The sequence below is a fragment of the Halomonas halophila genome (assembly GCF_030406665.1).
Classification (GTDB): domain Bacteria; phylum Pseudomonadota; class Gammaproteobacteria; order Pseudomonadales; family Halomonadaceae; genus Halomonas; species Halomonas halophila.
Window position 1 is genome coordinate 1,965,731 of sequence record NZ_CP129121.1, and the last position, 115,343, is coordinate 2,081,073.

Here is a 115,343-nt window from a genome sequence, read left to right on the forward strand (position 1 = left end):
TCGATCTGCCGCCGGAACAGCGGAATCACCGAACCGCTGGAACCCAGCACGTTGCCGAAGCGCACCATCGAGAAGATCGTGCGGTGCTCCCCTTCGCCGCCGTGCCGCGCGGCCAGGTCCTGCAGCACCAGCTCGGCCATGCGCTTGGTGGCGCCCATCACGTTGGTGGGGCGCACCGCCTTGTCGGTGGAGATCAGCACGCAGCGCTCCACGCCGAGCCTGGCCGCGCTCTCCGCCACTACCCGGGTGCCCCGCACGTTGTTGCGCACGCCCTCGAGCACGTTGTGCTCGACGATCGGCACATGCTTGTAGGCCGCCGCATGATAGAGGGTATCGACCTCATAGCGGCGCAGCGTCGCTTCCATACGCTCACGATCGCAGACATTCCCCAGCAGCGGATAGATGGGGAAGTCCGCCCCCATGTCACGCTTCAGCGCCTCGAGTTCCTGATCGATGGCATAGAGCCCGTACTCGCTGATCTCGTAGAGCACCAGCGCCCTGGGTGCGCCGCGCATCACCTGGCGACACATCTCGCTGCCGATCGAGCCGCCGGCGCCGGTCACCATCACCACCTTGCCGCGGATGCTGGCATCCACCAGGGCCTCGTCGGGCGGCACCGGGTCCCGCCCCAGCAGGTCCTCCAGCTCCACCTCGCGCAGCTGGTCCAGGCTGGCTTCGCCGGAGACGATCTCGGGCATGGAGGGGACCGTCTGCACGTGCACCGGCAGATCCGTCAGCTTGTCCAGGGCCTGCTTGCGCTCGGCCTTGGTCGCGTTGGGCATCGCCAGCAGCACCCGCTTGAGGCCATGACGCTCGACGAGCCCGGCGATGGCGTCCGGCTCCATCACCTTGACCCCCTTGATGGTGCTGCCCCACAGCGAAGGAGAATCGTCCAGGAAGGCCGTGACCACGAACTCACGCCCGCTGGAGAGCGCCAGCGCCAGCTGAGCCCCCGCCCCGCCGGCGCCATAGATGGCCACCGGCTCCTTCTCGGCGAAATGGCGGTTCAGCCAGTGATAGTAGCTGCGCACCAGCAGCCGGGTACCGCCCACGTACACCAGGGTCACCAGGGCGAAGTTCACCGGCACCGAACGCGGGAAGCCCTGCCACTGGAAGAAGTAGGCCGCCGCCCACATCATCAGCGCCAGCAGCACCGCGCCCTTGACCACCGCCCACAGCGCCTGAGGGCCCATGAAGCGCACCACCGCACGGTACAGCCCCAACCGAGCGAACACGAACACCCCCACCACCGGCACGACCAGGAACATCCACCAGTAAGGTTCGAGGTAACTGGCCGGCCACCACTCGGCCAGGCGCAGCGCATAGCCCGACCACAGCGCCAGCGGCAGCGCCACCAGATCGGCCGCCACCATCAGCAGACGCTTGTGCGAACGGCTGAGATCGCCGATCGCTCGGTGCATGCGTGTATGATTCATCATCTCGTCCTTGTATTGCGTGGCCTCGGGGTCAATGACGCAGCGCTCATGGTTCGGGCTCAATCGCTGCCGAACAGGTCGCGGGTATAGACCTTATGGGCCACGTCCTCCAGCTCGGCAACCATGCGATTGCTGAGGATCAGCTCCGCTTCCTGCTTGAAGGCGTCCAGGTCGCGCATTACCCGCGAGCCGTAGAAGGTATCCTCTTCCAGTACCGGCTCATACACCACCACCTCGATGCCCTTAGCCTTGAGTCGCTTCATGACGCCTTGCATGGCGCTGGCGCGGAAGTTGTCCGAGCCGGCCTTCATGATCAGGCGATACACCCCCACCACCTTCGGCCTGCGTGCCAACACCTGCTCGGCGATGAAGTCCTTGCGAGTGGTGTTGGCGTCGACGATGGCCTGGATCAGGTTGTTGGGCACGTCCTGATAGTTGGCCAGCAGCTGCTTGGTGTCCTTGGGCAGGCAGTAGCCGCCATAGCCGAAGGACGGGTTGTGGTAGTGGCTGCCAATGCGCGGGTCCAGCCCTACCCCCTCGATGATCTGGCGGCTGTCCAGGCCATGGGTCTCGGCGTAGGTGTCCAGCTCGTTGAAGTAGGCCACGCGCATGGCCAGATAGGTATTGGCGAACAGCTTGATGGCCTCGGCCTCGGTGCTGTTGGTGTACAGCACCGGCACATCACTCTTGACTGCGCCCTGTTCGAGCAGCCCGGCGAAGGTCTCGGCGCGCTCGGAGCGCTCGCCGACGATGATCCGCGACGGGTGGAGGTTATCGTAGAGCGCCTTGCCCTCTCGCAGGAACTCCGGCGAGAACAGCAGATTCTCGGTACCGAAGTGTTGGCAGGCCTCGGCGGTGTAGCCCACCGGCACAGTGGACTTGATGACCATCACCGCCGCGGGGTTGATGGCCATCACGTCCTGGATCACCGCCTCGACGGTCGAGGTATTGAAATAGTTCGTCTCGGGGTCGTAATCGGTGGGCGTGGCGATCACCACGAAGTCGGCGTCGCGGTAGGCGGCTTCCTTGTCCAGGGTGGCCGTGAAGTCGAGCGCCCGGTTGGCCAGGAAGTCGCTGATCTCGGCGTCCTCGATGGGCGAGACCCGGTCGTTGAGCTGCGCCACCTTCTCGGCCACGATGTCCAGCGCCACGACCTGATTGTGCTGGGCCAGCAGCATGGCATTGGAGAGGCCCACATAGCCGGTGCCGGCAATGGCAATCTTCATGCATTCACCTGTCAGAAACTGACCCGCGGGGGCCGCCCAAGCGGCCACCGCGGGATCCTTGTCGAACCAGCCGCGGGCGTTCCGCAGCCGCCGCCTGAGCGTCTTAGATCACCCGCTTGATCAGCTGGGCCAGCAGTTCCTGCTGGCCGTGTTCCGCGCCCTTCAACGTCACCTCGGCCTGGGGGGGCGCTTCGTAGGGGCTGCTGATACCCGTGAAGTCGGCGATTCTGCCCTCTCGGGCCTTCTGGTACAGCCCCTTGGGATCGCGCTGTTCGCAGATGTCCAGCGGCGTGTCCACGTGCACTTCGATGAAGTCGCCCTCGTCGAACAACGCCCTGGCCGCATCGCGGTCGGCGCGGAACGGCGAGATGAAGGCGGTGATCACGATGATGCCCGCCTCGGCGAACAACCGCGCCACCTCGCCCACCCGGCGAATGTTCTCGGTGCGGTCGGCTTCCCCCATTCCCAGGTCCTTGCACAGACCATGGCGGATGTTATCACCGTCCAGCAGCATGGTGTGGTAGCCACGACGGTTCAGCTCCACTTCCAGGGCGTTGGCCAGGCTCGACTTGCCGGAACCGGAAAGACCGGTGAACCACACGCACTTGCCAGCATGGCCGTTGAGCTGCTCGCGCATGGCCTGGGTCACGCTGGTGCGGTTCCACACCACGCTGGCCTTGCTGTCGTGCTCGCGGAACTCGTAGGGCAGCTCGCTCTCCAGCGGCCGGTGGATCATGCCGGCCCCCACGGTGATGTTGGTCAACCGATCGATGATGATGAAGCTGCCCGTTCCCGGGCTGGTGCGATAGTCGTCGACCGGTACCGGCGCGGTCAGCTCCAGCGCGCAGCGTGCGATGGCGTTGAGGTCCAGATGATCGGCGTGACGATGCTCCAGGGTGTTGACGTCGACCTGATAGTCGATCGCTGCCACCTTGCCCGCCACATCTCGGGTCGCCAGCTTGATGTCGTAGAGCTTGCCGGGCTCGAGCGCCGTTTCGTGCATCCACACGATATCGGCCTCGAAGCTGGTGGCCAGCGGCACTTCATCATTTTCGGCGACCAGCCAGTCGCCGCGGGAGATGTCGATCTCGTCTTCCAGGGTCACGGTGATCGCATCGCCGGGATAGGCGGCCTCCAGGTCGCCGTCCCAGGTCACCAGCCGCTCGACGGTCGACACCTTGCCGGACGGCAGCGCCCTCACCTTCTGGCCCGGGCTCATCACGCCGGCGGCCAGGGTCCCGGCATAGCCGCGGAAGTCGAGGTTGGGACGATTGACGTACTGTACCGGCAGGCGCAGGTCACGCAGGTTCTGGTCGTGGGTGATCTCGACGGTCTCGAGCAGTTCGAGCAGCGCCGGGCCCTGTTTTCCATCGACCCGGTACCAGTCCATCGCCTCGCTCGGATTGACGACGTTGTCGCCCTTGAGCGCCGAGAGCGGCACGAAGCGGATGTCCGGGGCGTTCAGCTTGCCGGCGATCTCCTGGTACTCGGCGACGATTTCCTCATAGCGCTCCTGGGAGTAGTCGACCAGGTCCATCTTGTTGATCGCCACCACCAGGTGCTGGATGCCCAGCAGATCGGCGATGAAGCTGTGCCGGCGCGTCTGGGTCTGCACCCCGTGGCGAGCATCGACCAGGATCACCGCCAGGCTCGCGGTCGACGCCCCGGTCGCCATGTTGCGGGTGTACTGCTCGTGCCCCGGCGTATCGGCAATGATGAACTTGCGCCGATCGGTGGAGAAGAAGCGATACGCCACATCGATGGTGATGCCCTGCTCCCGCTCGGACTGCAGGCCGTCGACCAGCAGCGCCAGATCCACCTCATCACCGGTCGTCCCCGCCGTCTTCGACGCCTGAGTGATCGCCGCCAGCTGATCCTCGTAGATCATCTTCGAATCGTGCAGCAGCCGCCCGATCAGCGTCGACTTCCCGTCGTCCACGCTACCGCAGGTGATGAAGCGGAGCAGATCCTTGCGCTCATGCTCTTTCAGATAGGCTTCGATGTCGTCTGAGATCAAGTCCGAGGCGTGTGCCATTTCCCGTCCCTTAGCTGGAAGCTGGAAGCTGGAAGCTTGAAGCTGGAAGAACCCCCAGCCCCGTTAGCTACCCAGCCGATTCATTCGATGGTGAGCTTGCCGATCAGCCCCGAGAGCATGGCGGCAATCTCCCTTGTTTCCTGTATCCATCGGTTTCCATTGGCTTTTTCGATGTAGCCGATATCGATACCGATGTAGATCTGTGTTCTCAGTTCAGCGCATGAGCCCTTGGCGATCAGCAAGAAGTGTCGTTTGTCCTTGGCCGTGCCACGCGTCATGCCCTCTGCAATGTTGCTGGGTACCGAAAGCCCTGAGCGAGTGATTTGATCCTTGAAGCCGAAATCCCTGAGATCTCGCATCGCCTTGTAGAGCTCGGCCGATAGCCTGGCCGACCGCTTCCACACCTGAAGCTTCTCGAAGTCCATGTCCTGCCCTCCCTCCTGGCCACTCCAACAGGCTAGCCTAAGCACAGGCGAGGGTTCTTCGGTTCTTCAAGCTTCCAGCTTCTGGCTTCTGGCTTCTAGCTCCCGGCGCAGCCGGGGACTTCCAGCTTCCAGGCGCGAAGCGCCGCTCTTCAAGCTTCCAGCTTTCTAACGCGCCTCCGGCGCGTTAGAAGTACCCCTCCCGCTTCTTCCGCTCCATCGACCCTGCCTGATCGTGATCGATGGCGCGGCCGGAACGTTCGGAGGTCCGGGTCAGCAGCATTTCCTGGATGATCTCGGGCAGCGTGGTGGCGGTGGATTCCACCGCCCCGGTCAGCGGGTAGCAGCCGAGGGTGCGGAAGCGTACCCATTTTTCCTCGGGCACTTCGCCGTCTTCCAGCGGCAGGCGGTCGTCGTCGACCATGATGTCCATGCCGTCGCGATTCACCACCGGGCGCGGGGCGCTGAAATACAGCGGCACGATGGGGATGGATTCCAGGTAGATGTACTGCCAGATATCCAGCTCGGTCCAGTTGGAGAGCGGGAAGACGCGGATCGACTCGCCCTGGTTCACCTTGGCGTTATAGGTGTTCCACAGTTCGGGGCGCTGACTCTTCGGGTCCCAGCGGTGGTGCTTGTCACGGAAGGAGAACACACGTTCCTTGGCACGGCTGGCCTCTTCGTCGCGACGGGCCCCGCCGAAGGCCGCGTCGAAGCGATGCTTGTCCAGCGCCTGCTTCAGCGACTGGGTCTTCATCACGTCGGTGTACTTGGAGCTGCCGTGATCGAAGGGATTGATCCCTGCGGCCCGGCCTTCCTCGTTGATGTGTTCGATCAGTTCCATGCCGGCCTCTTCGGCCATGCGATCGCGGAACTCGATCATCTCGCGGAACTTCCAGGTGGTGTTGACGTGCATCAGCGGAAACGGCGGCACACCCGGATAGAAAGCCTTGCGCGCGAGATGCAGCATCACCGAGGAATCCTTGCCGATCGAATACAGCATCACCGGGTTGCGGAACTCTGCCGCCACCTCACGGATGATATGGATCGACTCCGCCTCGAGCTGTTTGAGGTGAGTCTTACGTTCTGCCGAAATCTCGGACATCTTGGTTAGCCTTCAACGATAGAGACAATAACTGACTATTAGCTTGAAGCCAGAAGCTGGAAGTCCCCGGCTTCGCCGGGAGCTAGAAGCTGGAAGAACGCCCGCTCCGCGGGCTTAAGCTGGAAGAAACCCACTGGAGACCAACTTTGACGAATGGTGTTGACCTTGGGTTTTCTTCCAGCTTCTAGCTTCCAGCCGCGAAGCGGCGCTCTTCCAGCTTTAAGCGCGAAGCGCGGCGCGCAGCGCGCGCTCCCAGCGCCCGTCGCGCTGGCCACAGACGATAAAGAACGGATTGAGCACGCTGTCCTGCTGGTTGCAGCGCAGCGGTTCGAGGGTCTCGGCATTCAGTACGTCACCACCGGCGGCGGTGACCACGGCCTGGGCGGCGGCGGTGTCCCACTCGCAGGTGGGCGCGAGGCGCGGATAGAGATCGGCGGCGCCTTCGGCGACCAGGCACAGCTTCAGCGAGCTGCCCATGGAGACGCGCTCGTGGGCCGGCAGCCCGGCACAGAAGGCCTCGAACTCGTCGGAACCATGGGAGCGGCTACCAACGATCTTCCAGACCGCCTGCTCGGGATCCGGCAAGGCACGTACCGAGATCGACTCGAGGGAGCCACCGGGCTGCTGTTTCCAGGCGCCCTGCCCGTGCTGGCCGATCCACGTAGTCCCGCCCGCGTCGCCCACGGCAGGCGCATGCACGATGCCGAACACCGGCACGCCGTCTTCGATCAGCGCGACATTGAGGGTGAATTCACCGTTCTTCTTGATGAACTCCTTGGTGCCGTCCAGCGGATCGATCAGCCAGTAGCGGCCCCACGCCCGACGGGTCGCGAACGGAATCCCACCGGACTCCTCGGAGAGGATCGGCACCTGCGGCGACAACGTTTCGAGCAACGCGACCAGGGCATGATGCGAGGCCATGTCCGCCTCGGTCAGCGGGCTGTCATCGCCCTTGGTCGCCACCTCGAAGTCACGCCGGTACACGGCCATCACCTCACGGCCCGCGGCATGCACACCCTCGATCAAGCGGGAGCGCAGATCGTCAGTTACGAAATTGGTCACGAAAACTCCTTTCTAAATAAGCTCGAAGCTGGAAGTCCCCGGCTTCGCCGGGAGCTCGAAGCTGGAAGAACGCCCGCTTCGCGGGCTTAAGCTGGAAGAAACCCCAAGGTCAAAATCATGCCCAAAGGCCGGGCTCAAGTGGGTTTTCTTCAAGCTTCGAGCTTCCAGCCGCGAAGCGGCGCTCTTCAAGCTTCAAGCTTCAGAACGGCCACACCACCGGTATCAACCCCACCGCCGTGACACCGACGATCAGGCTCAGCGGGGCGCCGAGGCGCAGGTAGTCGAGAAAACGATAGCCGCCGGGCCCCAGCACCATCAGGTTGGTCTGGTAGCCCAGCGGGGTCATGAAGCTCGCCGAGGCGGCGAACATGATCGCCACGGCGAAGGGCAGTTCGTTGACGCCCAGTTGCTCGGCCACCGCCATGGCGATGGGAAACATCAGCACCGCGGCGGCGTTGTTGGTGATCAGCTCGGTGAAGATCACCGTCATCGCGTAGATTGCGGCCAGCGCCGCCCAGGGGGCCAGGCCGTCGATCAGCAGCAGCCACTGGGCGATCTGGGCGGCGGCGCCGGTCTTGGCCATGGCCGCCCCCAGGGCGAAGGAGGCGGCGATCACGATCAGCACGGTCAGGTCGAGGTAGCGCCGCGCCTTGCTCGCCGGCACGCAGCGGGTCACCAGCATGGCGCCGCCGGCCAGCAGCGCGGCCTCGAGGATGGTCAGCCACCCGCTGGCACTGGCGGTCACCATGGCCCCCAGGATGGCAATCGCCAGCGGCGCCTTGCGGAAGTCCGGCGGCGTGGAGTCGTTCAGCCCGCTCACCAGCAGGAAGTCCTTGCGGTAGCGATACTGGTCGACGAAGTCCTGGGCGGTTTCCAGCAGCAGGGTATCGCCCACCTGCAGGCGAATGTCGCCCAGCTTGCCGGACAGCCGCTGGCCATGGCGCGAGATGGAGAGGATCACCGCCTGGTAGCGCGAGCGGAAGCGCGACTCGCGCACCGTCTGGCCCAGCCCGGCGAAGTCCGGGCCGATCACCGCCTCCACCAGGCAGCGCCGGTGATGGTCGATGTCCAGCTTGTGCACGTCGCCGCCGGCGGGGCGCAGGCCGTGGATGCGGCGCAGCTCCCGGGCGCATTCCGGGGCGCCGATGAACACCAGCACATCGCCGGCCTGCAGCTCGGTCTCCGGCGGCACGGCGGTGAGCAGGCGGCCATGGCGCTCGATGTCGGCCAGGTAGCCATGGCTGAGGCTGCGCAGCCCCGCATCGGCGATGGTCTTGCCCACCAGTGGCCCCTTGGCGGTCACCACCACCTCCACCGCATACTCCCGGGCCTGCTCCAGCTGTTCCAGCACGCCCCGGCGGTTGGGCAGCAGCCAGTCGGCGAACAGCATCAGGAAGACGCCGCCCACCAGCAGCAGCGGCACGCCCACCCAGGCCAGCTCGAACATCGACAGCGACAGGCCGCGCTCGGTCTGCAGCAGGCCATCCACCACCAGGTTGGTGCTGGTACCGATCAGCGTGCAGGTACCGCCCAGGATGGCGGCGTAGCTCAGCGGCAACAGCAGCTTGGAAGGGGGCAGCTTGAGCCGGCCTGCCCACTCCTGGATGGCGGGAATGAACATTGCCACCACCGTGGTGTTGTTCATGAAGGCACTTAACCCGGAAGCCGGTAACAGCACTCTGAACTGCGCCCGACGCAACTGCCTCGGCCGGCCCAGCAGGCCATGGGCGATCCACTGGATGGCACCAGTCTCCTTGAGGCCGGCCGCCACCACATAGAGGGTGGCGATGGTCATCACCCCGGGGTTGGAGAAACCGACCAAGGCCTCGCCGGGGGTCAGGATGCCACTCACCACCAGCACGGCCAGCGCCGCCATCAATACCACGTCCGGCGCGATGCGGGTCGCCACCAGCGTAACGAGCACCGCCAGCACCGTGGCGAGCGTAAACAGGGCGTCGAAGGGCATTAAGAAGATATCAAATCGAGAAGAATAGGTTTTTTAACAACAACGAAGCCACAGGGTCAGACTTACCGCGCCACAGGCACCCGGTTAGCGCCCAGGCCAGCAACAAAGCCACAGGGTCAGACCCCGGTTGCCCCAGGCACACCATCACACCTCATAGAACTCGCGATACCAGTCCACGAAGCGTTGCACCCCTTCCTCGACGCCCACCCGAGGACGATACCCTGTGGCCTCGAACAGTGCCTCGGTATCGGCCCAGGTACGGGGCACATCACCGGGCTGCATGGGCTGAAAGTCGCACTTTGCCTCACAGCCGGTAGCCTTCTCGATGGCGCGAATGAAATCCATCAAGGCCACCGGGCTACCATTGCCGATGTTGTAGAGGGCGTAGGGCGCCGTGCTGCTGTCAGGGGAGTCGGTGGCATCACCGAGCTGCGGCATCACTTCAAGAATGCGCACGATACCCTCGACGATATCGTCGATATAGGTGAAATCCCGCGACATGTCACCATGGTTGAACACCGCGATGGGGTCACCCTCGAGCAGCGCCTTGGTGAACTTGTAAGGCGCCATATCGGGACGGCCCCAAGGGCCGTAGACGGTAAAGAAACGCAGTCCCGTGGTCGGCACACCGTACAAATGGGAGTAGGTATGAGACATCAGCTCGTTGGCCTTCTTGGTAGCCGCATAGAGACTGATGGGATGATCAACGGCATCGCCGGTGGCAAACGGCACCTTACCATTCATGCCATAGACGGAGCTGGATGAGGCATAGACCAGATGCTCCACTCGCTGCTGGCGACAACCTTCCAGGACATTGAGATGACCGACCAGGTTGGCATCGGCATAGACATGCGGCTTTTCCAGCGAATAGCGCACCCCAGCCTGGGCAGCCAGATGAATCACCCGATCGAAGCCTTCGTCAGCAAACAGGGACGCCATGCCCTCTCGATCCGACAAGTCCAATTCGATGAAGCGCACATCAGAACATTCGGACAACTCCGCCAGTCGCGCATGCTTCAACGCCACATCGTAGTAATCGTTGAGGTTATCAATGCCGACGATATCATGGCTCTGGCCGGTAAGACGCTTGGCCACGGCATGACCGATAAAACCGGCCATACCGGTAATCAAAAGCTTCATGGGTCATCCTTACTCAATGGGAGGGACGAACACGATCGCCGTTGCCCTTGCCCAGCACGGTCTGAATGATATAGCTGAAGTAATCCTTGACTGTCAGGTTTTTCAGCATTTTCTGGTCAGTTTCGGCCAGCAGCTTAGGTGTAGACATATCAATCTCGTTGACCTGCGCCAGACCGGTGATGCCCGGGCGTGCCTTAAAGACGGCGCGGGCCTCCCGTTCGTTGATCAATTCTTCCTGATTGAAGAGGCAGGGCCTTGGTCCCACCAAGCTCATCTCTCCTTTCAACACATTCCATAGCTGCGGCAATTCATCCAGCTTGGTACGGCGAAGAAACTGACCGAAAGGCGTAATGGCCGAGGCCTCAGCGAGATGGGAGGCGACGGAAGCCGTATCGGGTTTCATGGTACGAAACTTTACCAAGACGAATGGTTTACGGTGACGTCCCACACGTTTCTGACGAAATAGCGGCGAACCAGTATCAAAGTAGCCGATCAGTGTAAGAACCAGCAGTACTGGAAGCCCAAAAAACAAGCCAATCACGGAAAAAAGACAATCTAAAAAACGAATCATAGAGCGAAACTCTTGGTTAATAAAAACATCGTCTTAGCCCCTCATCAAGACTCAAGGGAGGGCTCCATTCCAAGGTCTTACGCACATGGCCAGCATCCACCTGAAGCGAACTGAATAGCCTATCATAGACATCCCGCTTCCCTATCAAAGTCACAGCAACCTTTAAAATAGAACGTGGCACCCAAAAAAGCTTTGCAGGATGCCCTGAAGCCGTGCCGATCTTTTGCAATAAATCACTAGTCGAGACATCATCACCGTCGGACACCACAAAGACCTCACCAGCAGCCTTAGGATGATCCAAGCAAACAGTTATCAGATCGACAAGATTCCAAATAGAGACGAACGAGCGTCGATTCCTGATTTTTGCCAATGGCAGCGGCACCCCCTTGGCAACTACTTTAGCCAGGAGGCCAAAATTCCCCGGGGCATTAGGGCCATAGACCAAAGGGGGACGAATGATGACGACCTCAAGCCCAGTCTCTTTGGCCAGCTCCTGCAATCCAACCTCAGCCTCAAACTTAGACTGAGCATAATCACTCTCGGGATTGGGAGCGTGGCACTCAGAAAAAGGCTCTACATTGCTACTTCCATTAACTCCAATAGAGCTGATAAAGACAAAACGCCTCACACCAGACTCAGCTGCCTGTTTTGCTAAAGCAATAGTGCCATCGACATTGGCTCGGCGAAAATCAGTCAAGGGTTCCGACGACGACTCATCAAGAACATGAGCTCTAGCAGCAGTATGAATCACCACATCGACCCCCTCAACAACCGTAGTCCAATCCGAAAGAGCATTAAGACTAGGGCTATTAACTAAAGGGTAACCCCCTTTGCGCGAACAGCCGACCACCTCCAAAGCTTCGAGCCGACAAAACACATTGTAGATAACAGAGCCTATAAACCCAGAAGCTCCCGTAATCAAGACCTTCATCACACACCTTCTGAGAAGCAGGAAGTCGAATAAAAAGCGCTCACATATAAGCTCAACACAGCTTTTGCAGAAACTTTTTCTCTTGCCTCACTCCCTGCAACGACCTCAAGCCAGCCTTGCGCAATCATTTTCGCATCACAATCCATCTTCCATAAACCGTACTTCAAGTACTCACCTTTATCTATAATAACCCTCATATCACTAACTAGCGCATCAGCTAATGTATGTGGAAACCCTTCACCATAGCCAGAAGGTTGAACAAACACATTCCCCAAATAAAAAATTTCATCTTGTGGAACAAACCCAACCTCAACGACATCAACCCTACCATTGTTTAATAACCTTCCTGCAAGCCCTTCTCTCTCACACCCAACCATGTAAAAGCAACCATCGAAATCAAGTCGCAATAGAAGCTCTTTCAAACTTGAAGCCACGAGGGGGAGCTTAGTATCACGCTGTACAGAAACCAAGCCGTCCGCAACCCCAAACTTTTTTTTCACACCACCTGACCCAGGGACCCAGAACAAGTTTGGCTGGTTGACCAAGAATCTTCTAAAATAACGAAAGTCTGCATAAGACTGGACAGCAATGCTTTTCCGTGAGCTTCGATTAATCAAAAAGAGCAAGAAAGACCGAAAAACTCTCTTCCTTCTCATTCGCCCCATACCATTGAGAATAACGAGACCAGCAGCCCATGGTTGAAGAAGAAAAAAAATATTACACTTTATATTCGAAGAAACCACAACACCGCGACCTCGAAGCCACAAGATTTCAAAAAAAATCAAAAACGGCTTAAAAACCCCATCAAAGAGCCCTTCATTTCTAACATAAAACCCTTCATTTTCCAGGTAATCACAAAGCCACCGCCTATAACGCTGATTCAGGCTTTTGTGATCATTTATAACCAACACTTTGCATTTTTTTACCACGTGCCCCTCACTTATTCTTTCACCTCTATTGGAAAACCAATACGCGTAAGAACATATGCTCTTCAGTATTGAGCAAAACAGAGCAACATCTCCCCCCCCCTTTTCCCACAAAGGAGATCAAAACTCATCATTCGCCATCCCGCAGCTCTGCGCGCAAGAAAAACTTAATCAAAATATACATCACCAAAGGTGGCAGAAAAACAAAAACCAAAATCCTAAAAATCCCAAAAACTTCGTAAAACTCTATCCTGTGTATATAAAAAACAGCATAAAAAGAAAGCATTATGCCAAAAACCCTCACAAGAGGCCTTCTTGCAGAAACCAAATAATTCACAATCGATAATGCTGACAGCATATATAACAGCAAAGGCAAAAAGAAAAAAACATCAAATATTGCATAAAACTCACCTATAAAGTTTCCAGCTATACCAAAGTCTAAAGAACCATAAAAATACTCTTCCATCTTTCGGCTCATTGGCTCAAGATCAAAGCCCACCCAACTCCGGTGAACAGGCGTCAAAAACAACAAAACGGGCAGCAAATGAGACAGACTTAACTCAAACCCCTTTTCAACAACGAGGTAAAGATTTCCTTGTATAATAGAAGGCTCAGAGAAATAGAGAGACTGGAACACGAACTCTTGGTTGGCAAGAAGCGAAAAAAACCCTGCCACGTCTCCTGAATGAAGAGTATGATATGAATACTTAAAAGTTAATGCAAATAAAACAAGCAAAGCCCCCAAAATGGCATAGCTATGTTTTGCAATTAGCCTAACCCTCCCCAAAGAGGAAAACTTTAGAAAGGCATGGGAGAATAAAAACAGAGCAAAAAACTCTCTACTGCCCAAATAAAGATCAAAAAGTACAAAAAAGCTGCTCAGCAAAAGCAGCTTATAAGAACTTGCAGCGTGGAAGAAAAGTGAGGATGCTATAGCTGAATACACATAAAAGCTGTAAAAAAATGGTTTGCTAGAAACAAACTGCGCCCTGTCCGAAAAAGCAAGGAGCTCTGGTTGAGACATCAAAACCAGGAAAAACCAAAAAAAGGCCCAAGCCAAAAAAGCAAAGCCATATAATTTCACTTCACCCCTATACCTTCTACCCTGTAAATGGGAATTTTTTTCTAGCCTTCTTTCGAATTTAGCTCTTAGAACAGCCTCATTAATCAATAGAGAGACTATCAGGCACAGAAAAAAAACAAAGTATAAAAAATATTGGTAATCTGGAAGAGAGACGATTTCTTTCCCCCCCCCACCCCAGTAGGTATTACCGCAAATCCAAAAAAAGCTGACATAAAGTAAATTGCAGAAGATGCGTAGAACAAAAAATAGGCATCTACTCTCCTCTTTCTTATCAAGAAATACCCACCTAAAAAAACAAAAATAAGGAGAAAAAACAGGTACACAAAAGCCACCTTTGAAAAAATGCCCCTGGTTTTTTAAACACTCATCCTGCGAATACTAAGTGCTCCCAGAGACAGCATAATGCAGAGTCCGATGAAGCCAGACTCCATCAAAGCACCGGAGCCAGCGGTTGATAATGACCTTGGCATAGCCCAGCGACTTGAAGCGATACTGCCAAATGCCCCCTTCCTTCAAAGATCAAAAGAAGGTATCAGCACAGATGCTAAAAGTCCCCTGAGGGGTGCGGCACTTTTCTTGGACTTTGTCATGCCATTATACCTAGGCTTTCTCGCACCCTAGACACATAGCATGACCGAAGAACTTTGGGCCACATGGTATACCATGCGCCGATATCTTTCTCGGCTCACCGACCAAAGTGAAGCGGCATGGAATACTGACAGCTGCCCCAGCCCCAACGATAAAAGCTAAATTAACGCCCCAGAAAGCGTCTTGAGTACCGAACACCAGCCTAGGTATTCCTTGGAGGGTGTTCAGGATCCCTGGACACCGCAGCGCTACACTTATTAAGTATAATTCAGGACTATAACCTGTTCTGCTCTGAAGGGAATCACTTCAGACCTTCTGAAAAGAATCTAGAGAGCATTGTTTTTCCATTGATTCTTCTAATACACATATCATCTTCGCCTCCACTTTCAGTGGAAATACCGTACCGGTAACCAAACTTTTTAACTATACTCTTCGACACACTTGAATAGTGCCCATAGGGGTAGGAATAAAAATTACAAAACCCTTTCCTACCTTTAAAGGCCGCACGAGATAGACCTACTTCCAAAAGAACAGAAATGCTATTTATAACTGAATGTTTTATATGAAAAGCCCCGTGCCCCCCAATAGAAAAATTATCCCCTAGTCTTTTATACAAAAAATCCAAGTCATCAAAAGTCAAGCACTTGGAGTAAAAGCCACTCGGAATAAAGGGCGCGCACACCCACCTAAACAAAACACCTGACTGTTTATAAACCTTCCTGAGAAATGAGTGTTCAGAAGAAAGCTTTGCTTCATCTACCGCCCACCCGTTTTTCACATTAAAAAATGGGCAAAAAACCATTATAGGAATGTCGAGCTCCTCAATAACTTCAACATACTTCACAATGGAATGGTGTGCATCATCAAATGTAACGGTGACAAGATTTTCTTTCTCACCTGCACTTGAACGCAAATAATCAGAAAGGCTTACAAAGCTATAACCTTCTGCCAAAAGTGAAAGAATACCTTTTCGAAAGCTTGAAACTGGCATATCATCAGATATACAGTCTTGTTCACTTTCTACCAACTTATGGAAATAAAGGATCATACTATCGACCTAGAAGCATTCGGCGCAATATATTCAAGAGAATCGCTACGAAACAATGGGGTAACCAAAATGATTTATTGTTCAAAAAAGGATAAAAACCATTATCGTGTGGTGTCACAGGAATACTATCAACCACCTTTTTCTTTTCTAGCAACTCAAAAAGCTCACTCTCAGAAAGAACCTTAGCATGATACACACCTATCATAAAAAGCTCTCTTTCTTTATGCTTACCCTTTCCTGACATCAGCTGCTTTTTTACTGCATGGAAAAGATCAAACTGCAAGTATCTACTAGACAATCTCCTGACATTCACTCTAGGGCTAAAAAACTTCACCCCTCTGTGAACCCCATAATAATATGCTTGAGCCTCACTGGGATTAAAGCAGTGCTCAACATCCCCCTGAAAAAAGTGACTCTCAATAACACGCTTGCCTTTTAAAAGCTGTGGATCAGGATCAACATATATGGAGCTTTTACTATCCAGCCCGTGCCAGCGAACGTCATTAGTGAAAACATGCAGTCCAATAATGTCAGAAGCGGATAGAACATCAAGGACTGGAAGTACTAAATGAGACACGCCGTTATTATTACGAAAATACGAATACAGCTTTAAAAAAAAATCCGGTGACACTTTCATGTCAGCGTCCAACTTCACAAACAAAGAGTAACTATCGCACTCCTCTTCAATTTTTCTATAAACTGCCGTGTCGGCTTCATATCGTTCCAGACCAGAAAAAACAATGTGATCGACTATGTCAAAGTATCTCTGTGCGGCAACTTGAACTGAGGCTTTGCATTCGCTCAGCTCATTTTCTCCAGACTCAAGCGTAATGACCAAAATCTTCAAGAGTCATAACCCCATTCTTTCAACATGTCTCGTTCAATGAGCTTAGATAATTTCTCAACGTCCCTCCTGGTTATGTCATAAATTTGGGACCGAAGAGTCTCTGGAAGAGAGCTAAGCAACTCTTTTGTATCATAAGAACTTTTCCCACTAGAAATAGCCACTTTGTTCTTAAGATTTATCACTCTGTCCAGCACACCAGCTTCTTTTAACAATTTTATCAAAAGAAGCCGTGCCCCCCCTTTCTTCTTGGTCGCTTTGTTTATCTTTTTCTCTAGAGAAGCAGGGGTAAAACTCGCATCATCAACCCCAATAAATTCATACAAATCTCTCAGAAATGCATAGGGATCTTTCTTTAAGTCGTCGTAAACCTGAACAAAAACTCTCTCCCTACCAAACATCTGATAAAGCTCTTCTACTTTATCCCCATACATGGAAGTTTCGACCCAAGAGCTAAATAGATCATAATTATCCAAAACATCTTCTATATTATAATTAATTGAACCTTTTTTCTTTTCATGCCAATAGTGTGACACCATCCTCTCCAGAGGACTTCTTATGCACAGCACGATTTTTGCATTATCATTATACTCTTTAATTCTTTTCAGAGCCGGCACTGAACGTATATACGAAGGTGTTGTTTCCACATATATACCTTGAGAAACAGGCGGATATTTACTTTTTAGCCATTCTTCACCTTTAGGGAAATTAATATCAAAGTAATGAATGGCGTCTTTATTTGGGACAGAAACTTCTGGGTGCTCTTTCAAACAATGATAAGCCCAAGTTGTTGCTGTCTTTTGAGGCCCAATGTGGAAAACATCTACTTTCATCATTCATACCCCTTTGTTTTAAAAGAAAAAATCTTAAGCGGAAGTATCTCTATATTGAGAAGATGGCGCGAGAAAAAAACAGCTATTATATTTTGAGAAATAACCATGAGTGCAATTCCTATGGCTGCTCCAATTTCGCCCAGCACTATAACTAACAGTGAAAAAAAGAGAAGCCCTATAGCACTTGTAGACAGAACTATATTTCTCATTATCACCTCGTGGCCTGTCATGTTAAGAACAAAGTTCACATTCCCAGAAACGACATTAACAAACTGAGAAATAGTAAGTATATAAAGCAAATACTGTGCTTTAACAAAATCATCCCCAACGAACCTTAATATACCTTCTGAAAACCCTAAAAAGACAATAACAAGAGGCAAGGAGAAGAAAAAGCCCAGTTTGCAGCTAAATCTTGCAAGTCTTTCAAGCTCATCAATCTTTCCGTTTTTAAACAACTCGGCAAACCGAGGAGGGAATATAGAATTTGTTACTACCAGCACAAAACTCAAGGTCAACGCAATTTGCTGTGCTGATTTTAACAGCCCGACCTCAGCCTCGCCTAAAAAATAACCGGCTATTATAAAGACAAGTACGTTTTGGCAAAAGTTTGCTAAACTTATTATAAAATACGATGTTGAGGTTTTGATAAAATCACGATATGTAACATCATAACCCTTTGGAGAAAGCTTATCCCAAGGACTTCGGCTTGATACCAAGTAGAATACAACCTGGCCGCAACCTAACAAAAAAACAGAGAAAATACTGGCAGAGTATAAAAAAACAATATCCGTGTTTTTATCAAAACCTAAATCCACCAAGATCAGGACAATCATCACAATAGCCACACTCCCGTTTTCAAGCAACACGGCCGAAACAGGCTTTTTTACCCCTTTTAGAAATCCTGAGAAAATAAATGACAAGCTGAAAAGAACTGAAGACGAAGCAATGAATACAACTTGAGCCTTAGATAGGCCTGGAATAAAAGCTGATAAAAAACTATCGCCATACAGGAGAAGCATGGCTATTGGAAATAAGCTAATCAAAGAGGAAAGACTTATCGCTTTCACCAGATAACTTATAATACTGTCGGACTTAGGATCTCTTCCGATATAGTATACAAGCGTATTATTCATGCCATATCTGCAAATTATTGAAACCCCAAGGATGACACTTTGAGCAATGGCAAAAAAACCCAGCTGCTTCAATCCATAAAATTTTCCAATCATCATTACTAAGATTACAGAAGAGAATGCCGTGACACCTCTGGCGAGAAAAGTAAAAGCAATGTCGCCTTTTATTTTTTTGTCGCTTACTATACCCAAAATAATATTCCTTGCCTTCAAGCACACTTAAAATTTAGTGAGTTACAAGAGGTTACCTTAGTGACGACCAATCAGCCTAGGATATCTTTTATAGGCATCAAACTGCATAGACGCGCGATCACATCTCTCCAAAGAACCAACTAAAACCTAGACTTGCACTGGACAATAGATTTCGGATTGCCCCCGTTTTTTTAAATAGCCTTACTAAAATATCTCTGACTATTATCTTGGATGTCATCTTTTCCTGTCGCTGGTGATGATGGCTTCCTTGTAATTCAGATTATTGATGAGGCGAGTTTGAGTGTCAGACACGAAGTTTCCAGAATTGAAGCGCTGAGTCTCGGGGAATCTTGCAGCGGGGTCAGACCCTTAATTTTGTTTAAGGGTCTGACCCCGTGGCGGCCAGCGTCACCTCGATATCATGACCGGTCTGCTCGGCCCAGCGTTCGATCTCGGCCTTGAGGGCCTGTTGGGCATGGGGCTCGCCATGCACCAGGCGCACGTGACGCGGCGGGTGGCGCATGCGTTTGACGAAGTTGAGCAGGTCGTGCTGGTCCGCGTGGGCGGAGTAGCCGCTGACGGTCTCGATGCGCGCGCGAATGTCGACCCGCTGGCCGTCGAGTTCCACCCAGCCGCCGCGGGGGCCGTAGTGCTGAATGTCGCGACCCGGCGTGCCGGCGCCCTGATAGCCGATGAACACCACGGCGTGGCGCTCGTCGGGCAGCATGCGCGTGAGGTAGTTGACCACCCGGCCGCCGGTGGCCATGCCGCTGGCGGCGATCACCACCGCGGGGCGGTGGCTGGTGGCCAGGTAGTCGACGGTGCGCTGATGCTCCTCGTGGCTGGCCACGGTGTAGAGGTTCTCGAAGCTGAGCGGGTGGCGGCCGCCGCGTAGCCGGCGATGGGCCTCGGCGTCCCACCAGGGCTTGAGCTGGCGGTAGACCTCGGTAAAGCGCGCCGCCAGCGGTGAGTCGACGATGACCTCCAGGTCCTCCCAGGGGCCGGCGGCACCGCGGTGGATCAGCCCTTCCAGCTCGTAGAGCAGCTCCTGGGTACGGCCGATGCTGAAGGCCGGCACGATCACCGTGCCGCCGTTTTCCAGGGCACGGTCGATGGCCGCCTTCAGCCGGGCCTGGCGGTGCCGGCGGTCCTCGTGGCGGCGATCGCCGTAGGTGCTCTCCAGCACCAGGGTATCGGCACGATAGGGCGAGCGTGGCGCCGGCAGCAGCGGTGCATGGGGCGCGCCGAGGTCGCCGGAGAAGACGGTGCGATGCGGCTGGCCATGGGCCTTGTCGAGGCTTTCCACCTCCACATAGGCGGAACCGAGGATATGCCCGGCCCGCTGCAGTTTGACCCGCAGGCGGTGGCGCTCGTCATCGAGGACGGTGTGCCAGGCCCGGTAGTCGAGGGGCACCAGGCGTTGCGTCACTTCCTCGAGGAAGCGCTCGATCAGGGCGCGATCGCGGGTAAAGCCGATCTTGAGGGCATCCTCGATCACCAGCGGCAGCAGCCTGGCCGAGGGCACCGAGCAGAGGATGGGCCCCTGGTAGCCCGCCGCCAGCAGGTAGGGCAGCCGGCCGATGTGGTCGATGTGCACATGGGTGGCCACCAGCGCCAGCACGTCATCGACCGGGAAGGTGACACGGTGCTGTTCCAGGCTGTCGCGGTGCTCGGCATCCTGGCCCTGGAAGAGGCCGCAATCGACCAGCAGGGCGCGGTCCGGGGCGATCTGCAGGCGGTGGCAGCTGCCGGTAACGCCCGAGGCGGCGCCGTGGTGGTGGAGTCGAGGGTAGTCGTCCATGACTGGGCCTCTAGGCTTCAGGCTATTGGATGCAGCCTCGTGACGGCTCGGCCTCTGGGGCCGCCGGAACCGAGCATGATCCGCCGTCGCGTGTCGCTGGAGGAAACCGGGGCTGCCCCTACCGCTTTGAGGCTGGGTCGGCTGCTAGCCGGCGTCTTCGCGAAGGCTTTCGCGCACCAGGCTGACGAAGTGAAGCAGGAAGACGCCCATCACCGCGAGCATGCCGCCGAGTACCACACCCAGGGCGAGGATCAGGGCTCGGCTGGTGCCTTGTTGCTTGAGGCTCTGCACGGCCGTTTGCCCCGTTTCACCAGCGGTAAGCCCCTCCAGCTCGGCCTCGAGCTCGAACTTGCGGGACAGGGTGCTGGCGATACGTTCCGAGGCGCCGTCGCTGCTGTGCGCAAGCGTATTCTCGACGTTGGCCAGCTGGCTTTCCAACGCCTGGCGACGGCGCTCCACTCGCGCCTGTTGCCCCTCTACGATCTTGTCGAGAAGCAGGCGATGATGCGCCTGGACGCGCTCGGCCAGGGCCTCCGGCGCGGTGCTGGAAAGCTTGACGATCTCGGTGTTGTCAGGATGGGAGACTTGGGTCTCGAAATCCAGATCGTCAACGCCTTCGGACGCCATCAGTTCACGAGTCGCCGTCCCGAGGTACAGGCTCTGCGTACGAGACACCAGAGACGTCGGCGATTCGAAAGGCTCCCCGGTGCCGCGTTCCGCCACCTGATAGATGGAAGTGTAGGTGTAGGTCGGTGTCTGCAGCAGGGCATAAGCCAGCGCCATCAGCACCACCGCGGTGAAGATACCCGCCATGGCTTTCCAGCGCCGCACCAATAGCTTGGCGAGGTCGATCAGGGAAATTTCATCATCTGAGGTAGTCGCCTGGGACGGCTGGGGGACTTGTGATTCTTGATGGACAGGCATTGACGTCGTCTCGCTCGACATTGATCGATCCAGGAATGGGCATCTCGCAGGCACGCTACCGCCCGGGAATTGTTCCGGGCGTTTTCCCATGCCCTGCTTGAGTGGTGACGGATCATAACGCTTTCGTCCGCGGATACGACCCAACACCTTTTCAAACCCTCGATTCTACGCCAGAGACGAGGGTCGCTCTATCGGCTGGCAAGAAGCGCCGCCGACAGGCTAATTACACTTGGTTGCTTTGGGCGACCAAGCCGTAAAAAACCCCCTGACGCGTTCCGCCAGAGGGTTTTCCAGTCAGCCTAACGCAGTCGAAGGACACACCATACGGCAATTTGCCGTGCAACAGGGCGCTTCTTTCAGCAACGGTTCCGTCGCTGGCACTGCAACGGCCCAGCCGGATCGCTTTTGGCTGGGCGCCTTTAATAACAAGGAGTTAAGCACACTTCGCCTGACGACTCAACCTGAAAGGAGTGGCTGGGCGACCAGCCCCGCGGCAATTCACAATGCGGCGTCCAGCATGGTCTGGGCCTCTTCGATCAGGGCCTGCAGATGGGCCTCGCCGCGAAAGCTCTCGGCATAGACCTTGTAGAGCGGCTCGGTGCCGCTGGGGCGCGCGGCGAACCAGCCGTTCGCGGTTTCCACCTTGAGCCCTCCGATCGGCGCTTCGTTGCCGGGCGCAGTGACCAGCATGCGCTCGACCCGGTCTCCCGCCAGAGTGGTCACCGCAAGGCTCGATGGCTCCAGGCGCTTGAACGCCCGCTGCTGCTCGGGCGTGCAGGCGGTATCGACGCGCCGGTAGTGAGGCGCTCCGTGGCGCTCGGTCAGCTCGCGATAGGCCTCACTGGGGCGCTTGCCGGTCACGGCCATCAGCTCGGCGGCCAGCAGGCAAAGCAGGATACCGTCCTTGTCGGTCGACCAGGGCCGGCCATCGAGGGTCAGGAAGCTCGCCCCGGCACTTTCCTCTCCACCGAAGGCCAGCCAGCCCCGGTAAAGGCCATCGACGAACCACTTGAAGCCCACCGGCACCTCGTGCAGCTCGCGGCCTCGCGCCGCCACCACGCGATCGATGATCGACGACGACACCAGCGTCTTGCCGACCTTCAGCGTCTCGCCCCAGCCTTCGCGATGGGTCAGCAGGTAGTCGATGGCGACGGCCAGGTAATGGTTCGGGTTCATCAGACCGGCGGCGTCGACGATGCCGTGGCGGTCGGCATCCGGGTCGTTGCCGAAGGCCAGGTCGAAGCGCTCCTTCATCGCCAGCAGGTGGGCCATGGCCGCCGAGCTGGAGCAGTCCATGCGGATCTTGCCGTCATGGTCCGGCGGCATGAAGGCGAAGCTTTCATCGACCTCGGTGTTGACCACCTCGAGGACAAGGCCGTGGCGTTCGACGATGGCCTGCCACACCGGCAGCGCGGTGCCGCCCATGGGGTCGACGGCCAGCGTGAGGCCGGCGTTCTTGATTGCGCCCAGATCCACCACCGAGGCCAGGCCATCGACGTACTCGCCTACCATGTCGTGGCGCACGGCCTGGGCCAGCGCCTCTTCCAGCGCCACCTCGGCCACCGCCTCGAGCTCCTGGGCCAGAAGCTCGTTGGCGCGGCGCTCGATCCAGCCGGTCACGTCGCCTTCGGCGGGGCCGCCATGGGGCGGGTTGTACTTGATGCCGCCGTCTTCGGGCGGATTGTGTGACGGCGTGACGATCAGGCCGTCGGCACAGGGCGCATCGGCCTCGGTGTTGTGAGCAAGGATCGCCCGGCTCACCACCGGGGTCGCGGTCAGCTCGCCATCGCGCTCGATGCGCACTTCCACGCCGTTGGCGATCAGCACCTGCAGCGCCGTTTCCCAGGCCGGGCGCGACAGCGCGTGGCTGTCACGGCCCAGATACAGCGGGCCGGTGATGCCGGCCCGACGGCGGTAGTCCACCACGGCCTGGGCCACGGCCAGGATATGCGCGCGATTGAACGAGCCCGCCAGGGAACGGCCGCGATGGCCGGACGTGCCAAAGCTCACCGCCTGGGCCGGATCGGCCAGGTCGGGCTGAATATCGTGAAACGCCTGAATCACGTCCTGCATGTCGCTATCTCCCTCTTCATCAGGCGCCCTGTGCCTATCTCCCGGCCACCATGGTGCCACAGTCCGAACGAAGATGCCGAACGAGCCCCATCAGCCAGGGCTCAGCGCCCTGGTCTTTGCCCTACCACTAAGGTCGCGTTGTTCGATGCCCGCCAGCCCTCCATCATTCTCGGCGAACAGACACAAAAAAGGCCCCATAGGGACCAGTTGAACACGCCGGCTCGAGTTCGAATGGCCGCCCAAGGGCGGCCATTCGAACGACAACAAGCCAACGGCGCGACAACAAGCACAATACCTCTTGTTTTCAAGGCCTCCTCCAACAACAAGACCGGCCTTGTCGATTCTCTCTAGCCACACGTCTCGCAGCGATTCCTTCCCGGCCTCTTGCTCGCATCCGTGAGCGCGCCACCGCCTGCGTGTTTCCGATCATCCTCCGCTCTGCCCAGCGCCCATCATCACCGTCTTTCTCGTGGCTATCGCCTGATTCGAACGATCCGGCGTGACGGCTAGCATCTGCCCTCGTGCCGCAATCGGAACCGCACAGGTCGCAAACGCACCGCCCCTTCACAGCCGGATTCTGGATGCTGTCAGAGCCAATGATTACAAACACATAAGGATGCATCGATGGCCGCCTCCCCGAAACGCCCGCAGGGTGCCCGTTCGTCTCGTCTCGCCGCGCCGCTGCTGGCGCTGGGCCTCGCCGCCTCAGTGCCGGCCCAAGCTGCCGACATGGACTTCTCCAACGAATACAACGCCAGCTCGATCCACGCCGAGGGCGATGCCTGGTTCATCGACCGCGTCGAGACCCTGACCGACGGCGAGGTCGACATCACCCTGCACACCGGGGGCGCACTAGGCTTCCGCTCCGGCGATCACTTCTACGCCGTGGCCGACAACGCCGTGCAGATCGCCGACAGCCTCTCCGGCACGCTGGGCGGCATCGACCCCATCTTCCTGCTGTCCTCGCTGCCCTTCCTGGCCGACGACGTCGATGCGGCCCATCGACTCTACGAGATCGCCCGCCCGGAATACGCCAAGGTATTCGAGGATAACGACCAGATCCTGCTCTACGCCTCGCCCTGGCCGGCGAGCGGCATCTGGGCCGAGGAGCCCATCACCAGCATGGAGGCGCTCGAAGGCCTCAAGATCCGCAGCTATGACCGCAACGGCACCGCCACCCTGGTCAGTGCCGGCGCCTCGCCGGTGAAGCTCTCCTGGGCCGACGTGGTGCCCCAGCTCGCCACCGGCGGCATCGAGGCGGTGCTGACCTCCGCCGAGGCCGGCGCCAACGGCAGCTTCTGGGAGCACCTGAGCGACTTCAGCGCGATCCAGTACGCCGTACCGCTCAACATGGTGCACATGAACCGCGACGCCTTCGAATCGCTGAGCGAGGAAGACCAGCAGGCCGTGCTCCAGGCCGCCGAGGAAACCGACGCCCACAACTGGGAAGTGGTGAAGCAGCGCGTGGCCGAGAACTATGCCCAGCTCGAGGAGCACGGCATCGACATTCACGATCCGGTACCGGCCGAGTTCCAGGCCGCCCTCGCCGAGGCCGCCCAGCCGGTGGTCGACGACTGGGTCGAGAGCACCGGCGAGCGTGCCAGCCGCATCCTCGAGGAATTTCATCAGGGGAACGACGGCCAGGAGAGCGACGAAGAGACCGCACAATGAGTTCACAGCATCGTCGTGACGGCGCCGCGTTTCCCAGCGTTGCCGCCCTGCTGGTGGATGCCCTCGGCCGGCTGACCAGCGCCCTGGCGACGCTGGGGGCCGGCCTGGCCATGCTGCTGGTGGTCTACATGCTCGGCCATATCCTGCTCGAGATCGGCCTGCGCCTGTTCGGACGGTCCACCTTCATCCTCGACGAGTACATCGGCTATGCCGTGGCGGCGATGACCTTCCTCGGCCTGCCCTACGCCCTGGAAAAGGGCGGGCTGATCCGCGTGGCGCTGGTGCTCAAGCGGCTGCCCCGGGCCTGGCGCTGGCCGCTGGAGCTGTTCGCCAGCGTCTCGGCGCTGCTGGCCTTCGGCTGGCTGGCCCACTACTGGACCATCGCCGTGCAGCGCAGCTTCCAGCGCGGCATCGTCAGCGAGACCCTGGCGCAGACCCCGCTGTGGATTCCCCAGGGCACGGTGCTGGTCGGTCTCTACCTGCTGTGTCTGGTGCTCGTCATCCGTTCGCTGCGCATCCTGGTGCAGCGCCACGCCTTCGACGGCGGAGACCTCTGAATGGAAACGCTATTCGTCGGGGCCGGCGTCATCGGCCTGCTGCTCGTCGTGCTCGCGCTGGGCAGCTGGGTGTTCGCCGGCCTGACCATCGTTGCCATGCTCTCGCTATGGGGGCTCGGCGACTTCGATGCCAACCGCATCGGCCTGATCCTGTCCAAGATCCTGTTCCGCGCCGCCAACAGCTGGGAGCTCTCGGCGATCCCGCTGTTCATCCTGATGGGCGAGCTGATCTTCCGCTCCAATATCTCCGAGCGGCTGTTCCGCGGCCTGACCCCGCTCACCCGTCGCCTGCCCGGTGGCATCCTGCACACCAACGTACTCGGCTGCACGCTGTTCGCCGCCGTCAGCGGTTCCAGCGCCGCCACCACGGCGACCATCGGCAAGATCACAACCCGCGAGCTCGAGCAGCGTCGGTACGACCGCGACCTGTCGATCGGCTCGCTGGCCGGCGCCGGCAGCCTGGGGCTGTTGATCCCGCCGTCGATCGTGATGATCGTCTACGGCGTGCAGGCTGAGGTCTCGATCAGCAAGCTGTTCATGGCCGGGGTGCTGCCGGGGCTGGTGATCGCCGTGCTGTATGTCGGCTACGTGGGGCTGCGCTGTCTGCTCAACCCGAGCCTGGCTCCCAGGGCCGAGGACAGCGGCAGCGGCGTGCTCCAGGCGCTGCGCGACCTGTCGCCGGTACTGGGGCTGATCGTGATCGTGCTGGGCGCCATCTACACCGGCATCGCGACCCCTTCCGAGGCCGCCGCGGTCGGCTGCGCCGCCACCCTGGCGCTGCTGCTGTGGGAGCGCCAGCTGACGGTGGCGCTGTTCATGGACGCCCTGCGCGGCGCCCTGATCAGCTCGGTGATGGTGTGCAGCCTGCTGGTGGCCGCCGCCCTGCTCTCGACTGCCATGGGCTATCTGCACCTGCCCAGCGATCTGGCCGGCTGGATCGCCCAGCAGGGCTTCTCGCCGATCGCCCTGCTGCTGGCCATGGCGCTGTTCTACGTGCTGCTGGGCCTGTTCCTGGACGGTATCTCGATCACCGTGATGAGCCTGCCGATCACGCTGCCGATCATCATCCAGGCCGGCTATGACCCGCTGTGGTTCGGCGTCTTCCTGGTGATCATGGTGGAGCTGGGGCAGATCACCCCGCCGGTGGGCTTCAACCTGTTCGTGCTTCAGGGCCTGACCGGCGAAAGCATCGGCCGTGTGGCACTGGCCGCCGCCCCCTTCTTCCTGCTGATGTGCCTGGCCGCGCTGATCATCAGCGTATGGCCGCAGATCGCCCTGTGGCTGCCCACGGTGCTGTCGGGGTAGACGTCTCGGCACTATGGCACCAAACGACAACGGCCCGGGATTCGCCCGGGCTGTTTCGTAAGTTACCACCAATCTCATGTCATACTAGGCAGTCGACTTTCCGACCGGCCGCTTCATCTGAGGGGCTGCCTGCAGACGCTCGAGCAGCCTATTCGACAGTGCCCTGCCATCCAGCGGTGAATGCACGTCCAGATAGTGGATACCGGCATTTTCCAGTGCGAGGCGCTTGATACGGTCGCGAACCTCGGCATCGCCGCTCAGGTAGTGTCCGGAGCCCTGATACTCGACGGCGACCCTAGGCTGGCCGAAGCGGTCGGTGACGAGAATATCGACGCGCTTGCTGTTGATGGCCTTGTAAGCGCCATGATCTTCAGATGCCAGGATCTCGCCTAGAGACACCTGAGCGAACACCAGATGACCGGCTCCCATCTTGCGCACCGCCCGTTCGGCGGTCTGATAGACCCGGTATTCGTTCCGACTCATCAGCCTACGCGACCGGTAAGTGGCTCTCTCCACATGCGACAGCTGCTCCTGCTGCCAGCCCTCGCTCACGAATTCAGCCTCGGGCGCCCCGAAGACGTGATCGAGCGCGAGATCCGATTCAGGCTCGGGCTCGGGCTCGGGCTCGGGCTCGGGCTCGGGATTAGAGTATATCGGGCGAACCGGCGGCATCTCTGGGTTGCCCTGACGCTTTGGCAAAGAGGCCCGATCCGTCGACTGACGCGGCGTGACCGCAGGCCGAGGCTGCGGAGGCAATCGCCGCCGCTTCCTGATCCAGGCCAAGCCGGTCACGACGATAACCAGCAGGAATAGAAAGAGCAGTTCCATGATGTCCCTGTTTCCGTGTCATCCATTACGGCGAGAGATTTTATCAAACAGCTCAGCAATGTCGGTCTCTGGTATCGTCCCTCACTTTTCTTCCGACGACGGTGGTTTGGGAACGCCCCCATGACTCGGCCAGCACTACCAACACTACCGGGAGGGCTCCACCGAACTCTCGTCCCTGCCTTACTGAATCAACTTCGCCCCCAAGCGGCCTGACGCTCGGCACCGAACGATTGCAACAGCAGCCCAAGGACTTGCTTGCCCATGCATCACTCACTACGAAGCCGGCAGAGAGTCAAAAAACGACTGGAAACAGACATCAAAGAAAACGGCCGGCAAAAAAACCGACCGTTCAAGTTACCTCTTCCCACCCCTGATCAACTCACTATTCAGCTACCAACTTTGGGCCCAAGATTCAAAACGATGTCATTCCCCGTACCATCCGTTGAATTTGCTGAAATAGTAATGGTGTCGTCTGCGTGGGTGATCGTAGAGCCGTACCCTGAACATGCCGCAGTATCATTGATTTCACTATCAAACTCAGTTTGAGTAATTTCGCCAGCCAAGTATGGAGTCAACATGGCCGAGGCCTGCTGTTTACACGCGCTATCAGCAGCCCTCTGCGTATAATTTTGATATTGCGGTATAGCGATTGCTGACAGAACTCCGATAATCGCCACGACGATCAGCAGCTCGATCAGGGTAAAGCCGCCCTGAGCGCTCCGAATGCCTCGTTTCATGCCCTGTGTTGCCATTACCTACACCCCTCGTTCGATTCAGGTCACGCGAGCCGGTGCCCGCCTATCGCACGACGACAGCTCGCCGCTTTGGCGCTTACATTAAGTTACGGCCTGCCATCCTGCAAGCTCATCACACTCGCACTTCCTAATATATCAGACTTTACTCATTCTTTTTCCTTATACAGGAGACCACGCCCAGGGATGAATGACTGCTGACAGCTATGGTCGCTGACCACACGAAACGACTAGAATCGGCTTCAAGCCCTTTCACGATGTCGGCCCGCCGCTCGCCCACGGCGACCAGGCAGTCCCCCGGAGCCTCATGAACGACTATCGCCCTCCCGCCACCGAACATCAGACCTCTTCTCAGGAGCCGTCTTCTGGCGCCGGCCGCCCCCGCGGCATGCGCGGACTGGCGCACCGGCTGGTCGCGGAGGGCCTGCTGGCCGAAGCGGCAGCACAGCGTGCCGAGCAGGAAGCCCGAGATGCCGAGACCTCGCTGCTGGAGCACGTGATCACCACGGGCCTGGTCCAGGCCCGCTCCGCGACGCTCACCGCCGCCTGGGAATATGGCCTGCCGATCATCGATCTGGATGCGCTGCGACTGGAAAGCCTCCCGGACGCCGCCGACTACCCCGACAGGCTGCTGCGCAAACTCGGCGTGCTGCCGCTGCATCGCCGAGGGCACCGACTCACGGTGGCGGTGCCCTACCCCAGCACCCTGGCCCAGCTCGACGAGCTGCAGTTCGCCACCGGCCTGACGCTGGAAGGCATCCTGGCCCCTGTCGACCAGCTCGGCCCGGTGCTGGAGGCCTATCTGGCGCGCAGCGAATCCTCGATGCTCGACGAGCTGTCGAACGTCGATGACGCCGTGGGCGAGCTGCAGTTCGACGAGGGCGTCGTCGATGCCAGCGACGAACAGCAGGCAGCGGCGACCGCCGGCGACGACGCGCCGATCGTCAAGTTCGTCAACAAGATCCTGCTCGATGCCATCCGCCGGGGCGCCTCGGACATTCACTTCGAGCCCTACGAAACCAGTTACCGGGTGCGCTTCCGCATCGACGGCATCCTGCACGACGTGGCCCATCCGCCCTTCGCCATGCGCAGCCGCATCGCCGCGCGCCTCAAGGTGATGGCCCGGCTGGACATCTCCGAGCGGCGCCTGCCCCAGGATGGCGCCATCAAGCTCAAGGTCTCGTCGAGCCGCTCCATCGACTTCCGCGTCAACTCGCTGCCCACGGTCTACGGCGAGAAGCTGGTGCTGCGCATCCTCGACCCCGGCTCGGCCCAGATGGGCATCGAACAGCTCGGCTTCACACCCGAGCAGCGCGCCATGTACGAAGGCGTGCTGGATCATCCCCAGGGCATGATCCTGGTCACCGGCCCCACCGGCAGCGGCAAGACGGTCACGCTCTACACCGGCATCAACATTCTCAACGAGATCGAACGCAACATCTGCACCGCCGAGGACCCGGTGGAAATCAAGGTCCCCGGCGTCAACCAGGTCAACGTGCTGCCCAAGATCGGGCTGGACTTCGCCAGCGCCCTGCGTGCCTTTCTGCGCCAGGACCCGGACGTGGTGATGGTCGGCGAGATCCGCGACCTGGAAACCGCCGAAATCGCGGTCAAGGCGTCCCAGACCGGGCACCTGGTGCTGTCCACCGTGCATACCAACTCCGCGGCCGAGACCCTGACCCGGCTTGCCAACATGGGCGTGGCACCGTTCAATATCGCCAGCTCCGTGAGCCTGATCATCGCCCAGCGCCTGGCCCGGCGGCTGTGCCCTGACTGCAAGCAGCCCGCCGACATCCCGCACGAGGCGCTGCTGGCTCAGGGCTTCAGCGAGGAAGAAGTACAAAGCGCCACCATCTATGAACCGGTGGGATGCCAGCATTGCACCCAGGGCTTCAAGGGCCGGGTCGGCATCTACGAGGTGGTGCCGATCAGTGAGGCCATGAGCCAGCTGATCATGACCCATGGCAACGCCATGGACTTCGACACCCAGGCACGCGAGGAGGGCCACCCGGACCTCCGTCGCAGCGGCCTGTTCAAGGTCATGCAGGGCATGACCAGCCTGGCCGAAGTCAACCGGGTCACCAAGGACTAGAAACATTCGCAACGCGGGGAACACACCATGGCAACCGCCAGCCTGAACAAGGCCCAGAAGCTCAAGCTGTATCGCTGGCGCTGGTCCGGCAAGGGGCCCCAGGGGCGCAAGGTCAGCGGCGAGATCATCGCCAGGAGCCGCGTCGAGGTCGAGAAGGAACTCTCCGGCCAGAACATCATCGTCAAGACCATCCGCCGCAAGAGCGGCATCGGCAACGGCATGGGCAAGGTGAAGCCGCGCGACATCATGCTGTTCGCTCGCCAGATGGCCACCATGATCCGCGCCGGCGTGCCGGCCCTGCAGGCCTTCCAGGTGGTCGCCGAGAGCATGAAGAAGCCGGCCATGCGCGCCCTGGTGCAGGAGCTGATGAACGAGGTGGCCGCCGGCGCCAGCTTCTCCGAGACACTGAGGCGTCACCCGCTCTACTTCGACCGGCTGTTCTGCAATCTGGTGGAGGCCGGTGAGCAGTCCGGCTCGCTGGATCGCATGCTCGAACGGGTGGCCACCTACAAGGAAAAGGTGGAATCGCTCAAGAGTCGGGTAAAGAAGGCGCTGTGGTATCCGGCGGCGGTGGTCACGGTGGGCATCGGCGTCACCGCGATCCTGCTGATCAAGGTGGTGCCGCAGTTCGAGAGCCTGTTCCACGGCTTCGGCGCCGAACTGCCGGCGATGACGCGCATGACCATCCAGCTCTCCGAACTGGCCCAGCAGTACTGGCCGTGGGCGCTGGGTGCGGTAGTCGCGGCCATCGTCCTGATCCGTGCCGGCATCAAGCGCTCCGAGGCCTTCGCCTACCGCATGCATGCCCTGGCGCTGCGCATCCCGGTGATCGGCGACATCCTCGACAAGTCCTGCGTGGCCCGCTACTCACGCACCCTGGCCACCACCTTCGGCGCCGGGGTGCCGCTGGTGGAGGCGCTGCAGACCGCTGCCGGCGCCTCCGGCAACAAGGTCTACGAGCGCGCGGTGGAGCAGATCCGCGACGACGTCGCCACCGGCCAGCAGCTGCACTTCGCCATGCGCCTGACCGAGCAGTTCCCGCCGCTGGCGGTGCAGATGGTCGGCATCGGCGAGGAAGCCGGCGCCCTGGACGCCATGCTCAACCGGGTGGCGGACTACTACGAGGAAGAGGTCGACAACAAGGTCGACGCCCTCACCTCGCTGCTCGAACCGTTCATCATCGTGGTGCTGGGCGTGCTGGTGGGCGGCCTGGTGATCTCGATGTACCTGCCGATCTTCGAGCTTGGCAGCGTGATCTAACACAACGCCCATTCCCTGCCCAGAACGACAAACGCCCCAAGGCTCTTGGCCTCGGGGCGCTTCCTTGTCCGGATGACGACTGTCGGGCGTTTACACGACGGACTGCTCGACGGGCAATGGCGCCTGCATGGCCGCCACCACCACCGGCCGCAGCTTCTGCACCAGCTCGTGAACGGAGACCCGCTCGCCGTAGTCGTGCTCGGCGATGTCGCGCAGTGCATCCAGGCCGGACAGCGTGAAGATCACCGAGCCGAGGATGAAGTGCAGCCGCCAGAAGCGTTCTGCGTCGGGCAGCTCCGGCGTGGCCAGCCGTACCAGCTCGATGAACCGATTGAAGGCGTCACCGTACTGCGACTGGATATAGCCGCGCAGATGCCCCTGGGCCTGGCTGTAGGCCAATCCCAGCAGACGCATGAATACCTTCAGGCTGTCGCGCTCGGCCGGCACCTCGAGCACCGTGCGAGCCATGGTCTCCAGCAGCTCCTCGAGCGGAATCCGGCTGCCATCACGAGCGTGCCGCGCCTCGAGCTCGTCCAGCGCACGATGGAAGCGTTCGGTAAAAGGGTCCAGGTAGCGGGCGAACACCGCCTGAATCAGCGACTTCTTGGAACCGAAGTGATAGTTGACCGCGGCCAGGTTCACCTTGGCCTTGCTGGTGATGTTGCGCAACGAGGTCTCGGCAAAGCCGCGCTCGGCGAACAACACCTCGGCGGTATCGAGAATGCGAGTGACGGTATCGGGCTGGGCCATCGAGTCGATCCGGTATTATGTGGTCTCAGGCGTGAGGAAACGCATGTTTCAAACTGTCCATGTTCCATGAGAGTGCAGCGCCAAGGGCCTCGAGGTCAACCGTCATACGCTTGATACGCATCGGGCCGGCGGCGGCATGGCGAGCCAGCGCCCACGCCAGCGCGGCATCACGAGACTTTTACTGGATGAATGGCCATGCTGTATACTTGATCAATAATCGCATTCCATCCGCTCCGGAGGCCGCATGACTCGCCCCCTCACGTCACGCCAGCAGAACGTCTATGACTTTATCGTCAAGACCATGAACGAGCTGGGCTATCCGCCGACCCGAGCGGAGATCTCACGCGCCCTGGGCTTCAAGTCGCCCAATGCCGCCGAGGAACACCTGCGCGCCCTGGAGCGCAAGGGTGTCATCCGTGTCATCCGTGGCACCTCCCGCGGCATTCGCCTGCCGGCCCAGGAAGCCGAGGTCACGGAGGGCGCTGCGGGTGAGGAGCCGAGCCAGAGCCAGGGTCTGCCGATCATCGGTGAGGTCGCCGCCGGCAGCCCGATCCTGGCCGCCGAGCACATCGACCGCTACTGCCCGCTACCCCCGGAATACTTCACCCCGAAGGCCGACTACCTGCTGCGGGTGCGCGGCCTGTCGATGAAGGATGTGGGCATCATGGAAGGCGACCTGCTTGCCGTGCATCGTACGGAGCGCATCCGCGACGGCCAGATCGTGGTCGCACGCCTGGAAGACGAAGTGACGGTCAAGCGCTTCCACCGCCAGGGCCACAAGGTGCGTCTCGAGGCGGAGAATACCGACTTCGATCCCATCGAGGTCGACCTGCGCCATGACGCCTTCGAGATCGAGGGCATCGGTGTAGGGGTCATCCGCGGCGGCAACGGCCAGGCTTTAGGTTAGGCTTTGTCCGAAAAGTCGGATTTGCTAATGTGTCCCATGCTGCAGCTGCATAGGTGACCCATGGCAGGACGCTACGAGATCTCCGACAATGGCTGGGCCCTCATTGAAGACATCGTCTCGCCGCCGCAGAGGTCAGGCCGTCCCCGTCGCGATGACCGCCAGGTGTTGAACGGCATCTTCTGGATCCTCTGCTCGGGCGCTAAGTGGCGTGATCTGCCAGAGCGCTACGGCCCTTGGAAGACCGTTTATGACCGTTTCCGTCAGTGGCGCGATGATGGCACCTTCGAGGCCATTCTGGCGCGCCTCCAACTTCGCTTGCGAGAGGATGGCCTGATGGATCTGGACACCTGGATGATCGATTCGACATCAATCCGCGCCACCCGGGCCGCCTCTGGAGGCGGCAAAAAGGGGGACAGGTAGAGCCCGTAGACCATGCCCTGGGACGGAGTCGCGGCGGCCTGACGACCAAGATCCATATGGTCTGTGACCGTCATGGTTGGCCGCTGACCTTCACGCTGTCGCCGGGGCAGGATTCGGATACGCGGCACTTCATTCCCACCCTGGAGGAGGTGCAACTGCCTGGAACCAAGGGCAGACCTCGTAAGCGTTGCCGCTTCATCGTGGCGGACAAGGGCTACGATAGCGACCCGCTTCGCCGCTACTGCGGCCGGCATCGCATGAAGCCGATCATTGCCCGGCGCAAGATGAAGCGAAAACCGCGCCCTGGCGCTCCGAGGGGCTTTGACAAGCCCCGATATCGGGAGCGAAACATCATTGAGCGCTGCTTCGGTTGGATCAAAGAGCTACGCCGGGTCTGCACCCGTTACGACAAGTTGGCCAGCAGCTTCCGGGCGATGGTATGCCTGGCCTGCATAGACCGTTGTTTGCGTGCAGACTTTTCAGACAGAACCTAGGCACTTCCCGAGCTTGTCCATACGGCGTTAAAGCTCTCCTCGGTATGCTCATTGAACGGCTCGTCAACTCCGCATCCTCGTCGAGCTTTGCCTTGCGACCCACAAGGATGTGGGAAGTGCGTTGGCCCGTAGGGAACGGGCCTAGCCCTGGACTGCGCTCAGAAAGCGTTCTAGTGATGAGGTAAAAGCTTTGACGCGCAAGATCCTGCACGCCGACTGCGACTGCTTCTACGCCGCCGTCGAGATGCGCGACGACCCGAGCCTGCGCGATATTCCCATCGCTATCGGCCGCTCGCGCGAACATCGCGGGGTCATCGCCACCTGCAACTATCCGGCCCGGGCCTTCGGCATCCATTCGGCGATGCCCACGGCCCAGGCCCTGAGACTCTGCCCTCACCTCACCCTGCTGCCGGGCGACTTCGACAAGTACCGCGAGGTCTCCCGGCAGATTCAGGCCGTGTTCTATGAGCTCACGCCGCTGGTCGAGCCGCTGTCGCTGGACGAAGCCTATCTGGACGTCACCGACGTCGAGGGCTTCCAGGGCAGCGCCACCTGGATGGCCCAGTGGATCAAGCAGGAGTGCCTGACGCGCACCGGCATCACCGTCTCGGTGGGTGCCGCTCCGTCCAAGTTCCTGGCCAAGGTGGCCAGTGACTGGGAGAAACCGGACGGGCTGACGGTGATTCCGCCGAACCGTGTCGAGGCCTTCGTGGCGAGCCTGCCCGTCGGCAAGCTGCACGGGGTAGGACCCGCCACCCGGGCCCGCCTGGAGGCGCTGGACGTGGCCACCTGCGCGGACCTGCGCCGCCTGCCGCGGGAACGGCTGCTGGAGGAGTTCGGCAAGTTCGGCCAGCGGCTGTTCGAGCTGGCCAGAGGTATCGACGAGCGTCCGGTCAAGGTGGAGCGGGAGCGGAAATCGATCAGCGTGGAGACCACCTTCGACCGCGACCTGCCAGACCTGCCGAGCGCCCAGGAGGCGCTGGCACCGCTGTGCGACAAGCTGGCCCTGCGGGTGGCTCGCCACGGGGAGCCGGCGATCGCCGGGCTGTTCGTGAAGGTGCGCTTCGATGACTTCAGCCTGACCACCCTGGAGAGCCGCGGCCAGGCCATCGACCGCGACAGCTATCATCGCCTGCTGGAACAGGCCTGGGCCCGGGCCTCGCGCCCGGTGCGACTGCTGGGCGTGGGCGTCAGGCTACAGCCCGAGGCCGCCCGCCAGCAGCTGACGCTGGCGTTTTAGTCCAGAGCCATGGGTCAGCCTTTCACGGCGTCTCCTCTCGATCCACCACCTTGACCTCCTGCAACGACACACCATGACGCAGGGCCTCTCGAACCCGTTCGTCATAGCTTTCCTTGGCCGACAGGCGATGGATCACCACGCGCCGCGGCAGGAACATCAGCTCGACCAGCACCAGAGCACCCAGCAGCCCGACCCCGAGGAGCCACCACCCGGTCGGATCGAAGAAAAGCGCCAGACCATAGGTCATCACCGGCGTCAGCAACAGGCCGAACCAGAGCTGGTGCAATCCGAAGAAACGATTATGGCGAAGCATCTGTCGGCGGATCAGGCGAGCCGAACGCGCCACGGGAGTAGCCGTCATGGTCATGGGAAGTCGTAGCCAGGCAGAAATCGCCTACCATTATGCCAAAACGGGCAGCGACGCATCGTCACATCACGTGGCAGGAACGACGCCTTATCGGATTAAAGTTTCCATGCAAGAACATTTTGTTACGCCTGGAAACAATCGACGATGCCCGATAAGTCACAAGACGCTCGGGCGGTACTGCCACTCTCTCGGGGCGTGAGCGACCGGGCGCCGGCGATAGCTCCGGCGCCCGGTCGATTCAGGCGAACACCACCGTCTTGTTGCCATGCACCAGCACGCGATCCTCGAGATGCCAGCGCAGCCCTCGAGCCAGCACCGTCTTCTCGACGTCGCGGCCGAAGCGCACCAGGTCATTGGGCGTGTGGCAGTGACTGACTCGATGGATGTCCTGCTCGATGATCGGGCCGGCATCCAGCTCCTGAGTCACGTAGTGGCAGGTGGCACCGATCAGCTTTACGCCGCGCCGATAGGCCTGATGGTAGGGCTTGGCCCCGGCGAAGGACGGCAGGAAGCTGTGATGGATGTTGATCACCCGGCCGGCGTAGCGCTCGCAAAGGCTCGGCGGCAGGATCTGCATGTAGCGCGCCAACACGATGCTGTCGGCCCGACTCTCGTCGATCAGGCGCTGCACCTCGGCGAAGGCGACCGACTTGTCGGCAGGGTCGACCGGTACGTGGTGATAGGGAATGCCGTGCCACTCCACCAGCGAACGCATGTCCTCATGGTTCGAGATGACCGCGGCGATGTCGCAGTCCAGCTCGTTGGCGGTCCAGCGATAGAGCAGGTCCACCAGGCAGTGGCTCTCGCGGGAGACCATCAGCACTACCCGCTGGCGTTGCTGGGTATCGGTCAGCGACCAGTCCATCTCGAATTCGTCGGCGATCGGCGCAAAGGCATCGCGCAGCGACTCGGCGGACATGCCGATGGAATCGGCGAGGATCACGTAGCGCATGAAGAAGCGCCCGGACTCCAGGTCGGAGTGCTGGCTGGCCTCGGTGATGGAACCGCCCTGCCCGGCTATGAAGCTGGAAACACGCGAGACGATCCCCAGATTGTCGGGGCAGGAAACCACGAGACGGTAATAGTGTGACATCGAAAGACCGTAGTTTGGATGAATCGAACAATCCCCCATTGTAGCGAAATCCTGTCCGTCGAGTCAGACCTTCGTCACCTGACGAGGCGCGTTGTGACGCCGCGCCACCATCCCGTATAGTGATCGTCACATTTTCCGTCGACGTTCCCTTGATGCCACAACCCCGCGTCCAGATCCGCCCCCGCCGCCGCCCGCCCCTGCATTTCCTGCCGCTGGGTGGCTGCGGCGAGATCGGCATGAATCTCAATCTCTACGGATACGCAGAGAAGGAGCACGAGGACCGCTGGATCGCCGTGGACTGTGGCATGATGATCCGCCAGGACCTGCCGGACAGCCCGCTGCAGGTGCCGGACCTTGCCACCCTGGACACCCTGGGCATCGCCCCCGAAGCGCTGATCATCACTCACGGGCACGAGGACCATATCGGTGCGGCGGCCTGGCTGTGGCCGCAATGGGGTTGCCCGATCCACGCCACGCCGCTGGCCGCGGGGCTGCTGCGCGCCAAGTTCGCCGAGCGCGGCCTGTCGCAGTCGGCGATTCACGTCATCGAGCCCGGCGAGGCGTTGAGCGTCGGCCCCTTCGGCCTGCGCTACCTGCCACTGACCCACTCGATTCCCGAAAGCTGCGCCCTGCTGATCACCGCGGGCTCGCATCGTGTGCTGCATACCGGCGACTGGAAGCTCGATCCCGAACCGCTGATCGGCCCCGCCGTCGAGGCCGAACTGTACCGCGCCCTGGCGCCGGTCGACCTGGTGGTGGGCGACTCCACCAATGCGCCGTTACCCGGCCACTCCCGCAGCGAGGGTGAGGTCGCCGATGCCCTGGCTCAGGCCATCGAAGGCTGCCGGGGACGCGTGGTGGTCAGCTGCTTCGCCAGCAATCTGGCCCGGGTGCTGGCCATCGGTCGCGCCGCCGCGCGCTGTGGTAGGCGTGTCGCACTGATGGGGCGCTCCATGGAACGCATGGTCGGCGTGGCGCGTGGTCTCGGCTATCTGGATGACATGCCACCGCTGGTGCCGATTTCCGACATGGGCTACCTGCCCCCCGAGGAGGTACTGGTGATCGCCACCGGCAGCCAGGGCGAGCCCCGCGCGGCACTGTCGCGCCTGGCCCGCGGTCGACACCCACACGTCGAGCTGGAAGCCGGCGACAGCGTGATCTTCTCCTCCAAGGCGATTCCCGGTAACGAACGCCTGATCGAGCGTCTCAAGCGCGGCCTGAGACATCTCGGCGTGTCGCTGCTCGACGAGAGCAACCACGCGGAGCTGCATGCCTCCGGCCACCCGGCCCAGGATGAACTGACCACCTTCTACGGCTGGACGCGCCCCCGCCATCTGCTGCCGGTGCACGGTGAACCCCGCCACCAGCAGGCCCACCAGAGCCTGGCGCAGTCGCTCGGCATCGCGGCGCCGCTGATCCCGCGCAACGGCGACATGATTCGCCTGGACGGCGAGGGCCTCCACCTGGAGACTCGCCATGCCCAGACGCCGCGCATCATCCATCAGGACGAGGTCGCCCGACTGCCCGGCCTCGGCGGCGGAGAGGCCCGGCATGGCCAGGGCCAGCTGCACCTGGCGCTCACGGTGATGGCCACCGAACAGGGCTGGACCCGCATCGGACGCCTGCTGCTCGATGCCAGCGAGACGAGCCCGCTGGACGAAGACGCCTTCATCGACTGGCTCGACGATTGCCTGGACGACATCCAGGTGGAATCCCTGGCCGACCTGCGCCTCGCCCTGCGGCCACGCATGCTCGCCTGGTTCGGCGACCACCTGCGCCGAATGCCCGAGATCCATCTGCAGATACTCGCGGCCGAAGCGGAAGTGTCGGGCTGAGACTTTGCGGCCGGCAGATACCGGAGCCCGCTCCCAAGATAGATTCGCCACAAAAGAAAAACCCCGAAGGCCAAACCTTCGGGGTTTTCTTGTCACTCAGCGCTGAATTTACGCCTTGTCGGCGGCCTTCTTCGGCGGACGGCCGCGTTTGCGCTGGGGCTGTTCCGGCACGAGATCCTCGACGGAAAGGCCCGCCTCGTTGATCTGCTCACGGATTTCGGCGAGCTTGCGAGCCTTTTCGGCTTCCTCTTCCTGGCGCTGACGCTCCTCGTCATTCTTCTGTTCGATGACTTCACCAATCACTTCGGCCAGCTTATGGAGTTGCTCCATGCTGAGTTGGCGGGCCGCCGCACGGGCCACGTTCTTGTTGCGCGCGATACGCTCCAGGGTCTGCTCGGACATTGCCCCCTCCAGGACGCAGGTTGATGGTGGGCCACATTCGGCCGATACCATTAAAAGTATATGCTCAACAGCGTTTTTGGCAAGAAAAGCCGAGGGCCGGTGCTCGGGAATAGTCGCCGGGAAAGTAGACGAAACCGTGAACCGCGAAGAGAAAAAAGCAAGGGGATTAGCAAGCAGGAAAACGGCACCGGGGCAATAGACGATTCTCCGGCCCGGCGCCGAAAGGCAATGACTAGCCGCCGGTCATGTTCATGAAGCGCACCACCTGCACATCGCCATCGGTGGTGAAATGATGGCGCTCGGGCTTGAGCGGCATGGCCGCCACGATGGCGGCCTTGAGGGCCTCGATATCGCCGGGATGGCGGCGTACCACGGCCCGCAGGTCCACCGAATGCTCGTTGCCGAGACACAGCAGCAGCCGGCCTTCCGCGGTGACGCGAACCCGATTGCAGCTGGAGCAGAAGTTGTGGCTGTGCGGCGAGATGAAGCCCACCCGAGTATCGCTGTCGGGCATGCGGAAGTAGCGCGACGGCCCGAGCGTCGACTCGGTGGTCGGCAGCAGCGTATGGCGTGTCTCGACCAGCGCCTGCACTTCGTCGCTGGAGCAGAAGGTCTCCTCGCGCCCATGGTCCGAGACCTCGCCCAGCGGCATCTCCTCGATGAAGCTGATATCGAGCCCCTCACGGCGCGCGAAGTCCACCAGATCGATGACCTCGTCGTCGTTGCGGCCCCTGAGGATGACCGCATTGAGCTTGATCCGCTCGAAGCCGGCCGCCTTGGCGGCGCGGATGCCGTCGATGACTCGTTGCAGATCGCCGGTGCGCGTCAGCCGCCGGAAACGCTCGGGGTCCAGGGAGTCGATGCTGATGTTGAGCCGCTCGAGGCCGCCCTCGCGCAGGCGACGGGCATACTTGGGCAGGCTCGCACCGTTGGTGGTCATGGCGAAGTCCTTGAGCCCCGGCAGTGCACCGATGTCCTCCACCAGACGGTCGATGTCGCGCCTGACCAGCGGCTCGCCGCCGGTCAGGCGAACCTTTTCCACCCCGAGCTCGGTGAAAGCCCGGGCCACCAGCGTCAGCTCTTCGAGGGTCAGCACCTGGGCTCGCGGCAGGAAGGTCATCTCCTCGCTCATGCAATAGACGCAGCGAAAATCGCAGCGATCGGTGACCGAGATGCGCACGTAGCGCACGCGTCTACCGAAGTCGTCGATGAGCTCATCGGTCATGATGACACCTCCCAGCGCTTGGCATCGCGATGATCGGTCTGGCGCTCGGCCACCCAGTAGTCACCGCTGGCGGTGTGCTCCTTCTTCCAGAAGGGAGCACGGGTCTTGAGATAATCCATGATGAAATCGCAAGCCTCGAAGGCCGCCCGCCGATGGGCGCTGGCGACCACCACCAGCACGATGGGATCCCCGGGCCCAAGACGGCCGACACGATGAATGACCCGCATGCCCTGCAGGGGCCAGCGAGATTCGGCCTCGTCGACGATCGCCTCGAGGGCCGCTTCGGTCATGCCCGGATAATGCTCCAGGCTCAGTGCCTGCACGTCCGGGCGTTCGTTGAAGTCACGCACCAGGCCGGTAAAGGCGACCACGGCGCCGATATCGGTGCGCGTCTCGATCAACCGGCGCTGTTCCTCGCCGGCGTCGAAGGCCTGTTGTTGTACTCGCACACGTGACATGGTCAGCCTCCGGTCACCGGGGGAAAGAAGGCCACTTCGTCCTCGGCGGTCAGCGGCGTCGCATTGCCCGCCATGACCTGATTCACGGCGCACAGCACGCGCCCTTCCTCGAGGCCGGCGAAGCGTTTGTCCATGGCCTTGAGGGCGGCCTTGAGCCCGCCCACGTCGGCTCGTTCGAGCGCGTCGAAGGGCAGCGACACCTCGCCGACGCCCAGTCGTTCGCGAAGTTCGGCCAGGCACTTGACCAGGATACAGGGCTCGCCGGCGGCGCAGCGCGCGCCCAGCGAGACCTCACCGGCCTCGCCCTCCCCGGTCACGATGGGCACCTCGTCGGCCTCGGCCTCTCGGGCGTAATCACCGGACTTGCCGCCGGTCTTGGCCTCCAGTCGGATCTCGCCGATCTCCATCGTCTTGTCCACCGCCTTGCACATATCGTAGAGGGTCAGGCAGGCCACGGACACGGCGGTCAGCGCCTCCATCTCGACGCCGGTACGACCGTTGAGCCGGCAAGTGGCGGAAACGTGGACGCTGGCATTGGCCTCGTCGAGTTCGAAGTCCACGCTCACCTTGGACAGCGCCAGCGAATGGCACAGCGGTATCAGCTCGTGGGTGCGCTTGGCGGCCTGGATGCCGGCGATACGCGCCGTGGCCAGCACGTCGCCCTTGGGCAGGTCGCCATCGGCCAGCAGCGCCAGGGTCTCGGGACGCATGCGGATCGTCCCGGAGGCACGCGCCTCGCGACGGCTCTCGGCCTTGTCGCCGACATCGACCATGTGGGCTTCGCCGCGGGCGTTGAGGTGAGTCAGGCTCATGAAGGGCGCCTCATGTCAGTCGGAAAAGGGGTTGGATGACCACCGGCTCGCCGGGCTCGACCGCGGCGCGGGCCGCGTCGATCTCGATCAGGCAGTCGGCGGCCACCATGGAAGACAGGATACCGGAGCCCTGGGCACCGGTGGGCCGCACCCAGCGCCGCCCCTCGGCGTCGCTGCGGCAGGTGGCACGCAGGAAGTCGGTGCGACCGACGCGGCCTGTCAGCGCGACCTCGGCCAGGGCGGTGTCGCGCCGGGGGGCGAGATCGTGACGCCCCTGCAGCCGCTTCAGCAGCGGCGCCACGAACTGCAGGCAGGTGACCATCGCCGCCACCGGATTGCCGGGCAGCCCGATGAACGGCACCTCGCGCTCGCCGAGCGTGCCGCAGGCCAGCGGCCGGCCGGGGCGAAGGGCGATGCGCCAGAAGGCCAGCCGACCGACCGACTCCAGCGCCTGGCGCGTGTAGTCGGCCTGCCCTGCCGACACGCCGCCGCTGGTCAGCACCAGGTCGGCGTGGCGGGCGGCGCCGTCGAGGGACGCGACCAGGGCGTCGCGATCGTCGGCCAGGATGCCCAGGTCGATGACCTCGGCACCGTGTTCCGTCAGCAGGCCGGCCAGCGAGAAACGATTGGCATCATGGATGCCGGCCGCGGGCAGCGGCTCGCCCGGGGCGGTGACCTCGTCGCCGGTGGAGAAGATCGCCACCCGTGGCCGACGATGAACGGCCGCCTCGGCGAATCCCAGCGAGGCCAGCAGGCCCAGTTCGGCCGCCCCCAACCGGGTACCGGCGGCCAGCGCCCGCTGGCCGCGGGCGATATCCTCGCCGGCCTGGCGCACGTTCTGGCCCAGGCGAACGGTCTCGGGGCGCTCGACCTCGACGGCATCGCCGTACGCGTTCAGCTGTTCGCCCATGATCACGGTATCGGCGCCCGGCGGTAGCGGTGCCCCGGTGGTGATGGTCACGCATTCCCCGGGACCAAGCGGCGTCTCGCGCCGGCGCCCCGCCAGCACCTCGCCGACCCGATGCCAGCGCGACGGCCCCTCGCCGGATGTCCACGCCAGGGCGATACCGTCCATGGCGGCATTGGTGTTCTGGGGCACGTCGATGGGAGAGTCCAGCGCGACGGCCAGCACCCGGCCATGCAGGGCACCGAGGGACACCGATTCGGCGGGCAGCGGGCCGGACACCAGGCCCAGCAGGGCCTCTCGAGCCTCGTCCGGCGACAGGGTCCGTTCGTCGAGGTCGAAACAGGACAGCGTCATGATGCCGTGCCCTCGCCTCGCGGGCCACGCCGACCGGCCCAGCGCGTGGGCCAGTCGGCGACCCAGTCGGCAAGGCCGTCGAGATCGTTCAGGTCCAGCCGCTCGACGTCGTCGGGCAACTCAGGCGCCCCGTCGCTGGCCACCGCCACGATCCAGCCGTCCCCGGCCGCGCGCAACGGCTTGCCCACCGCCTCGCGGTAGAGCTCGAGCTTGGGCAACGGCCAGGCCTTGAAGCCTTCCACCAGCACCAGGTCCGGCCGCTGGGGGCGCACCATCTCGATCAGCTCGGCGAGATCGGCCTCTTCGCGATCGGGGGTCTCCATCATCAGCGCGACCCGGGCGCGGGACGCCACCAGGATGGGCTCGGCGCCGGCCTGGCGCAGGCGATGGCTGTCCTTGCCCGGCTGGTCCACGTCGAAGGCATGATGGGCGTGCTTGATCACCGCCACGCGCAGGCCGCGCTGGCGCAGCGCGGGCAGCAGTCGCTCCAGCAGGGTCGTCTTGCCGGTGCCGCTCCAGGCGGCGATGCCCAGCAGCGGCAGGTCGGCCTCCAGGGGTACGGCCCCGATGGGTATATCGCTCATGGGCGCGGCGTCTCCCTGCGGCGCCTTTCCATGCGCCGCTTGTCATCCAGGGTATTGAGGTTGGCGAAGGCGTCGGCACGGTCCGACAGGTCGACGGCGCACCAGGCATGGCGAGCGAACCAGCGCTCCACCTTGCGCTCGCCGACGGCGAGGGCCTCGCCCAGGTCGTCGACCAGGTCGCGTCGGATCAGCGCCACGACCGGATGCAGCCGCTCGCCGTCGTGGGCCACGGCGATATCGGCGTCGCCTCGGCCCGCGATGAGCCGCGCCACCAGATCGTCCGGCAGCGCCGGGCAATCGCAGGGCACCACCACCACCCAGTCGGTGGCAGCCGCCCGCAGCCCGCTGTAGAGGCCCATCAGCGGGCCCATGTATCCCGCCTCGACGTCGGCGACGACCCGATCGGCCCACCGGGCGTAGGCCTCGGGATGGCGGTTGGCGCTGATCAGGAGCTCCGCCACGCGCCCGACCAGCGGCGCGACGGCATGGGCGATCAGGGGGCGACCCGCGAAGGCCTCGAGGCCCTTGTCGCATCCCCCCATGCGACGCCCCTGCCCGCCGGCCAGTACCAGGCCGGTGAGCGCATCACGATCGATCACGAACAGGCTCCGTCCAGACGTTCTGCATATCGCGTCATGATGCCTCAGCGTCGCGGCGGGTGCCATGACCATAGGGTCAACTTGCGTTCCGAAACCGACCCGTGGGGGAATGCCGACTTATCGCCGGCACGGGGAGAGGGTATCATTCGTCAATTATTTTCCACGCCCCAACCAGCAACAGGATCGCGGCCCGGCCGCGAAAGACCACGATGGATGAAGGCTTCAATGTCGGCGCAAGGCTGCGCCAGCTGCGCAAGGAGAAAGGGCTCTCCCAGCGCGAGCTCGCCAAGCGCGCCCAGGTGACCAACAGCAGCATCTCGCTGATCGAGCAGAACAGCGTCAGCCCTTCGGTGAGCTCGCTGAAGAAGATCCTCGATGCCCTGCCGGTGTCGATCAGCACCTTCTTCGCCGGCGAGGAGACCAGCCATCCCCGGCCCTTCTACAAGGCGTCGGAACTCACCGAGATCGGCGACGGCCAGCTGTCGTGGCGTCTGGTGGCCGCACGCCGCCCGGATCGACGCATGTCGGTGCTCCACGAACGCTATCCGCCCGGGGCCGACAGCGGCGAGGAAATGCTGGAACACGAAGGCGAGGAAGGCGGCGTGGTGATCTCTGGACGGATCGAGATCACCGTCAACGGCGAGGTGGAGGAGCTGTCGGCCGGGGATGGCTACTACTTCGATTCACGGCTGCCCCACCGCTTTCGCAACGTCGGCGACGAGGAGTGCGTGATCGTCAGCGCCAATACCCCGCCGTCGTTCTCCGACGGCGGGGAAGAGCTGCATCACGGGTAAACGGTGAGGGGTGAGGCGGGCCCGGGGTCTGACCCCAAGTGGATTGCGGATTACGCCCGATACAGCCACTGGATGCTGGAGAAATCGAGCTGGCCGCTGCCCTGGGCGCTGTGCAGCGCGAACAGGTTGCGCGCCTGGGAGCCCATGGGCACGCTGGCCCGGGTCTTGAGCGCCAGCTCCCAGGCCAGCCCCAGGTCCTTGGCCATCAGGTCGGTCAGGAAGCCGCCCTGATAGTCGCGCGACGCCGCCGAGCCCTCCATCACCCCCGGCCAGGGGTTGTAGACGTTGAGCGCCCAGTTGCCGCCGCTGCTCTGCTTCATGATCTCGGACAGCACCGCCGGATCGAGCCCGTTCTTCACCCCCAGCGCCAGCGCCTCGGCGGTGCCGCTCATCAGGATGCCGAGCAGCATGTTGTTGCAGATCTTGGCGACCTGCCCCGCCCCGACCTCACCGGCGTGGAAGATGTTCTTGCCCATCGCCTCGAGCACCGGCCGGGCCTGTTCAAAGCCCGCCTCCCTGCCGCCGACGATAAAGGTCAGGGTGCCGGCCTTGGCGCCGCCGATGCCGCCGGAGACCGGCGCATCCAGATAGGTCAGCCCCCGCGCGGCCGCCGCCTCGCCCACGCGGCGGGTCTCGTCGGGCGAGATGGTCGAGGCATCGATCACCAATGGCTTCTGTGCCAGGGCATCGAGCAGCCCCGGCAAGGCGCCATCGCCCAGATAGAGACCGAGCACGTGGGCCCCGGCCGGCAGCATGGAGATGACCACCTCAGCGTCGCGACAGGCCGCCTCGGCGCTGTCGGCGCGCCTGGCCCCCTGCCCCTCGAGGTCCGCCATGGCGGCCTCGACCAGGTCGAAGACGCAGACGTCGTGCCCCGCGCTCAGCAGGTTGGCGGCCATGGGCGATCCCATGTTGCCGAGTCCGATAAAGGCGATGTTCATGGCGTGGCTCCTTGTCTTGTTCTAATGGGATAAACCTGCACTGGGCGTCTCCAGACGCCATTAACCGATACGCTGACCCACCCCAAGATCTCTCAGCGGATGCGCTTCACTCGACCACGGCGAGGCCAGCATCGCCTGGAGGTCGGCCTCGGGCACGCTGGCCACGTCGGCATGGGACCAGCGGGGTGACTTGTCCTTGTCGACCAGCAGCGCGCGCACGCCCTCGGCCAGATCGCCGCGCTGGCAGCATTGCACCGAGAGCCCGAGCTCGTCGCGGAAAGCGTCGGCCAGCCCGGTATGGCGATGCCGCTCGAGCATCCGCCATACCAGGTGCGCGGTCAGCGGGCAGCCGGCAGCGAGGCGCTGACGATTGGCCGTGAGCCACGCATCGTCGCGCTCGTCGGCAAGAATGCGCGCCACGGCATCGGCGGCACTCGTCTCGCCGATCAGCGACTGCAGATGATCGCGCCGCGGCCAGACCTGCCCCTCCGGCGCCTGCTCGCGAGCCTCGAAGCGGTCGAGCACGCCTTCCACGGCCAACCGGCACGCCGCCGGGGAGTGATCGCCATGATCGGCCTCGGCCAGGGCAGCGAGCAGGTCATCGCGGCGCTCGCGGGGCACGAAGCGATCGGCCAGCCCCAGGTCCAGGGCATCGCGGGCGTTGAGCTGGGCGCCGGTCAGCCCCAGGTAGGCGCCGATGCCGGGCGGCATGCGATTGAGGAACCAGCTCGCGCCGATGTCCGGGTAGAGCCCGATGGTGATCTCGGGCATGGCGATCAGAGTGGTCTCGGTGACCACACGCTGGAAGCCGCCGGCCAGCAGCCCCAGGCCACCGCCCATGACGATGCCGTCACCCCACACCAGCAGCGGCTTGGGATAGGTGTGGATGCGGTGATCCAGCCGGTACTCGGCGGTGAAGTAGCGCGTGGCGAAGGTCTCGTCACGGGCTTCGTCATCGGCCAGCGAGCGATACAGCGCCACCACGTCGCCGCCGGCACAGAAGGCCTTGCCGCCGGTGCCTTCCAGCCACACCGCCACCACCCGCTCATCCAGCGCCCAGGCCTCCAGCCTGTCTTCCAGCAGCCGGATCATCTCCAGCGACAGCGCATTCAGCGCCTTGGGCGCATTGAGGGTCGCCACGCCGATCCGGCCGCCGCCGCGCGTGGGGAGTTCGTCGAAGCTGACCACGGGGTCCGACATCACTGTCTCCTGATAGTCCGTGTGAGATAGTCCGTGTGAGATAGTCCGTGCGAGATAGTCCGTACAGGGGCGACAACCGTCAGCCGGTCGCTGCCATGGTGTCAGGTCACTGCAGGCCCTCGACGACGCCGTCGGCCAGCAACCGACGGGCGACGATCAGCCGCATGATCTCGTTGGTGCCCTCGAGGATCTGGTGCACGCGCGTGTCGCGTACCATCCGCTCGAGGGGATATTCGCGGATATAACCATAGCCACCGTGCAGCTGCAGGGCCTCGTTGCAGACGTTGAAGCCCATGTCGGTGGCGAAGCGCTTGGCCATGGCACAGTGGGCGGTGGCCTCCGGGTCGCCCTGGTCGAGCCGCCAGGCGGCGTGACGCACCATCAGCCGCGCCGCGGCGAGCTCGCTGGCCATGTCGGCCAGCTTGAACTGCAGCGCCTGGAAACTCGCCAGCTCGCGCCCGAACTGCTTGCGCTCGCCCAGGTAGTCCCGCGACAGCGTGAGCGCCTGCTGGGCCGCGCCCAGCGAGCAGCTGGCGATATTGAGCCGGCCGCCATCGAGCCCCTTCATGGCGAAGCGAAAGCCTTCGCCCTCCTCGCCCAGCAGGTTGCCCACCGGCACGCGCACGCCGTCGAAGCTGATCAGGCAGGTGGGCTGGCTCTTCCAGCCCATCTTGTCTTCCTTCTTGCCGACCTCGATGCCGGCGGCATCGGCCGGCACCAGGATCGCCGAGATGCCGCCGGCGCCGCTGTCCGGCTCGCCGGTGCGCGCCATCACTACCAGCACCTGGGTGGCACCGGCGCCGGAGATGAACATCTTCGAGCCACTGATGACATAGTCATCGCCATCGCGCACCGCCCGGGTGGTGAGGCTGGCAGCGTCCGAGCCGGCGCCCGGCTCGGTGAGGCAGTAGGAGCCCAGGGCCTCACCCGCTATCATGGCCGGCAGATAGCGCTCGCGCAGGGCATCGCTGCCCCAGCTGGCGACCATCCAGGTCACCATGTTGTGAATGGTGAGATAGGCGGTGGTGGCGATGCAGCCCTGGGCGAGGCGCTCGAAGATCAGCGAAGCATCGAGTCGCGACAGTCCAAGCCCGCCGTGTTCCTCCGGCGTGTAGAGGCCGAGGAAGCCGGCCTCGCCGGCCCGACGAATGACGTCGACGGGAAAATGGCTGCGGGCATCCCAGTCGGCGGCATGGTCGGCCAGCTCGGCCCGGGCAAAGTCGGCGGCCGCATCGGCCAGCGCTCGCTGGTCTTCGGTCAGCGCAAAATCCATGGTGACACCTCCGTCGAGAGAATCGGGAACGGCCGAATGCCGGGCCGGCGATGCGCACCCGCGGGTCCTTCCCTGCGGCTATCGCCAACCTAGCAACTGCTCGGGTTATCCCATATCCCGCCATGGTCTAACAAGCACTTTACGTTAACGTAAACCTCGTCTAGGGTTTCTCGGACGAGGTGGGAAACCGCCGGTGGACCACCCGGCTACAGGAACGATCGACATGACGCGAACGCCCTCCCAGGCACAGGACAGCGAGAACGACGCCCTGCCCCGGCAGCAGCGCACCTACACCATCGGCGAGCTGGCCCAGATCTTCGAGGTCACGCCCCGCACCATTCGCTTCTACGAGCAGGAGGGGCTGCTGGCCCCCACCCGCCAGGGGCAGAAGCGCATCTACCGCGAGAAGGATCGCGTGCGCCTCAAGCTGACCCTGCGCGGCAAGCGGCTGGGCTTCTCGCTGGCCGAGATCCGCGAGGTGGTGATGATGTACGACGCCATGCCGGACGGCAACGCGCGCCAGCTCCGGCGGCTGCTGGAGCTGCTGGCGGAGAAGCGGGCCAACCTGGAGCGCCAGCTCGAGGATATCCGCCTGATGCGTCTGGAGATCGACGACGTGGATCAGCGGGCGCGAGAGGTGCTGCGCCAGCTGGAGGACACCCCGTAACCGGAGCGACCAGTGCGGCAGGGTTTCCCGAGACAACACAGCCATGTCCCGAGATAACACAACAATGAGAGCCACCATGCCACGCCAGACCCGACACGCCAGCTATCTGAGCGGCATCAGCGACACGCCCCTCAAGGGCCAGACCATCGGCGACTGCTTCGACGATACGGTCGCCCGCTTTCCCGACCGGGACGCCCTGATCAGCCGCCACCAGGGCCTACGCTATCGCTGGCGGGAGCTTCAGGCCGACGTCGACCGCGCGGCCCGCGCCCTGATGGCGCTGGGCGTGGCCAAGGGCGACCGGGTCGGCATCTGGTCGCCCAACTGCGCCGAGTGGGCCATCACCCAGTTCGCCACCGCCAAGATCGGCGCCATCCTGGTCAACATCAATCCCAGCTACCGCACCCACGAGCTGGAGTATGCACTGCGCCAGTCCGGCACCTCGACGCTGATCCTGCAGGGGCAGTTCAAGACCACCGACTACGTGGCGATGCTGGCCGAACTGGTGCCGGAGCTCGATGACGCCACCCCCGCCGACCTCAAGAGCGCCACCCTGCCCGAGCTCGAGCGGGTGATCTGCCTGGATGGCGCCCGGGCACGGCTCGGCATGCACAGCTGGGAGACGATGCTCACGCACGCCGACCGGATCAGTGACGAGCAGCTGGCCGAGCGTCAGTCCGGGCTCGAGTTCGACGAGCCGATCAACATCCAGTACACCTCCGGCACCACCGGCGCCCCCAAGGGCGCCACCCTCTCCCACCACAACATCCTCAACAACGGCTTCTTCGTCGCCCGCACCCTCGACCTCACCGAGGCCGACCGCATGGTGATCCCGGTGCCGCTCTACCACTGCTTCGGCATGGTGATGGGCAATCTCGGCTGCATGACCCACGGCGCGGCGATGATCTATCCCGGTGACGGCTTCGATCCGCAGGCCACCCTGGCGGCGGTGGCCGAGGAGCGCGCCACCGCGCTCTACGGCGTGCCGACCATGTTCATCGCCGAGCTGGAGCATCCCGAATTCGAGCACTTCGATCTCTCCAGCCTGCGCACCGGCATCATGGCCGGCTCGATCTGCCCCATCGAGGTGATGCGCAAGGTGATCGAGCGCATGCACATGCAGGGCGTGACCATCTGCTACGGCATGACCGAGACCAGTCCGGTGAGCCTGCAGACCCGCACCGATGCACCGCTCCAGAAACGCGTGACCACCGTCGGCAGCATCCATCCGCATCTGGAGGTCAAGCTGGTCGATCCCGGCACCGGTGCCGCGGTCCCGCGCGGCGAGCCCGGCGAGCTGTGCACCCGGGGCTACAGCGTGATGCTCGGCTACTGGCACAACGAGGAGGCGACCGCCAAGGCCATCGACGCAGCCGGCTGGATGCACACCGGCGACCTGGCCACCATGGACGACGACGGCTATGTGGCCATCGTCGGGCGCATCAAGGACATGATCATCCGCGGCGGCGAGAATATCTATCCGCGCGAGATCGAGGACTTCCTCTACACCCACCCGGCGATCTCGGACGTCCAGGTGATCGGCGTACCGGACGATAAATACGGCGAAGAGGTCATGGCCTGGGTCAAGCTTGCCGACGACCAGCCCCTCGACGAAGACGGGCTCAAGACCTTCTGCCAGGGCAGGATCGCCCACTACAAGATCCCGCGCTACGTGAAGTTCGTCGACGAGTTTCCGATGACCGTCACCGGCAAGATCCAGAAGTTCAAGATGCGCGAGGAGGCGACGCACGAGCTGGGGCTGGCATGATCATCGAACGACGCCGGGGGATTGCCACACAGGGCGACTTCCGGCTTCAATGACCTGTAACACCTCAGACAACACTTCGGCCATCACTTCAGGGGAACGCCGCACGGTGCCGCCCGCCCCTGTTTCGCGCTATCACTCATCGGGAGAACGACCATGACACCCCGCCTGTCGCACGTCATGCTGACCGCCGGTCTCGCCCTGGGGGCCACCACCGTCCACGCGGCACTGCCGGACACCGCCATCCTCTACAAGAATCCCCAGTGCGGCTGCTGCGACGGCTATGCGCGCCATCTGGAGCGCCTGGGGATCGACGTGACCGTGGTCGATGACCAGCCCCTCGGCGAGATCAAGCAGGACGCCGGCGTCCCTTACGGCCAGGGCTCCTGCCACACCGTCGAGATGGGCGACTACGTGATCGAAGGCCACGTGCCGATGGCCGCCGTGGAGGCGCTGTTCGAGCAGCGGCCCGACACCGACGGCATCGGCCTGGCCGGCATGCCGAGTGGCACCCCGGGCATGCCGGGACCGCAGAACGCCCCCTACGAGGTCTATCAGTTCCGCGACCAGCAGGCCTCGCCGTTCATGACGCTGTAACCGCTATCCTCAAGGCCGAAAAAACCCCGCGAGCCTCGGGCTCGCGGGGTTTTCATTGGCGACCGTCGCACGACGGCGGCGATCACATGCCCTTGGGCGCGAAGATACCCGGCGCGTTGCGCCAGTAGCCCTTGTAGTCCATGCCGAAGCCGAATACGTAGCGATCCTCGACCTCGAGGCTGCAGTAGTCGGCCTTGAGATCCGGCATCGCCTTGCGATCGTGACGCTTGTCGACCAGCACCGCGGTGGAGATGCTGGCGGCACCGGCCTCACGGCAGTAGTCGAGGATGGCGGCGAGCGTGGAGCCCTCATCGAGGATGTCATCGACGATCACCACGTGGCGGCCGGCCATGGGCACTTCCGGCGAGACGCGCCAGAACAGCTCGCCACCGCGGGTACCGCCGCGATAGCGCGTGGCGTGCAGGTAATCGACCTCGAGCGGGAAACCGAGGCGGGTCAGCAGGTGCCCGGTGGTGATCAGGCCGCCGTTCATCACGCAGTAGAAGACCGGCAGCTTGTCGCCGAGATCGCTGGCGATCTCGGCGGCCATGCGATCCAGGGCACGCTCGACCTCCTCCTGGCTGATCAGGCAATCGGCAGAATCCATGACCTCACGCATGTCCGCCAGGGACGGAAGGGCATTGGCATCGAGTTTGGGCATCGGAAGCTCGTCGTATGTCGAAATTCAGGGAACCGTCAGTCGGCGGCCATGGCCTCGAGGTGCGCATGCACCCGACGCCAGCGGGACAGCGCGCCGAGCGCGTCGAGATCGGGCCGGGCCCGGCCGTAGCGCAGCTTGGCGGCGCGTTTGGTGGTGCGTCCCTCGCAGGCCTCGACCACCTCGAGGGCGGCGGCGCGATCGTTGCACACCAGCAGCATGTCGCAGCCGGCCTCCAGGGCCTGGCGGGCGCGTTCGGCGGGCGCCCCGGCGCTGGTCGCACCGGCCATGCTCAGGTCATCGGAGAAGATCGTGCCCTTGAAGCCCAGCGACTCGCGCAGCATCCCGAGCCAGGCCGGCGAGAAACCCGCGGGCCGATGATCGAAGGCCGAGTACACCACGTGAGCGGGCATCACGCCTCCCAGACGTGCCGACAGCCCAGCGAAGGGCACCAGATCGCGCTCGCGCAGCGCCTCGAAGGACCGCTCGTCCACCGGCAACTCGTGGTGGGAGTCCGCAACCACACCGCCATGGCCGGGAAAATGCTTGCCCACCGCGGCCATGCCGGCTTCGTGCAGGCCTTCGACGAAGGCGCCGGCCAGGCGCGTCACGACCTCAGGATCGGCGCCGAAGCTGCGGTCGCCGATCACCGTGGACTGGCCATCGTCGACGTCGAGCACCGGGGCGAAACTGAGATCCAGCCCGCAGGCCGCCATCTCCATGCCAAGCAGCCAGCCGGCATCCTGGCACAGGCGCCGCGCGACCTCGGGGGCCGCCTTGTGCTCGCGACCCAGCCGCCCCATGGCCGGCAACCGGGTCACGCCCTCGCGCAGGCGCTGCACCCGCCCGCCTTCCTGGTCGATGGCCAGCAGCAGTTCAGGGCGCACCTGGCGGATCGAGCGGCACAGCTCACGTACCTGGGCGGCGTCTTCGACGTTGCGGCCGAAGAGGATCACGCCACCGACCGCCGGTCGCGCCAGCAGCGCTCGCTCCTCATCGCGCAGCTGCGTCCCTTCCAGGTCCAGCATCACCGGTCCGAGCGTCTGGGTCATGTTCGCCTTCCTGACGGATGAAGGGAGGCGATTCTAGACCAAAGCCGGCGCCGACGACAGTCCGCCCCGATATCGCCTCGCATGTGAAGATAGAAGACCCCGGACAAGCCGTCGCCACCTCCGTAGAATATGCGCATCACCCTTTACCACCCTCTCCTCGCGGATAAGGAGCATCCCTTGCCTGTCGATCTTCCCCCTAGCCTGCTGTGGCCGCTGGCCGCGATCGTCGGCCTGTGCCTCGGCAGCTTCCTCAACGTGGTGATCACTCGCCTGCCGGTGATGCTGATGCGGGAGTGGCGGGCCGAGGCCCGCGAGGCGCTGGAGCTCGAGGCGGAAGACACCTCGACCTTCAACCTGGCCACGCCGCGCTCGATGTGCCCACGTTGCGAGGCCCCCATCGCCTGGCACGACAACCTGCCGCTGATCGGGTGGCTGAAACGCCGCGGGCGCTGCGCTCGCTGCGGCACCCGCATCAGCCCCCAGTATCCACTGGTGGAGCTGGCCGGCGCCCTGCTGACGCTCGCGGTGACGGCACTGTTCGGCCCCACCCTCGAGGGGCTGTTCGTCCTCGGCGCCTGCCTGAGCCTGCTGGCGATGGCGGCCATCGACCTGCGCACCCAGCTGCTGCCGGACGCCTTGACCCTGCCGCTGCTGTGGGCCGGCCTGCTTTACCAGCTGCTGTTCCAGCCGCTGCAGCTGCCGAGCGCGGTGATCGGCGCCATGGCCGGCTATCTCTCGCTGTGGGGCTTCTACTGGCTGTTCAAGCTGGTGACCGGCAAGGAAGGCATGGGCTACGGCGACTTCAAGCTGTTCGCCGCGCTGGGCGCCTGGCTGGGCTGGGTCTACCTGCCGCTGGTGCTGATCCTGGCCGCCGGGGCCGGCGCCATCGTCGGCGTGATCGTCCAGTTGGCCGTGCCGCGCCTGCGCGGCGCCCCCATGCCCTTCGGCCCCTGGCTCGCCGCGGCCGGCTGGATCGCGCTGCTGGTCGGTGAGCCGCTGATGGCCCACTACCTGACCCTGATGATGTGATGGGAGATGACAGAGAGATGAGCGACACGACCCTGATCATCGGCGTGACCGGCGGCATCGCGTCCGGCAAGTCCACCGTGGCCCGCGCCTTCGCCGCGCACGACATTCCCTGGGTGGACGCCGACGACGTCGCCCGCGAGGTGGTCGAGCCCGGCGAGCCTGCCCTCGCCGCCATCGCCGAGCGCTTCGGCACGAAAGTGCTGCAGGCGGACGGCCGCCTGGATCGCCGAGCCCTGCGCGAGATCGTGTTCGCCGACGAGGCCGAGCGGCGCTGGCTGGAATCCGTGACGCATCCGCGCATCCGCGAACGCCTGCTCGAACGCCTCGCCGAGTTCCGCGAAAGCCCGGCCCCCTACGCGCTGCTGGTCTCGCCGCTGCTGTTCGAGTCGGGCCAGCACACACTGGTCGACCGGGTGCTGGTCGTCGATGTGCCGGAGACGCTGCAGATCGAACGCACCGCCGCCCGCGATGGCGTCGACGACGCCCAGGCCCGCGCCATCGTGGCCGCCCAGATGCCCCGCGACACGCGCCTGGCCCGCGCCGACGACGTGCTGGACAACGCCACCGACGAGGCCGGCCTGGCCGCCCGGGTGGCCGAGCTGGACCGGCACTATCGAACGCTTTCCGGTTTGCCCCCGGCGCGCTGATTCGTCATCCTTTCCTCGATTGACTGACGCCGAGAGAATCCCTATGAGCCAAGCCGAGTCCGAGCGCCCCCTCGAGGTCGCCTGCCCCCAGTGCCGCACCAAGGTAGCCTGGAGCGAGGACAATCCCTACCGCCCCTTCTGCAGCAAGCGCTGCCGCCTGCTCGACCTGGGCGCCTGGGCCGACGAATCGCATCGCATCGCCGGCGAGCCCGCCATGGACGAGACCGACATCGACGCCCTGCTGGCCCGCGCCGACCGCGACGGCGGCGTCTGAGCCGATGACCACCCCCGCGCCCGAATACCAGCTGCTGGCCCGACTGGAGGCCGCCTTCGATGGCCTGGTCGAGGCCAGCGAGACACTGGTCAACACCTGGCGTCACGAGGGTGGCCAGGCCTGGGCCTTCGGGCGTGAACAGGCCGATGCCGCCTGGCTGCACGAGGCGCTGCTGGACGTCTGGTATCAGGATGGGCAGGACGGACGCAGCACGCGCAGTCATGTCGGCCTGGTGGCCGCCACGCCGGCGGCCATGGAGGCCGCCCGGCGGGTCAACGACACCAAGCAGGCGTTCGCCGACCTGCTGGCCAGGATCCGGGAGGAGGAGCCCTCACTGCTGCCTGAGATCAAGGCGGTGCTGCCCTTTCGCCATCCCGAGCTGCATACCCATCTACGTGGCAGCGGCCTGGCGAGGCTGCATCTCAAGCAGTGCTGGCGAGCCATTCCGCTGGCCCCGGCGCCGGTGGCCAGGGTGCGCTTCGCCTGGTACTCGAGCGGGCGCTCCATCAAGCGACTGAGCGTGCGCGAGGCCGAACAGAAGCTGCTGGCCCTGGATACCGACGCCCCGCACGTGCGCATCCAGCTGCGTCAGCTGGCCGGCATTCCGGACGGCGAGCCCCTGGCCCAGGTGCAGACCCAGGCGCCACTGATGCGGGCCAACCTGTTCTTTCGCGAGCCCCTGGAAGACGGCCATCGGCGACGCGCCATGAACGTGGCACTGCCGCTGTTCGTCCCGGCCGACGACGGGCGTCTGCCGGATCACAACCAGCCCCCCGACCACCCGCCCCAGACGCGCACGCGTGCGCGTCGCCGCGACGAGCGACTGGAACAGGAGCCGCTGCTCCCGAGCCTCAGGGTCTATCGCTACCGCCGCTGACGGCCGCACCGGGTCTCAGGTGAGGCGCCTCAGGCAATACGCCCGAGTGACTGAAGCGTCTGCAGCAGATCGCTGACGCTGTCTTCCTGCTGGGAATAATCCTGCATCAGCTCACGGAGACGGCGCTCGAAGAGCTGCTGGCGGCTCTCCGACGATTCCACCTGCCGTGCATGCGGTGCATCCGTAGAGGAAGGCTCGGCGGGAATATCCGGGGCCGCGCCGGGGGTCTCGAGTTCGCGCAATGCCTCGGCGAAGGCATCATCGAGTTCACGGAACTTGCGTAACTTCTCACGCTCATCCATGGGCTTTTGAAATTTGTGCTGTTTCATTCGCAACCAGTCGGTTCAAGGCCTGGCCAGAGAAGGACGACAACGAGGGCCATGGCCAGGCGAGATACCCAGAGATTATACCCCTCGGCTCTGCGACAAGCACCTGCCTGACGGTTCTCGCCCGCATTATGTGCAGAAACGCTCAATACCCGGAGGCAAACTTGCCTTGGCCCCCCGTTAGGCGGCATAAAACAGTGACTGTGGCCCTACAACGATATCAACTGCCACCGCAGGCAACATTCCGGCACAAGATCTGCTAGCCAAGGATTACTAGCGGCGCACGGGGAACAACGCAGTACGAGGGGAAGGCCATGTGCCAGGACATGATGCGCGCGGAAATATGGCTGCAAGACACGATGGGCAGCCAGAAGGGAATCGAAGAGCTGGCCAGCAAGATGGGCTATTCCTCATCACAGGTCAGGCGCCGGTTCCGACATTATTTCGGACTATCGCCGGGCGCCTATCGCGACCGGTTACGGCTCGAGAAGGCGGCACGCCTGCTGATTCACACTTCCAGCAACATCAATCAGATTGCCGGCGTCTGCGGCTACCGGAATCACTCCGCATTCTCACGCGCCTTTCAGCGCCATTACGAACAGTCTCCGCGTCGGTTTCGCCAGGCGGTGCGCGTCTCGCTCAAGCGCCGGCTGAACGCGACGGAAGACTTTCACTATGACATTCGGGAACAGCCCTCGCAGAAGGCCGTGCTGACACGCCTCTACCGCCCGGACAGGCTTCGCGACGACCTGCGCGACTGGCTGCGTCACACCCCGGGCGCCGAAGCGCTGCCGGCTCGGCTCGACAAGGCTCCCCCCGTGGCCATCTTTCACGACCGACCGCTGGAAGGCGCCCTGCCCCGACTCGACCTGGGCGTGCAGCTGAGCGGCGGAGACGCCAACCTGGCACTACCGCCGGCCTTCCGCACGCTTCATCTGCCGGCTCAGCGCCACGCCTGCGTGCGACTGCAGGACATCGGCCAACTGGACGCCGCCGTGCTCTACATGGCCTGTCGCGGAGTTTCCGGAGAGGGAGAGCCCATCAGTGGCGACGCGCCGCTGCTGCTGCAGGCCGGCCACGGTCTGGAACTTCGCATCCCACTGCTGTGATGCACGCAAAGACGCCGCCCCTTCGGGCGGCGTCTTTACTGAATGCTCTTGCCGTCTGCCGATGTCGCTCGACCGACGATCGTGCTCAATCTTCGGTGCGTACCAGCCAGGACTCGACGGTCTCGGCACCGAACTCGTCCTTCCAGGCTTTCAGGGTCTTCTGATTGCCACCGCGCGTCTCGACGACTTCGCCGGTCTGGGGATGCTTGTAGATCTTCAGCTTGCGCTTGCGACGGGTGCCGGCACTGGGGGCTGCGGCCTTCGGCGCGGCGCCAGGCTTCGGATTCAGCAGCTCGATGACGTCATTGGCGCTCTTGTCGAATTCCTTCATCAGGGCTTCGAGCTTGGTCTTGAATTCCAGCTCGGCCTTGAGGCGCTCGTCATTCTCCAGTCGATCGAGTTCGTCCTGAAGTTGCTTGAGCTGCTGTTCCTTCTGCATGTAGTTGCTGAGCAGTGAGGACATGTAAAAGTTCCTTGTCTAGGGAGGAGTCTCGGGAATGCCTCAACATTATTGCGTCTATCGGCATATAACGCAACGTTTACACAATGCTTAACTCACGCACCGAGGCGTTTAAATATAAAGCGCCAACTCACTCATAAAATGCATTTTATTAACGCTTTTTAATATAGCAGCGATTCAACGCCTGTCATCGGCGGGCTCACAAACGGAAGACGCCCGGCCCCCTCGGACAGGACCACCAAACGAAAAAAGAGGCGCCGCCCTCGCGGGCGACGCCTCCGGTCTTGCCAAGATTCACTGCATGGGCAGAGCCCGGGAATCTCAGTCCTGACCCATCTGCTGCTTGATCAGGTCGCCGATGGTGGTCGGGCCATCCTGGTCGGTTTCCTGCTGTTCGCGCAGCTTGGTCATGTTGCGACGAGTGTCGTCCTGATCCTTGGCCTTGACGGACAGGCTGATCTGACGATTCTTGCGATCGACGCCGACGATGCGGGCCTCGACGCTGTCGCCCTCGTTCAGCACGTTGCGCGCGTCTTCGACGCGGTCGGCGCTGATCTCGGAGGCCTTGAGCACGGCCACGACATCGGTCGCCAGCTCGACGTGAGCTTCCTTGGCATCGACCTCGACCACACGGCCGGTGACGATGGAACCCTTGTCGTTGACGGCCAGGTACTCGGCGACCGGATCGCTGTCCAGTTGCTTGATACCGAGAGAGATGCGCTCACGCTCCGGATCGATGGACAGGATGACGGCTTCGGCCTCGTCGCCCTTCTTGAAGTTGCGAACGGCCTCTTCGCCGGTCTCGGTCCAGGAGATGTCGGACAGGTGAACCAGGCCGTCGATGCCGCCTTCCAGACCGATGAAGATACCGAAGTCGGTGATCGACTTGATGGTACCGGCAACGCGGTCGCCCTTGTTGTACTGGGCGTTGAAGGTTTCCCACGGGTTGGCGGTGCACTGCTTGATACCCAGGGAGATACGACGACGCTCTTCGTCGATATCCAGCACCATGACGTCCACGTCGTCACCGACCTGAACGACCTTGGACGGATGGATGTTCTTGTTGGTCCAGTCCATTTCGGAGACGTGAACCAGACCCTCGACACCCTCTTCCAGCTCGGCGAAGCAGCCGTAGTCGGTGAGGTTGGTGACGGTGGCGTGCACCTTGGTGCCTTCCGGGTAGCGAGCCTTGATGTTGACCCACGGATCCTCGCCCAGCTGCTTCAGGCCCAGGGAGACGCGGTTGCGCTCGCGATCGAACTTCAGCACCTTGACGCTGACTTCGTCGCCCACGGACACGATCTCGCTCGGATGCTTGATGCGCTTCCAGGCCATGTCGGTGATGTGCAGCAGGCCATCGACGCCGCCCAGGTCAACGAAGGCGCCGTAGTCGGTCAGGTTCTTGACGATACCGACGATCTGCTGGCCTTCCTGCAGGGTGGCGAGCAGGGCTTCACGCTCGGCGCTGTTCTCGGCTTCGAGAACGGCACGACGGGAAACGACAACGTTGTTGCGCTTCGGGTCGAGCTTGATGACCTTGAAGTCCAGTTCCTTGTTCTCGAGGTGCGTGGTGTCGCGCACCGGACGCACGTCGACCAGGGAACCCGGCAGGAAGGCGCGGATGGAATCCACGTCGACGGTGAAGCCGCCCTTGACCTTGCCGTTGATCACGCCCTTGACGATCTCTTCCTTCTCGAAGGCCGCTTCCAGAACCTTCCAGGCCTCGGCGCGCTTGGCCTTCTCGCGAGACAGACGGGTCTCGCCGAAGCCGTCTTCCACGGCTTCCAGGGCGACGTGGACTTCGTCGCCGACGGCGATGGTCAGCTCGCCGTTGTCGTCGCGGAACTGGGCCGCGGGGATCTGACCTTCGGACTTCAGGCCGGCATTGACGGTGACCCAGTCACCCTCGATGTCGACGACGGCAGCCGCGACGATGGCGCCCGGCTCCATGTTGATGTCCTGGAGAGACTGTTCAAACAGTTCAGCAAAGCTTTCGCTCATGATGTTCCTACGTGATCAACGTTGTGCGGCAGGGCCGCTCCTCCGTACCACCAGCGAGTACGGGCCATTTCAGACTGCCCCCGGGGATGTTGGCGCTGGTTCGACCTGGCCGGGCTCACGGGACACATAGGTGCCCGACCACGTCATCACATCGTTCCGGGGGCGCCGCAAGGGAGCTCAGGTGTCGGAGGCGAGCCCACGCCGGGCCAGCAGCTCCGTCAGCCGATCCACCACTTCCGGTATCGTCAGGCTCGTGGTGTCCAGCTCGACGGCGTCTTCGGCCGGTACGAGCGGGGCCACGCTGCGCTGCATATCGCGTGCATCGCGTGCCTGAATCTCCTTGAGAAGACTCGATAGACTAGCATCCACCCCTGCCTCTCGCAACTGGCGCTGGCGCCGCCGCGCCCGCTCCTCCGCGCTGGCGGTGAGGAAGATCTTCAGTGGCGCCTCGACGAACACCACGGTGCCCATGTCGCGCCCGTCGGCGACCAGCCCCGGGGCCTGGCGGAAGTCGCGCTGGCGTTTGAGCAGCGCCTCGCGCACCGCCGGCAACGAGGCCACGCGCGAGGCGGCGTCACCGACCTGTTCGGTGCGAATGGTGCGGGTCGCGTCCTCGCCCTCGAGCAGGACGCTCGCCTCGCCGTTCTCGGCCAGGAACACCACATCCAGCGTCTCGGCGATCGCCGCCACCGCCGGCTCGTCGTCCAGGGCCACGTCGTGCTTGGTGGCGGCCAGGGCGGTCAGCCGGTAGAGGGCCCCGCTGTCCAGCAGGTGCCAACCCAGCCGCTCGGCCACCAGCCGGCTGATGGTGCCCTTCCCGGCTCCGCCCGGGCCGTCAATGGTCAGTACCGGCGCCTGATCGCTCATGAGGCCTCCTGCTCTTCGGCGAGAGTCAGCCCGACGCGGCGGGCCAGGTCCACGAAACCGGGGAAGGACGTGGCCACGTTGGCGCAGTCGTCGATGACGATCTCGCCGGAGGCACGCAGCGCCGCCACGCTGAAGGCCATGGCGATACGGTGGTCGCCGAGGCTGTCGATGCGTCCGCCGCCGTAGCTCGGGCCGTCGCCGCCCTGCCCTTCGCGACGACCGACGATATCGATGCCGTCTTCATAGAGGCGGTTCTCGACGCCCAGCGCGGAGAGGCCATCGGCCATGGCCTTGAGGCGGTCGGATTCCTTGACGCGCAGCTCGGCGGCATCGCGCAGCCGGGTGGTGCCCTCGGCGTTGGCGGCGGCGACGAACAGCGCCGGAAACTCGTCGATGGCCAGCGGCACCTGGTCGACCGGAATGTCGATGCCCTTGAGCGGCGCATAGCGGATGTGCAGGTCGGCGACCGGCTCGCCGCCTACCTCGCGCTCGTTCTCGAGGCGCAGGTCGGCGCCCATCTGCTTGAGGATGTTGATCACCCCGATGCGGGTCGGATTGGTGCCCACGTGCTCGAGCACCAGATCGGCCCCCGGCGTGATGGCCGCCGCCACCAGGAAGAAGGTCGCCGAGGAGATGTCCGACGGCACGTCGATCGGCGCCGCGGTCAGGCGACCGCCACCCTGCAGCCAGCAGGTATCGCCTTCGCGCCCGACTTCATAACCGAACCCGTTGAGCATGCGCTCGGTGTGGTCGCGGGTCGGCGCCGGCTCGCGCACCCGGGTCTCGCCCTCGGCGTAGAGTCCGGCCAGCAGCAGACAGGACTTCACCTGGGCGCTGGCCATCGGCATGTCGTAGTCGATGCCCTTGAGCGGCTGGCCGCCCTTGATCTTCATCGGTGGGCGACCGCCCTCGGCGGTCTCGATCACCGCGCCCATCTCGCGCAGCGGATCGGCCACGCGCCCCATGGGGCGCTTGGTCAGCGAGTGGTCGCCGGTCAGCTCGGTGTCGAACGACTGGCCGGCCAGCAGCCCGGCGAACAGGCGCATGGCCGTGCCGGCATTACCCACGTAGAGCGGTCCCGCCGGCGCCTTGAGGCCGTGCAGGCCGACGCCGTGAACGGTGACGCGCCCCTGGTGCGGCCCTTCGATGGCCACGCCCATCTCGCGGAACGCCTGCAGGGTGGCCAGGCTGTCCTCGCCTTCCAGGAAGCCGGAGACCTCGGTCACGCCCTCGGCCAGGGCGCCGAGCATGATCGAGCGGTGGGAGATCGACTTGTCGCCGGGCACGCGGATGCGCCCGGTCACGCCGCCACCGGGGCTGACCCGGTAGCGCAGCTGGTCTTGTGCTTGCATCTGGTATTCCGCCTGGTAACTGGTCTGGTTAAGCAGGGAATCGAAGTAGTGCCGGGCATGACTGGCGCGATCGAAGGTCGCCAGCATGGCATCGGTGTCGCCGCCCTCGACCGCCTCGCGCAGCCGGGCCACACCGGCCTCGAAGTCGTCGAGGGCATGCAGCACGGCGTCGCGATTGGCGACGAAGATATCGCGCCACATCACCGGGTCGCTGCCGGCGATGCGGGTGAAGTCGCGAAAGCCGCCGGCGGCGTAGCGAAAGATGTCGAGACGCTCGTCCTGGCGTGCCAAGGTATCCACCAGCGAGAAGGCCAGCAGGTGCGGCAGATGACTGGTGCGGGCCAGCACCTCGTCGTGGCGCGCCACGTCCATCTCCAGCACCTCGGCGCCGGCGGCCTCCCACAACGTGCGCACCTTGCCCAGCGCCTCGGGATCGGTGCTCGGCTCGGGCGTCAGGATCACCTTGTGGCCGACATAGAGCCCGGGGTTGGCCGCCGCCACGCCGCTCTTCTCGGAGCCGGCGATGGGATGGCCCAGCACCAGGCTCGCCGGCATGCCGCCAAACACCTCCACGGCCGCCTCACGGATGGCGCCCTTGGTGCTGCCCACGTCGGTGATCACCAGGCCTTGCTCGACGGCGCCGGCCGCGGCGAGCTCGCCCATCACCTGGCGCATGGCCAGCACCGGCACCGCGAGCACCACCAGGTCGACGTCCTCGAGCAGCGAGGCCAGCCGAGTGTCACCGCGGTCGATCAGCCCCATCTCGATGCCTCGAGCGATCTCGTCGGCGTCGGGATCGCAGGCCAGGATCTCGGCACGCTTTTCAGCGGCCCCGAAGCCGGCCGCGCCTTTCTCAGACGCCCCGAAGCCGGCGGCACGGAGCGCGGCGGCGAGCGACCCGCCGATCAGCCCGAGGCCGACGATCAGCAGCCGGGAGGGCATTGCCTTCTGCTGCATCCTAGAGCACGCCCTGGGGGTAGGAGCCCAGGATCTTGAGCTCGGCGGCGCGCAGGCGCACTTCCTCGAGCACCGCGGCGACGCGGGGCTCGTCGCGATGGCCCTTGAAGTCGATGAAGAACACGTAGTTCCACACGCCGCTGCGCGACGGACGCGTCTCGAGGCGGGTCATGTCGATCTGGTGGCGGTGGAACGGCTCGAGCAGGTCGTGCAGGGCGCCGGGCTGGTTGCGCATGGCGACCACGATGGAGGTCTTGTCCTCGCCGGACATCGGCACCGGCTGATTGCCGATGATCAAAAAGCGCGTGGAGTTGTCCGGGCGATCCTCGATCTTCTCGGCCAGTCGCGTCAGGCCATAGAGCTTGGCGGCCATGTCGCCGGCGATGGCGGCGCTGTGCCACTCGGTCTTCACCAGGCGTGCGGCCTCGGCGTTGGAGGATACCGGAATACGTTCGGCGTGGGGGTAGTGGGCATCCAGCCACTTGCGACACTGGGCGAAGGATTGCGGGTGCGAGTAGATCCGCGAGACCTTGTCGCGACGCGTGGTGTCGGCCACCAGCAGGTGATGGTGAATGCGCAGCACCACCTCGCCGCAGATACCCATGCCGGAGTCCATGAAGGAGTCCAGGGTATGGTTGATCACGCCCTCGGTGGAATTCTCCACCGGCACCACACCGTAGTTCACCGCGCCGGCCTCGACCTCGCGGAACACCTCGTCGATCGCCGCCATCGGCAGGCTCACCGCGCTCTCGCCGAAGTGCTTGAGCGCGGCCTGCTGTGTGAAGGTGCCTTCGGGGCCCAGGTAGGCGACCTTGACCGGCTGCTCGAGCGCCAGGCAGGCGGACATGATCTCGCGGAAAAGGCGCGCCATTTCCTCGCCGTCGAGGGGCCCGGGGTTGAGCTCCATGATCCGGCGCAGCACCTGGGCCTCGCGCTCGGGCCGATAGAACACGGCCTTGGGGTCGCCCTGGGTCTTGACCTCGGCGACGCGACGGGCGCACTCGGCTCGCTCGCTGATCAGACGCAGGATGTCGGTGTCCAGCTCGTCGATCCGCTGCCGCAGCGAATCGAGATTGATGGGGGCATCACTCATCGGTGGTTCCCTTTGTCTCGGGGCCACGCCCCGTTGTCATACGGAGATATCAGGCGCGAGGGCGGGCGCCGCATGGACGCCCGCCCCCACCTCACCCGTTGCGTCGTTCGAAGTCGGCCATGAAGTCGATCAGGGCGTCCACGGCGGCCTCGGGCACGGCATTGTAGAGACTGGCCCGCATGCCGCCGACGCTGCGGTGGCCCTTGAGGTTCAGCAGTCCCGCATGTTCCGATTCCGCCAGGAAGGCCTTGTCGAGCCGGTCGTCGGCGAGCACGAACGGCACGTTCATCCGCGAGCGATTGGCCCGGGCGATTGGGTTCGAGTAGAAGTCGCTGCCGTCGATAGCGGCGTAGAGCTTCTCGGCCTTGCGCGCGTTGAGGGCATCCATGGCCGCCAGGCCACCGATGTCGTGCTTGAGCCACTGGAACACCAGACCGGCCAGGTACCAGCCGTAGGTCGCCGGGGTGTTGACCATGGAGCCCGCCTCGGCCTGTGCCTTGTAGCCCATCAGGCTCGGCATCTCGGCGCAGGCCTGGTCGAGCAGGTCGTCGCGCACGATCACCAGCGTCAGGCCCGCCGGGCCGATGTTCTTCTGGGCACCGGCATAGATGACGCCGAACCGCGAGACATCGAGCGGCCCGGACAGGATGCTCGACGACATGTCGCACACCAGCGGCACCTCGGTGCCGTCCGGGCGCACCGCTTGCGGCACGTAATCGAACTCGATACCGCCGATGGTCTCGTTGGCGGTGTAGTGCAGATAGGCGGCGTCATCGGTCAGCGCGATATCGGCCTGGCGTGGCACGGCGCTGTGGCCGTTCGCCTCACTGGAGGCCACCACCGGCGCCGCACCGAACAGGTGACGCGCCTCGGCGATGGCCTTCTTGCCCCAGATCCCGGTATGCAAGAAATTGGCGCTGCCGCCCCGGCCCAGCAGGTTGAAGGGCACGGAAGCGAACTGCAGCGTCGCCCCGCCCTGGGTGAACAGCACCCGGTAGTTGTCGGGAATCGCCAGCAGCTCGCGCAGGTCGCGCTCGGCCTGCTCGGCGATGGCCACGAACTCGGCGGAGCGATGGCTCATCTCCATCACCGAGAGACCGCGCCCCTGGTAGTCCAGCAGCTCGTCTCGGGCACGTTCCAGCACCGGTTGCGGCAAGGCAGCAGGGCCGGCGCAGAAATTGAAATGGCGTGTCATCAGCGTTGTCGTTCCGTTAGCTATTACTGCTCGTCGTCCGCGGCCGACGGCTCACCGCCGGCCTCGGCATCGGGGGCGCCGCTCTCGTCACCCTCTGCGTCCTCGGCGGGCGCCGCGTCTTCCTCGGGCTCGTCGATGCGCACCGTCTTGACCAGTGACTCGGCCTCGCCCAGGCGAATCAGCATCACACCCTGGGTGTTACGCGAGCTGATCGACACCTCGTCGACGCGGGTCCGCACCAGGGTGCCCCGGTCGGTGATCAGCATCATCTCGTCGGCACCGTAGACCTGCATCGCCGCCACCAGGGCGCCGTTGCGCTCGCTGGTCTGCATGGCGATCACGCCCTGGCCGCCGCGGCCACGCAGCGGGAATTCCTCGAGGCGGGACCGCTTGCCGTAGCCGTTCTCGCTGGCGGTGAGGATGTAGATCTGGCCGCCGTTGCCATTGACGTCCTCGACGCTATCGACCGACGCGTCCTCGCCCTCGGTGTCGATCCGCTGGCTCTGCGGAATGATCAGGCTGATCACCTCGGCGCCGCCCTGCAGCTTCATGCCACGCACGCCGCGGGCAGTGCGGCCCATGGCGCGCACGTCGTTTTCCTCGAAGCGGATTGCCTTGCCGTTGGACGACAGCAGCATGGCGTGGTCCGAACCGCTGGTGATGGCGGCACCGACCAGGCGGTCGTCTTCTTCCAGCTCGATGGCGATCAGGCCCACGCTGCGCGGCCGGGAGAACTGTTCCAGGCTGGTGCGCTTGACGGTGCCCTTGGCGGTGGCGAAGAAGATGTAGCTTTCGGGATCGTACTCGCGCACCGGCAGGATGGCGTTGATCGACTCGCCCTCGTCCAGCGGCAGCAGGTTGACCAGCGGCTTGCCGCGCGAGCCGCGGCTGGCCGCCGGCATCTCGTAGACCTTGAGCCAGTAGACCTTGCCGCGGTTGGAGAACAACAGCACGGTGTCGTGGGTCGAGGCCACCAGCAGATGCTCGATGACATCCTCGTCCTTCATCGAGGTGGCGGACTTGCCGCGGCCGCCGCGACGCTGGGCCTGGTAGTCGGACAGCGGCTGGGTCTTGGCGTAGCCGGAGCGGGACACGGTGACCACCATGTCTTCCTCGGCGATCAAATCCTCGATGGACAGGTCGAGATGGCTGGCCTGAATCTCGGTGCGACGCGCCTCGCCGAACTGATCGCGCACGGCGACGAGCTCCTCGCGGATCACTTCCAGCAGGCGCTCGGCGCTGGCCAGGATCTCGGTGAGCTCGGCGATCCGCTCGAGGATCTTCAGGTACTCGTCGAGCAGCTTCTCGGTCTCGAGGCCGGTCAGGCGATGCAGGCGCAGTTCGAGGATCGCCTGGGCCTGGGCCGGCGAGAGGCGATACTCGGTGGCCGCGTCGTTGAGGCCGAACCCTTCCTCCAGGTCCTCGGGCTTGCAGGAGTGGGCGCCGGCCCGCTCGAGCATGCCGGTGACCTGACCCGGCGACCAGCTGCGGCCGAGCAGCTTCTCCTTGGCCTCGGCGGCGTTCGGCGAGGCCTTGATCAGCTCGATCACCTCGTCGATGTTGGAGATCGCGACGGTCAGACCTTCGAGGATATGACCCCGCTCGCGGGCCTTCTTGAGCTCGAACAGGGTGCGCCGGGTGACCACCTCGCGGCGGTGGCGGATGAAGGCCTCGAGCACTTCCTTGAGATTGTGCGTGCGCGGCTCGCCGCCCTCGAGGGCGACCATGTTGATGCCGAAGACGTTCTGCAGCTGGGTCTGGGCGAAGAGGTTGTTGACCACCACCTCGCCGGACTCGCCGCGCTTGACCTCGATGACGACGCGCAGGCCGTCCTTGTCGGACTCGTCGCGCAGCTCGGCGATGCCGTCGATGCGCTTGTCCTTGACCAGCTCGGCGATCTTCTCGATCAGCCGCGCCTTGTTCACCTGGTACGGCAGCTCGGTGACGATGATGTGATCGCGACCGGTCTTGTCGTCATGCTCGATGGTATGGCGGGCGCGCACGTAGATGCGCCCGCGGCCGGTGCGATAGGCCTCGAGGATGCCAGCGCGGCCATTGATGATGCCGCCGGTAGGAAAGTCCGGACCGGGGATGTACTCCATCAGGTCGTCGACCGTCAGGGTGTGATCGTCGATCAGCGCCAGGCAGCCGTCGATCACCTCGGTCATGTTGTGCGGCGGGATGTTGGTCGCCATGCCCACGGCGATGCCCGAGGAGCCGTTGACCAGCAGGTTCGGCACCTTGGTCGGCAGCACGTCGGGGATGCGCTCGGTGCCGTCGTAGTTGTCGACCCAGTCGACCGTGTCCTTCTCGAGGTCAGCCATCAGCTCGTGGGCGAGCCGGGCCATGCGCACCTCGGTGTAACGCATCGCGGCGGCGTTGTCGCCATCGATGGAACCGAAGTTGCCCTGGCCGTCCACCAGCACGTGGCGCATGGAGAAGTCCTGGGCCATGCGCACGATAGTGTCGTAGACGGCGCTGTCACCGTGAGGGTGGTACTTACCGATGACATCGCCGACGACGCGCGCCGACTTCTTGTACGGCTTGTTCCAGTCGTTGCCCAGCTCGTGCATGGCGTACAGCACACGGCGGTGGACCGGCTTCAGGCCATCGCGCACGTCGGGCAGCGCACGGCCGATGATCACGCTCATCGCGTAATCGAGGTACGACTGCTTGAGCTCGTCCTCGATGTTGACTGGCAGAATCTCTCTGGCGATGTCACCCATGGGTCGTCGAATCCTTTGCACTGCAAGAGGTTGGCGCGCCGTCTGGCCGTGAGACGGCGCGCCATTTCAGCCGAGCATCATACCACTCCGGGCGCCGCAAAGCAGCGGTCTGACGGGCCATCGCCGTTCACGGCGTCCTGGCATGCCGCGACGGCGATACCCCGCCAGAGGAGACGCTGACGCCTTCTCGTGCCGCCGCGGCACCTCATTCGACAACCAGCGGCGCCAGAGCCTCGTACAAATCGCCGCTGATGCTCACCGCCTTGTTGGTGGCCACGTCCAGCAGCACGAAGGTGATGTCGGCGCTGGCCACGGTCTTGCCATCACGCGCCCGGCGCACGTCCTGGTGCATGCGGGCACTGCGGCTGCCAAGCTCGGCCAGGCCGGTGACGACCTCGAGCTCGTCGCCGGCCGTGGCGGCACGCCGGTAGTCGATGTTGAGATTGACGACGACGAAGGCCACCTCCCCCCGGCGAACCACCTCGCCGAGCGCCGGGCGCTCGTCGAAGAAGCTCCAGCGCCCCTCCTCGAGGAATTCCAGATAGCGGGCGTTGTTGACGTGGCCGTAGCCGTCCAGGTGGTAGCCGCGAACGCGCAGCGAAATGGTGGAACGACGATCAGCCATGAGAATCTCCCGGGACCATGAAAGAAGGAAAACCGATTCTAGTCAGGCCCGCCGCCGACATTCAAACAGCAGTTTGAAGCCGATGCCGTTCGCGTGCTGGCACCCCCGTTCCCCATTCGCCATAATGTGCCTCCTTTTCGCCCAGGAAACGCTTCATTCATGTGGTTCAAGCACTTGCATCTCTATCGCCTGCACGACGCGCCCGAGCTGGACGCCGCCCGCCTCGAGGAAGCGCTCGGCGAGCAGGCGTTTCGCCCGCTGGGCGGCAGTGAGGCGCGCCGCCTCGGCTGGTGCGCCCCCGCCGGACGGGCCGGCACTCAGCTGCTCCACGAGCTGCAGGGCCAGCGCCTGATCACCGCCCTGCGCCAGGAACGCCTGCTGCCGGCCGCCGTGGTCAAGGAAGAGCTGGAGGAGCGCGTCGAGGCGATCGAGGTCGCCGAGAGCCGCAAGCTGCGCCGCCAGGAAAAGCTCACGCTCAAGGAGCAGGTCTACGAGGAACTGCTGCCTCGAGCCTTCGTTCGCAGCCAGAAGGTCGACCTGTGGTGGGACACCCGCCGCGGCCTGATCGCCGTCAATACCAGCAGCCGCAAGCGCGCCGAGGAGCTGCTCGATCTGCTGCGCGAGACGCTGGGCAGCCTCAAGGTCACGCCACTGGCCAGCCAGACCCTGCCGATGCGCGCCATGACCACCTGGCTCGGCGATGCCGCCTCCCGGCCCGAGGACATGGCACTCGGCGACCAGGTCGAGCTCAAGGCCAAGGGCGACGACGGCGTGCTGCGGGCCCGCCAGGTCGACCTCGACAGCGACGAGATCCAGCAGCTGCTGGAGAGCGGCCGCCAGGCCAGCAAGATGGCGCTGGGCCTGGAGGGCCGGCTGACCTTCGTGCTCCACGACGACCTGGCGGTCAAGTCGCTGCGCTTCGACGACGCCCTGATCGACGAGGCCGGCCAGACCGACGACGGCGACGACGCCCTGGTGCGACTGGAAACCGATTTCATGCTGATGACCCAGGCGCTGGCCGACGGCATCGAGCGCCTGCTGGCCTGGCTGGGCGGCGAAGCCCAGGCCGGCCAGGCCACCCCTTCCGCCTGACCGACACGGCCCCGCGCTCATGACGACCATGCAAGACCAACACGACAACGATCCCTGGGCCGAGATTCGGCCCTATCATGACGACGAAGTGCCCGAGGTCCTCGAGCGCCTCGCCCGTGATCCGGAACTGCTCGATGCCCTGACCCGTTTCCGCCTGCCGCGCCTGGCCAGGTGGATGCCGCGACTGTCGCGGGCCATCGCCAGCGCCGCGGTACGCCGCGAGGTGCGCGGCGTCACTTCCATCCGCGGCTTCCAGGATCGCATCGCGTCCTACATGCAGCGGATGATCCGCAACTCGACCACCGACTTTCGCGTCGATGGCCTCGAACGGCTGGAACCCGACACGGCCTATCTGTTCATCGGCAACCACCGCGACATCTCGCTGGATCCGGCGTTCGTCAACTACGCCCTCTATCTGGCGGATCGCAACACGGTGCGCATCGCCATCGGCGACAACCTGCTGCAGAAGCCCTATGTCACCGACCTGATGCGGCTCAACAAGAGTTTCATCGTGCCACGCAGTGCCCGCGGCAAGCGCGCCATGCTGGCCGCCTATCAGAAGCTCTCGGCCTATATCCGCCACTCGATCACCGGCGACAACCACTCGATCTGGATGGCCCAGCGCGAGGGCCGCGCCAAGGACGGCATCGACGGCACCGACCCGGCGATCGTCAAGATGCTGAGCATGGCGCGACGCAGCGAGGACCGCGATGCCGGCATCGGCGAGGCCATCGCCGAGCTGCGCGTGGTGCCGGTATCGATCAGCTACGAGTACGACCCCTGCGACGTCCAGAAGGCCCGCGAGCTGCATGCCGTGCACACCAGCGGCGGCTACGACAAGAGCGAGTTCGAGGACATCCGCTCCATCGTCGCCGGCATCACCGGTCAGAAGGGCCGTGTGCACCTGCGCTTCGGCACCCCGCTCTCGGCGGACTTCGACAGCCCCGAGGCGGTCGCCGCGGAGATCGACCGCCAGGTACTGGGCGGCTATCACCTCTTCCCCAGTCACTACCTGGCCCTCGAGGCGCTGGGGGACGCCCCGGAGCTGCTCGACCTGAGCGAGGTCACCGACGCCGACCGCGCCCGCTTCCAGGCTCGCCTGGCCGAGGTGCCGGCGGAACTGCGCGACTGGTGGCTGGCCCAGTACGCCAATCCGGTACGCCACGTTCACGGCAGGATATAGCCCGGCTGTCGTATGCTGTGGGGTGACAGGGAGCGTCGCCCCAGCGCCGACAGGAGAGCCTGAATGACCCCGAGCCACGAACAGCGAGCCACCCAGGCTCGGGAAGCCCACAAGGTCACGCTGGTCGGCGCGGTGGTGGACTTCCTGGTCGGCATGGCCAAGCTCATCGCCGGCCTGATGGTGGGCTCGGCGGCACTGGTCGCCGACGGCATTCACTCGTTCTCCGACATCCTCACCGATCTGTTCGTGATGGCGGCCACGCATTTCGGCCGCCAGGCGCCCGATCAGGGACATCCCTACGGCCACGGCCGCATCGAGACCCTGGCCACGCTGTGGCTCGGCGGCGTGCTGATCTTCGTCGCCGGCGCCATCGCCTGGGCGAGCCTGGGCCGGCTGATCGGCGGCGACGCGGTCCCCGCCCCCGGCGGATGGGCGATCACCATCGCGCTCGCCTCGCTACTCGCCAAGGAAGCGATCTATCACTACACGATGCGCGCCGCACGGCGTATCGGCTCACGCCTGCTCGAGGCCAACGCCTGGCACTCCCGTTCCGACGCGCTCTCCACCCTGGTGGTACTGGTCGGCCTGGTCGCGACCCAGCTGGGGTACGCCTGGATGGACGCACTGGCGGCGATCGTCGTCGGCGTGATGGTCGGCCGGATCGGCGGGCGCCTGCTGTGGGAGTCCAGCCAGGAGCTGATCGACACGGCGCTGCCCGAGGACGAGCAGGCGCTGCTGAAGCGCACCGCCGAGACGGTGCCCGGTGTCCATGGCGTCCACGAGCTGCGCACCCGCCGCATCGCTGGCGACGCCCTGCTCGACCTGCATATCGTGGTGCCACCGCGGGTCACCGTGTCCGAGGCCCACGAGATCGGCAATGCCGTCAGCCGCCGACTGCGCGAGGCCATGCCTCACCTGGCCGACATCACCTTCCATATCGACCCGGAGGACGACGAAGGCCAGACCGAGCACAGCCGGCGCCCGGGCCTGCCGCTGCGTGACGATGTCGAGTCGCTGCTGGACGATGCCTGGGGCGATTCCCCGGCCTGGCGGGCCCGCATCGACCTGGACCTGCATTACCTGGACGATCGCATCGACGTGTCGCTGTATCTGGCGGCACCGGAGGCGCTCGATCTGGATGATGCCGCGACCGACCTGCGGCGCGCGGCCGCCGACCTCGACTGGCTGGGCCGGCTGCGGCTCTGGCAAGGGCCGGGACGCGCCTGAGCGCGATTCATGCTCTCGCATTGATGCCACTACCCGCCTAAGATGCAGGCCACCATCCTTCATTAGCGGGACGACATGTCCGACGCCCTTCGCCCCGGCCCGATATCGCCCGGCCGCCGGCGCTGCCTGGCCCTGCTGGGCGGTCTGCTGACGGCGGGCGTCCTGGGCCTGCATACCGCCGACGCTCAGGCACGCCTCGACCGTGCGCGCCTGCGCGTCAGCATGCGTCAGGCCTATGGCGAGAACGGCGTCTCGGTGCTGGAAGAATGGCTGGCGATGCTCGACGAGCTGAGGGGTGCCGACATCGACGCCCAGCTGCGCGGAGTTAACGACTTCGTCAACCGCCGGGTGCGCTGGCTGGAAGATGAAAGGGTCTGGGGTCAGGAAGACTACTGGGCAACGCCGCTGGAGACGCTGGGCCGCGGCGCCGGCGACTGCGAGGACTTCACCATCGCCAAGTACGTGTCGCTGCGCGAGCTGGACGTGCCCGAGTCACAGCTGCGACTGATCTACGTCAAGGCTAGCATCGGCCGCAGCCGGATCACCCAGGCGCACATGGTGCTCGGCTACTATGCCTCGCCCGGCGCGGAACCCATGGTGCTGGACAATCTGGTGACGTCGATCACGCCGGCCAGCCGACGCACCGATCTCGACCCGCTGTTCAGCTTCAACGGCAGCGGCCTGTGGGCCGGGGGCTCCAGCCAGTCGCGCGCCGATCCGGTGGCGCGTCTCTCGCGTTGGCGCAGCGCCATCGACCGCATGCGGCAGCAAGGATTCATCCAGGGGGGATAACGCATGTCACTCATCAAGCAGCTGTGGTTGATCATCGTCGGGCTGGTGCTGCTGTCCTTCGGAGCCAGCCTGTTCATCGGCGTGACCACGAGCCGCGCCTACATCGAACAGGAAGTGCGCATCAAGAACGCCGACAATGCCAACGCCCTGGCGCTCACGATGACCCAGATGCCGAAGGACGACGTCACCCTGGAGCTGCTGATCGCCGCCCAGTTCGATACCGGCTACTATCGACGCATCGAGCTGCGCACCCCCACCGGCGAGCTGATCGATGCCCGTCAGGCCGACGAGGCCATCGGCGATGTCCCGGCCTGGTTCGTCGATCTGATCGACTTCAACGTGGCGCCCGGCGTGGCGGTTATCCAGGACGGCTGGCAGCAGTTCGGCACCCTGACAGTGGAAAGCCAGCACAGCTACGCCTACCGCTCGCTCTGGCACAGCACCCTGAAGCTGACCGGTTGGTTCGCGCTGGCCGGGACCCTCGGCCTGCTGCTGGGCGGCTGGCTGATTCGCGGCATCCGCCTGCCCCTGCACCGCGTCGTGGAGCAGGCACGGGACATCAGCATGCGCCGCTTCACCACCTCCCCCGTGCCACGCACCCGGGAACTGGGTGACGTGGTCGAGGCCATGAACCAGCTGAGTCGCGACGTGGGCGACATGCTCGGGCGCGAGAGCCAGCAGCTCGATGTACTGCGTCGCCGCCTGCAGCACGACGCGGTGACCGACGCCCTGAACCGCGAGGCCTTCCTCACCCAGCTGCAGATCCACCTGGAGAGCCAGGACGTCCGGGCCAGCGGAGGCCTGGCGCTGATCCGCGTCAGCCACCTGGCTGACATCAACGAGCGGCTCGGTCATTCCGGCGCCGATGCCCTGCTCAAGGAGCTCGTGTCCTCGCTGGAACAGCTGACCCAGGACCACGGCAGCGGCCTGGTCGGGCGCCTCAACGGCAGCGACTTCGCCCTGCTGCTGCCCGGGCTCGACGACCTGACCTTCGCCCAGCAGAAGCTGAGCACCCGGATTCAGGCGCTGGCCGAGGCCCGCGACACCGCCATCCTGCTACCCGGTGCGATCGGCCACTATGTCCAGGGTGACAATCGCGGCACGCTGCTGGCCGGCCTCGACGGCGCCCTGTCGATGGCCGAATCCCACGGACAACAGGACATCGTCATCCTCGACGGCGACCAGCCGGGCAGCCTGTTCAAGAACCATGCCGAATGGCGAGAGGCACTCCAGGGCGCCCTTCAGGAAGGCGTCGACCTGGCCCACTATCCGGTACTGGATCGCGACGGCAAGTTGCTGCACTTCGAGTGCCCCTCACGGCTGCGCCTGAAGCAGCAGTGGCACGCCGCCGGCGTGTTCATCCCCTGGGTCTCACGTCTGGGGATGACGACGCAGCTCGACCTGGCCGTCGTCGATGCCGCCCTGCGGGACATCACCCAGCGCCATCAGCCGGTGGGTATCAACCTTTCCGCCGACGCGATGCGGGATGCTCGCTTCGCCCTGGAGCTTCGCGCGCGTCTCAGCGCCCGCCCCGAGGCCGCCCGTCGGCTGTGGATCGAAATCCCCGGCAATCTGGCCATTCAGGATGTCGAGCACTTCCGCAGCCTGTGCAAGGCGCTCCAGCCTCTGGACTGCCGGGTGGGGCTCGAGCACGTCGGCGCCGAGTTCACGCGCATCTCCAACCTTCACGACCTTGGCCTCGCCTATCTCAAGATCGACGGCTCGCTCACGCAGGGCATCTCGGAAAGCCATGAACAGCAGACGATCCTGCGAGGCATGGCGACGCTCTGCCACTCGCTCGGCATCCTGGCCATCGCCGAGGGCGTCGAGACCCACGACCAGGCCCGGGCACTCTTCGAACTGGGGCTCGACGGGGTGACCGGCCCGGGCATTCGCCACAATGACAAGACCGGCTTCTAGCCGTTTTCACGCCCCAATGAACACCGCCGACCACAAGGCCGGCGGTGTAATCATGGCTTTCTTCAGTCTCCCGAAGAGGACGGTCAGATCACATCATCGCCGCCCTCACGATCCGACACCAGGTGCAGCCCATTGAGCCGGCGACGCAATGACTGTCGCTCCATGACCTTCTGCTGAGCCGCCTCGGGCAGTTCGGTGAAGCGAATGAGCCCCTTGTCCATCAGCAGGTCGATCACGTCCTCCAGCACTCGCACGAAGGCCAGATCCGACGCCTGGAAACGCGCCTTCCCGGCCTCTCCCTCCGACAGAAACGCCAGCAGCTCCGGCGAGTCCGCCGGCAGGAACTCGGCGCAGTCCGGCGTCTCCTCACGACTCACCAGCTGGATGTTCCCACCCTCGTCACGCTGGACGTACATGATTCACTCTCCTCTGGGTCACTGACTGCATATTAGCAGGCATCGGACCAAGAAAACGCGCCCGGCACAGGCCGGGCGCAGTGGTGACTGATCCAGCCGAACTCACTCGATATCGAGCTGGCCGTTGTTCTGAAGGTCCGACACGGATGTCACCACATTCTGCAGCTGGATAGTCTGGTCCGCCGCACTGACGTCGCCCGACGTCATATCCCCCGAGGTACTGATATGCAGCGTCGTATTGGTGCCGTCATCGGTCGCCTGTATATAGCTGGACAGATCCTCACCATCCTGCATCCCGGACAGCAGGTCCGACAGATCCAGCTTGTCCGCGTTGGCATCGGTGCCGAAGATGCCCGTCGTGAAATCGGTGACCGTATCCTCGGCGGGGGTCGCGCTACTGCCTTCATCACCGAGGTTCCAGGCGAAGACATCGGCCCCCAGGCCACCGGTGAGGATGTCATCCCCAGCACCGCCGACCAGCAGGTCGTCTCCGCCTTGATCCGCAGGCGTCTCGTAGGCCTCTGGGTTGTCACGCAGGAAGTCGATGATCTGCTGATAGGTTGGCGATGCCCCACCGTTGGCGTCCTTGACCAGATCGATGACCCCACCGAAGCCAGCCTCGGGCTGACCGACCGGCGCTATCGTGTCACCGAAAAGGATGTCATCCCCGTCACCGCCGATGAGCGTATCGTTACCCACCGGTGCGAGCTCGTTGGAAGAGGAGCCGCCCTGGAGGGCCGCATTGAGTTCATCGGCCGTATTGACGATGGTTGCCTCGCCGGCGGCAGCTTCCGGACCAGAGAACCACCAGAACCCAGGCCAATACTCCTCCATCCCCGTCACATCGGTGTTATCGAAGAACTGCAGGCGGTCTGCGCTGACACCGCTACCGATGCCAATCGCCTCCACCTGGGTACCGTTATCACCGGCATTGGCGAGCAATCCGAAGGCCTCGATCGACTCTCGCATGACGGTTTCGGTCGTAGAGGAGCCATTTCCGTCTCTCGTGCCATCGTCTCTCAGGTAATAGGTAGGGTCACCGTCCGTCAGGAAAAGCGCCTTGTTGACATAGCCGTTAGTGTGAGAATCCAGCCACGCCGTCGCGGCATTGAAACCCGCCTCGTAGTTGGTACCTCCTCCGGCTACCATGGCGTTGATAGCCGCCTCGATGTCGGCAAGATCATCGATGGTGATGTTCGTGAATACCGTACTGGTCACGCCACTATCGAAATCGATGATCTGCAGGTTAATCGCACCATCATGATTGAGTAGCTGCTGCGCCAGAAGCTTCAGCGCATCCTGGGCCAGCTCCATGCGGCTCTTCCCGTCGGTGCCCGAGTCCTCCCCCATGCTGCCAGAGGAATCGACCAGCAGCGAGATGTTATAGCTCTCTCCCGGCGTGATAACGGTGTAGTTGCCACCGGTATCGCCTATCAGTACGTCATCCCCAGCATTACCAGAAAGGCTATTCTCGACATTACCACCGACCTCGAGCACTGGAGGCTCGGGCGACTCCAGCGTGATGCTCCCAGTGACTGCGTCACCATCACCGTCCACGGCCGTGACATCGAGGTTGATGTCGAAGCTGCCTGCCGTGCCGCCAGTAAGAAAGTCCATGCCACCGAGCTTGAATTCATCGCCGTCACCCCCGACTACCTCGATGGCATGGAAGGCGGAGTCGGTCATCACCTCATAGCTCCAACCATCCTTCACACCTTCCACACGGATACCATCACCCATATCAGTCAGGGTGACACTGCTCGTGACATCGCCGCCGTTGGCATCGTAGATGCGGACATCATCTACAGAAAGATTCAGATAGGTATCACTACCGCTGGACGGGTGCTCTCCACTCGCGGCTTCTGCCGTAGCCACGGCGGATATCTCAAGGGTAGCGGCAGATTGTGCGTTGCCGTTGACATTCACGCGTTGTTCGACGCCGTACACCAACAGCCGATCATCCCAGACGGCGTCTTCATTATTGGCTGCAAAGGCCAGACCAGAGAAGAAGTCGAAACGAGCCAGCTCCCCGGTATCGATGCTTTGTCCCGTACCGATACCAATCCCACCACCAGTACTGGTATTGACGGTATCGGTGGTCGTGGATGACACCAACACATCGTTCCCTTCGATACCGTCTTCACTATTAATCAGATACAGAAGGCTGTTCCCGCCCGAGACACCACCAGCCGGGTTGGCACTGAACAGAGAGCCGTTGAGCACTAGCCCCTCTACCGCGACGGTATAGCTATCGCTGCCGGGGTCCAACGTGACAGTGAATCCGACATCCCCTCCTTCGGTGGCCGCGGTCAGAAGATGACCATCGGCACTGACGGTATAGAACAGCGGCTCTCCATCCAGATACAGAGACTTACCTGCACTGTCGACGGCGGGCTCGTCATTCAGTGACTGGGCAAAGGTCACATCACCGACACCATCGGCTCCTGACGCTGCGGCGAAATTCAGTGCCGCCGTAGCACCGTCGCTCAGGTCAGCTGAACTCGCAGTGAATGCCACCGGCACGTCGTCGTCGATGCTGACGGCGAAGCTGGTGGTGCCTTCACTGCCGTCGATGTCCTCGAGGCTGACGTCGACCGTGAAGCCGACGTTGTCCTCGAAGGCCGTTTCCACATCCCCCGTGTCGGGATCGTCCTGTGCCGGATGGGCAACCGGCTGCATCAGCGTCAGGGTATAGGTGGCACCAGTCGCGCCCAGGTCGCTGATCACGATGGTGAACACCGGGTCGTTCACATCCCCGGTATGCCCGATCAGGGTCTGGGTGCTGGCATCCCAGGTGGTGGTGACCGCGCTGCCATCCAGCGTCGTCAGTCCGGTGTCGCCGTCCGTGCCCACCGACAGCGTCAGCGTATCCAGGTCGAAGGCGTCCAGACTGCTGCTGTTGTCGAAGCTCAGCGTGCCGCTCAGCACCGGGGCGTCGTCGCCGGCAGCGCTGTCGCCGAGGCCGGCGGCCTGGTCGTCTTCATCGGCCAGCAGATCGTCCGAGGCGGTCAGCGTCGGGGCACCGGCATCACCGACCTGCACGCTGACCTCGCGGGTCACGCTGTCGCCGTCGTTGTCGGTCACGGTGTATTCGAAGGTCTCGGTGACCGCCCCTGCGCTGTTGTCGACGTCGGCCGGGGCGGTATAGACCAATTCGCCGGCCGCGTTGATGGTCAGGCTGCCGCCGGTGCTGCCCTGATTGGTGAAGACCAGTGCGTCGAGGGCGCCGTCCAGCCCATCGGCGCCGCCGTCGATGCCCAGCGTCGCGGCCGCATCCGCGGCCAGGACGGTGTCGCCGCTGCCTTCGGTAACGGTATCACCGTGGGCATAGTCGGCGGCCACCGGCACGTCGTCGTCGATGCTGACGGCGAAGCTGGTGGTGCCTTCACTGCCGTCGATGTCCTCGAGGCTGACGTCGACCGTGAAGCCGACGTTGTCCTCGAAGGCCGTTTCCACATCCCCCGTGTCGGGATCGTCCTGTGCCGGATGGGCAACCGGCTGCATCAGCGTCAGGGTATAGGTGGCACCAGTCGCGCCCAGGTCGCTGATCACGATGGTGAACACCGGGTCGTTCACATCCCCGGTATGCCCGATCAGGGTCTGGGTGCTGGCATCCCAGGTGGTGGTGACCGCGCTGCCATCCAGCGTCGTCAGTCCGGTGTCGCCGTCCGTGCCCACCGACAGCGTCAGCGTATCCAGGTCGAAGGCGTCCAGACTGCTGCTGTTGTCGAAGCTCAGCGTGCCGCTCAGCACCGGGGCGTCGTCGCCGGCAGCGCTGTCGCCGAGGCCGGCGGCCTGGTCGTCTTCATCGGCCAGCAGATCGTCCGAGGCGGTCAGCGTCGGGGCACCGGCATCACCGACCTGCACGCTGACCTCGCGGGTCACGCTGTCGCCGTCGTTGTCGGTCACGGTGTATTCGAAGGTCTCGGTGACCGCCCCTGCGCTGTTGTCGACGTCGGCCGGGGCGGTATAGACCAATTCGCCGGCCGCGTTGATGGTCAGGCTGCCGCCGGTGCTGCCCTGATTGGTGAAGACCAGTGCGTCGAGGGCGCCGTCCAGCCCATCGGCGCCGCCGTCGATGCCCAGCGTCGCGGCCGCATCCGCGGCCAGGACGGTGTCGCCGCTGCCTTCGGTAACGGTATCACCGTGGGCATAGTCGGCGGCCACCGGCACGTCGTCGTCGATGCTGACGGCGAAGCTGGTGGTGCCTTCACTGCCGTCGATGTCCTCGAGGCTGACGTCGACCGTGAAGCCGACGTTGTCCTCGAAGGCCGTTTCCACATCCCCCGTGTCGGGATCGTCCTGTGCCGGATGGGCAACCGGCTGCATCAGCGTCAGGGTATAGGTGGCACCAGTCGCGCCCAGGTCGCTGATCACGATGGTGAACACCGGGTCGTTCACATCCCCGGTATGCCCGATCAGGGTCTGGGTGCTGGCATCCCAGGTGGTGGTGACCGCGCTGCCATCCAGCGTCGTCAGTCCGGTGTCGCCGTCCGTGCCCACCGACAGCGTCAGCGTATCCAGGTCGAAGGCGTCCAGACTGCTGCTGTTGTCGAAGCTCAGCGTGCCGCTCAGCACCGGGGCGTCGTCGCCGGCAGCGCTGTCGCCGAGGCCGGCGGCCTGGTCGTCTTCATCGGCCAGCAGATCGTCCGAGGCGGTCAGCGTCGGGGCACCGGCATCACCGACCTGCACGCTGACCTCGCGGGTCACGCTGTCGCCGTCGTTGTCGGTCACGGTGTATTCGAAGGTCTCGGTGACCGCCCCTGCGCTGTTGTCGACGTCGGCCGGGGCGGTATAGACCAATTCGCCGGCCGCGTTGATGGTCAGGCTGCCGCCGGTGCTGCCCTGATTGGTGAAGACCAGTGCGTCGAGGGCGCCGTCCAGCCCATCGGCGCCGCCGTCGATGCCCAGCGTCGCGGCCGCATCCGCGGCCAGGACGGTGTCGCCGCTGCCTTCGGTAACGGTATCACCGTGGGCATAGTCGGCGGCCACCGGCACGTCGTCGTCGATGCTGACGGCGAAGCTGGTGGTGCCTTCACTGCCGTCGATGTCCTCGAGGCTGACGTCGACCGTGAAGCCGACGTTGTCCTCGAAGGCCGTTTCCACATCCCCCGTGTCGGGATCGTCCTGTGCCGGATGGGCAACCGGCTGCATCAGCGTCAGGGTATAGGTGGCACCAGTCGCGCCCAGGTCGCTGATCACGATGGTGAACACCGGGTCGTTCACATCCCCGGTATGCCCGATCAGGGTCTGGGTGCTGGCATCCCAGGTGGTGGTGACCGCGCTGCCATCCAGCGTCGTCAGTCCGGTGTCGCCGTCCGTGCCCACCGACAGCGTCAGCGTATCCAGGTCGAAGGCGTCCAGACTGCTGCTGTTGTCGAAGCTCAGCGTGCCGCTCAGCACCGGGGCGTCGTCGCCGGCAGCGCTGTCGCCGAGGCCGGCGGCCTGGTCGTCTTCATCGGCCAGCAGATCGTCCGAGGCGGTCAGCGTCGGGGCACCGGCATCACCGACCTGCACGCTGACCTCGCGGGTCACGCTGTCGCCGTCGTTGTCGGTCACGGTGTATTCGAAGGTCTCGGTGACCGCCCCTGCGCTGTTGTCGACGTCGGCCGGGGCGGTATAGACCAATTCGCCGGCCGCGTTGATGGTCAGGCTGCCGCCGGTGCTGCCCTGATTGGTGAAGACCAGTGCGTCGAGGGCGCCGTCCAGCCCATCGGCGCCGCCGTCGATGCCCAGCGTCGCGGCCGCATCCGCGGCCAGGACGGTGTCGCCGCTGCCTTCGGTAACGGTATCACCGTGGGCATAGTCGGCGGCCACCGGCCCATCGTCATTGACGTCAATGGTCAGCGTTGCGGGATCGGAGACGTCACCATCGTCGTCGGTGAAGCGTACATCGAACTGTTCCTGCACCTGATCGTTGGTGCCGACGGCATTGCTGACATCATGGTCCAGGGTGTTATCGCTCAGCACATACTGCCAGCTGCCGTCAGTGTCGACGGTCACGATGCCATAGGTGCCTTGCACCTCGGTGCCATCCTCCTCGATCGCGATCCATTCGCCATTGACGTCCTTGACCTCGATCAGCGCCAGCTGGTCGTTACCGGTATCGATCTCCGGCGTACCGCTGATCGTCGTGGTGCCGCCACCACTGCCATCGGGCAGCGCTGATTCCCACACCATGTTGCCTTCAGCACGAATGCCGAGCGTCACGACCTGGGGGGTGGAGTCCTCGGCGATGGTCAGGTTCACCGTCGCCGTGTCGGTATCGCCATCGGCGTCGGTGATGGTGTAGGTGAAGCTGTCGGCGCCTTCGGCGCCGGGATTGGCCTGATAGGTGAAGGTACCGTCACCGTTGTAGGTGACCGTGCCCTTGCCGGGTTGCGAGGCTACGCCAACGCCGCTCTGCAGATCCACACCGTCGGCCCCGGCGGTGTCATTGGCGAAGACATCGATGTCGACGCTGCCATCCTCCGGCACCTCGTCGGTCACGGTATCGTCGACGGCCACCGGGCCGTCGTCATTGACGTCGATGGTCAGGGTCGCTTCCGGCGAGACGTCACCGTCGTCGTCAGTGACTCGTACCGCGAAGGCATCCTGCACCTGGTCGGCCGCCCCGGTCTGGTCGACGCCGTCATGGTCCAGGGTGTTGTCGTCCAGCGTGTACGTCCAACTGCCGTCGGTATTCACCGTCAGCGTGCCGTAGGCACCCTGCACGCTCGTGCCATTGGCAGAGATCGGGATCCAGACGCCACTGGCATCCTGCACTTCGATCAGGTCGAGTGCATCCACGCCGGTATCGATCTGGAAGGCGCCGCTGGCGGTCAGGCTGCCGCCACCGCTGCCATCAGACAGTGCAGACTCCCAGACCACATCGCCATCGCCGTTGAGGTCCTGGGTATCGACCGTCGGCGAGTCGTCCTCCTCGGCGACGAGGGCCGGATCGAACTCGACCTGGTTCGGCCCCTCGAGTGAATTGGCGCCGTAGTTGAAGACCAGCGGGCTGACGTTTTCGCTGATGCGCAGCAGACGCACGAAGCCGTGACCGCTGTCGCCGCCGCCCGCACCACCGGCACCGCCGGCCGCAGTGGCATCGAGCCCTTCGAGCAGATCACCCTCGCCCTCGTCGATGGCCGCCAGCAACGCTGCGATATCCCCATCCTGGGCGCTGGCCTCCTCGCTGGCCGGCGCCTGATCCGACGCAAGGTCCGGCGTCATCACGACCTCTTCACCACCGGCGATGGCGGCCGGTTCGAGACCATCGCCGAAATCCAGCACGGCTCGCCCACCATCGGACGTGACCAGGGTCTCTCCTTCCTGAAGCGCGTCGCCGACGCTGAGCTCACGGAGGTTGCCGTCGGCGTCGCGCGCCCAGGCCTGGCCGGTAATGGATACCACGGTGGCGATGGTCATCATTCATTTCCCCTGAGGAGTCACATCAACCGGCATTTGCAACGAATACGCCGGTGGCTAATGACATCACACTAGGTCAGGGGCCAGGCCCCCGGTATTGGACCGAAGGACAGGTAACAGAAAGTAACGAGGCAGGACTGAACACCCGCCAGGGCAGGGCTCAAGTCACGCTCTGTTCCTGATGGGACAGCTTGAGCACGAGCTGCATGCGGTCGCGCACCTCGAGCTTGCGGAACACGGCACCGAGATGCGCCTTGACGGTCCGCTCGGTAATGCCCAGCAGACGAGCCACCGCCTTGTTGCTGTTGCCCTCCGCCACGGCCACCGCCACGGCACGCTCACGCTGGGTCAGGCGGTCGAGCATCTCTTCGCGTAGCCTCTCTTCCCCACCGAGCGCGCGATAGGCCCCTCCCACCACCTGGGCCATGAGCTCGGGCCCCACCCAGATGCCCTGATGGGCCGTGACCAGGGCCATCTGGCTCAGCAGCTCGGGAGGGGACAGCGCATGAGCATAGCCCCGCGCATTGGCCTCGAGGGCCTGGGTCGCCTCGCGCGAGTCCGGCGCATAGCTCAACACACTAACGATCGCCCCCTGCTGCGCCAGCTGCCGCACCAACACCGGCCAGGTGTCTCCCTGTATGACCACCCAGGCCTGGACCTCGGCGGATGCCATTTCCAGGGCAAAGGTCTCGTCGAGGCAGCGCGCATCAGGGAAGGCCTCGCGCCAGCGCGGCATCAGGACGCTCTCACGACATACGAAGATCTGCTTCATCAACGTTCTCCCAGCGCATCCTGCCAGCCTCTCAGCACCGGCTTGAGCAGGTACTGCATCACCGTGCGCTTGCCGGTCAGAATATCCACCTGTGCGGTCATCCCCGGTATCACGTCCAGTCTCTGGTGCTCGCTGCCGCCTTCCAGGGTACGGACCCGCACCAGATAGAAGGTATCGCCCTCGTCATCGGTGATGGTATCGGGGCTGATGTGCACCAGCTCGGCCTCCAGCCCCCCATAGATGGCGAAGTCATACGCCGTCAGCTTGATGGTGGCCGGCTGGCCGGGCCGCAGGAAGGCGATATCCTGCGGCGCGATACGCGCCTCGACCAGCAGGGCATCCGCAGTGGGTACGATCTCGACCACTTCCTGTCCCGGCTGCACCACGCCACCGAGGGTATTGAGGGTCAGGCGCTGGACGATGCCATCCACAGGCGAGCGAATCTCCGCCAGCCTCACGCGATCCTGCAGGCCGGCACTGGATTCATCCAACGCCGCCAGCTCCGCCATGGTCCGGGACAACTCCCCGCGCCACTCGTTGCGCTTCTCGAGCGTGACCTCGCGCAGCTTCGACTGCGCCTCCTCGATGGAGGATTGCAGGCGTTCGACCTGAGCCGCAGCCTGGTCGCGCTCGCCACGCGCACGGGTCACGTCGCGCTGCAGTCGCAGCACCTCGACCTCGGAGACGGCGCCGGAATCGAGCAGCGGCCGGGTCAGGTTCAGCTCGCGCCCGGCCATGCCCAGCTCCCGCGCCGCCGTATCGCGGCGAGACTGGGCTTCGATCAGCTCCGCCCGGCGCTGGTCCAGCTGTTCCTCGAGGATGCTCTTCTGCTCCTCCAGTGCCTCGAGATTGTTCCGATACAGCTCACGCTCCTGGGCGACGATGTCAGGCGCCTCCTCGAGCAGCTCGCGCGACGGGGTGAAGGCGTCATCGGTCACCAGGGCACGCAGGCGTTCCACGCGAGCCTCGAGCGATTCGGCCTTGGCGCGGTTCTCGCGGAAATTGGCCACGAAGCGGGTGGGGTCGATACGCATCAGCAGCTGCCCCTGGGATACCGTCTCCCCCTCCTCGACCAGAATCTCCTGGACCACGCCCCCATCGAAGGACTGCACCTTCTGCAGCTGGCTGGAGGGAATCACCCGCCCGGTGCCCCGGGTCACCTCGTCCAGCGGCGCGAAGGCCGACCACACGATCAGCGCGGCAACGGCCAGCACCACGGTATAGAGCAGCAAGCGGGCCCGCAGCGGCTCCTGCTGGAGCCTGGCCCAGTCGGCATCGCTGGCCCAGTCGCGATCCAGGTGCGCGGACGTGACCCGCCGCGAGAACAGCCGGTCGATGAAGGGACGAAACGGCTTGCCGCCGGTCTCGGAAAAACGGCCGATGGCCTCGAAGCCACGCTGCTCGGAGGTACGGGAACGGTCGGTCATGTGCCGGCCCTCCCGATCTGCCCCTTGCGCAGGGCCTCGATCACCTTGTCCCGCGGCCCATCGGCCACCACCCTGCCCGCATCGATAACCACGATGCGATCCACCAGCGACAGCAATGACGTGCGGTGGGTCACGATGAGCATCGTCTTGCCCGCCGCCACCTCCTGCAAACTGGCCTTGAGCGCCTCCTCGGAGGAATGGTCCATGGCGCTGGTGGGCTCGTCGAGCAACAGTACCTGCGGGTCGTGCACCAGCGCCCGGGCGATCGCCACCTGCTGACGTTGTCCTCCGGACAGCCGCTGGCCACGCTCGCCTACGTCGAGGTCGATCCCCTCCGGATGGCCGTCGACCAGACCGGAGAGGCCGCTGAGCCGAATGGCCCTCAGCAGGGACTCGTCATCGACACCGTCGCTGCCGGCACCGGCCAGGATATTGTCGCGCAACGAGCCATGAAACAGCGTGACGTCCTGGGGCACATAGCCGAAATGCCGCCGCAGCTGGACGGGGTCGTACTGACGCACGTCCACGCCATCCAGCCGCACCGCGCCGGCGTCGGGTTCATAGAGCCCCAGCAGCAGCTTGTGCAGCGTGGTCTTGCCGCACCCCACTCGCCCGAGCACGCCGACCTTCTCGCCGGCCTCGAGGGTCAGCGAGACCTCACGCAGCGCATCGCGCTGCTCGTCGGGATAGCGAAAGGCGACCTTGTCGAAGCGCAGCTCGCCTTGCACCACCGGGCGGTCGATGTACGGCCGAGCCTCGTCGCGCTCCACCGGCAACTCCATCACCCCATCCAGTGAGCGCAAGGCCGTGGAGGCCTGGTGATACTGGGCCAGCAGCGCCGCGGCCTGGCTCACCGGCGCCATGGCCCGCGACGACAGCAGATAGGCCGCGATCAGTCCGCCCTGGGTCAGCTCGCCAGCGATGATCAGATAGACCCCCGTGATGACGACCGCCACCGCCACACTGTGCTGCGTCCACAGCGCCACGCTGCTCACCGAGGAGCTGATCAGGCGCAGCTGGGCGGTAGTACGCGAGAGAAAGGCCGAGGCCCGCTCCCAGATGCCCTGCACCCGGCTCTCGCCGCGCAGCGCCTTCAGGGTCTCGAGCTGCGAGATCGACTCGACCAGCGTGGCATTGCGCTGGGCGCTGGCCCGCCAGGTGGTCTCGGACAGCTCGTGCAGCTTGCCCTGGGCCGCCAGCGCATAAAGCAGCACGAAGACGACACCCACCAGCACCGGGATCACCAGCGGCGGGCCGATCAGGGCGATGATGGCGGCGAACAGCAGCACGAACGGCAGGTCGACCAGCCCGACCACCGTGGCCGAACCGATGAAGGCGCGCACCGACTCGAAGGACTGCAGCATGGCGGCGAAGGACCCGGTGGATGACGGCCGCGCGGACATCCTAAGGCCGAGCACCTGCGACATCAGCGACGACGAGAGCTTGACGTCGGCCCGGCTCGCGGCCAGGTCCACGAAGGCGCCACGCATCAGCCGAAGCGCCAGATCGAAGCACAGCACCACGAAGACGCCGATCGCCAGCACCCACAGCGACTCGGTGGCATGATTGGGCACCACGCGATCGTAGACGTTGAGCACGAACAGCGGCATGGCCAGCGCGAAGAGGTTGATCACCACCGACCCGGCGAGCACGTCGCGGTAGAGCCGGCGGTTCTCGCGGATGACGCCCCAGAACCAGTGTCGGTCGCGCTTGCGCTCGACCTCGGGGCCGCGGGCATCGAAGCGAAAGCGTGGCCTGACATAGATGGCCTGGCCGCTGTAGCTGGCCTGAAGGCCGTCCAGATCGACCTCGGTTTCCGCCTCACCGAGCTCCGGGAAGATCACCCGGGCACGGCGCGCCTTGAGATCCAGCGCCAGCAGCACGCAGGCGCGTCCCGGCTCGAGCAGCAGTACGGCGGGAAACAGCGCGGGATTGAGCTGTACCAGACGCGAACGAACGATCCGCGCCGACAGCCCGGCACGGGCGGCGGCACGCGGAAAGACGCCTGGCGTCAGGCGCCCTTCCTCCAGCGGCAGGCCCGCCGTCAAGGCATCGGCGCTGACGTCATGTTCATGGGCCAGCGCAATGCTCTGCAGGCATTCGAGCAGCTCGTCCCGAACGGCAGACCTGGCCCCGCTGCCATCATCGAGCGCTTCACGTTGTGTCAATTCTCACCCCTGCGTAGAGACGATAGAGCGACGTCGGTCGAGCCGGGCCCGACCGACACCCACCTCACGTCCTAGGGCCGATAGGCGGCCATGTCGAGATTCTCTCCGGCACGCTCCAGGGTGACCTCCACACGACGGTTCTGGCGACGCCCCTCGACGGTGTCGTTGGACGCCACGGGCCGGCGAGAGCCGAAGCCTTCGGTCTGGATCAGCGAGGCGTCCACGCCCTGACTCACCAGGTAGTCGCCGACGCTCCGGGCACGACGCCGAGACAGCGGGTCGTTGATGGCGTCATTGCCGGTGGCATCGGCATGACCGGCGATGTAGACGCGCACCAGGTCGTTGCGGCCGCGGATCTGCTCGGCGAGCTGACGCAGCTCATCGCGCGATGCCATGCTCAGTTCGGCGCTGTTGATCTCGAACAGGGCGTCCGCCGAGAGCGTGACGTCCGGCGCGCGGGTCGGCGGCGCCGTGATGCCGCCGGTGAAGTCGGCCAGGGTGAAGCCGGTGGGCCCCGGAGACGGACAGATCGTCTCGGGGTCGAGGGAGACCCCATCGCTGCCGAGCTCGGCCAGGGTCGGCATGTCGTCGCGACGCACCTCCAGGGTCTGCATCAGCTGGCCCATGGCAGCCAGGGTGCGAGCGTCGGCCAGATCCACGTCATAGCTGGCATTGGCATAGGCGCGGCTGGCCTCGAAGTACTCGTTCTCGGTATCCAGCACGTCCAGCAGGCTACGCTGGCCGATGTCGAACTGCTGCTGGTAGGCACCTCGCACGCGGTTGGTGGAGAGGCGATGCTGGTTCAGGTAATCGAGCTGCTCACGCAGCCGCTGGGTGTCGTTGTAGGCGATCTGGGTGGTCTGGCGCACGTCGACGCAGGCCTTTTCGCGCAGGTTGATGGCCTGCTCGACCCGTTCGCTGGCGGCACGGAAGCTGGCCAGGTCGCTGCCGCCGCGATAGAGGTTCATGCTCGCCACCAGCTCGATGCTGCTGCGGTCCTGACGCTCGTCGACGTCGTCGAGGGTACCGCTGTCGCTATCCTTGTAGGTGCCGGTGCGAGCGACCAGGTCGAGCGTCGGATGGAAGGCGGAGCGCTCGCCGCTCCGTGCCGCCCGAGAGGCCGCGATGTTCTCGATGGCGGCATGGAACTCGGGATTGCCCTGGAAGGCCAGATCCAGCGCCGACGCCACATCGGCGGGCAGGCGACCGGCGAAGTCCGGCGCCGGCGCCAGCGAGGCCGCCGGCAGGTCGCCGACGATACGCTGGTAGCGAGCCGTCACGTCATGCAGGTTGGAGGCCTCGGTCATCAGGTTGGATTCGGCCAGCGCCAGGCGTCCGCTGATCTGCTCGAGATCGACCCCACGCCCCGCCCCGGAGAGCGTGCGCTCTTCGATCTGGTTGAAGACTTCCAGGTGCTTGGCGTAGTTATCCTGCGCCAGGCGGACCAGTTCCCGGTAGCGCTGCACGTCCAGATAAGCCCGCACCGCCTCCAGGGAAACCTCCTCGCTGGCCCCGAGCAGCTCGTAGTAGCGCACCAGCTCGGCCCGATCGAGACGCTCCACCTCGCTGCTGGTGGCGAAACCGTCATAGATCATCTGCGTCAGCGCCACCTCGGCGTAGTCGGTATCGTAGCTGCCACGACCGTCGTGCTCGCGATCCTCCTGCCCCACCCCGGCGTTGACGTCCACGCTGGGCAGGTAATTCCCCCAGGTGGCACGACGGTCCTGCCCCGAGGCCCGAAGCTCGCGCCAGGCCGCCTGCACCTCGGGATTGGTGCTGATCGCCTGCTGCACGACACGTTGCAGATCACTGGATCCCGGAGACATCAGTCCCTGAGGCAAGGACTGGGCGACGGCCGAGGCAATGGGCAACAGGGCGAGGCCTGTCCCCACGGCAAGACCGCGGACGATGCGCGCTCGCGCGACGCGCGAAGACAAAGTGACGCTCGTGCGTTTCATGACAGTTCCCACCCCTTGCTGAGCCGGCATCGGTCGAGCACGGCTGTTGTTTTTTCGTCGCTGTGCCGCCTGCAAGAGCCAGCCCTGGTCAGGCAAGCTCCGCCTATGGCGAACTTGATCTTTTCTTGGGCGTCTAGGCCATCATGCGAAAAGATCAGCCCCTGCGAAGAACGTATTAACCCTCGCTCTGTAACATATAGTAACCAAAAGCCCACGATACGCCAGTATGACGCCATGGTGTTTATGTATGAAATTTGCTTACCGCGATGTAATCCATGGCTTACAAAAAGGCCGATGCCACGCCCGCTCTCACCGGAAAGCCCAAACGTGCTATCGTCAGCACCATCAGTCACACGGCCCGCCCAAGGAGAATCGGCATGTCGTCATCGGAGATCCAGAAGACTCGTGTCATCAATGAGCTACGCAGCTTCATCAAGAAGCTGCTGCAGGACCCCAAGATCCTCGAACAGTCGCTGACGATCGCCCGCGAGCGCCTCGGTGAGGGCGACCAGACCCAGGTCATGGCCCAGATCGCCAACGAGATTTCCGACACCACCAGCGTGCACATTCCGGAAGATCCCAAGGAGCACTCCGAGGCCGACCGGCTGTTCCTGGAACTGCTCAAGGAAGTGGTGCGGGAGGAGCAGGCCCTCTACTGAGGCCGCTCCGCATCGGGTCGAGGGACACTTCCGCGGCATCGCCTCCCTCGACCTGCGCGCCTTCACGCCAGCTGGTACAATGCGCGCCCTTTTTCCACGCCTCGCTTCAACGCCGCCTCGCATGCTCTATCTCCTCAAGCTTCACCCCGAGATCACCATCAAGTCCCGTTCGGTACGCCAGCAGATGACGCGCTGCCTGACGGCCAATATCCGTAACACTCTGCGTCGCCTGGACGACCGGGTGCGGGTCAAGGATCAGTGGGACGCCATTCGGGTGCGCCTGCCGGAAGGCCTCGATGGCGACACCACAGCCGCCATCGAAGACAGCCTCACCCGCATTCCCGGCATCCAGCAGGTGCTGGCCACCGAGGAAGTACGCTTCGAGTCGCTGGAACAGGCCGCCGAGCATATCGTGCCGCTATGGAGCCCGGTGATCGCCGGACACAGCTTCCGGGTCCAGGCCAAGCGCCGCGGTGAACACGACTTCACCTCGGCGGACATGGAGCGTTACCTCGGTGGCCGGCTGCTGGAGGCGACACCGAACGCCCGGGTCGACCTCAAGCATGCCGAGGTGGTGGTGCCGGTGGAGCTCAACGATCGGCGCCTGCAGGTGATCCGGGCACGCTGGAAGGGACTCGGCGGCTACCCGCTGGGCGTGCAGGGGCAGGCCCTGGCGCTGATGTCTGGCGGCTTTGACTCCCCGGTGGCGGCCTGGAAGATGATCCGCCGCGGCGTGAAGACCCACTTCCTGTTCTTCAACCTGGGCGGCCCGGCCCACGAGGCCGGCGTGCGCGAGGTCAGCCACCATCTCTGGTCACGCTACGGCGTCTCTCACAAGGTGAAGTTCATCTCGGTGCCCTTCGATGGCGTGGTGGGCGAGATCCTGCGCACCATTCCGGATGGCCTGATGGGCGTGGTGCTCAAGCGGCTGATGATCCGCGCCGCCAACCGCATGGCGCAGCGGCTGCGTATCCCGGCACTGGTCACCGGCGAGGCCATCGCCCAGGTCTCCAGCCAGACCCTGGCCAACCTGGCGGTGATCGACGACGTCAGCGAGCGACCGATCCTGCGCCCGGTGCTCACCGACGACAAGCAGGACATCATCGACCGGGCACGGCAGATAGACACCGCCCGCATCGCCGAATCGATGCCGGAGTATTGCGGCGTGATCTCGCGGCGACCGCACAACAAGGCGCCGCTGGACGACGTGCTGGCGGCCGAACGCGACTTCGACGACCGGGTGCTCGACGACGCCATCGAGGCGGCGATCATCAAGCGCATCGATGAGGTGCTGGAGCGCGAGCCTGCGCCGACCGAGGTCGCCACGGTGAAGACGCCCGAGGAGCTCGCCGGGCTCGACACGCCCTGCATCGTCGACATTCGCCGTGCCGACGAACGCGAGGCCGCGCCCCTGGCGCTGCCCCAGGAACTGGCACAGGTGCCGCTGATCGAGATTCCCTTCTACGAGCTGCAGGACCGGGCCCCCGAGCTCGATACGGACCGGCACTATCTGCTGTACTGCGACCAGGGCGTGATGAGCCGCATGCAGGCGCTCCACCTCGCCGACCGCGGACTGCATCACTTCGGCGTCTATCAGCACCGTCCCGACGCCTGAGGTCCCGGTCCCGACGGACATTCGCTCTATTTTCCTAGTCGTCGATGGAGCGATCTCCTACTCGAGACCGAGGCAGGCCACGCGGCATCCCACTATAGTGAGGGCACTTCACTCCGTGGGTTGCCTGATATGGATATGGGTTCCAATCCGCCGACCAGACGTCACCCGCTCGTTCACCTCGCCGAGACGCTCGAGACGCTCGAGGCATCCGCGGAACAGGGCGAATGGCGCGACGACGTACTGGCGCTGGTCGAGCGACTGTTCGGTCATGCCCCGATCATGATCGACGGTTTCGATGAACAGGGGCACTGCATCCTCTGGAACCATCAGTGCGAACGGGTCTTCGGCTGGACGGCCGATGAGGTGATGAACCACCCCGCCCCCCTGACGCTCTTCTACCCCGACCCGGCAGAATATCGGGCGGTCGTGGCCGGCCTGTCGTCCGGTGACGGCTCGCGGTTTCGGGAGTGGACACCGACGACCCGCGAAGGACGACGACTCACCACCCTGTGGGCCAACGTCGCCCTGCCGTGCGGCGGCATGATCTGCATCGGCCACGACATCACCGAACAACGCCAGGCGGAGAACCAGCGGCGTCTCGCCGCCAGCGTCTTCGATTCAAGCTCCGACGCCATCATGATCACCGATGCCGAGCGGCGCATCTGCGACACCAACGCTGCCTTCACTCGCATCACCGGCTATGCCAGGCAGGACGTGCTGGGCCTGACCCCCGGCATGCTGGGCACCGCACAGCACAACGCGGAAACCTACGAGGCGATCTGCCGCCACCTGGACGTGGAAGACAGCTGGAAGGGCGAGATCGTCGGTTACCGGCGCAACGGCGAGGCCTACCCGCTCATGCTTTCGGCCTCTGTGGTACGTGACGACCAGGGCCGGACACTCCACTACGTCGCCACCTTCTCCGACATCACCCATCTCAAGCGCCACCAGGACGAACTGCGCCACCTGGCACGACACGACGTGCTGACCGAACTGCCCAATCGCCGCCACTTCGCCGAACACCTCGCGGACGCGCTGCCACGGGCCCGTCGTGACGACACGCTGCTGGCGGTGTGCTTCCTCGATCTGGACGGCTTCAAGCCGATAAATGACCGCCTGGGCCATGCGGCTGGCGACCAGGTGCTGATCACGATTGCCCAGCGATTACGCGATGCCATTCGCGCCGACGATGTGCTCGCCCGGCTGGGCGGCGACGAGTTCGCCCTGCTGCTGACCGACCTGGAAGACCGCGAGGAATGCCTGCGGATCGTCGAGCGAGTCCGCTACCTCATCGCCAGGCCCATCCCCCTGGACGACTCATTGGTACGCATTTCCACCAGCATCGGCATCACCCTGTTTCCACAGGACGATGCGGAGGCGGGCATCCTGCTGCGCCATGCCGATCAGGCCATGTATTGCGCCAAGCGCGGCGGCAAGAACCGCTATGCCCTGTTCGATCCCGAAGAGCGCGAGGATTCGTCGCCCGGCCGCCGGCGCCTGGACCGCCTCGAACAGGCCTTCCGTGACGACGAGTTCCGGCTCCACTATCAGCCTAGGGTCAATCTGCTCAGCGGTGAGGTCTGTGGTCTCGAGGCCCTGATTCGCTGGGAGAATCCCGAGCATGGACTTCTGGAACCCGATGATTTCCTGCCCCAGCTGCTCGGCAGTCGTCTCGAGGCGCCCCTCGGCGACTGGGTGGTCGAACGGGTCCTGCATCAGCTCGCGGACTGGCAGCGCCAGGGGCTCGCCCTGCGCATCAGCTTCAACGCCAGCGCCAACGATCTGGCCCTGCCCGAGTTCTGCGATCGGCTGACGGCGGCTCTGGCGCGCTACCCCAGGCTGGACCGGCGTCTGCTGGAGATCGAGTTCCAGGAAAGCGCCGCCGTGGCGGATCTCGACGCCATCACCCGTACGCTCCAGCATTGCCGGCACTCGGGCCTGTGCATCGCCCTGGACGACTTCGGCACCGGCTACTCGTCGCTGGCGCATCTGCGTGAGCTGCCCATCGACGCCCTCAAGATCGACAAGCGCTTCGTCGGCGCCATCCTGAAGGACGAACGCGACGCCGCCCTCGTCCAGAGCATCATCCAGATCGGCGCACGACTCGGGCTCGACGTGATCGCCGAAGGCGCCGAGTCACCCGCACACTGCCAGCGTCTGCTCGAGCTGGGCGCCTCCCAGGCCCAGGGCTATGCCATCGCCCGCCCCATGCCCGCCGAACGCATCCCGCCCTGGCTGGCGAGCCGGTCCAAGGGGCCTCACTGACCACCCCGCTCACGCTCGACACGCCATCCCCCCGCCTCCTGGAGGCCCGGCCCGAGCCCGAGCCGGCAAGGGCCCGGGCGGATGCAGCCGGCGAGGAAAATGCTACAATCCGGGCCTGATTTCACGGATATCCGCATGACGGCCTCGACTTCGCCCAGGCGTCGAGTCGGCCGCCGTGCTCCACGTCTACGGGAACCTCTGAGCCACCATGTCGAACATCGCCCCGCGCAAGATCCTGGTCACCAGCGCCCTGCCCTACGCCAACGGCGCCATCCACCTGGGCCACCTGCTGGAATACATCCAGACCGACATCTGGGTGCGCTTCCAGAAGAGCCGCGGTCATGACTGCCACTACGTCTGCGCCGACGATGCCCACGGCACCGCCATCATGCTGCGCGCCGAACAGGAGGGCATCACCTCCCAGGCGCTGATCGACCGCGTCAGCCAGGAACACCAGGCCGACTTCTCGCGCTTCGGGGTGGCCTTCGACAACTATCACTCGACCCACTCCGAGGAAAACCGCCACTTCAGCGAGCTGATCTACACCCGGCTGCGCGATCAGGGGCACATCGCCACCCGCGACATCGAGCAGATGTACGATCCGGAGAAAGGGCTGTTCCTGGCCGACCGCTTCATCAAGGGCACCTGCCCGAAGTGCCAGGCCGACGACCAGTACGGCGACAACTGCGAGGCCTGCGGGGCCACCTACACCCCGGCCGAGCTGATCGACCCGGTCTCGGCGATCTCCGGTGCCACCCCGGAAGTCCGCAGCTCCACGCACTACTTCTTCAAGCTGCCCGACTTCGCGGCCTTCCTGCAGGGCTGGATCAACGACGATCACGTCCAGCCGCAGATCCGCAACAAGCTGATGGAGTGGTTCGAGTCGGGCTTCAACGAGTGGGATATCTCCCGCGACGCGCCCTACTTCGGCTTCGAGATCCCCGACGCCCCGGGCAAGTACTTCTATGTCTGGCTGGATGCCCCGATCGGCTACCTGGCCAGCTTCAAGAACCTCTGCGAGCGCGAGGGCCTCGACTTCGACGCCTACTGGCGCGAGGATTCCGACGCCGAGGTCTATCACTTCATCGGCAAGGACATCGTCTACTTTCACGCGCTGTTCTGGCCGGCCATGCTGCACGGCGCCGGCATGCGCACGCCGACCGCGGTGAACTGCCACGGCTTCGTCACCGTCAACGGCGCCAAGATGTCCAAGTCGCGCGGCACCTTCATCAAGGCCGCGACCTATGCCGAACATCTGAACCCCGAGTACCTGCGCTACTACTTCGCCGCCAAGCTCACCGCCGGCGTCGATGACCTGGACCTCAACCTCGAGGACTTCGCCCAGCGCGTGAACTCGGACCTGGTCGGCAAGGTCGTCAACATCGCCAGCCGCTGCGCCGGCTTCGTCAAGAAGCTCGGCGGCGGCAAGCTCTCGGCCCACTGCGCCGAGCCCCAGCGCGTCGCCCGCTTCGTCGCCGCCGGCGACGAGATCGCCGAGGCCTTCGAGGCCCGCGAGTTCGGCCGCGCCATGCGCAAGGTGATGGAACTCGCCGACGAGGCCAACACCTACATCGCCGAGGCCGAGCCCTGGGTGCTGGCCAAGCAGGAAGGCCGCGAGCAGGAAGTGCTCGACATCTGCTCGGTGGGCATCAACCTGTTCCGCCAGCTGATGGTCTACCTGGCCCCGGTGCTGCCCGAGATGGCCGAAGGCGCCCGCGCCTTCCTGAAGCTCGACTCCCTCGACTGGGACAGCCGCCAGGAGCTGCTGGTGGACCACGAGATCGCCAAGTTCAAGCCGCTGATGACCCGGGTCGAGCGCGACCGCATCGACGCCATGATCGAAGCGTCCAAGGAGGATCTGGTGGAAGAACAGAAGCTCAAGGACACCCCCAAGGGGCCGCTGGCCGACAATCCCATCGCCGAGACGATCGACTTCGGCGACTTCGCCAAGGTCGACCTGCGCATCGCCCGCATCGCCAAGGCGGAATACGTCGAGGGCGCCGACAAGCTGCTCCAGCTGACCCTGGACCTGGGCGGCGAGACGCGCAACGTCTTCGCCGGCATCCGCAAGGCCTACGCCCCGGAGGCCCTGGAAGGTCACCTGACGGTGATGGTCGCCAACCTCGCGCCGCGCAAGATGCGCTTCGGCGTCTCCGAAGGCATGGTGCTGGCCGCCGGCGATGACGACGGCATCTACCTGCTGGAGCCCCACTCCGGCGCCCAGCCCGGCCAGCGCGTGAGCTGATCCGGGCATGACGCAGCCCGCCCTGATCGAGGCCGTCGACGCCGCCTTGCCGCAGACCCAGTGCGGCAAGTGCGGCCACGACGGCTGTCGTCCCTACGCCGAGGCCATCGCGGAAGGCGAGGCGATCAACCGCTGCCCGCCCGGCGGCCAGGCCACCGTGGTGCGGCTGGCCGAGCTGACCGGTCGTACCGAGGTGCCGCTGGAGCAGCCCGCCCAATCGCCGCTGGTGGCGCGGATTCGCGAGGCCGAGTGCATCGGCTGCACCAAGTGCATCCAGGCCTGCCCGGTGGACGCCATCCTCGGCGCCGCCAAGCACATGCACACGGTGATCGAGGCCGAATGCACCGGCTGTGAACTCTGCGTGGCCCCCTGCCCGGTCGACTGCATCGACCTGCTGCCGCATCCGCACTGGCAGGCCGCCGACGGCGAGGCCGAGCAGGACGCCTACCTGGCTCGGCGCGCCGAGCGCGGCCGTCGCCGCTTCGAGGCGCGCAACGATCGTCTCGTCCGCGAGGAAGATGCCAAGCGAGAGCGGCGGCGCAAGCGCAGCGCCAGACAGGCCGCGCCGGCCCGGTCGCCCCATCAGGCCCAACCCCAGGCGCCCACGGCGACGCAGCCCCAGGCGCCGGCAGCGTCCTCCAGTGCCCTGCGCGCCAGCCGGGTCAGCCTGGTCGCCAGCCTCAAGCGACTGGATCGCCAGCGCCAGGCGAGCGATCTCGCGCCCGACAAGCGCGACGAGCTCGACCGTCGCGACACGGAGCTTCGCCAGCGCCTGGCCGACATCGATCGTCAGCTCGATGCGACCGACGGCTCCCAGCCCGCGAACGACGATGTGGGCAAGAGCGCGCGGCAGACCGAGCGTCAGCGCCGCTTCGCCGTCAACGCCGCCGAACAGGCCCGGCGCCGCGCCCGCCAGCAGCTGGCCCACGCCGAGCGCCAGCGCGACGACGCGGGCATCGCCGCCGCCCACGAGCAGATCGAGCGCGCCGAGCGCATGCTCGCCGAGGCGCGTGCCACCCTCGGCTCCGCCTCCCACTGATCACTGTCGCCCACGCTATGAACGCCCAGAAACGCCACGAGATCTTCGCCCGCCTGCGCGAGCACAACCCCGAGCCCACCACCGAGCTCAACTGGTCGACGCCCTTCGAGCTGCTGGCCGCGGTGCTGTTGTCGGCCCAGGCCACCGACGTGGGCGTCAACAAGGCCACCGACCGGCTGTTTCCGGTGGCCAACACCCCGGCGGCCATCCTCGAGCTGGGCCTCGACGGCCTGAAGGAACACATCAAGACCATCGGCCTGTACAACACCAAGGCCGAGAACCTGATGAAGACCTGCCGCATCCTGGTGGAGCAGCACGACGGCGAGGTTCCGCGTACCCGCAAGGCGCTCGAGGCACTGCCAGGCGTCGGCCGCAAGACCGCCAACGTCATCCTCAACACCGCCTTCGGCGAGCCGACCATCGCCGTGGACACCCATATCTTCCGGGTCTCCAACCGCACCGGCATCGCCAAGGGCAAGGACGTGGTCGAGGTGGAGCAGAAGCTGCTTCGCCACGTCCCCAAGGCATTCCGCCAGGACGCCCACCACTGGCTGATCCTGCACGGCCGCTACACCTGCGTGGCCCGCAAGCCGCGCTGCGGCAGCTGCGTGATCGAGGATCTGTGCGAATTTCCGGACAAGGTGGACCTGTAGGCGCTCTTCACCCACCGCCCAACGCGCCGGACATGACCGGCGAGGGAGACGCTGCATGGCCCTGCTCGAGTCGCTGTTGCTGCCTCCGCTGCTCAACGCCTGGCTGATCCTGGTCGGCGGCCTGCTGTGGATGCGCCTGCATGTGATCGGCGGGCTGCTGGTCGCGCTGGGCCTGGGCAGCCTGATCGTGCTCGCCACACCGACGGTCAGCCATGCCCTGCGTCAGGGGCTGGAGCCTCAGCCGCTTGCCGTCAGCGCCCTCATGGACGGTGCCCTGGGGGAACGAGCAAGCGCCATCGTGATTCTCGGCGGCGGCCGTGACTACGACGCCCCCGAATTCGGCTGGGGCGACGCCCCGTCCAACGCCAGCTGGCGGCGCCTGGCGTACGGTGCCTGGCTGCATCGCCAGAGCGGCCTGCCGATCCTGGTCAGCGGCGGTCGGGTCCATGATGAACACAGCGCCGAGGCCAGCCTGATGGCGGCCGCCCTGCGCGAGGTGTTCGACGTGCCGGTCCGCTGGCGGGAAGGCGGCAGCGCCAATACGGCGGACAACGCGCGGCGAAGCGCCGAGATGCTCACCGCCGAAGGCATCGACCATGTGGCGCTGGTGTCCCAGGCCTGGCATCTCCCGCGCGCCACGGCCGAGTTCGAGCGCGCGGGCCTTGCCGTCACGCCGGCCCCCACCGAGTTCGCCAGCCCTCCTCCCGATGGCCCCCTGGCCTGGCGCCCCAGCGCCTATCACCTGCATCAGAGCACCCGCGCCCTGCACGAATGGCTGGGACGCGGTGAAGGATGGCTCAAGGCCAGGCTCCTGCCTTGAATCGCCCGCCCCGGGCCCTTACCCCAGCGAAAACTCCCCGCCGCGCTCGATCGCCTTTCGATACCCCGGACGCTCGCGGCAGCGGGCCAGGAAGTCCTGCAACCGGGGCGCCGATGCGAGCCCGCCGCGCCCCTCGAGCGCCAGCACCGGAAAGCTCATCTGGATGTCCGCCGCCGAGAAGGCCTCTCCGGCGAACCAGGTCGAAGCGTCAAGCTCGGCCTCCCAGAAGTCGCGCAGCTCGGTGATGCGCGGCCCCAGGAAGTTCTGCTCCACGCCCTTGGCGAACTGCCGCCCCAGCGGCCGCACCAGGGCCGGCACCGGCGGCTTACCGAGGCGCGAGAACACCAGCCGCATCACCAGCGGCGGCATCGCCGACCCCTCGGCATGGTGCAGCCAGAAGCGATAACGCTCGCGCTCATCGCTGCCGACGGGCGGCGCCAACTGGCCGTCGGCATCGTGATGCTCGAGCAGGTATTCGATGATCGCCCCCGACTCGGCGATGGCCCGCCCACCCCGCGCCTCATCGGTGATCACCGGCGACTTGCCCAGCGGATGCACCTCTTTCAGTGAGGCCGGGGCCAGCATGGTCTCGGGATCACGCCGATAAACGACCAGCTCATACTCGACACCCAGCTCCTCCAGCAGCCACAGCACGCGCTGGGAACGCGAGTTCTCCAGATGATGTACGCGAATCATGAGACGCTCTCCCTGTCCTTTCGTGAGTCGCCAGTGTAACGGGCTTGGCCCAAGGTCGTCTTTGCCACCTCAGGAGCCCTCTCTAGACTTGGAGACACTGGGATTTAATGCGTCGTGCAACGGGCGTCACGGGGAGGACGGCATGCGCAAGGTGCTGGTAGTGGACGACGAGCCCAATATCGTCCTGTCGCTGGAGTTTCTGATGCAGCAGGCCGACTTCGAGGTGGTGACCGCGGAGGACGGCGAGACGGCGCTGGCCCGCGTGTCCGAGACGCGACCGGATCTGATGCTGCTCGACATCAGCCTGCCGGGCATCGGCGGCTTCGACGTGCTGGAACGGCTGCGCGCCGATCCCGACTTCGCACGCCTGCCGATCATCATGCTCACCGCTCACGGGCGTGAGGTGGAACGCGAGAAGGGCCTGGCCCTGGGCGCCGACGACTACATCACCAAACCCTTCTCGACCCGCGAGCTGGTCGAGCGGGTCAAGAGGCTGCTCGCCGACGCCGGACGGGAGGGCGAACCATGACCCGCCGCCGTCCCGGTCCGCCTCGCCGACAGACCCTGATCGGGCTGTGGCTGCTGCTGAGCGGCGTGAGCCTGCTGGGCGGTGCACTCTTCGCCCTGTGGCTCGACGGCCTGCTGGCCCCCGAGGGCCTGGCCCGCGGGGCCCTGTGGGCCGGCAGTTTCTCCGGCGGCGGCACCATCTTCCTGGTCGGCCTGATCCTCGAACGGCGGCTGTTCATGCCGCTGCGGCATCTGCAGGTGCAGCTGGCACGCCTGGTGGCCAACCCCGATGCCGTAGACGACTATCCCCCGGAGGGTTGGCTGCGCGGCCTGGGGCCCGACCTGGTGCGCATCCGCGAGGCCTGGCGCGACGATCGTGCCCGGCTGGGCAACGCCCGCGCCGAAGGGGCGCGCAGCGCCGCCCGCATTCGCCAGGAGCTCGAGGCCCTGCTGCAGGTGCTGGACACGCCGCTGCTGCTCTGCGATCGCCATCGCCGGCTCCTGCTGTTCAACCCCGCCGCCGAGGCCCTGTTCGCCGATGCCCCCGGCCTGGGGCTCGGCAAGCGACTCGACACCCTGCTACCCGCCGCCAGCCTGCAGGAGGCCCTGCGCCAGCTGCCCGAAGACGCGACGCCCAGGGACGTGCTGGTCCCCTGCGGCGAGCGCTGGCTGCGCGCGACCCTCAGACGCATCCCCGAGAGCCAGGGCGAGACCCTGCTGACGCTGGTGGATGCCACGGCCAGCTGGCACAACGAGCTGGGCGCCGGTGCGGCCCTGGCCGAGCTGCTGCCCGCCCTGCGCCGCCATGGCGCCGGCTTGACCAGCGCCGCCGATGCCCTGGGGCACCTGCGGGGCACCGATAACGACGCCCTGCGCCAGCGCCTGTCGGGGGTGGTCGAGGAGGAAGGGCGCGGGCTGGCCGAAGGCCTGGAGCGGCTGGGTGAAACGCTCGACGCCCAGCAGCGCCGGGCCGAGCGTCTGTCCCCGCTGTGGTCCAACGATCTCTGGGCCGGCCTCGTCGAACGCCTGCCTGCCGGCGGCCCGACCCTCACGCCCATCGGCATGCCGGCCTGGCTCAAGGGCGATGCCCCGGTGCTGCTCGAGGCCCTGCACAGACTGCTGACCCGGCTGGCCGAGCGCACCGGCGAGACCCGCTTCGACGGCGAGGTCTGCCTGGGCAACCAGCGCGCCTACCTCGACCTGTGCTGGCAGGGGGCAGCGCTCAGCGAACGCGAGCTGTCGGCCTGGCGAGGCGAACGCCTCGAGGCCCTGCCGCTGGCCCCGACTCTCGGAGAGGTGCTCCGCCAGCATGCCAGCGATGCCTGGAGCCTGGCCGATGAAGACGGCGTTCATGCCCGCCTTCGGCTGCCCCTGCCGGCGCTGGAGCGAGTGGGCGCCCCTCGTCCGGCTCCACCGCCTCGCCCCGAGTTTCATGACTTCGGCATCGCCGAGCTGCCACCGCCTGACGCCGAGCTCGCCGCCCGGCCGCTGCGGGCGCTGGAGATCGTGGCCTGCGATACCGAGACCACCGGCCTGGAGCTGCGCCGCGGCGACCGGGTGATCAGCATCGGGGCCTGCCGCATCGTCAACGCGCGGCTGCTGGCCAGCGAGACCTTCGACCTGCTCATCGATCCCGGCCGGCCGATTCCGCCGGCCAGCACCGCCATCCATGGTCTCACCGACGCCGACGTCACCGGCGCCCCGCCCGCCGCCGTCGCCCTGCCGCGCTTTCGCGACTACGTCGGCGACGCCGTGCTACTGGCCCACAACGCCGCCTTCGACCTGCTGGCCCTGCAGCCATCGGACGGCGGCGTCTCCCTCGACATGCCGGTGCTGGACAGCCTGCTGATCTCGCGCGGTCTGGACCCCAGCCTCGACGGCCATGACCTGGATTCCCTGGCCGAACGCTACGGACTCGCCTTCCCGCCGGGCAGCCGCCACACCGCGCTGGGGGATGCCCGGGTCACCGCCGAGCTATGGCTGGCCCTGCTGCCGCGCCTCGAGGCCCGGGGCATCGACACCCTGGCGGCGGTACTGGCCCTGCAGGCGAGCGCCTTCGATCGGGAGGACGCCAGCGCTTCATGATGACGTCACGCCGCAAGGAGCGCCTGATCGCCCTGATCATCCTGGCGACGCTGCTGTTCACGCCGCCGCTGCTGCTGGTCACCGAGCGCCTGGGCCCCGGCGCCCTGACGCTGTATGTCTTCCTCGCCTGGGCCGCGGTGATCGCGCTGGCCGCCTGGCTGCTGGAAGGCGGGCGCCGGGAATGAGCCTGCGCGGCGAGTGGACCGTGCTGGCCGTGGCCTTCGGCTACCTGGCCCTGCTGTTCCTGATCGCCGCCTGGGGCGACCGGCGCGCCGCACGAGGCCGATCGATCATCGGCTCCCCCACCATCTACGCGCTGTCGATCGCCGTCTACTGCACCGCCTGGACCTTCTACGGCAGCGTCGGGCGCGCCGCCGAGACCGGCCCCAGCTTCCTGCTGATCTATCTCGGCCCGACGCTGGCCATGCTGCTGGCCCCCTTCGTGACCCGCAAGATGGTGCGCATCGCCCGCGCCCAGCGCCTCACGTCGATCGCCGATTTCATCAGCGCCCGCTACGGCAAGAGTACCGGGCTGGGCGCCCTGGTGGCGCTGATCGCCCTGATCGGCATCACGCCCTACATCGCCCTGCAGCTCAAGGCCATCACGCTGAGTCACGCGGTACTGGTCGACTACCCCGGGACGGCCGGCCAGGCCCTGGAGACCACCGCCTTCTGGGCCGATAAGTCGTTCTGGGTGGCGCTGGTGCTGGCGGTGTTCATCATCCTGTTCGGCACCCGCCACCTGGACGCCAGCGAACGCCATGAGGGCATGGTCGCCGCCATCGCCTTCGAGTCGCTGGTCAAGCTGGCGGCCTTCCTGGCGGTCGGCGCGTTCACGGTCTTCGTGCTCTACCGCGGCCCCGGCGAGCTGTTCACCCGGGTCGCCAAGACCCCGGACCTGCTCGGGGTGCTGGGCCTGGCCGCGGTACCGGGCGGCGCCCTGGGCTGGGTGGGCACCCTCGCCCTGGCCTTTTTGGCCTTCCTCGGCCTGCCACGCCAGTTCCAGGTGATGGTGGTCGAGAACGTCGACGAGCGACACATCATCCGGGCGACCTGGCTGTTTCCGCTGTATCTGCTGGCGATCAACCTGTTCGTGCTGCCCATCGCCCTGGCCGGCCTGCTGGGCGATGCCGGGGGCGATCCGGACAGCTTCGTGCTGACGCTGCCGCTGGCCACCGGCGCCGAGGGGCTGCCGCTGCTGGTCTTCATCGGCGGCCTGTCGGCGGCCACGGGCATGATGATCGTCGAGACCATCGCGCTGTCCACCATGGTCAGCAACCAGCTGGTGATGCCGCTGCTGCTGCGCGCCCGGCTGCTGCCCCGCGGCGGCCAGGGCGCGCTGGCCGGCTGGATGCTCGGCGTGCGGCGTCTGGCGATACTGGCCATCCTGCTGCTGGGCTACGGCTACCATGCGCTGGTGGGGGACGCTTACAGCCTGGTCACCATCGGCCTGGTGTCCTTCGCCGCCGCGGCCCAGTTCACCCCGGCGCTGCTGATCGGCCTCTACTGGCGCGGCGCCAATCGGCTCGGCGCCGGGCTCGGCCTCGCCGCCGGCTTCGCGGTGTGGGCCTGGACGCTGCTGATCCCGGGCTTCGCTCAGTCCGGCTGGCTCGACGCCGGTTTCCTCACCGACGGCCCGTTCGGTGTCGATTGGCTCCGACCCTATGCGCTGTTCGGGCTCGAGGGCTGGGACATCTATACCCACGCGCTGCTGTGGAGCCTGATCGCCAACGTCGGCCTGCTGGTCGGCGTCTCGCTGTTCACGCGCCAGTCGCCGCTGGAGCAGACCCAGGCCGCGCTGTTCACCGAGGCGCTGCATCCCCGTCTCGACCAGGCCTCGATGGGGCATGCCGGCCACACGCCGCGCGGCGAGCTGCGCGCCCTGCTCGACCGCTATCTGGGCGCGGCCACCACCGCCCGGGTATTCGCCGAAGAACCCGATCAGGACGACCGGCACCCCGCGTCGCCGGCGCTGGTGGCGCGGGGCGAACGGGCGCTGGCCGGGGCGCTGGGCAGCGCCTCGGCCCGAGTGCTGATCGACTCGGTGGTGCGCGGCGAAGCCCTCGACCTGCCGGCGCTGCTGAGCGTGCTCGATACCACCTCCGAGACGCTGGAGATGAACCGCCGCCTCGAGCAGAAGTCCCGCGAGCTCGAGCGCACCGGCGAGGCGCTGCGCGAGGCCAATGAACGGCTGCGCGAACTCGACCGCCTCAAGGACGAGTTCGTGGCCATGGTCAGCCACGAGCTGAGGACGCCCTTGACCTCGATCCGCGCCTTCGCCGAGATCCTGCGCGATCATCGCGACCTGCCCGACGACAAGCGCGAACACTTCCTCGAGGTGGTGGTACGCGAGAGCCAGCGGCTGTCTCGACTGATCGAGGAGATACTCGACCTGGCCCGCCTCGAGAGCGGCCGACTGACGCTGCATCCCGAGCGGCTCGATCTCGCCGAGCTGGCCCGCCGAGGTGTCGAGGCGGTGCAGCGCCCGCTGGAGGAGCGCGGCATCACGCTGGAGGTGGCCCTCGAGGTGGACGCCGCGCCGGTGATCGGCGACCCCGACCGGCTGGAACAGGTGGTCATCAATCTGCTCGACAACGCCGGCAAGTTCGCCGACGGCGCGTCCCCGCGCGTGCGCCTGGCGCTGACCCACTACAAGCGCGGCTTTCGGTTGGCCGTGGAGGACAACGGCCCCGGCATCGCCGAGGCCGAGCGCGAGCGGGTGTTCGAGAAGTTCCACCAGATCCAGCACCAGGACGACGGCGCGCCCCGCGCCCGCCCCCGTGGCAGCGGGCTGGGCCTGCCAATCTCGCGCGGTATCATCGCCCATCTCGGCGGCCGGCTGTGGGTGGAAGACGCCCCGACGCTGGGCGGCGCCTGTCTGGTGATGGAGCTGCCGGAGGCACCGGCCATGTCGCCGACTCACGACTGACATGCTGCTGTCACAGTAACGTTACACCCTGTGTCCTGACTCACGTCTCTCCTCACACAGGTGATTCCCATGCAGCTCATGTCTCGCTCTTTGCTCGTCGGCGGCGTCGCCGCCACCCTCGCCGCCGGCATGTCACAGGCACAGGCAGAATTCTCCCTCAGTGATCGCTTCCACGATGCCGATGGCGACCTGGTGGCCGACATTCCCGAGGACGCCTCCCAGTGGCGCGATCCCGATACGCTGGTCTTCGCCTATACACCGGTCGAGGACCCCGCCGTGTATGCCGAGGTGTGGGATGGCTTCCTAGAGCACATGGAGGACGTCACCGGCAAGAAGGTGCAGTTCTTCCCGGTGCAGTCCAATTCCGCCCAGATCGAGGCCATGCGTGCCGGCCGCCTCCACGTGGCCGGTTTCAACACTGGCTCCAACCCGCTGGCCGTCGCCTGTGCCGGCTATCGCCCCTTCGCCATGATGGCCGCCGAGGACGGCAGCTTCGGCTACGAGATGGAGATCATCACCCACCCGGGCTCCGGCATCGACGAGGTGGAGGACATCCGCGGCAACACCCTCACCCACACGTCGGAGACGTCCAACTCAGGCTTCAAGGCGCCCACCGCGCTGATGGCCTCGGAGTTCGGCATGGTCTCCGGCGAGGACTACGACGTCGACTTCTCCGGCAAGCACGACAACTCGGTGCTGGGCGTGGCCAACCGGGACTACGCCGTGGCCACCGTGGCCAACTCGGTCAAGAACCGCATGATCGATCGCGGCGTGATCGACGCCGATCAGATCGAGGTCATCTACCAGTCGGACACCTTCCCCACCACCAGCTATGGCACCGCCCACGACCTGGCGCCCGAGCTGCAGGAAGCGATTCAGGAGGCCTTTTTCAGCTTCGACTGGGAAGGCAGCGCCCTCGAGGAGGAGTTCGGCCGCAACGGCGAAGAGCAGTTCATTCCCATCACCTTCCAGGAACATTGGGCGGTCATTCGCCAGATCGACGAGGCCAATGGCGTGGAATACGCCTGCCAATGAGCCTCGTGACCGGCCGGGCGTGGGCGGAACGTCGCTCGCGCCCGACCGGTCGAGGAAAATCGAACGAGACCCTATCCATTGCTTACCATCGACCGACTCACCAAGACCTATGCATCCGGCGACACGGCGCTCCGTGAGGTGACCTTTCAGATTCCGCAGGGCCAGGTGGTGGGGCTGATCGGCCCCTCCGGGGCCGGCAAGTCGACCCTCATCCGCTGCATCAACCGCCTGGTGGAGCCCTCGGCCGGCACCGTGCGCCTGGGCGAGACCGACCTGGTCCCACTGCGCGGCCGTGAACTTCGCCGGGCCCGGCGCCGCATCGGCATGATCTTCCAGGAATATGCCCTGGTCGAGAGACTGACCGTGATGGAGAACGTGCTGTCCGGACGCCTCGGCTATGTGCCCTTCTGGCGCAGCTTCACCCGACGCTTTCCGGGCCCGGACATCGAGAACGCCTACCGACTGCTGGATCGGGTGGGGCTGCTGGCGCATGCCGACAAGCGAGCCGATGCCCTCTCGGGCGGGCAGCGCCAGCGCGTGGGCATCGCCCGGGCACTGGCCCAGGACCCCGAGCTGCTGCTGGTGGACGAACCCACCGCCAGCCTCGATCCCAAGACCAGCCGCCAGATCATGCGATTGATCACCGAGGTCTGCGCCGAGCGCGGGCTGCCGGCCATCGTGAACATCCACGATGTACCGCTGGCGCAACGCTATCTCGATCGCCTGATCGGGCTGAAGGCGGGTCAGGTCGTCTTCGACGATGCGCCCGACCACCTCGACGACATGACCCTCACTCGGATCTACGGCGCCGAGGACTGGAGCGGCGCGGAATCGGACGCGGACGCCGTCGATGGCGACGACGCGGCAACGCCCCGGATGATGCCCGCGAGGTCGGCATCATGACCTCGTCCCCTGGCTCCTGTTCATCCCATACCTACCCGCGCCACTGGCGGCGACCACCGCAGCTCATCACCACGCGCCGCTGGCGACTGGCCATACCGCTGCTGGCACTGGCCTATCTGATCCTCGCACTCGGCTCGCTGGAGGTCGAGGGCGCCCGTCTGATGGAGGGCCTGTCACGCGGCGCGCGCTTCGTTCAGGGCTTCCTGCAGCCGGATTTCACCAGCCGTTGGCACGACATCCGTCAGGGGCTGATCGAGAGCCTGACCATGACCCTGACCGCCACCGTGGTGGGCGTGCTGGTATCGATACCCATCGGGGTCGGGGCGGCACGCAACCTGTCGCCGCGCCCCGTCTACATGGTGTGCCGCTCGGTCGTGGCCATCAGCCGGTCGCTGCAGGAAATCATCATCGCCATCTTCCTGGTCGCCATGTTCGGCTTCGGGCCCTTCGCCGGCTTCCTCACCCTCGCCTTCGCCTCCATCGGCTTCGTGGCCAAACTGCTGGCCGACGACATCGAGGAGGCCAGCGCCAGCCAGATCGAGGCCATCCGCGCCACCGGGGCCAGTGGCCTGCAGCTGATCCACTATGCCATCCAGCCCCAGGTCATGCCGCGGCTGATCGGCCTGTCGCTCTACCGGCTGGACATCAACTTCCGGGAAAGCGCGGTGATCGGCATCGTGGGCGCCGGAGGCATCGGTGCCACCCTCAACACGGCCATCGACCGCTACGAGTACGACAGCGCCGGTGCCATCCTGCTGATCGTCATCGCCATCGTCATGTTCGCGGAATATGGCTCCAGCTACCTCAGGAAGACGCTGCAATGAGTGCCCTCGATTCCCGCCCGGGCGAACCCGCCCACTACTCGCAGGTCTGGTGCTTTCGCACACCGCGCGCCAGGCTGGCGCTATGGGGCGGCTGGGTGGCCCTGGTGGCGCTGTTCGTCTGGTGCTGGCAGGTGATGAACGCCAACACCCTGTGGGTCTTCGTCGCCGATGCACCCGACCAGGCAGTCGATATCGGAAGCCGTATGTTCCCGCCCGACCCGACCTACCTGCCCGAGCTGCTGCTGCCGCTATGGGACACCCTCAACATCGCCACGCTGGGCACGCTGGGCGGCATCATCCTGGCGATTCCGGTGGCCTTCCTCGCTGCCGGCAACACCACCCCCTCGACGCTGCTGGTGCGTCCCGTGGCGCTGTTCATCATCGTGAGTTCACGTTCGATCAATTCGCTGATCTGGGCACTGCTGCTGGTGGCGCTCATCGGCCCGGGCCTGCTGGCCGGCATCGTGGCCATCGCCCTGCGCTCCATCGGTTTCGTCGGCAAGCTGCTGTATGAAGCGATCGAAGAGACCGATGGCCGACAGGTCGAGGCGGTGACGGCCACCGGCGCCGGACGCGCCCAGGTCATCCACTACGGCATCGTGCCCCAGGTGCTGCCGGCCTTCTGGGGCATCGCGATGTTCCGCTGGGACATCAACATACGCGAGAGCACCATCCTGGGCCTGGTCGGTGCCGGCGGCATCGGCATGAAGCTGCAGTCCTCCATCGACACCCTGGCCTGGTCCCAGGTCGCCACTATCCTGATCGTGATCCTCGCCACGGTGGTGGTCAGTGAAGCCCTTTCGGCCCGAGTTCGCCGAGCGCTGATCTGAGCGTCATGGCGTGACGCAGGAAGTCGTCACGCCTGTGCCCGCTTCACCAGCCGCCGAATGAGGGCCAGGTCATGGCGCAGCAGCAGACGCTGGTCCTCGCCGAGCGCGTCGAGGGCGATCCAGCCATCGGCGATGCGGCCCTGACGCAGGGCATCACGCTGAGCCGACAGCAACAGCGCCTGCAAACGCTCCAGCGCCCGCCTCAGCTCGGCGGCAAGCGCCGCCTCAAGCCCTCCCGCCATCACCAGTGCGGCCAGGCGTTCGCGGGTGGCCATCGCCCGCACGCGATGACGCACACTCAGCAGGCGCACGGCGCCGACCAGCGGCAGCAGTCCACGGTGCTTGAGGTCCAGCGCCGACTCGGCCGGCGCCCCCTCGCCCCCGGCGGCCAGACGTCCGAAGCGGTCGAGCGCCACCGGGCACTCGTTCAACAGCGCCGCCATCTCGTCGAGGAACAATCCGGCCTCGGGCACGTGACGCATCACGCCATCGACCAGTCCGGTCGCCAGGGCCGCCTCCCCGTAGACCGGTGACGCATCGAGCAGGATATTGGCCTGCTGCACGCGCTTGACCCGCCGCTCGGCGGTCCAGATGGCCAGCTGGGCCTGCCACGCCGAGAGGCGCTTGCGCCACATCGGCCAGCGCGCCATGACGTGCCCCGGGCACAGCGGGATGCCGGCGGCGTCGAGAGCGGCGGTGAAGCGCTCGCCCAGCGCCTGGAAGTAGCCATCGATCTCGGTGTGACGGGCGTCCGCATAGTCGGCGATGACCATGGCATTGTCCTGGTCCGGGACCAGCAGACTCTCGTGGCGCGCCGCCGAGCCCAGGGTCAGCACGCAGAACGCCACCGGCGGCGCCCCCCAGCCCTGCTCCTGCATGGCGACGAGTGACGCCTCGATGGCGCGGCGATAGAGCGCATCGTTGTGGTCGCTGATCAACTGACTGATCCGCCAGGCCGGCAGGTCGAGGCGCACCAGCGCCGCCACCAGATCGCGCTGCCAGGCATGGGCCTCGGCCAGGCTCGGCGTCGGCCCCAGCCGTTCGATGGCCTCGCCCAGCGGCGCGAGCAGCGCCGGCAGCCGCCCGACATCGGGCACGATGTCGTCGGCGAACAGCGAGCGCCAGGTCGAGGTTCGGTGGAGCAGGTGCATCGGCATGCCCAAAAGAAGACTGCCTCCAGCGTAGCAAGCGCCTCGTCCTTGCCGGTTGACCGGGAGCAGTCATGCGGTGCCCTGCCCTCATTGCCGACCATAAAAAAGACGGCGCCCCTGGGGACGCCGTCGCTCGGAAGCCTCTGGCAGAGCCGGAGATCGGCTCAGCGATCGTCGAACAAGGCGTCGCCCAACTCGTCGATCATCCGCTCGGCCTTGCTGACCATCAGCGCCTCGCAGGCCTCGCGACCGGGCACCACATCGGAGCGCTCGAAGCGATGCTCGAGCACCTCCTCGTCCTCGCCGCGGGGCTTGCGGATCCAGCCGCTGACGCGATACTGGCCGCCCATCTCCTCACACTGGGGCACGATCAGGTAACCCTGATAGGACACCGGCTCGCCCTCTGGCGCGGCGGCAGGCGTCGTCTCTCCCTGGCCGAACAGACCGGATAGCAGTTTCTTCAGCATCGAAGCCTCCTGGATCAAGAGCGCCGACTTGACCGGCGCTAGGAAACACTGGATTTACGTGGCGAGCGAAGAGAGGTTGGTCGCCACCGGAGCACAGGAACCGCAGTGTAGCCTGCTACATGAGGATTCCGATCGGACCGGCGCTCCGGCACCGCTGGCGGCCAAGATATCGAGTGCAGCAGTAAATCCGCGTTTCCTTAGTCCTGCTGACGACCCTTACCCGCCGCAATACGCAGACGCAGGGCGTTGAGCTTGATGAAGCCCTCGGCATCCTTCTGGTCGTAGGCGCCGGCGTCGTCCTCGAAGGTGGCGATGGACTCATCGAACAGCGAGGCGTCGGACTTGCGGCCGGCCACGGTGGCGTTGCCCTTGTAGAGCTTCATGCGCACCACGCCGGAGACGTTCTTCTGGGTCTCGTCGATGGCGGCCTGCAGGGCACGACGCTCCGGGCTCCACCAGTAGCCGTTGTAGATCACCTCGGCGTACTTCGGCATCAGCTGGTCCTTGAGGTGGGCTTCCTCACGGTCCAGGGTCAGCGACTCGATGGCACGGTGGGCGCGCAGCATGATGGTGCCCCCCGGGGTCTCGTAGCAGCCGCGGGACTTCATGCCCACGTAGCGGTTCTCGACGATGTCGAGACGGCCGATGCCGTTGTCGCCGCCCATCTGGTTGAGCTTGGAGATGACCTCGTGGGGACGCATCGGCTCGCCGTCGATGGCCACGATGTCGCCGTTCTCATAGGTCAGCTCGACGTAGGTCGGGGTGTCCGGGGCCGCCTCCGGGGAGACGCTCCAGCGCCACATGTCTTCCTCGGCCTCGGTCCAGGGGTCCTCGAGGTTGCCGCCCTCGTAGGAGATGTGCAGCAGGTTGGCATCCATGGAGTACGGCGACTTCTTCTTCTGGCTGGTGAAGTCGACCGGGATGTCGTGCTGCTGGCAGTAGGCCATCAGCTTCTCGCGGGAGTTGAGGTCCCACTCGCGCCACGGGGCGATCACCTTGACGCCCGGCTTCAGCGCGTAGGCGCCGAGCTCGAAGCGCACCTGGTCGTTGCCCTTGCCGGTGGCACCGTGGGAGATGGCGTCGGCGCCGGTCTGGTTGGCGATCTCGATCAGGCGCTTGGCGATCAGCGGGCGCGCGATGGAGGTACCGAGCAGGTACTCGCCCTCGTAGATGGTGTTGGCGCGGAACATCGGGTAGACGTAGTCGCGGGCAAACTCCTCGCGCAGGTCCTCGATGTAGATTTCCTTGACGCCCAGTGCCTCGGCCTTGGCACGAGCCGGCTCGACTTCCTCGCCCTGACCGATGTCGGCGGTGAAGGTCACCACTTCGCAGTCGTAGGTTTCCTGCAACCACTTGACGATGACGGACGTGTCCAGGCCGCCGGAATAGGCAAGCACGACCTTCTTGACATCGGACATGCTGAGGCTCCTTTTAGCTGTTCGGTGTAGAGGGCCGATTATAGCGCGACCAGCCTGGCGCGAATACCGGCGCGGCGGGACGCATCGCGGTGAAACTGCTAGACTCCCGCGTTTCGAGACAACCCGACCCCAAGTCAAGGAGAGGTGCATGAGCGAGGTGGCCGCCCGCGAACTCATGGCACAACGCTTCCGCAGTTTCCTGCCCGTGGTGGTGGACCTGGAAACCGGCGGCTTCAATGCCCAAGGCGACGCGATCCTGGAGATCGCCGCCGTGACCCTGACCATGGACCCCGAGGGCAACCTGATGCCCGACGCCACCTATGCCTATCACGTCAATCCCTTCGAGGGGGCCAACGTCGAGCAGTCCGCCCTGGACTTCACCGGCATCCGCCTCGACGACCCGCTGCGCCAGCAAGTCGCGGTCAGCGAGGCCGAGGCGCTGGGCGAGATCTTCCGGCCGGTACGCAAGGCGATCAAGGCCAGCGGCTGCACCCGCGCCGTACTGGTGGGGCACAACGCCGCCTTCGATCACGGCTTCCTGAACGCCGCGGTGGAACGCTGCGGGATCAAGCGCAATCCCTTCCACCCCTTCTCGAGCTTCGACACCGCCTCGCTGGCCGGCCTGGTCTACGGCCAGACCGTGCTGGCCCGCGCCTGCCGCGCCGCCGGTATCGAGTTCGACAACAGCGAAGCCCACTCGGCGCGCTACGACACCGAACGCACCGCCGAGCTGTTCTGTGCCATGGTCAACCGCTACAAGGACCTGGGCGGCTGGCAGCTGGCCCAGCGCGAGCAGGGCATCGAAGAGCCGTAAGCGGCAAGCTGCGGGTAAGCGGGGCCAAGGTCAGCGGGGTCAGACCCTTAAGTGGCTCAAGTGGCACCCATAGCAAACACCCCCGCAGCCAGGCTGCGGGGGTGTTGTTCTTCCAGCTTCACGCTTCCAGGCGTGAAGCGCCGCTCTTCAAGCTTAGGCTTCAGATGCGTCGTCCTGATGCTTGGCGGCGGTCTCCTTGATCAGCGGCTCGAGCTCGCCGTTCTGGTACATCTCGACGACGATGTCGCAGCCGCCGACCAGCTCACCCTCGACCCACAGCTGCGGGAAGGTCGGCCAGTTGGCGACCTTGGGCAGCTCGGCGCGGATGTCCGGATTGTCCAGCACGTTGACGAAGGCGAAGCGCTCGCCGCAGGCCATCAGGGCCTGGACGGTCTGGGCAGAGAAGCCGCACTGCGGCAGCTGGGGGGTGCCCTTCATGTAGATCAGGATCGGGTTTTCGCTGATCTGGCGCTGGATGTTCTCGACGGTGGTACTCATCTGCATTCCCTCTGGATCGGTGGTGGCCGCCGCGCCAAGGACAATACCCGAGCGCGCAGGTGGGCCTTCGATGCCGCCATTGTACGGATGCCAGCCGCGTTGCGCATCCCCCGCCGGCTGGCTAGGATGGTCGTTTTTTCCCGTGGAGTGACGCCATGGCCACCCGCCATTTCCTGACCCTGCTCGACCTGAGTCCGGAAGAGCTGCGCTACCTGATTCAGCGCGGCATCACGATCAAGAACGGCCTGAAGACCCACGGCCCGACCTACACCCCGTTCGCCAATCGCACCCTGGCGATGATCTTCGAGAAGTCGTCGACGCGCACGCGGGTGTCGTTCGAGACCGCCATGGCCCAGTTCGGCGGCCACGCCCTGTTCCTGTCGCCCCGCGACACCCAGCTGGGCCGCGGCGAGCCGATCGGCGACACCGCCCGCGTCCTCTCGGAGATGGTCGACGCGGTGATGATCCGGACCTTCTCCCATGAAGGCCTCGAGGAGTTCTCCGACGCCAGCGACGTGCCGGTGATCAACGCGCTGACCGATGATTACCATCCCTGCCAGCTGCTGGCCGACGTCATGACCTGGACCGAGCTGCGCGGCAGCGTGCGCGGCCGCACGGCGGTATGGATCGGCGACGGCAACAACATGTGCCACTCCTGGATCAACGCCGCCCGCCAGTTCGAGTTCGACCTGCGCGTGGTCTGCCCCGAAGGCTACGAGCCGCGTCAGGACATCCTCGATGCCGCCGGTGACCGGGTGACCATCCACCGCGACCCGATGGCCGCCGTGGAAGGTGCCGACCTGGTGACCACCGACGTCTGGGCCTCCATGGGCCAGGAAGAAGAGCAGGCCAAGCGCGAGGCCGACTTCGCCGGTTTCCAGGTCAGCGAGGCGATGCTCGACCGCGCCGCCGACGACGTGCTGTTTCTGCACTGCCTGCCGGCCCACCGCGGCGAGGAGATCAGCGAGACCCTGCTCGAGGACCCGCGCGCCGTGGTCTGGCAGGAAGCGGGCAATCGCCTGCACGCGCAGAAGGCGCTGATCGAGTTCCTGCTGCTGGGCCGCGTCGAGAGCTGATCGACGCCTCTCTCGCTGCCCTCACGACGCCTCGGCAACACCGGGGCGTCGCTGTTTCTGCGGCTTTTCCACGCGACTGACACCATCGCAGCCACCAGCGACCAGCCGAGGAGCGGCGACGCCTCACGCCTCACGCCTTATACCTTGGTCTAACCCCCTTCCCGCCGGTATAATGCGCCGCAACATATGACACCGCGAGACAGGCCGTCCCTCATGACCACCCTCTCCGCCGGCAATATCGCCCAGCGCAGCCTCCGCCAGTGCCTCTGCAACATGGCCGAACTGCTCTATCGCCAGGGTCACGTGCTGGAAACCGTCTCCAGCCCCCATCGTGGCCTCGACCGCCAGGCCCTGAGCGCCCTCGCCGACGCCGAGCACGACTGGCCGAGCCATCAGCGCACCCTGGAGCGCAGCGAGGCCGCCACCTTCAACGCCCAGCGTCGCTTCGTGCTGACCGACCTGGGGCGAGAGCTGTTGTTCGAGATGTTTGGCGAGGGCGCCGCCGATATCGCCTAGGCAATCCGCGAAAAGTGCCTGCGCTCGGTAATACAGCGTCAAAAATCAGCTCGTGAGCGAGCCCGGTCAAAGTACTCATTTACAGCACGTAAACTCGCACGCGAGCCCGGTCCGCCTTCTCGCTGATTTTTTCCTTGCCTAACCTTCGCTCGTCGACTTTTCGGCATCGCCTGATCTCGGCGTCCTTCCCTTTCGCCACTCTGGCGACTTGCATCAACTCGACGTCGCCTAACGTCAACTTCTTCCCGGCGCCATGACGGACACTCCCTGCAGTTCACGCAAGGAGGTCTCCATGAACCGCAATGTCATCCTCACCTGCGCCATCACCGGCGCCGGCGACACCGCCGACAAGAACCCCAACGTCCCGGTCACCCCCCAGCAGATCGCCGACGACTGCATCGCCGCCGCCAAGGCTGGCGCCAGCGTCGCCCACATCCACGTCCGCGATCCCGAGACCGGTGGCATCAGCCACTCCACCGAGCACTTCCGCGAGGTGATGGAGCGAGTCCGCGAGGCGGACACCGACATCGTCATGAACATCACCGCCGGCGGCGGCGGCGACTGGATTCCCGACGTCGAGGACCCGACCCGCGGCGGCCCGGGCACCGACATCCAGACCCCGGCCGAGCGCCACGCGCCGGTCGGCGAGCTGCTGCCCGAGCTGTGCACCCTGGACTGCGGCAGCCTCAACTTCGGCGACATGGTCTACGTCAACACCGCCGACTGGCTGCGCGAGCATGCCCGCCTGGTCCAGGCCGCCGGCGTGAAGCCGGAGCTCGAGTGCTTCGACCTGGGCCACGTCTGGTTCGCCCGCCAGCTGCAGCAGGAAGGCCTGCTCGACGGCGACCCGCTGTTCCAGCTGTGCCTGGGCATCCCCTGGGGCGCCGAGGCCGATCCCGAGACCATGCTGGCGATGCGCAACAAGCTGCCGGAAAACGCCAACTGGGCGGCCTTCGGCATCGGCCGCCAGCAGATGCCCATGGTCGCCCAGGCGATGCTGCTCGGCGGCCACGCCCGCGTCGGCCTGGAGGATAACCTCTATCTGAGCAAGGGCGTGAAGGCGACCAACGCCCAGCTGGTCGAGAAGGCGGGCACCATCGTCGAGAACCTCGGCGGACGCATCATGCCCCCGGCCGAGACCCGCGCGCATCTCAAGCTGCGCGACCCGCGCACCGGTCAGACCGTCACCAGCACCCCGG

98 protein-coding genes (2 of these 98 running past the window's edge) are annotated in these 115,343 nt (G+C 64.6%); 42 read left to right on the forward strand and 56 right to left on the reverse strand.

What is annotated here, in order from left to right; translation table 11 throughout:
* From QWG60_RS09085 to pgm, 19 genes are all read right to left on the reverse strand, one after another.
* A protein-coding gene (locus QWG60_RS09085) for a polysaccharide biosynthesis protein (protein ID WP_246124687.1) crosses the window boundary here: on the reverse strand, window positions 1–1,436 show its 5' portion. 544 nt of this gene lie to the left of the window's left edge; the window shows 1,436 of its 1,980 coding nt (coding positions 1–1,436); its start codon is at window positions 1,434–1,436; its stop codon lies off the left edge, out of view.
* 59 nt (window positions 1,437–1,495) lie between these two features.
* Window positions 1,496–2,662: a nucleotide sugar dehydrogenase gene (locus QWG60_RS09090; RefSeq protein WP_146909343.1), complete on the reverse strand. Its 1,167-nt coding sequence runs from the start codon at window positions 2,660–2,662 to the stop codon at window positions 1,496–1,498.
* A 103-nt stretch (window positions 2,663–2,765) separates the two neighbouring features.
* Window positions 2,766–4,697, reverse strand: a complete 1,932-nt coding sequence (gene cysN / locus QWG60_RS09095) for a sulfate adenylyltransferase subunit CysN (protein WP_146909341.1) — start codon at window positions 4,695–4,697, stop codon at window positions 2,766–2,768.
* Between the two features lie 80 nt (window positions 4,698–4,777).
* Entirely contained in the window at window positions 4,778–5,122 is a 345-nt protein-coding gene (locus QWG60_RS09100; protein ID WP_046078576.1) for a four helix bundle protein, read from the reverse strand.
* Between the two features lie 184 nt (window positions 5,123–5,306).
* Window positions 5,307–6,224, reverse strand: coding sequence for a sulfate adenylyltransferase subunit CysD (gene cysD, locus QWG60_RS09105; RefSeq protein WP_107181833.1), 918 nt, complete (start codon window positions 6,222–6,224; stop codon window positions 5,307–5,309).
* A gap of 219 nt (window positions 6,225–6,443) precedes the next feature.
* On the reverse strand, window positions 6,444–7,286 hold the full coding sequence (cysQ, locus tag QWG60_RS09110) for a 3'(2'),5'-bisphosphate nucleotidase CysQ (protein ID WP_246124686.1): 843 nt from the start codon (window positions 7,284–7,286) through the stop codon (window positions 6,444–6,446).
* Between the two features lie 199 nt (window positions 7,287–7,485).
* On the reverse strand, window positions 7,486–9,252 hold the full coding sequence (locus QWG60_RS09115) for an SLC13 family permease (RefSeq protein ID WP_146909339.1): 1,767 nt from the start codon (window positions 9,250–9,252) through the stop codon (window positions 7,486–7,488).
* A gap of 144 nt (window positions 9,253–9,396) precedes the next feature.
* On the reverse strand, window positions 9,397–10,392 hold the full coding sequence (locus tag QWG60_RS09120; RefSeq protein ID WP_146909337.1) for an NAD-dependent epimerase: 996 nt from the start codon (window positions 10,390–10,392) through the stop codon (window positions 9,397–9,399).
* Between the two features lie 13 nt (window positions 10,393–10,405).
* Complete coding sequence (locus tag QWG60_RS09125) at window positions 10,406–10,963, reverse strand: sugar transferase (protein WP_146909335.1); 558 nt, start codon at window positions 10,961–10,963, stop codon at window positions 10,406–10,408.
* Window positions 10,964–10,979: 16 nt separating this feature from the next.
* The gene (locus QWG60_RS09130; protein WP_146909332.1) at window positions 10,980–11,894 is read right to left on the reverse strand and encodes an NAD-dependent epimerase/dehydratase family protein; all 915 of its coding nucleotides are present in this window, start codon (window positions 11,892–11,894) and stop codon (window positions 10,980–10,982) included.
* Window positions 11,894–12,823, reverse strand: a complete 930-nt coding sequence (locus QWG60_RS09135; protein WP_146909330.1) for a glycosyltransferase family protein — start codon at window positions 12,821–12,823, stop codon at window positions 11,894–11,896. Before QWG60_RS09135 ends, QWG60_RS09130 begins: the two co-directional genes overlap by 1 nt.
* Before the next feature lie 127 nt (window positions 12,824–12,950).
* The gene (locus QWG60_RS09140) at window positions 12,951–13,904 is read right to left on the reverse strand and encodes a hypothetical protein (protein WP_146909328.1); all 954 of its coding nucleotides are present in this window, start codon (window positions 13,902–13,904) and stop codon (window positions 12,951–12,953) included.
* Window positions 13,905–14,793: 889 nt separating this feature from the next.
* Window positions 14,794–15,540 carry a polysaccharide deacetylase family protein gene (locus QWG60_RS09145; RefSeq protein ID WP_146909326.1) on the reverse strand — a complete coding sequence of 249 codons (747 nt, stop codon included), beginning with the start codon at window positions 15,538–15,540 and terminating at the stop codon, window positions 14,794–14,796.
* Window position 15,541: 1 nt separating this feature from the next.
* Entirely contained in the window at window positions 15,542–16,387 is an 846-nt protein-coding gene (locus QWG60_RS09150; protein ID WP_146909323.1) for a hypothetical protein, read from the reverse strand.
* Window positions 16,384–17,220 carry a sulfotransferase domain-containing protein gene (locus QWG60_RS09155; protein ID WP_146909321.1) on the reverse strand — a complete coding sequence of 279 codons (837 nt, stop codon included), beginning with the start codon at window positions 17,218–17,220 and terminating at the stop codon, window positions 16,384–16,386. Before QWG60_RS09155 ends, QWG60_RS09150 begins: the two co-directional genes overlap by 4 nt.
* A complete protein-coding gene (locus tag QWG60_RS09160) occupies window positions 17,217–18,539 on the reverse strand; it encodes a lipopolysaccharide biosynthesis protein (protein WP_186810081.1) in 1,323 nt (440 codons plus the stop codon). The genes QWG60_RS09155 and QWG60_RS09160 overlap by 4 nt, the downstream gene beginning before the upstream one ends.
* Before the next feature lie 379 nt (window positions 18,540–18,918).
* Entirely contained in the window at window positions 18,919–20,340 is a 1,422-nt protein-coding gene (locus QWG60_RS09165; protein WP_146909315.1) for an MBL fold metallo-hydrolase RNA specificity domain-containing protein, read from the reverse strand.
* A gap of 144 nt (window positions 20,341–20,484) precedes the next feature.
* Entirely contained in the window at window positions 20,485–21,285 is an 801-nt protein-coding gene (locus QWG60_RS09170; protein ID WP_246124685.1) for a Wzz/FepE/Etk N-terminal domain-containing protein, read from the reverse strand.
* 477 nt (window positions 21,286–21,762) lie between these two features.
* Complete coding sequence (gene pgm, locus QWG60_RS09175) at window positions 21,763–23,397, reverse strand: phosphoglucomutase (alpha-D-glucose-1,6-bisphosphate-dependent) (protein ID WP_281288391.1); 1,635 nt, start codon at window positions 23,395–23,397, stop codon at window positions 21,763–21,765.
* 564 nt (window positions 23,398–23,961) lie between these two features.
* On the opposite strand from pgm, the gene QWG60_RS09180 reads away from it, so the two are divergent.
* The 3 genes from QWG60_RS09180 to QWG60_RS09190 are packed head-to-tail and all read left to right on the forward strand — an operon-like array spanning window position 23,962 to window position 26,870.
* Complete coding sequence (locus tag QWG60_RS09180) at window positions 23,962–25,008, forward strand: TRAP transporter substrate-binding protein (RefSeq protein ID WP_146909311.1); 1,047 nt, start codon at window positions 23,962–23,964, stop codon at window positions 25,006–25,008.
* Window positions 25,005–25,565, forward strand: coding sequence for a TRAP transporter small permease (locus QWG60_RS09185; protein ID WP_146909309.1), 561 nt, complete (start codon window positions 25,005–25,007; stop codon window positions 25,563–25,565). The genes QWG60_RS09180 and QWG60_RS09185 overlap by 4 nt, the downstream gene beginning before the upstream one ends.
* Entirely contained in the window at window positions 25,566–26,870 is a 1,305-nt protein-coding gene (locus QWG60_RS09190) for a TRAP transporter large permease (protein ID WP_146909307.1), read from the forward strand.
* A gap of 84 nt (window positions 26,871–26,954) precedes the next feature.
* Here the strand turns inward: QWG60_RS09190 and QWG60_RS09195 are convergent, their stop codons facing one another.
* Together QWG60_RS09195 and QWG60_RS16805 are read right to left on the reverse strand one after the other, a co-directional pair.
* On the reverse strand, window positions 26,955–27,698 hold the full coding sequence (locus tag QWG60_RS09195; protein ID WP_146909305.1) for a DUF2726 domain-containing protein: 744 nt from the start codon (window positions 27,696–27,698) through the stop codon (window positions 26,955–26,957).
* Between the two features lie 386 nt (window positions 27,699–28,084).
* Window positions 28,085–28,450 (reverse strand): type IV pilin protein, encoded by a 366-nt coding sequence (locus QWG60_RS16805; RefSeq protein WP_307725208.1) that lies wholly within the window; start codon window positions 28,448–28,450, stop codon window positions 28,085–28,087.
* Window positions 28,451–28,757: 307 nt separating this feature from the next.
* On the opposite strand from QWG60_RS16805, the gene pilB reads away from it, so the two are divergent.
* Entirely contained in the window at window positions 28,758–30,542 is a 1,785-nt protein-coding gene (gene pilB, locus QWG60_RS09205) for a type IV-A pilus assembly ATPase PilB (RefSeq protein WP_146909303.1), read from the forward strand.
* Between the two features lie 27 nt (window positions 30,543–30,569).
* A complete protein-coding gene (locus QWG60_RS09210; protein WP_146909300.1) occupies window positions 30,570–31,802 on the forward strand; it encodes a type II secretion system F family protein in 1,233 nt (410 codons plus the stop codon).
* 90 nt (window positions 31,803–31,892) lie between these two features.
* Here QWG60_RS09210 and QWG60_RS09215 read toward each other — a convergent pair whose 3' ends face one another.
* Window positions 31,893–32,552: a TetR/AcrR family transcriptional regulator gene (locus QWG60_RS09215; protein WP_035593496.1), complete on the reverse strand. Its 660-nt coding sequence runs from the start codon at window positions 32,550–32,552 to the stop codon at window positions 31,893–31,895.
* Window positions 32,553–32,796: 244 nt separating this feature from the next.
* On the opposite strand from QWG60_RS09215, the gene lexA reads away from it, so the two are divergent.
* From lexA to dinB, 3 genes are all read left to right on the forward strand, one after another.
* Complete coding sequence (gene lexA / locus QWG60_RS09220; protein ID WP_046078550.1) at window positions 32,797–33,459, forward strand: transcriptional repressor LexA; 663 nt, start codon at window positions 32,797–32,799, stop codon at window positions 33,457–33,459.
* A gap of 60 nt (window positions 33,460–33,519) precedes the next feature.
* Window positions 33,520–34,373, forward strand: a protein-coding gene (locus tag QWG60_RS09225) for an IS5 family transposase (protein WP_146910409.1) whose coding sequence is annotated in 2 segments (ribosomal slippage) — window positions 33,520–33,862 and window positions 33,862–34,373 — 855 coding nt in all. Because the reading frame shifts where the segments join, the coding sequence is not laid out codon by codon here.
* A gap of 190 nt (window positions 34,374–34,563) precedes the next feature.
* The gene (dinB, locus tag QWG60_RS09230) at window positions 34,564–35,613 is read left to right on the forward strand and encodes a DNA polymerase IV (protein WP_082090831.1); all 1,050 of its coding nucleotides are present in this window, start codon (window positions 34,564–34,566) and stop codon (window positions 35,611–35,613) included.
* Window positions 35,614–35,635: 22 nt separating this feature from the next.
* Here the strand turns inward: dinB and QWG60_RS09235 are convergent, their stop codons facing one another.
* On the reverse strand, window positions 35,636–35,980 hold the full coding sequence (locus tag QWG60_RS09235; protein WP_046078549.1) for a hypothetical protein: 345 nt from the start codon (window positions 35,978–35,980) through the stop codon (window positions 35,636–35,638).
* 238 nt (window positions 35,981–36,218) lie between these two features.
* The gene (gene purU / locus QWG60_RS09240) at window positions 36,219–37,073 is read right to left on the reverse strand and encodes a formyltetrahydrofolate deformylase (RefSeq protein ID WP_035593503.1); all 855 of its coding nucleotides are present in this window, start codon (window positions 37,071–37,073) and stop codon (window positions 36,219–36,221) included.
* Window positions 37,074–37,309: 236 nt separating this feature from the next.
* Here purU and QWG60_RS09245 point away from each other — a divergent pair, with 236 nt between their 5' ends.
* On the forward strand, window positions 37,310–38,908 hold the full coding sequence (locus QWG60_RS09245; RefSeq protein WP_046078764.1) for a ribonuclease J: 1,599 nt from the start codon (window positions 37,310–37,312) through the stop codon (window positions 38,906–38,908).
* A gap of 108 nt (window positions 38,909–39,016) precedes the next feature.
* On the opposite strand, the gene QWG60_RS09250 is transcribed toward QWG60_RS09245, so the two are convergent.
* The 7 genes from QWG60_RS09250 to mobA all read right to left on the reverse strand — a co-directional run bounded on the left by QWG60_RS09250 (window position 39,017) and on the right by mobA (window position 44,249).
* Window positions 39,017–39,310 (reverse strand): H-NS family histone-like protein, encoded by a 294-nt coding sequence (locus tag QWG60_RS09250; RefSeq protein ID WP_035593505.1) that lies wholly within the window; start codon window positions 39,308–39,310, stop codon window positions 39,017–39,019.
* A 232-nt stretch (window positions 39,311–39,542) separates the two neighbouring features.
* Complete coding sequence (gene moaA / locus QWG60_RS09255; RefSeq protein ID WP_146909733.1) at window positions 39,543–40,535, reverse strand: GTP 3',8-cyclase MoaA; 993 nt, start codon at window positions 40,533–40,535, stop codon at window positions 39,543–39,545.
* Window positions 40,532–40,993 (reverse strand): molybdopterin synthase catalytic subunit MoaE, encoded by a 462-nt coding sequence (moaE, locus tag QWG60_RS09260; protein ID WP_046078546.1) that lies wholly within the window; start codon window positions 40,991–40,993, stop codon window positions 40,532–40,534. The genes moaA and moaE overlap by 4 nt, the downstream gene beginning before the upstream one ends.
* 2 nt (window positions 40,994–40,995) lie before the next feature.
* Window positions 40,996–41,805, reverse strand: a complete 810-nt coding sequence (gene moaC, locus QWG60_RS09265; protein ID WP_046078545.1) for a cyclic pyranopterin monophosphate synthase MoaC — start codon at window positions 41,803–41,805, stop codon at window positions 40,996–40,998.
* Between the two features lie 10 nt (window positions 41,806–41,815).
* Window positions 41,816–43,066: a molybdopterin molybdotransferase MoeA gene (moeA, locus tag QWG60_RS09270; RefSeq protein WP_146909735.1), complete on the reverse strand. Its 1,251-nt coding sequence runs from the start codon at window positions 43,064–43,066 to the stop codon at window positions 41,816–41,818.
* Complete coding sequence (gene mobB, locus QWG60_RS09275) at window positions 43,063–43,650, reverse strand: molybdopterin-guanine dinucleotide biosynthesis protein B (RefSeq protein ID WP_046078542.1); 588 nt, start codon at window positions 43,648–43,650, stop codon at window positions 43,063–43,065. Before mobB ends, moeA begins: the two co-directional genes overlap by 4 nt.
* The gene (gene mobA / locus QWG60_RS09280) at window positions 43,647–44,249 is read right to left on the reverse strand and encodes a molybdenum cofactor guanylyltransferase MobA (protein WP_281288403.1); all 603 of its coding nucleotides are present in this window, start codon (window positions 44,247–44,249) and stop codon (window positions 43,647–43,649) included. The genes mobB and mobA overlap by 4 nt, the downstream gene beginning before the upstream one ends.
* A gap of 209 nt (window positions 44,250–44,458) precedes the next feature.
* On the opposite strand from mobA, the gene QWG60_RS09285 reads away from it, so the two are divergent.
* Window positions 44,459–45,043 carry a cupin domain-containing protein gene (locus QWG60_RS09285; RefSeq protein WP_035593518.1) on the forward strand — a complete coding sequence of 195 codons (585 nt, stop codon included), beginning with the start codon at window positions 44,459–44,461 and terminating at the stop codon, window positions 45,041–45,043.
* Window positions 45,044–45,093: 50 nt separating this feature from the next.
* Here QWG60_RS09285 and mmsB read toward each other — a convergent pair whose 3' ends face one another.
* The 3 genes from mmsB to QWG60_RS09300 form a co-directional block, all read right to left on the reverse strand.
* The gene (gene mmsB / locus QWG60_RS09290) at window positions 45,094–45,984 is read right to left on the reverse strand and encodes a 3-hydroxyisobutyrate dehydrogenase (RefSeq protein WP_146909739.1); all 891 of its coding nucleotides are present in this window, start codon (window positions 45,982–45,984) and stop codon (window positions 45,094–45,096) included.
* 60 nt (window positions 45,985–46,044) lie between these two features.
* Entirely contained in the window at window positions 46,045–47,184 is a 1,140-nt protein-coding gene (locus QWG60_RS09295; protein ID WP_146909741.1) for an enoyl-CoA hydratase/isomerase family protein, read from the reverse strand.
* Window positions 47,185–47,290: 106 nt separating this feature from the next.
* Window positions 47,291–48,457, reverse strand: a complete 1,167-nt coding sequence (locus QWG60_RS09300; RefSeq protein WP_146909743.1) for an acyl-CoA dehydrogenase family protein — start codon at window positions 48,455–48,457, stop codon at window positions 47,291–47,293.
* A 223-nt stretch (window positions 48,458–48,680) separates the two neighbouring features.
* Between QWG60_RS09300 and QWG60_RS09305 the strand changes: the two genes are divergently transcribed.
* The 3 genes from QWG60_RS09305 to QWG60_RS09315 all read left to right on the forward strand — a co-directional run bounded on the left by QWG60_RS09305 (window position 48,681) and on the right by QWG60_RS09315 (window position 51,486).
* Window positions 48,681–49,124 carry a MerR family transcriptional regulator gene (locus QWG60_RS09305; RefSeq protein WP_035593526.1) on the forward strand — a complete coding sequence of 148 codons (444 nt, stop codon included), beginning with the start codon at window positions 48,681–48,683 and terminating at the stop codon, window positions 49,122–49,124.
* Window positions 49,125–49,200: 76 nt separating this feature from the next.
* Window positions 49,201–50,892, forward strand: a complete 1,692-nt coding sequence (locus tag QWG60_RS09310) for an AMP-binding protein (RefSeq protein WP_082090830.1) — start codon at window positions 49,201–49,203, stop codon at window positions 50,890–50,892.
* A 153-nt stretch (window positions 50,893–51,045) separates the two neighbouring features.
* A complete protein-coding gene (locus tag QWG60_RS09315) occupies window positions 51,046–51,486 on the forward strand; it encodes a DUF411 domain-containing protein (protein WP_046078537.1) in 441 nt (146 codons plus the stop codon).
* Window positions 51,487–51,568: 82 nt separating this feature from the next.
* Here QWG60_RS09315 and QWG60_RS09320 read toward each other — a convergent pair whose 3' ends face one another.
* Together QWG60_RS09320 and nagZ are read right to left on the reverse strand one after the other, a co-directional pair.
* Entirely contained in the window at window positions 51,569–52,147 is a 579-nt protein-coding gene (locus QWG60_RS09320; RefSeq protein ID WP_146909745.1) for a hypoxanthine-guanine phosphoribosyltransferase, read from the reverse strand.
* Between the two features lie 35 nt (window positions 52,148–52,182).
* Complete coding sequence (nagZ, locus tag QWG60_RS09325; RefSeq protein WP_046078536.1) at window positions 52,183–53,196, reverse strand: beta-N-acetylhexosaminidase; 1,014 nt, start codon at window positions 53,194–53,196, stop codon at window positions 52,183–52,185.
* Between the two features lie 177 nt (window positions 53,197–53,373).
* Between nagZ and QWG60_RS09330 the strand changes: the two genes are divergently transcribed.
* From QWG60_RS09330 to QWG60_RS09345, 4 genes are read left to right on the forward strand one after another with little or no spacing between them, the layout of a single operon-like run.
* Entirely contained in the window at window positions 53,374–54,225 is an 852-nt protein-coding gene (locus QWG60_RS09330) for a prepilin peptidase (protein ID WP_107181786.1), read from the forward strand.
* A gap of 17 nt (window positions 54,226–54,242) precedes the next feature.
* On the forward strand, window positions 54,243–54,872 hold the full coding sequence (gene coaE / locus QWG60_RS09335) for a dephospho-CoA kinase (RefSeq protein WP_146909747.1): 630 nt from the start codon (window positions 54,243–54,245) through the stop codon (window positions 54,870–54,872).
* A gap of 43 nt (window positions 54,873–54,915) precedes the next feature.
* Window positions 54,916–55,146 (forward strand): DNA gyrase inhibitor YacG, encoded by a 231-nt coding sequence (gene yacG / locus QWG60_RS09340; protein ID WP_035593542.1) that lies wholly within the window; start codon window positions 54,916–54,918, stop codon window positions 55,144–55,146.
* Between the two features lie 4 nt (window positions 55,147–55,150).
* Complete coding sequence (locus QWG60_RS09345) at window positions 55,151–56,023, forward strand: DNA replication terminus site-binding protein (RefSeq protein ID WP_146909749.1); 873 nt, start codon at window positions 55,151–55,153, stop codon at window positions 56,021–56,023.
* Between the two features lie 29 nt (window positions 56,024–56,052).
* On the opposite strand, the gene QWG60_RS09350 is transcribed toward QWG60_RS09345, so the two are convergent.
* Window positions 56,053–56,352: a hypothetical protein gene (locus tag QWG60_RS09350; RefSeq protein ID WP_035593546.1), complete on the reverse strand. Its 300-nt coding sequence runs from the start codon at window positions 56,350–56,352 to the stop codon at window positions 56,053–56,055.
* 311 nt (window positions 56,353–56,663) lie between these two features.
* Between QWG60_RS09350 and QWG60_RS09355 the strand changes: the two genes are divergently transcribed.
* Complete coding sequence (locus QWG60_RS09355) at window positions 56,664–57,458, forward strand: helix-turn-helix transcriptional regulator (protein WP_146909751.1); 795 nt, start codon at window positions 56,664–56,666, stop codon at window positions 57,456–57,458.
* Between the two features lie 85 nt (window positions 57,459–57,543).
* Here QWG60_RS09355 and QWG60_RS09360 read toward each other — a convergent pair whose 3' ends face one another.
* The 8 genes from QWG60_RS09360 to QWG60_RS09395 all read right to left on the reverse strand — a co-directional run bounded on the left by QWG60_RS09360 (window position 57,544) and on the right by QWG60_RS09395 (window position 68,734).
* A complete protein-coding gene (locus tag QWG60_RS09360) occupies window positions 57,544–57,921 on the reverse strand; it encodes a histone-like nucleoid-structuring protein, MvaT/MvaU family (RefSeq protein WP_035593549.1) in 378 nt (125 codons plus the stop codon).
* Between the two features lie 318 nt (window positions 57,922–58,239).
* The gene (rpsA, locus tag QWG60_RS09365) at window positions 58,240–59,919 is read right to left on the reverse strand and encodes a 30S ribosomal protein S1 (RefSeq protein ID WP_035593551.1); all 1,680 of its coding nucleotides are present in this window, start codon (window positions 59,917–59,919) and stop codon (window positions 58,240–58,242) included.
* Window positions 59,920–60,096: 177 nt separating this feature from the next.
* Complete coding sequence (gene cmk / locus QWG60_RS09370) at window positions 60,097–60,786, reverse strand: (d)CMP kinase (RefSeq protein WP_046078529.1); 690 nt, start codon at window positions 60,784–60,786, stop codon at window positions 60,097–60,099.
* Complete coding sequence (locus QWG60_RS09375) at window positions 60,783–63,080, reverse strand: bifunctional prephenate dehydrogenase/3-phosphoshikimate 1-carboxyvinyltransferase (protein WP_246124728.1); 2,298 nt, start codon at window positions 63,078–63,080, stop codon at window positions 60,783–60,785. Before QWG60_RS09375 ends, cmk begins: the two co-directional genes overlap by 4 nt.
* A gap of 16 nt (window positions 63,081–63,096) precedes the next feature.
* Complete coding sequence (gene pheA / locus QWG60_RS09380) at window positions 63,097–64,188, reverse strand: prephenate dehydratase (protein ID WP_035599783.1); 1,092 nt, start codon at window positions 64,186–64,188, stop codon at window positions 63,097–63,099.
* 91 nt (window positions 64,189–64,279) lie between these two features.
* Window positions 64,280–65,383: a 3-phosphoserine/phosphohydroxythreonine transaminase gene (gene serC, locus QWG60_RS09385; RefSeq protein WP_146909755.1), complete on the reverse strand. Its 1,104-nt coding sequence runs from the start codon at window positions 65,381–65,383 to the stop codon at window positions 64,280–64,282.
* Between the two features lie 23 nt (window positions 65,384–65,406).
* Window positions 65,407–68,109, reverse strand: a complete 2,703-nt coding sequence (gyrA, locus tag QWG60_RS09390; RefSeq protein ID WP_107181780.1) for a DNA gyrase subunit A — start codon at window positions 68,107–68,109, stop codon at window positions 65,407–65,409.
* A 205-nt stretch (window positions 68,110–68,314) separates the two neighbouring features.
* On the reverse strand, window positions 68,315–68,734 hold the full coding sequence (locus QWG60_RS09395) for an acyl-CoA thioesterase (protein ID WP_046078524.1): 420 nt from the start codon (window positions 68,732–68,734) through the stop codon (window positions 68,315–68,317).
* Window positions 68,735–68,893: 159 nt separating this feature from the next.
* On the opposite strand from QWG60_RS09395, the gene QWG60_RS09400 reads away from it, so the two are divergent.
* From QWG60_RS09400 to QWG60_RS09420, 5 genes are all read left to right on the forward strand, one after another.
* Window positions 68,894–69,826 (forward strand): recombination-associated protein RdgC, encoded by a 933-nt coding sequence (locus QWG60_RS09400; protein ID WP_016856473.1) that lies wholly within the window; start codon window positions 68,894–68,896, stop codon window positions 69,824–69,826.
* Between the two features lie 28 nt (window positions 69,827–69,854).
* Window positions 69,855–71,009: a 1-acyl-sn-glycerol-3-phosphate acyltransferase gene (locus QWG60_RS09405; RefSeq protein ID WP_146909757.1), complete on the forward strand. Its 1,155-nt coding sequence runs from the start codon at window positions 69,855–69,857 to the stop codon at window positions 71,007–71,009.
* A gap of 63 nt (window positions 71,010–71,072) precedes the next feature.
* Window positions 71,073–72,236 (forward strand): cation diffusion facilitator family transporter, encoded by a 1,164-nt coding sequence (locus QWG60_RS09410; protein WP_146909759.1) that lies wholly within the window; start codon window positions 71,073–71,075, stop codon window positions 72,234–72,236.
* Between the two features lie 75 nt (window positions 72,237–72,311).
* Window positions 72,312–73,028 (forward strand): transglutaminase-like cysteine peptidase, encoded by a 717-nt coding sequence (locus QWG60_RS09415; RefSeq protein ID WP_186810090.1) that lies wholly within the window; start codon window positions 72,312–72,314, stop codon window positions 73,026–73,028.
* 3 nt (window positions 73,029–73,031) lie between these two features.
* The gene (locus tag QWG60_RS09420) at window positions 73,032–74,948 is read left to right on the forward strand and encodes an EAL domain-containing protein (protein ID WP_146909761.1); all 1,917 of its coding nucleotides are present in this window, start codon (window positions 73,032–73,034) and stop codon (window positions 74,946–74,948) included.
* 83 nt (window positions 74,949–75,031) lie between these two features.
* On the opposite strand, the gene QWG60_RS09425 is transcribed toward QWG60_RS09420, so the two are convergent.
* The 6 genes from QWG60_RS09425 to QWG60_RS09450 all read right to left on the reverse strand — a co-directional run bounded on the left by QWG60_RS09425 (window position 75,032) and on the right by QWG60_RS09450 (window position 88,967).
* Window positions 75,032–75,364, reverse strand: coding sequence for a tryptophan synthase subunit beta like protein (locus QWG60_RS09425; RefSeq protein ID WP_146909763.1), 333 nt, complete (start codon window positions 75,362–75,364; stop codon window positions 75,032–75,034).
* 102 nt (window positions 75,365–75,466) lie between these two features.
* On the reverse strand, window positions 75,467–82,777 hold the full coding sequence (locus QWG60_RS09430) for a retention module-containing protein (RefSeq protein WP_290130896.1): 7,311 nt from the start codon (window positions 82,775–82,777) through the stop codon (window positions 75,467–75,469).
* A gap of 157 nt (window positions 82,778–82,934) precedes the next feature.
* Window positions 82,935–83,546 carry a response regulator transcription factor gene (locus QWG60_RS09435; RefSeq protein ID WP_046078141.1) on the reverse strand — a complete coding sequence of 204 codons (612 nt, stop codon included), beginning with the start codon at window positions 83,544–83,546 and terminating at the stop codon, window positions 82,935–82,937.
* Window positions 83,546–84,973: an HlyD family type I secretion periplasmic adaptor subunit gene (locus tag QWG60_RS09440; protein ID WP_046078142.1), complete on the reverse strand. Its 1,428-nt coding sequence runs from the start codon at window positions 84,971–84,973 to the stop codon at window positions 83,546–83,548. Before QWG60_RS09440 ends, QWG60_RS09435 begins: the two co-directional genes overlap by 1 nt.
* Window positions 84,970–87,141, reverse strand: coding sequence for a type I secretion system permease/ATPase (locus tag QWG60_RS09445; RefSeq protein ID WP_146909014.1), 2,172 nt, complete (start codon window positions 87,139–87,141; stop codon window positions 84,970–84,972). The genes QWG60_RS09440 and QWG60_RS09445 overlap by 4 nt, the downstream gene beginning before the upstream one ends.
* A gap of 71 nt (window positions 87,142–87,212) precedes the next feature.
* Window positions 87,213–88,967: a TolC family outer membrane protein gene (locus tag QWG60_RS09450; protein WP_146909012.1), complete on the reverse strand. Its 1,755-nt coding sequence runs from the start codon at window positions 88,965–88,967 to the stop codon at window positions 87,213–87,215.
* A 509-nt stretch (window positions 88,968–89,476) separates the two neighbouring features.
* On the opposite strand from QWG60_RS09450, the gene QWG60_RS09455 reads away from it, so the two are divergent.
* From QWG60_RS09455 to QWG60_RS09485, 7 genes are all read left to right on the forward strand, one after another.
* On the forward strand, window positions 89,477–89,758 hold the full coding sequence (locus tag QWG60_RS09455; protein ID WP_016855562.1) for a hypothetical protein: 282 nt from the start codon (window positions 89,477–89,479) through the stop codon (window positions 89,756–89,758).
* Window positions 89,759–89,879: 121 nt separating this feature from the next.
* Window positions 89,880–91,373 carry a tRNA uracil 4-sulfurtransferase ThiI gene (thiI, locus tag QWG60_RS09460; protein WP_046078145.1) on the forward strand — a complete coding sequence of 498 codons (1,494 nt, stop codon included), beginning with the start codon at window positions 89,880–89,882 and terminating at the stop codon, window positions 91,371–91,373.
* 129 nt (window positions 91,374–91,502) lie between these two features.
* Window positions 91,503–93,638: a putative bifunctional diguanylate cyclase/phosphodiesterase gene (locus QWG60_RS09465; RefSeq protein ID WP_146909010.1), complete on the forward strand. Its 2,136-nt coding sequence runs from the start codon at window positions 91,503–91,505 to the stop codon at window positions 93,636–93,638.
* Window positions 93,639–93,846: 208 nt separating this feature from the next.
* Entirely contained in the window at window positions 93,847–95,883 is a 2,037-nt protein-coding gene (gene metG, locus QWG60_RS09470) for a methionine--tRNA ligase (protein ID WP_146909008.1), read from the forward strand.
* A 7-nt stretch (window positions 95,884–95,890) separates the two neighbouring features.
* Window positions 95,891–96,922: an RnfABCDGE type electron transport complex subunit B gene (locus QWG60_RS09475; protein WP_046078147.1), complete on the forward strand. Its 1,032-nt coding sequence runs from the start codon at window positions 95,891–95,893 to the stop codon at window positions 96,920–96,922.
* 17 nt (window positions 96,923–96,939) lie between these two features.
* Window positions 96,940–97,575, forward strand: coding sequence for an endonuclease III (gene nth, locus QWG60_RS09480; protein ID WP_146909005.1), 636 nt, complete (start codon window positions 96,940–96,942; stop codon window positions 97,573–97,575).
* Window positions 97,576–97,630: 55 nt separating this feature from the next.
* On the forward strand, window positions 97,631–98,395 hold the full coding sequence (locus QWG60_RS09485) for a YdcF family protein (RefSeq protein WP_146909003.1): 765 nt from the start codon (window positions 97,631–97,633) through the stop codon (window positions 98,393–98,395).
* Window positions 98,396–98,413: 18 nt separating this feature from the next.
* On the opposite strand, the gene QWG60_RS09490 is transcribed toward QWG60_RS09485, so the two are convergent.
* Window positions 98,414–99,091 (reverse strand): glutathione S-transferase family protein, encoded by a 678-nt coding sequence (locus QWG60_RS09490; RefSeq protein ID WP_146909001.1) that lies wholly within the window; start codon window positions 99,089–99,091, stop codon window positions 98,414–98,416.
* Window positions 99,092–99,233: 142 nt separating this feature from the next.
* Between QWG60_RS09490 and QWG60_RS09495 the strand changes: the two genes are divergently transcribed.
* The 8 genes from QWG60_RS09495 (at window position 99,234) to phnE (QWG60_RS09530) (ending at window position 108,204) form a co-directional block, all read left to right on the forward strand.
* Entirely contained in the window at window positions 99,234–99,620 is a 387-nt protein-coding gene (locus QWG60_RS09495) for a response regulator transcription factor (RefSeq protein WP_046078152.1), read from the forward strand.
* Complete coding sequence (locus QWG60_RS09500) at window positions 99,617–101,683, forward strand: 3'-5' exonuclease (RefSeq protein WP_107181466.1); 2,067 nt, start codon at window positions 99,617–99,619, stop codon at window positions 101,681–101,683. Before QWG60_RS09495 ends, QWG60_RS09500 begins: the two co-directional genes overlap by 4 nt.
* On the forward strand, window positions 101,680–101,868 hold the full coding sequence (locus tag QWG60_RS09505) for a hypothetical protein (RefSeq protein WP_046078154.1): 189 nt from the start codon (window positions 101,680–101,682) through the stop codon (window positions 101,866–101,868). Before QWG60_RS09500 ends, QWG60_RS09505 begins: the two co-directional genes overlap by 4 nt.
* A complete protein-coding gene (locus QWG60_RS09510; RefSeq protein WP_146908999.1) occupies window positions 101,865–104,612 on the forward strand; it encodes an ATP-binding protein in 2,748 nt (915 codons plus the stop codon). Before QWG60_RS09505 ends, QWG60_RS09510 begins: the two co-directional genes overlap by 4 nt.
* A 69-nt stretch (window positions 104,613–104,681) precedes the next feature.
* A complete protein-coding gene (gene phnD / locus QWG60_RS09515) occupies window positions 104,682–105,647 on the forward strand; it encodes a phosphate/phosphite/phosphonate ABC transporter substrate-binding protein (RefSeq protein ID WP_081945872.1) in 966 nt (321 codons plus the stop codon).
* A 78-nt stretch (window positions 105,648–105,725) separates the two neighbouring features.
* On the forward strand, window positions 105,726–106,550 hold the full coding sequence (gene phnC, locus QWG60_RS09520) for a phosphonate ABC transporter ATP-binding protein (RefSeq protein ID WP_146908997.1): 825 nt from the start codon (window positions 105,726–105,728) through the stop codon (window positions 106,548–106,550).
* Window positions 106,547–107,374 carry a phosphonate ABC transporter, permease protein PhnE gene (gene phnE / locus QWG60_RS09525; protein WP_146908995.1) on the forward strand — a complete coding sequence of 276 codons (828 nt, stop codon included), beginning with the start codon at window positions 106,547–106,549 and terminating at the stop codon, window positions 107,372–107,374. The genes phnC and phnE (QWG60_RS09525) overlap by 4 nt, the downstream gene beginning before the upstream one ends.
* Window positions 107,371–108,204: a phosphonate ABC transporter, permease protein PhnE gene (gene phnE, locus QWG60_RS09530; protein ID WP_146908993.1), complete on the forward strand. Its 834-nt coding sequence runs from the start codon at window positions 107,371–107,373 to the stop codon at window positions 108,202–108,204. Before phnE (QWG60_RS09525) ends, phnE (QWG60_RS09530) begins: the two co-directional genes overlap by 4 nt.
* Before the next feature lie 26 nt (window positions 108,205–108,230).
* Here the strand turns inward: phnE (QWG60_RS09530) and QWG60_RS09535 are convergent, their stop codons facing one another.
* The 3 genes from QWG60_RS09535 to QWG60_RS09545 all read right to left on the reverse strand — a co-directional run bounded on the left by QWG60_RS09535 (window position 108,231) and on the right by QWG60_RS09545 (window position 111,240).
* Window positions 108,231–109,355 carry a DUF294 nucleotidyltransferase-like domain-containing protein gene (locus QWG60_RS09535; protein ID WP_146908991.1) on the reverse strand — a complete coding sequence of 375 codons (1,125 nt, stop codon included), beginning with the start codon at window positions 109,353–109,355 and terminating at the stop codon, window positions 108,231–108,233.
* Between the two features lie 164 nt (window positions 109,356–109,519).
* The gene (locus QWG60_RS09540; RefSeq protein WP_046078158.1) at window positions 109,520–109,822 is read right to left on the reverse strand and encodes an HlyU family transcriptional regulator; all 303 of its coding nucleotides are present in this window, start codon (window positions 109,820–109,822) and stop codon (window positions 109,520–109,522) included.
* 197 nt (window positions 109,823–110,019) lie between these two features.
* Window positions 110,020–111,240: an argininosuccinate synthase gene (locus tag QWG60_RS09545; protein WP_146908989.1), complete on the reverse strand. Its 1,221-nt coding sequence runs from the start codon at window positions 111,238–111,240 to the stop codon at window positions 110,020–110,022.
* Window positions 111,241–111,388: 148 nt separating this feature from the next.
* Here QWG60_RS09545 and rnt point away from each other — a divergent pair, with 148 nt between their 5' ends.
* Window positions 111,389–112,054 carry a ribonuclease T gene (rnt, locus tag QWG60_RS09550; protein ID WP_035598185.1) on the forward strand — a complete coding sequence of 222 codons (666 nt, stop codon included), beginning with the start codon at window positions 111,389–111,391 and terminating at the stop codon, window positions 112,052–112,054.
* Window positions 112,055–112,207: 153 nt separating this feature from the next.
* Here rnt and QWG60_RS09555 read toward each other — a convergent pair whose 3' ends face one another.
* The gene (locus QWG60_RS09555; RefSeq protein ID WP_107181471.1) at window positions 112,208–112,552 is read right to left on the reverse strand and encodes a Grx4 family monothiol glutaredoxin; all 345 of its coding nucleotides are present in this window, start codon (window positions 112,550–112,552) and stop codon (window positions 112,208–112,210) included.
* A gap of 155 nt (window positions 112,553–112,707) precedes the next feature.
* Between QWG60_RS09555 and argF the strand changes: the two genes are divergently transcribed.
* The 3 genes from argF to QWG60_RS09570 form a co-directional block, all read left to right on the forward strand.
* Entirely contained in the window at window positions 112,708–113,628 is a 921-nt protein-coding gene (argF, locus tag QWG60_RS09560; RefSeq protein WP_146908987.1) for an ornithine carbamoyltransferase, read from the forward strand.
* A 213-nt stretch (window positions 113,629–113,841) separates the two neighbouring features.
* Window positions 113,842–114,144, forward strand: coding sequence for a hypothetical protein (locus QWG60_RS09565; RefSeq protein WP_035598189.1), 303 nt, complete (start codon window positions 113,842–113,844; stop codon window positions 114,142–114,144).
* Between the two features lie 292 nt (window positions 114,145–114,436).
* Window positions 114,437–115,343, forward strand: partial view of a BKACE family enzyme gene (locus QWG60_RS09570; RefSeq protein ID WP_146908985.1) — the 5' portion only. The gene runs 14 nt beyond the window's last position; 907 of the gene's 921 nt are visible here — the first part of the coding sequence; it begins with the start codon at window positions 114,437–114,439; its stop codon lies beyond the right edge, outside the window.

What these genes read in the sequence shown, in the direction of transcription:
- QWG60_RS09090 (WP_146909343.1), bottom strand. Translation starts at nt 2,662, where the DNA reads ATGAAGATTGCCATTGCCGGCACCGGCTATGTGGGCCTCTCCAATGCC.
- cysN (WP_146909341.1), bottom strand. Translation starts at nt 4,697, where the DNA reads ATGGCACACGCCTCGGACTTGATCTCAGACGACATCGAAGCCTATCTG.
- QWG60_RS09100 (WP_046078576.1), bottom strand. Translation starts at nt 5,122, where the DNA reads ATGGACTTCGAGAAGCTTCAGGTGTGGAAGCGGTCGGCCAGGCTATCG.
- cysD (WP_107181833.1), bottom strand. Translation starts at nt 6,224, where the DNA reads ATGTCCGAGATTTCGGCAGAACGTAAGACTCACCTCAAACAGCTCGAG.
- QWG60_RS09115 (WP_146909339.1), bottom strand. Translation starts at nt 9,252, where the DNA reads ATGCCCTTCGACGCCCTGTTTACGCTCGCCACGGTGCTGGCGGTGCTC.
- QWG60_RS09120 (WP_146909337.1), bottom strand. Translation starts at nt 10,392, where the DNA reads ATGAAGCTTTTGATTACCGGTATGGCCGGTTTTATCGGTCATGCCGTG.
- QWG60_RS09125 (WP_146909335.1), bottom strand. Translation starts at nt 10,963, where the DNA reads ATGATTCGTTTTTTAGATTGTCTTTTTTCCGTGATTGGCTTGTTTTTT.
- QWG60_RS09130 (WP_146909332.1), bottom strand. Translation starts at nt 11,894, where the DNA reads ATGAAGGTCTTGATTACGGGAGCTTCTGGGTTTATAGGCTCTGTTATC.
- QWG60_RS09145 (WP_146909326.1), bottom strand. Translation starts at nt 15,540, where the DNA reads ATGATCCTTTATTTCCATAAGTTGGTAGAAAGTGAACAAGACTGTATA.
- QWG60_RS09155 (WP_146909321.1), bottom strand. Translation starts at nt 17,220, where the DNA reads ATGATGAAAGTAGATGTTTTCCACATTGGGCCTCAAAAGACAGCAACA.
- QWG60_RS09165 (WP_146909315.1), bottom strand. Translation starts at nt 20,340, where the DNA reads ATGGACGACTACCCTCGACTCCACCACCACGGCGCCGCCTCGGGCGTT.
- QWG60_RS09170 (WP_246124685.1), bottom strand. Translation starts at nt 21,285, where the DNA reads ATGTCGAGCGAGACGACGTCAATGCCTGTCCATCAAGAATCACAAGTC.
- QWG60_RS09180 (WP_146909311.1), top strand. Translation starts at nt 23,962, where the DNA reads ATGGCCGCCTCCCCGAAACGCCCGCAGGGTGCCCGTTCGTCTCGTCTC.
- QWG60_RS09185 (WP_146909309.1), top strand. Translation starts at nt 25,005, where the DNA reads ATGAGTTCACAGCATCGTCGTGACGGCGCCGCGTTTCCCAGCGTTGCC.
- QWG60_RS09190 (WP_146909307.1), top strand. Translation starts at nt 25,566, where the DNA reads ATGGAAACGCTATTCGTCGGGGCCGGCGTCATCGGCCTGCTGCTCGTC.
- QWG60_RS09195 (WP_146909305.1), bottom strand. Translation starts at nt 27,698, where the DNA reads ATGGAACTGCTCTTTCTATTCCTGCTGGTTATCGTCGTGACCGGCTTG.
- QWG60_RS16805 (WP_307725208.1), bottom strand. Translation starts at nt 28,450, where the DNA reads ATGGCAACACAGGGCATGAAACGAGGCATTCGGAGCGCTCAGGGCGGC.
- pilB (WP_146909303.1), top strand. Translation starts at nt 28,758, where the DNA reads ATGAACGACTATCGCCCTCCCGCCACCGAACATCAGACCTCTTCTCAG.
- QWG60_RS09210 (WP_146909300.1), top strand. Translation starts at nt 30,570, where the DNA reads ATGGCAACCGCCAGCCTGAACAAGGCCCAGAAGCTCAAGCTGTATCGC.
- QWG60_RS09215 (WP_035593496.1), bottom strand. Translation starts at nt 32,552, where the DNA reads ATGGCCCAGCCCGATACCGTCACTCGCATTCTCGATACCGCCGAGGTG.
- lexA (WP_046078550.1), top strand. Translation starts at nt 32,797, where the DNA reads ATGACTCGCCCCCTCACGTCACGCCAGCAGAACGTCTATGACTTTATC.
- QWG60_RS09235 (WP_046078549.1), bottom strand. Translation starts at nt 35,980, where the DNA reads ATGACCATGACGGCTACTCCCGTGGCGCGTTCGGCTCGCCTGATCCGC.
- purU (WP_035593503.1), bottom strand. Translation starts at nt 37,073, where the DNA reads ATGTCACACTATTACCGTCTCGTGGTTTCCTGCCCCGACAATCTGGGG.
- QWG60_RS09245 (WP_046078764.1), top strand. Translation starts at nt 37,310, where the DNA reads ATGAATCTCAATCTCTACGGATACGCAGAGAAGGAGCACGAGGACCGC.
- QWG60_RS09250 (WP_035593505.1), bottom strand. Translation starts at nt 39,310, where the DNA reads ATGTCCGAGCAGACCCTGGAGCGTATCGCGCGCAACAAGAACGTGGCC.
- moaA (WP_146909733.1), bottom strand. Translation starts at nt 40,535, where the DNA reads ATGACCGATGAGCTCATCGACGACTTCGGTAGACGCGTGCGCTACGTG.
- moaE (WP_046078546.1), bottom strand. Translation starts at nt 40,993, where the DNA reads ATGTCACGTGTGCGAGTACAACAACAGGCCTTCGACGCCGGCGAGGAA.
- moaC (WP_046078545.1), bottom strand. Translation starts at nt 41,805, where the DNA reads ATGAGCCTGACTCACCTCAACGCCCGCGGCGAAGCCCACATGGTCGAT.
- moeA (WP_146909735.1), bottom strand. Translation starts at nt 43,066, where the DNA reads ATGACGCTGTCCTGTTTCGACCTCGACGAACGGACCCTGTCGCCGGAC.
- mobB (WP_046078542.1), bottom strand. Translation starts at nt 43,650, where the DNA reads ATGAGCGATATACCCATCGGGGCCGTACCCCTGGAGGCCGACCTGCCG.
- QWG60_RS09285 (WP_035593518.1), top strand. Translation starts at nt 44,459, where the DNA reads ATGGATGAAGGCTTCAATGTCGGCGCAAGGCTGCGCCAGCTGCGCAAG.
- mmsB (WP_146909739.1), bottom strand. Translation starts at nt 45,984, where the DNA reads ATGAACATCGCCTTTATCGGACTCGGCAACATGGGATCGCCCATGGCC.
- QWG60_RS09295 (WP_146909741.1), bottom strand. Translation starts at nt 47,184, where the DNA reads ATGTCGGACCCCGTGGTCAGCTTCGACGAACTCCCCACGCGCGGCGGC.
- QWG60_RS09300 (WP_146909743.1), bottom strand. Translation starts at nt 48,457, where the DNA reads ATGGATTTTGCGCTGACCGAAGACCAGCGAGCGCTGGCCGATGCGGCC.
- QWG60_RS09305 (WP_035593526.1), top strand. Translation starts at nt 48,681, where the DNA reads ATGACGCGAACGCCCTCCCAGGCACAGGACAGCGAGAACGACGCCCTG.
- QWG60_RS09310 (WP_082090830.1), top strand. Translation starts at nt 49,201, where the DNA reads ATGCCACGCCAGACCCGACACGCCAGCTATCTGAGCGGCATCAGCGAC.
- QWG60_RS09315 (WP_046078537.1), top strand. Translation starts at nt 51,046, where the DNA reads ATGACACCCCGCCTGTCGCACGTCATGCTGACCGCCGGTCTCGCCCTG.
- QWG60_RS09320 (WP_146909745.1), bottom strand. Translation starts at nt 52,147, where the DNA reads ATGCCCAAACTCGATGCCAATGCCCTTCCGTCCCTGGCGGACATGCGT.
- nagZ (WP_046078536.1), bottom strand. Translation starts at nt 53,196, where the DNA reads ATGACCCAGACGCTCGGACCGGTGATGCTGGACCTGGAAGGGACGCAG.
- coaE (WP_146909747.1), top strand. Translation starts at nt 54,243, where the DNA reads ATGAGCGACACGACCCTGATCATCGGCGTGACCGGCGGCATCGCGTCC.
- yacG (WP_035593542.1), top strand. Translation starts at nt 54,916, where the DNA reads ATGAGCCAAGCCGAGTCCGAGCGCCCCCTCGAGGTCGCCTGCCCCCAG.
- QWG60_RS09345 (WP_146909749.1), top strand. Translation starts at nt 55,151, where the DNA reads ATGACCACCCCCGCGCCCGAATACCAGCTGCTGGCCCGACTGGAGGCC.
- QWG60_RS09350 (WP_035593546.1), bottom strand. Translation starts at nt 56,352, where the DNA reads ATGAAACAGCACAAATTTCAAAAGCCCATGGATGAGCGTGAGAAGTTA.
- QWG60_RS09355 (WP_146909751.1), top strand. Translation starts at nt 56,664, where the DNA reads ATGTGCCAGGACATGATGCGCGCGGAAATATGGCTGCAAGACACGATG.
- QWG60_RS09360 (WP_035593549.1), bottom strand. Translation starts at nt 57,921, where the DNA reads ATGTCCTCACTGCTCAGCAACTACATGCAGAAGGAACAGCAGCTCAAG.
- rpsA (WP_035593551.1), bottom strand. Translation starts at nt 59,919, where the DNA reads ATGAGCGAAAGCTTTGCTGAACTGTTTGAACAGTCTCTCCAGGACATC.
- cmk (WP_046078529.1), bottom strand. Translation starts at nt 60,786, where the DNA reads ATGAGCGATCAGGCGCCGGTACTGACCATTGACGGCCCGGGCGGAGCC.
- QWG60_RS09375 (WP_246124728.1), bottom strand. Translation starts at nt 63,080, where the DNA reads ATGCCCTCCCGGCTGCTGATCGTCGGCCTCGGGCTGATCGGCGGGTCG.
- pheA (WP_035599783.1), bottom strand. Translation starts at nt 64,188, where the DNA reads ATGAGTGATGCCCCCATCAATCTCGATTCGCTGCGGCAGCGGATCGAC.
- serC (WP_146909755.1), bottom strand. Translation starts at nt 65,383, where the DNA reads ATGACACGCCATTTCAATTTCTGCGCCGGCCCTGCTGCCTTGCCGCAA.
- gyrA (WP_107181780.1), bottom strand. Translation starts at nt 68,109, where the DNA reads ATGGGTGACATCGCCAGAGAGATTCTGCCAGTCAACATCGAGGACGAG.
- QWG60_RS09395 (WP_046078524.1), bottom strand. Translation starts at nt 68,734, where the DNA reads ATGGCTGATCGTCGTTCCACCATTTCGCTGCGCGTTCGCGGCTACCAC.
- QWG60_RS09400 (WP_016856473.1), top strand. Translation starts at nt 68,894, where the DNA reads ATGTGGTTCAAGCACTTGCATCTCTATCGCCTGCACGACGCGCCCGAG.
- QWG60_RS09405 (WP_146909757.1), top strand. Translation starts at nt 69,855, where the DNA reads ATGCAAGACCAACACGACAACGATCCCTGGGCCGAGATTCGGCCCTAT.
- QWG60_RS09410 (WP_146909759.1), top strand. Translation starts at nt 71,073, where the DNA reads ATGACCCCGAGCCACGAACAGCGAGCCACCCAGGCTCGGGAAGCCCAC.
- QWG60_RS09415 (WP_186810090.1), top strand. Translation starts at nt 72,312, where the DNA reads ATGTCCGACGCCCTTCGCCCCGGCCCGATATCGCCCGGCCGCCGGCGC.
- QWG60_RS09420 (WP_146909761.1), top strand. Translation starts at nt 73,032, where the DNA reads ATGTCACTCATCAAGCAGCTGTGGTTGATCATCGTCGGGCTGGTGCTG.
- QWG60_RS09425 (WP_146909763.1), bottom strand. Translation starts at nt 75,364, where the DNA reads ATGTACGTCCAGCGTGACGAGGGTGGGAACATCCAGCTGGTGAGTCGT.
- QWG60_RS09430 (WP_290130896.1), bottom strand. Translation starts at nt 82,777, where the DNA reads ATGATGACCATCGCCACCGTGGTATCCATTACCGGCCAGGCCTGGGCG.
- QWG60_RS09435 (WP_046078141.1), bottom strand. Translation starts at nt 83,546, where the DNA reads ATGAAGCAGATCTTCGTATGTCGTGAGAGCGTCCTGATGCCGCGCTGG.
- QWG60_RS09440 (WP_046078142.1), bottom strand. Translation starts at nt 84,973, where the DNA reads ATGACCGACCGTTCCCGTACCTCCGAGCAGCGTGGCTTCGAGGCCATC.
- QWG60_RS09450 (WP_146909012.1), bottom strand. Translation starts at nt 88,967, where the DNA reads ATGTCTCCGGGATCCAGTGATCTGCAACGTGTCGTGCAGCAGGCGATC.
- QWG60_RS09455 (WP_016855562.1), top strand. Translation starts at nt 89,477, where the DNA reads ATGTCGTCATCGGAGATCCAGAAGACTCGTGTCATCAATGAGCTACGC.
- thiI (WP_046078145.1), top strand. Translation starts at nt 89,880, where the DNA reads ATGCTCTATCTCCTCAAGCTTCACCCCGAGATCACCATCAAGTCCCGT.
- QWG60_RS09465 (WP_146909010.1), top strand. Translation starts at nt 91,503, where the DNA reads ATGGATATGGGTTCCAATCCGCCGACCAGACGTCACCCGCTCGTTCAC.
- metG (WP_146909008.1), top strand. Translation starts at nt 93,847, where the DNA reads ATGTCGAACATCGCCCCGCGCAAGATCCTGGTCACCAGCGCCCTGCCC.
- QWG60_RS09475 (WP_046078147.1), top strand. Translation starts at nt 95,891, where the DNA reads ATGACGCAGCCCGCCCTGATCGAGGCCGTCGACGCCGCCTTGCCGCAG.
- nth (WP_146909005.1), top strand. Translation starts at nt 96,940, where the DNA reads ATGAACGCCCAGAAACGCCACGAGATCTTCGCCCGCCTGCGCGAGCAC.
- QWG60_RS09485 (WP_146909003.1), top strand. Translation starts at nt 97,631, where the DNA reads ATGGCCCTGCTCGAGTCGCTGTTGCTGCCTCCGCTGCTCAACGCCTGG.
- QWG60_RS09490 (WP_146909001.1), bottom strand. Translation starts at nt 99,091, where the DNA reads ATGATTCGCGTACATCATCTGGAGAACTCGCGTTCCCAGCGCGTGCTG.
- QWG60_RS09495 (WP_046078152.1), top strand. Translation starts at nt 99,234, where the DNA reads ATGCGCAAGGTGCTGGTAGTGGACGACGAGCCCAATATCGTCCTGTCG.
- QWG60_RS09500 (WP_107181466.1), top strand. Translation starts at nt 99,617, where the DNA reads ATGACCCGCCGCCGTCCCGGTCCGCCTCGCCGACAGACCCTGATCGGG.
- QWG60_RS09505 (WP_046078154.1), top strand. Translation starts at nt 101,680, where the DNA reads ATGATGACGTCACGCCGCAAGGAGCGCCTGATCGCCCTGATCATCCTG.
- QWG60_RS09510 (WP_146908999.1), top strand. Translation starts at nt 101,865, where the DNA reads ATGAGCCTGCGCGGCGAGTGGACCGTGCTGGCCGTGGCCTTCGGCTAC.
- phnD (WP_081945872.1), top strand. Translation starts at nt 104,682, where the DNA reads ATGCAGCTCATGTCTCGCTCTTTGCTCGTCGGCGGCGTCGCCGCCACC.
- phnE (WP_146908995.1), top strand. Translation starts at nt 106,547, where the DNA reads ATGACCTCGTCCCCTGGCTCCTGTTCATCCCATACCTACCCGCGCCAC.
- phnE (WP_146908993.1), top strand. Translation starts at nt 107,371, where the DNA reads ATGAGTGCCCTCGATTCCCGCCCGGGCGAACCCGCCCACTACTCGCAG.
- QWG60_RS09535 (WP_146908991.1), bottom strand. Translation starts at nt 109,355, where the DNA reads ATGCACCTGCTCCACCGAACCTCGACCTGGCGCTCGCTGTTCGCCGAC.
- QWG60_RS09540 (WP_046078158.1), bottom strand. Translation starts at nt 109,822, where the DNA reads ATGCTGAAGAAACTGCTATCCGGTCTGTTCGGCCAGGGAGAGACGACG.
- QWG60_RS09545 (WP_146908989.1), bottom strand. Translation starts at nt 111,240, where the DNA reads ATGTCCGATGTCAAGAAGGTCGTGCTTGCCTATTCCGGCGGCCTGGAC.
- rnt (WP_035598185.1), top strand. Translation starts at nt 111,389, where the DNA reads ATGAGCGAGGTGGCCGCCCGCGAACTCATGGCACAACGCTTCCGCAGT.
- QWG60_RS09555 (WP_107181471.1), bottom strand. Translation starts at nt 112,552, where the DNA reads ATGAGTACCACCGTCGAGAACATCCAGCGCCAGATCAGCGAAAACCCG.
- argF (WP_146908987.1), top strand. Translation starts at nt 112,708, where the DNA reads ATGGCCACCCGCCATTTCCTGACCCTGCTCGACCTGAGTCCGGAAGAG.
- QWG60_RS09565 (WP_035598189.1), top strand. Translation starts at nt 113,842, where the DNA reads ATGACCACCCTCTCCGCCGGCAATATCGCCCAGCGCAGCCTCCGCCAG.